This is a genomic window from Bartonella sp. B10 (assembly GCF_053794435.1).
The window spans coordinates 749729-865071 of the sequence record NZ_CP200030.1; the positions used below are offsets into that span (position 1 = coordinate 749729).

At 36.3% G+C, this 115343-nt stretch carries 91 protein-coding genes and 2 pseudogenes (2 of these 93 running past the window's edge); 53 read left to right on the plus strand and 40 right to left on the minus strand.

Annotated features, from left to right (window positions below; all coding sequences use genetic code 11):
- The 4 genes from V3565_RS03120 to dnaK form a co-directional block, all read right to left on the minus strand.
- Positions 1–387: the beginning of a DMT family transporter gene (locus V3565_RS03120; RefSeq protein WP_455478849.1), read on the minus strand. Its footprint begins 528 nt before the window's first position; the window shows 387 of its 915 coding nt (coding positions 1–387); its start codon is at positions 385–387; the stop codon falls past the left edge of the window.
- A gap of 34 nt (positions 388–421) precedes the next feature.
- Positions 422–1327 carry an acetylglutamate kinase gene (argB, locus tag V3565_RS03125; RefSeq protein ID WP_455478850.1) on the minus strand — a complete coding sequence of 302 codons (906 nt, stop codon included), beginning with the start codon at positions 1325–1327 and terminating at the stop codon, positions 422–424.
- Positions 1328–1957: 630 nt separating this feature from the next.
- Positions 1958–3100: a molecular chaperone DnaJ gene (gene dnaJ, locus V3565_RS03130; RefSeq protein WP_455478855.1), complete on the minus strand. Its 1143-nt coding sequence runs from the start codon at positions 3098–3100 to the stop codon at positions 1958–1960.
- Between the two features lie 156 nt (positions 3101–3256).
- Positions 3257–5146, minus strand: a complete 1890-nt coding sequence (gene dnaK, locus V3565_RS03135) for a molecular chaperone DnaK (protein ID WP_455477766.1) — start codon at positions 5144–5146, stop codon at positions 3257–3259.
- A gap of 643 nt (positions 5147–5789) precedes the next feature.
- On the opposite strand from dnaK, the gene V3565_RS03140 reads away from it, so the two are divergent.
- Positions 5790–6344, plus strand: coding sequence for a copper chaperone PCu(A)C (locus V3565_RS03140; protein ID WP_455477767.1), 555 nt, complete (start codon positions 5790–5792; stop codon positions 6342–6344).
- Between the two features lie 120 nt (positions 6345–6464).
- Here the strand turns inward: V3565_RS03140 and lysM are convergent, their stop codons facing one another.
- Positions 6465–6914, minus strand: coding sequence for a peptidoglycan-binding protein LysM (gene lysM / locus V3565_RS03145; RefSeq protein ID WP_455477768.1), 450 nt, complete (start codon positions 6912–6914; stop codon positions 6465–6467).
- Between the two features lie 361 nt (positions 6915–7275).
- Here lysM and V3565_RS03150 point away from each other — a divergent pair, with 361 nt between their 5' ends.
- From V3565_RS03150 to thpR, 6 genes and pseudogenes are all read left to right on the plus strand, one after another.
- The gene (locus V3565_RS03150; protein ID WP_455477769.1) at positions 7276–7998 is read left to right on the plus strand and encodes a response regulator transcription factor; all 723 of its coding nucleotides are present in this window, start codon (positions 7276–7278) and stop codon (positions 7996–7998) included.
- A gap of 104 nt (positions 7999–8102) precedes the next feature.
- Positions 8103–9837 (plus strand): annotated as a pseudogene (locus V3565_RS03155) (stimulus-sensing domain-containing protein); the annotation flags it as partial.
- Between the two features lie 23 nt (positions 9838–9860).
- On the plus strand, positions 9861–10325 hold the full coding sequence (locus V3565_RS03160; RefSeq protein WP_455477770.1) for an HPr kinase/phosphatase C-terminal domain-containing protein: 465 nt from the start codon (positions 9861–9863) through the stop codon (positions 10323–10325).
- Between the two features lie 139 nt (positions 10326–10464).
- Positions 10465–10872, plus strand: a complete 408-nt coding sequence (locus tag V3565_RS03165) for a PTS sugar transporter subunit IIA (RefSeq protein ID WP_455477771.1) — start codon at positions 10465–10467, stop codon at positions 10870–10872.
- Between the two features lie 5 nt (positions 10873–10877).
- A complete protein-coding gene (locus tag V3565_RS03170; RefSeq protein WP_455477772.1) occupies positions 10878–11174 on the plus strand; it encodes an HPr family phosphocarrier protein in 297 nt (98 codons plus the stop codon).
- Between the two features lie 622 nt (positions 11175–11796).
- On the plus strand, positions 11797–12336 hold the full coding sequence (gene thpR, locus V3565_RS03175) for an RNA 2',3'-cyclic phosphodiesterase (RefSeq protein ID WP_455477773.1): 540 nt from the start codon (positions 11797–11799) through the stop codon (positions 12334–12336).
- A 95-nt stretch (positions 12337–12431) separates the two neighbouring features.
- On the opposite strand, the gene grpE is transcribed toward thpR, so the two are convergent.
- Both grpE and hrcA read right to left on the minus strand, forming a co-directional pair.
- Positions 12432–13103 carry a nucleotide exchange factor GrpE gene (grpE, locus tag V3565_RS03180; RefSeq protein WP_455477774.1) on the minus strand — a complete coding sequence of 224 codons (672 nt, stop codon included), beginning with the start codon at positions 13101–13103 and terminating at the stop codon, positions 12432–12434.
- A 140-nt stretch (positions 13104–13243) separates the two neighbouring features.
- Complete coding sequence (gene hrcA, locus V3565_RS03185) at positions 13244–14314, minus strand: heat-inducible transcriptional repressor HrcA (protein ID WP_455477775.1); 1071 nt, start codon at positions 14312–14314, stop codon at positions 13244–13246.
- Positions 14315–14628: 314 nt separating this feature from the next.
- On the opposite strand from hrcA, the gene rdgB reads away from it, so the two are divergent.
- Both rdgB and hemW read left to right on the plus strand, forming a co-directional pair.
- Complete coding sequence (gene rdgB / locus V3565_RS03190) at positions 14629–15276, plus strand: RdgB/HAM1 family non-canonical purine NTP pyrophosphatase (RefSeq protein ID WP_455477776.1); 648 nt, start codon at positions 14629–14631, stop codon at positions 15274–15276.
- The gene (gene hemW, locus V3565_RS03195) at positions 15273–16469 is read left to right on the plus strand and encodes a radical SAM family heme chaperone HemW (RefSeq protein WP_455477777.1); all 1197 of its coding nucleotides are present in this window, start codon (positions 15273–15275) and stop codon (positions 16467–16469) included. The genes rdgB and hemW overlap by 4 nt, the downstream gene beginning before the upstream one ends.
- Before the next feature lie 43 nt (positions 16470–16512).
- Here hemW and dapE read toward each other — a convergent pair whose 3' ends face one another.
- The 3 genes from dapE to V3565_RS03210 all read right to left on the minus strand — a co-directional run bounded on the left by dapE (position 16513) and on the right by V3565_RS03210 (position 19458).
- On the minus strand, positions 16513–17685 hold the full coding sequence (dapE, locus tag V3565_RS03200; protein WP_455477778.1) for a succinyl-diaminopimelate desuccinylase: 1173 nt from the start codon (positions 17683–17685) through the stop codon (positions 16513–16515).
- 213 nt (positions 17686–17898) lie between these two features.
- On the minus strand, positions 17899–18645 hold the full coding sequence (locus tag V3565_RS03205) for a M48 family metallopeptidase (RefSeq protein WP_455477779.1): 747 nt from the start codon (positions 18643–18645) through the stop codon (positions 17899–17901).
- An 18-nt stretch (positions 18646–18663) separates the two neighbouring features.
- A complete protein-coding gene (locus V3565_RS03210) occupies positions 18664–19458 on the minus strand; it encodes an alpha/beta hydrolase (protein WP_455478856.1) in 795 nt (264 codons plus the stop codon).
- 209 nt (positions 19459–19667) lie between these two features.
- Here V3565_RS03210 and infC point away from each other — a divergent pair, with 209 nt between their 5' ends.
- Positions 19668–20186 carry a translation initiation factor IF-3 gene (gene infC, locus V3565_RS03215; RefSeq protein ID WP_455477780.1) on the plus strand — a complete coding sequence of 173 codons (519 nt, stop codon included), beginning with the start codon at positions 19668–19670 and terminating at the stop codon, positions 20184–20186.
- Positions 20187–20415: 229 nt separating this feature from the next.
- Positions 20416–22203, plus strand: coding sequence for an ABC transporter ATP-binding protein (locus V3565_RS03220; RefSeq protein WP_455477781.1), 1788 nt, complete (start codon positions 20416–20418; stop codon positions 22201–22203).
- Positions 22204–22208: 5 nt separating this feature from the next.
- On the opposite strand, the gene V3565_RS03225 is transcribed toward V3565_RS03220, so the two are convergent.
- Both V3565_RS03225 and V3565_RS03230 read right to left on the minus strand, forming a co-directional pair.
- Complete coding sequence (locus V3565_RS03225; RefSeq protein WP_455477782.1) at positions 22209–26852, minus strand: translocation/assembly module TamB domain-containing protein; 4644 nt, start codon at positions 26850–26852, stop codon at positions 22209–22211.
- Positions 26852–28813, minus strand: a complete 1962-nt coding sequence (locus V3565_RS03230) for an autotransporter assembly complex protein TamA (RefSeq protein ID WP_455477783.1) — start codon at positions 28811–28813, stop codon at positions 26852–26854. The genes V3565_RS03225 and V3565_RS03230 overlap by 1 nt, the downstream gene beginning before the upstream one ends.
- A gap of 405 nt (positions 28814–29218) precedes the next feature.
- Between V3565_RS03230 and V3565_RS03235 the strand changes: the two genes are divergently transcribed.
- Complete coding sequence (locus tag V3565_RS03235; RefSeq protein ID WP_455477784.1) at positions 29219–30751, plus strand: YifB family Mg chelatase-like AAA ATPase; 1533 nt, start codon at positions 29219–29221, stop codon at positions 30749–30751.
- Positions 30752–30763: 12 nt separating this feature from the next.
- Here the strand turns inward: V3565_RS03235 and V3565_RS03240 are convergent, their stop codons facing one another.
- Entirely contained in the window at positions 30764–31618 is an 855-nt protein-coding gene (locus tag V3565_RS03240; protein WP_455478857.1) for a transporter substrate-binding domain-containing protein, read from the minus strand.
- A 719-nt stretch (positions 31619–32337) separates the two neighbouring features.
- Between V3565_RS03240 and gyrB the strand changes: the two genes are divergently transcribed.
- From gyrB to V3565_RS03275, 7 genes are all read left to right on the plus strand, one after another.
- Complete coding sequence (gene gyrB, locus V3565_RS03245; protein ID WP_455477785.1) at positions 32338–34770, plus strand: DNA topoisomerase (ATP-hydrolyzing) subunit B; 2433 nt, start codon at positions 32338–32340, stop codon at positions 34768–34770.
- Between the two features lie 118 nt (positions 34771–34888).
- A complete protein-coding gene (ubiE, locus tag V3565_RS03250) occupies positions 34889–35671 on the plus strand; it encodes a bifunctional demethylmenaquinone methyltransferase/2-methoxy-6-polyprenyl-1,4-benzoquinol methylase UbiE (protein ID WP_455477786.1) in 783 nt (260 codons plus the stop codon).
- Positions 35672–35673: 2 nt separating this feature from the next.
- Positions 35674–37251 carry a 2-polyprenylphenol 6-hydroxylase gene (ubiB, locus tag V3565_RS03255; protein ID WP_455477787.1) on the plus strand — a complete coding sequence of 526 codons (1578 nt, stop codon included), beginning with the start codon at positions 35674–35676 and terminating at the stop codon, positions 37249–37251.
- A gap of 69 nt (positions 37252–37320) precedes the next feature.
- Positions 37321–38724 (plus strand): bifunctional phosphopantothenoylcysteine decarboxylase/phosphopantothenate--cysteine ligase CoaBC, encoded by a 1404-nt coding sequence (gene coaBC, locus V3565_RS03260; protein WP_455477788.1) that lies wholly within the window; start codon positions 37321–37323, stop codon positions 38722–38724.
- A 787-nt stretch (positions 38725–39511) separates the two neighbouring features.
- Complete coding sequence (accD, locus tag V3565_RS03265; protein ID WP_455477789.1) at positions 39512–40432, plus strand: acetyl-CoA carboxylase, carboxyltransferase subunit beta; 921 nt, start codon at positions 39512–39514, stop codon at positions 40430–40432.
- Positions 40433–40435: 3 nt separating this feature from the next.
- Positions 40436–41755 carry a bifunctional folylpolyglutamate synthase/dihydrofolate synthase gene (locus V3565_RS03270; RefSeq protein WP_455477790.1) on the plus strand — a complete coding sequence of 440 codons (1320 nt, stop codon included), beginning with the start codon at positions 40436–40438 and terminating at the stop codon, positions 41753–41755.
- A gap of 43 nt (positions 41756–41798) precedes the next feature.
- Entirely contained in the window at positions 41799–42797 is a 999-nt protein-coding gene (locus tag V3565_RS03275; protein WP_455477791.1) for a complex I NDUFA9 subunit family protein, read from the plus strand.
- A 747-nt stretch (positions 42798–43544) separates the two neighbouring features.
- Here V3565_RS03275 and V3565_RS03280 read toward each other — a convergent pair.
- Positions 43545–43757: a hypothetical protein gene (locus V3565_RS03280; protein WP_455477792.1), complete on the minus strand. Its 213-nt coding sequence runs from the start codon at positions 43755–43757 to the stop codon at positions 43545–43547.
- A 444-nt stretch (positions 43758–44201) separates the two neighbouring features.
- Here V3565_RS03280 and ahcY point away from each other — a divergent pair, with 444 nt between their 5' ends.
- The 6 genes and pseudogenes from ahcY to trxA all read left to right on the plus strand — a co-directional run bounded on the left by ahcY (position 44202) and on the right by trxA (position 55978).
- The gene (ahcY, locus tag V3565_RS03285; protein ID WP_455477793.1) at positions 44202–45599 is read left to right on the plus strand and encodes an adenosylhomocysteinase; all 1398 of its coding nucleotides are present in this window, start codon (positions 44202–44204) and stop codon (positions 45597–45599) included.
- Positions 45600–45637: 38 nt separating this feature from the next.
- A complete protein-coding gene (locus V3565_RS03290) occupies positions 45638–48103 on the plus strand; it encodes an ATP-binding protein (RefSeq protein WP_455477794.1) in 2466 nt (821 codons plus the stop codon).
- A 53-nt stretch (positions 48104–48156) separates the two neighbouring features.
- A pseudogene (tsaE, locus tag V3565_RS03295) lies at positions 48157–48618 on the plus strand (tRNA (adenosine(37)-N6)-threonylcarbamoyltransferase complex ATPase subunit type 1 TsaE); the annotation flags it as partial.
- Between the two features lie 351 nt (positions 48619–48969).
- A complete protein-coding gene (gene addB / locus V3565_RS03300; protein ID WP_455477795.1) occupies positions 48970–52080 on the plus strand; it encodes a double-strand break repair protein AddB in 3111 nt (1036 codons plus the stop codon).
- Positions 52077–55553 (plus strand): double-strand break repair helicase AddA, encoded by a 3477-nt coding sequence (gene addA / locus V3565_RS03305; protein WP_455477796.1) that lies wholly within the window; start codon positions 52077–52079, stop codon positions 55551–55553. The genes addB and addA overlap by 4 nt, the downstream gene beginning before the upstream one ends.
- 101 nt (positions 55554–55654) lie before the next feature.
- Entirely contained in the window at positions 55655–55978 is a 324-nt protein-coding gene (gene trxA, locus V3565_RS03310) for a thioredoxin (RefSeq protein WP_455477797.1), read from the plus strand.
- A 99-nt stretch (positions 55979–56077) separates the two neighbouring features.
- Here trxA and V3565_RS03315 read toward each other — a convergent pair whose 3' ends face one another.
- The 3 genes from V3565_RS03315 to V3565_RS03325 form a co-directional block, all read right to left on the minus strand.
- Positions 56078–57655 (minus strand): peptide chain release factor 3, encoded by a 1578-nt coding sequence (locus tag V3565_RS03315; protein ID WP_455477798.1) that lies wholly within the window; start codon positions 57653–57655, stop codon positions 56078–56080.
- Positions 57655–59313 carry a lysine--tRNA ligase gene (locus V3565_RS03320; RefSeq protein ID WP_455477799.1) on the minus strand — a complete coding sequence of 553 codons (1659 nt, stop codon included), beginning with the start codon at positions 59311–59313 and terminating at the stop codon, positions 57655–57657. Before V3565_RS03320 ends, V3565_RS03315 begins: the two co-directional genes overlap by 1 nt.
- 369 nt (positions 59314–59682) lie before the next feature.
- A complete protein-coding gene (locus V3565_RS03325) occupies positions 59683–60897 on the minus strand; it encodes an argininosuccinate synthase (protein ID WP_455477800.1) in 1215 nt (404 codons plus the stop codon).
- Between the two features lie 185 nt (positions 60898–61082).
- Between V3565_RS03325 and V3565_RS03330 the strand changes: the two genes are divergently transcribed.
- Entirely contained in the window at positions 61083–61721 is a 639-nt protein-coding gene (locus V3565_RS03330) for a LysE family translocator (RefSeq protein WP_455477801.1), read from the plus strand.
- A 2-nt stretch (positions 61722–61723) separates the two neighbouring features.
- Here the strand turns inward: V3565_RS03330 and rlmN are convergent, their stop codons facing one another.
- From rlmN to lptC, 6 genes are all read right to left on the minus strand, one after another.
- A complete protein-coding gene (gene rlmN / locus V3565_RS03335; RefSeq protein ID WP_455477802.1) occupies positions 61724–62953 on the minus strand; it encodes a 23S rRNA (adenine(2503)-C(2))-methyltransferase RlmN in 1230 nt (409 codons plus the stop codon).
- Between the two features lie 41 nt (positions 62954–62994).
- Complete coding sequence (locus V3565_RS03340; RefSeq protein ID WP_455478858.1) at positions 62995–63498, minus strand: invasion associated locus B family protein; 504 nt, start codon at positions 63496–63498, stop codon at positions 62995–62997.
- Positions 63499–64634: 1136 nt separating this feature from the next.
- Complete coding sequence (gene ptsN, locus V3565_RS03345) at positions 64635–65099, minus strand: PTS IIA-like nitrogen regulatory protein PtsN (RefSeq protein WP_455477803.1); 465 nt, start codon at positions 65097–65099, stop codon at positions 64635–64637.
- Between the two features lie 881 nt (positions 65100–65980).
- Positions 65981–66775 carry an LPS export ABC transporter ATP-binding protein gene (lptB, locus tag V3565_RS03350; protein ID WP_455477804.1) on the minus strand — a complete coding sequence of 265 codons (795 nt, stop codon included), beginning with the start codon at positions 66773–66775 and terminating at the stop codon, positions 65981–65983.
- Between the two features lie 6 nt (positions 66776–66781).
- Positions 66782–67390, minus strand: coding sequence for an LptA/OstA family protein (locus tag V3565_RS03355; protein ID WP_455478859.1), 609 nt, complete (start codon positions 67388–67390; stop codon positions 66782–66784).
- Between the two features lie 71 nt (positions 67391–67461).
- On the minus strand, positions 67462–68088 hold the full coding sequence (gene lptC, locus V3565_RS03360; RefSeq protein WP_455477805.1) for an LPS export ABC transporter periplasmic protein LptC: 627 nt from the start codon (positions 68086–68088) through the stop codon (positions 67462–67464).
- A 177-nt stretch (positions 68089–68265) separates the two neighbouring features.
- On the opposite strand from lptC, the gene ihfB reads away from it, so the two are divergent.
- The 6 genes from ihfB to V3565_RS03390 all read left to right on the plus strand — a co-directional run bounded on the left by ihfB (position 68266) and on the right by V3565_RS03390 (position 73297).
- The gene (gene ihfB, locus V3565_RS03365; RefSeq protein WP_455478860.1) at positions 68266–68544 is read left to right on the plus strand and encodes an integration host factor subunit beta; all 279 of its coding nucleotides are present in this window, start codon (positions 68266–68268) and stop codon (positions 68542–68544) included.
- Positions 68545–68782: 238 nt separating this feature from the next.
- On the plus strand, positions 68783–69715 hold the full coding sequence (locus V3565_RS03370; RefSeq protein WP_455477806.1) for a class I SAM-dependent methyltransferase: 933 nt from the start codon (positions 68783–68785) through the stop codon (positions 69713–69715).
- Positions 69716–69717: 2 nt separating this feature from the next.
- Entirely contained in the window at positions 69718–70551 is an 834-nt protein-coding gene (locus V3565_RS03375) for a TrmH family RNA methyltransferase (protein ID WP_455477807.1), read from the plus strand.
- Positions 70552–70562: 11 nt separating this feature from the next.
- Positions 70563–71066 carry a signal peptidase II gene (gene lspA / locus V3565_RS03380; protein ID WP_455477808.1) on the plus strand — a complete coding sequence of 168 codons (504 nt, stop codon included), beginning with the start codon at positions 70563–70565 and terminating at the stop codon, positions 71064–71066.
- Between the two features lie 465 nt (positions 71067–71531).
- Positions 71532–72305, plus strand: coding sequence for a Bax inhibitor-1/YccA family protein (locus tag V3565_RS03385; RefSeq protein WP_455477809.1), 774 nt, complete (start codon positions 71532–71534; stop codon positions 72303–72305).
- A gap of 113 nt (positions 72306–72418) precedes the next feature.
- Positions 72419–73297 (plus strand): endonuclease/exonuclease/phosphatase family protein, encoded by an 879-nt coding sequence (locus V3565_RS03390; protein ID WP_455477810.1) that lies wholly within the window; start codon positions 72419–72421, stop codon positions 73295–73297.
- Here V3565_RS03390 and polA read toward each other — a convergent pair.
- The 6 genes from polA to V3565_RS03420 all read right to left on the minus strand — a co-directional run bounded on the left by polA (position 73294) and on the right by V3565_RS03420 (position 80130).
- Positions 73294–76200, minus strand: a complete 2907-nt coding sequence (polA, locus tag V3565_RS03395) for a DNA polymerase I (RefSeq protein ID WP_455477811.1) — start codon at positions 76198–76200, stop codon at positions 73294–73296. The two genes, V3565_RS03390 and polA, sit on opposite strands and share 4 nt — an antisense overlap.
- Before the next feature lie 326 nt (positions 76201–76526).
- The gene (gene dnaQ, locus V3565_RS03400; protein WP_455477812.1) at positions 76527–77234 is read right to left on the minus strand and encodes a DNA polymerase III subunit epsilon; all 708 of its coding nucleotides are present in this window, start codon (positions 77232–77234) and stop codon (positions 76527–76529) included.
- Positions 77227–77826, minus strand: a complete 600-nt coding sequence (gene coaE / locus V3565_RS03405) for a dephospho-CoA kinase (protein WP_455477813.1) — start codon at positions 77824–77826, stop codon at positions 77227–77229. The genes dnaQ and coaE overlap by 8 nt, the downstream gene beginning before the upstream one ends.
- On the minus strand, positions 77823–78704 hold the full coding sequence (locus V3565_RS03410; protein ID WP_455477814.1) for a shikimate dehydrogenase: 882 nt from the start codon (positions 78702–78704) through the stop codon (positions 77823–77825). The genes coaE and V3565_RS03410 overlap by 4 nt, the downstream gene beginning before the upstream one ends.
- Positions 78697–79293 carry a Maf family nucleotide pyrophosphatase gene (locus V3565_RS03415; protein ID WP_455477815.1) on the minus strand — a complete coding sequence of 199 codons (597 nt, stop codon included), beginning with the start codon at positions 79291–79293 and terminating at the stop codon, positions 78697–78699. The genes V3565_RS03410 and V3565_RS03415 overlap by 8 nt, the downstream gene beginning before the upstream one ends.
- Before the next feature lie 12 nt (positions 79294–79305).
- Entirely contained in the window at positions 79306–80130 is an 825-nt protein-coding gene (locus V3565_RS03420) for a pyruvate, water dikinase regulatory protein (RefSeq protein WP_455477816.1), read from the minus strand.
- Positions 80131–80687: 557 nt separating this feature from the next.
- On the opposite strand from V3565_RS03420, the gene rho reads away from it, so the two are divergent.
- The 6 genes from rho to V3565_RS03450 all read left to right on the plus strand — a co-directional run bounded on the left by rho (position 80688) and on the right by V3565_RS03450 (position 87673).
- Positions 80688–81953 (plus strand): transcription termination factor Rho, encoded by a 1266-nt coding sequence (rho, locus tag V3565_RS03425; protein ID WP_455477817.1) that lies wholly within the window; start codon positions 80688–80690, stop codon positions 81951–81953.
- Between the two features lie 30 nt (positions 81954–81983).
- Positions 81984–83291 (plus strand): tRNA uridine-5-carboxymethylaminomethyl(34) synthesis GTPase MnmE, encoded by a 1308-nt coding sequence (mnmE, locus tag V3565_RS03430; RefSeq protein WP_455477818.1) that lies wholly within the window; start codon positions 81984–81986, stop codon positions 83289–83291.
- A 107-nt stretch (positions 83292–83398) separates the two neighbouring features.
- Entirely contained in the window at positions 83399–85261 is a 1863-nt protein-coding gene (mnmG, locus tag V3565_RS03435; protein WP_455477819.1) for a tRNA uridine-5-carboxymethylaminomethyl(34) synthesis enzyme MnmG, read from the plus strand.
- A 5-nt stretch (positions 85262–85266) separates the two neighbouring features.
- The gene (gene rsmG / locus V3565_RS03440) at positions 85267–85914 is read left to right on the plus strand and encodes a 16S rRNA (guanine(527)-N(7))-methyltransferase RsmG (RefSeq protein WP_455477820.1); all 648 of its coding nucleotides are present in this window, start codon (positions 85267–85269) and stop codon (positions 85912–85914) included.
- Between the two features lie 6 nt (positions 85915–85920).
- Positions 85921–86718 (plus strand): ParA family protein, encoded by a 798-nt coding sequence (locus tag V3565_RS03445; protein ID WP_455477821.1) that lies wholly within the window; start codon positions 85921–85923, stop codon positions 86716–86718.
- Between the two features lie 49 nt (positions 86719–86767).
- Positions 86768–87673 carry a ParB/RepB/Spo0J family partition protein gene (locus V3565_RS03450; RefSeq protein ID WP_455477822.1) on the plus strand — a complete coding sequence of 302 codons (906 nt, stop codon included), beginning with the start codon at positions 86768–86770 and terminating at the stop codon, positions 87671–87673.
- Here V3565_RS03450 and V3565_RS03455 read toward each other — a convergent pair whose 3' ends face one another.
- From V3565_RS03455 to dapF, 6 genes are all read right to left on the minus strand, one after another.
- Positions 87674–88147: a hypothetical protein gene (locus V3565_RS03455; RefSeq protein ID WP_455477823.1), complete on the minus strand. Its 474-nt coding sequence runs from the start codon at positions 88145–88147 to the stop codon at positions 87674–87676.
- A gap of 2 nt (positions 88148–88149) precedes the next feature.
- Positions 88150–88911, minus strand: coding sequence for a hydroxyacylglutathione hydrolase (gene gloB, locus V3565_RS03460; protein WP_455477824.1), 762 nt, complete (start codon positions 88909–88911; stop codon positions 88150–88152).
- Positions 88912–88980: 69 nt separating this feature from the next.
- Complete coding sequence (locus V3565_RS03465; protein WP_455477825.1) at positions 88981–89643, minus strand: septation protein A; 663 nt, start codon at positions 89641–89643, stop codon at positions 88981–88983.
- Positions 89640–90878 carry a signal recognition particle-docking protein FtsY gene (ftsY, locus tag V3565_RS03470; protein ID WP_455477826.1) on the minus strand — a complete coding sequence of 413 codons (1239 nt, stop codon included), beginning with the start codon at positions 90876–90878 and terminating at the stop codon, positions 89640–89642. Before ftsY ends, V3565_RS03465 begins: the two co-directional genes overlap by 4 nt.
- 20 nt (positions 90879–90898) lie before the next feature.
- Entirely contained in the window at positions 90899–92176 is a 1278-nt protein-coding gene (mtaB, locus tag V3565_RS03475; protein ID WP_455477827.1) for a tRNA (N(6)-L-threonylcarbamoyladenosine(37)-C(2))-methylthiotransferase MtaB, read from the minus strand.
- Positions 92176–93027 carry a diaminopimelate epimerase gene (dapF, locus tag V3565_RS03480; protein ID WP_455477828.1) on the minus strand — a complete coding sequence of 284 codons (852 nt, stop codon included), beginning with the start codon at positions 93025–93027 and terminating at the stop codon, positions 92176–92178. Before dapF ends, mtaB begins: the two co-directional genes overlap by 1 nt.
- Positions 93028–93266: 239 nt before the next feature.
- On the opposite strand from dapF, the gene V3565_RS03485 reads away from it, so the two are divergent.
- The 8 genes from V3565_RS03485 to lpdA all read left to right on the plus strand — a co-directional run bounded on the left by V3565_RS03485 (position 93267) and on the right by lpdA (position 104320).
- Entirely contained in the window at positions 93267–93800 is a 534-nt protein-coding gene (locus V3565_RS03485; protein ID WP_455477829.1) for an AprI/Inh family metalloprotease inhibitor, read from the plus strand.
- Positions 93801–93830: 30 nt separating this feature from the next.
- The gene (gene zapE, locus V3565_RS03490) at positions 93831–95015 is read left to right on the plus strand and encodes a cell division protein ZapE (protein ID WP_455477830.1); all 1185 of its coding nucleotides are present in this window, start codon (positions 93831–93833) and stop codon (positions 95013–95015) included.
- Between the two features lie 298 nt (positions 95016–95313).
- Positions 95314–96276 carry a malate dehydrogenase gene (mdh, locus tag V3565_RS03495; RefSeq protein WP_455477831.1) on the plus strand — a complete coding sequence of 321 codons (963 nt, stop codon included), beginning with the start codon at positions 95314–95316 and terminating at the stop codon, positions 96274–96276.
- A gap of 75 nt (positions 96277–96351) precedes the next feature.
- Positions 96352–97548 carry an ADP-forming succinate--CoA ligase subunit beta gene (gene sucC, locus V3565_RS03500; RefSeq protein ID WP_455477832.1) on the plus strand — a complete coding sequence of 399 codons (1197 nt, stop codon included), beginning with the start codon at positions 96352–96354 and terminating at the stop codon, positions 97546–97548.
- Positions 97549–97551: 3 nt separating this feature from the next.
- Entirely contained in the window at positions 97552–98454 is a 903-nt protein-coding gene (gene sucD, locus V3565_RS03505) for a succinate--CoA ligase subunit alpha (RefSeq protein ID WP_455477833.1), read from the plus strand.
- Positions 98455–98640: 186 nt separating this feature from the next.
- Positions 98641–101640 (plus strand): 2-oxoglutarate dehydrogenase E1 component, encoded by a 3000-nt coding sequence (locus V3565_RS03510; protein WP_455477834.1) that lies wholly within the window; start codon positions 98641–98643, stop codon positions 101638–101640.
- A gap of 32 nt (positions 101641–101672) precedes the next feature.
- On the plus strand, positions 101673–102881 hold the full coding sequence (odhB, locus tag V3565_RS03515; RefSeq protein ID WP_455477835.1) for a 2-oxoglutarate dehydrogenase complex dihydrolipoyllysine-residue succinyltransferase: 1209 nt from the start codon (positions 101673–101675) through the stop codon (positions 102879–102881).
- Positions 102882–102913: 32 nt separating this feature from the next.
- On the plus strand, positions 102914–104320 hold the full coding sequence (gene lpdA / locus V3565_RS03520) for a dihydrolipoyl dehydrogenase (RefSeq protein ID WP_455477836.1): 1407 nt from the start codon (positions 102914–102916) through the stop codon (positions 104318–104320).
- A 152-nt stretch (positions 104321–104472) separates the two neighbouring features.
- Here the strand turns inward: lpdA and V3565_RS03525 are convergent, their stop codons facing one another.
- Both V3565_RS03525 and V3565_RS03530 read right to left on the minus strand, forming a co-directional pair.
- Positions 104473–105711 carry a saccharopine dehydrogenase C-terminal domain-containing protein gene (locus V3565_RS03525; protein WP_455477837.1) on the minus strand — a complete coding sequence of 413 codons (1239 nt, stop codon included), beginning with the start codon at positions 105709–105711 and terminating at the stop codon, positions 104473–104475.
- Positions 105712–105770: 59 nt separating this feature from the next.
- Positions 105771–106868 carry a carboxynorspermidine decarboxylase gene (locus tag V3565_RS03530; protein WP_455477838.1) on the minus strand — a complete coding sequence of 366 codons (1098 nt, stop codon included), beginning with the start codon at positions 106866–106868 and terminating at the stop codon, positions 105771–105773.
- A gap of 170 nt (positions 106869–107038) precedes the next feature.
- On the opposite strand from V3565_RS03530, the gene V3565_RS03535 reads away from it, so the two are divergent.
- From V3565_RS03535 to mnhG, 7 genes are all read left to right on the plus strand, one after another.
- Entirely contained in the window at positions 107039–107548 is a 510-nt protein-coding gene (locus V3565_RS03535; RefSeq protein ID WP_455477839.1) for a BA14K family protein, read from the plus strand.
- A 188-nt stretch (positions 107549–107736) separates the two neighbouring features.
- Entirely contained in the window at positions 107737–110658 is a 2922-nt protein-coding gene (locus V3565_RS03540; protein WP_455477840.1) for a monovalent cation/H+ antiporter subunit A, read from the plus strand.
- Complete coding sequence (locus tag V3565_RS03545; protein WP_455477841.1) at positions 110658–110999, plus strand: Na+/H+ antiporter subunit C; 342 nt, start codon at positions 110658–110660, stop codon at positions 110997–110999. The genes V3565_RS03540 and V3565_RS03545 overlap by 1 nt, the downstream gene beginning before the upstream one ends.
- On the plus strand, positions 110999–112621 hold the full coding sequence (locus tag V3565_RS03550; RefSeq protein WP_455477842.1) for a monovalent cation/H+ antiporter subunit D: 1623 nt from the start codon (positions 110999–111001) through the stop codon (positions 112619–112621). Before V3565_RS03545 ends, V3565_RS03550 begins: the two co-directional genes overlap by 1 nt.
- Positions 112618–113100, plus strand: coding sequence for a Na+/H+ antiporter subunit E (locus V3565_RS03555; protein ID WP_455477843.1), 483 nt, complete (start codon positions 112618–112620; stop codon positions 113098–113100). The genes V3565_RS03550 and V3565_RS03555 overlap by 4 nt, the downstream gene beginning before the upstream one ends.
- Positions 113100–113381 carry a K+/H+ antiporter subunit F gene (locus V3565_RS03560; RefSeq protein WP_455477844.1) on the plus strand — a complete coding sequence of 94 codons (282 nt, stop codon included), beginning with the start codon at positions 113100–113102 and terminating at the stop codon, positions 113379–113381. Before V3565_RS03555 ends, V3565_RS03560 begins: the two co-directional genes overlap by 1 nt.
- The gene (gene mnhG, locus V3565_RS03565; protein ID WP_455477845.1) at positions 113378–113770 is read left to right on the plus strand and encodes a monovalent cation/H(+) antiporter subunit G; all 393 of its coding nucleotides are present in this window, start codon (positions 113378–113380) and stop codon (positions 113768–113770) included. The genes V3565_RS03560 and mnhG overlap by 4 nt, the downstream gene beginning before the upstream one ends.
- Before the next feature lie 29 nt (positions 113771–113799).
- On the opposite strand, the gene V3565_RS03570 is transcribed toward mnhG, so the two are convergent.
- The 3 genes from V3565_RS03570 to aroB form a co-directional block, all read right to left on the minus strand.
- The gene (locus V3565_RS03570) at positions 113800–114192 is read right to left on the minus strand and encodes an MliC family protein (protein WP_455477846.1); all 393 of its coding nucleotides are present in this window, start codon (positions 114190–114192) and stop codon (positions 113800–113802) included.
- Between the two features lie 18 nt (positions 114193–114210).
- Positions 114211–114606, minus strand: coding sequence for an MliC family protein (locus V3565_RS03575; protein WP_455477847.1), 396 nt, complete (start codon positions 114604–114606; stop codon positions 114211–114213).
- Between the two features lie 419 nt (positions 114607–115025).
- Positions 115026–115343, minus strand: partial view of a 3-dehydroquinate synthase gene (gene aroB, locus V3565_RS03580; RefSeq protein WP_455477848.1) — the 3' end only. The gene runs 816 nt beyond the window's last position; the window shows 318 of its 1134 coding nt (coding positions 817–1134); the start codon falls outside the window, past its right edge — the gene reads right to left on this strand; it ends in the stop codon at positions 115026–115028.

Genomic DNA, 115343 nt, shown 5'->3' on the forward strand with positions numbered 1-115343 from the left:
ACTAGTAAAACGAGATGGCTTTTTAAAAATAATCCACTGCAATATTGGAACCATTGGTACATACAGTGCCGTAATAAAAGCCGATTGACTACTAATGATAGTCTGAAGTCCTGATGCTTGCAAAGCATTACCAAGAAACATGCCAATACCAATAGCCATACCAGCAAAAATTTCATAAACAGTTAGACCTTTCATAGAGCGCCAAAAAATTGCTCCACACAAAAATGATGCAACGATAAAACGAAATCCTACAAAAAAGAAAGGACCACTATAACGTACCGCGATATGGATTACTAAAAATGTAATTCCCCAAAGTATTGTCACAGAAAATAACGCAAATTCCTGTTTGCTGAATAAAGGGCGCTTCAACTGTGTGATTCCAGCCATAAAAGTTTTATCCTTTAATTGATCTTATATATTTTTAGGAAACAATAAGTGTCCCAACTCCATGTTCAGTAAATAATTCAAGCAAAACAGAATGGGGAGTTTTCCCATTCAAAATAACCACACCTTCTACACCATTTCGAAGAGCATTAATGCATGTTTCTACCTTTGGAATCATACCTGCTGAAATCGTTCCATTCTTGATGAGGCTTTCAGCTTCAGAAATTGTTAATTCCTTTAAAACTTTACCATCTTTATCCAAAACCCCAGGAACATCAGTTAAAAACAAAAGGCGTTTGGCTTCTAAAGCACCAGCAATAGCTCCAGCAAAAATATCAGCATTAATATTATAGGTTTTTCCGTCGCGACCAGGCGCAACAGGAGCAATAACTGGAATCATCTCAGAACAAGCCAGAAGATCCAGTAATGTACGATCAATTTCCACAGGCTCACCAACAAATCCTAAATCTAAAACACGCTCAATATTTGAATCAGGATCAATTACAGTCTTATAAGCTTTTTCAGCAAAAACCATATTGCCATCTTTTCCGCACAATCCTATTGCCCACTCACCTTCAGCATTAATAAGAGCAACAATTTCCTTATTTATGGATCCTGCCAAAACCATTTCAACAACTTCAACAATTCGCTCATCAGTTACACGCAAACCATTTTCAAATCGCGACTCAATCCCCATTTTCATTAAAATATCAGCAATTTGAGGACCACCACCATGTACCACGATGGGATTAATACCTGATTGTTTTAACAGAGCAATATCACGCGCAAATGCACGACCTAAAGTAGGATCTCCCATAGCGTGACCGCCATATTTTACGACAACTGTTTCATTTTCATATTTTTGCATATAAGGCAGAGCAGATGATAAAAATGCTGCTTGTTTCTCAAAAACACCTGCAGCCGCTTTCCCAATATCATCCATAAAAAGAGCCTCCTCATTACTTTTCATCATCTCTTAATGAAATTTAGGAAAAGTGAAAAAATTCTACTCTATCCATTCTCTAGTAAAATCTCCAATAAAATATCGTGTATATACAAAATATTGAAATTCGTTAATGCTCTCTATAAACAGCATCAAACGCAATTTACCAAACAAAATATCTTAAAGCATTGAACAAAAATCCTGCTCAACACTACGAAAAATACTTTTATACTCATCCATTTTTGTATTTAATAAAGCAACATTAAATCAATCAAGTCAAAACTTAAACAGCAAATTAATTACAACGTTTGATGCAGGATAAATTTGTAATTGATAGTAAAAACGCACAAAACTCCAGAGATAAAAAATACAATAGCTAGTCATATCAAACTATAATACAAATGTTATGAAGAAATTCAAAATAGACATTTTAAAGTAAAATTTACCTGTATAGCCATAAAAAGAAGAATGCGAACTAATCAACACACCTATTAACGGAAAGGTGAATTAAAATTAGACTAAAGCGAATAGGAACTCTCATTTTTAAAACGTTAACCATTTCAATGCTTTTGATAAAATAGAAAATTTAATTAAATAATATGTTAAGCGTTCCATCTTCGTACTTGTCCATTAATTTTGACCAGAAATATTTTCAAAAAACTCTTTCATACGCGCAAAAAAGCCATGTGATTGTGGTGAATTTTCATGATTTGAAAGCTTCTCAAACTCTTGTAACAACTCACGCTGCTCTTTTGTTAATTTTTGCGGTGTTTCAATAGTGATATGGATATAAAGATCACCCCTATCTTGTTTACGCAACATAGGCATTCCTTTGCCCTTAAGGCGAAATTGGCACCCATTTTGGGTACCTTCTGGCACTCTAACACGTGCCTTAACACCATCAAGGTCAGAAACCTCAAACTCACCTCCTAAAGCCGCAGTAACCATTGAAATAGGAACATGACAATGAAGATCTGCCCCTTCTCGCTGAAAAAATTCATGTGGTTTGATGGAAAGAAAAATATAAAGGTCACCACTAGGGCCACCACGAATACCCGCATCACCTTCACCAGAAAGACGAACACGTGTACCATCTTCAATACCAGCTGGAATATTAACACTTAACGAACGAATTTTTTCTACTCGTCTTGTTCCATTACACTTCGGGCATGGATCTTTAATTATTTCACCGCGCCCATGACATATAGGACAGGTTCGCTCAATAGAAAAGAATCCTTGTGCAGCACGCACACGACCAGATCCATGGCAGGTTCCACAAGCTTGTGGCTTAGATCCTTTTTTTGCACCAGATCCCTCACAAGAATCACAAACAACAGAACTTGGAATATTAATTTCCGCGGTTTTTCCTGAAAATGCTTCTTCTAAAGACACTTCCATATTATAACTTAAATCTGCACCACGCTCACGACCATCACTACGCTTGCGATGCCCACCGCCCATAATTTCACCAAAAAAATCTTCAAAAATATCAGCAAAACCACCACCAGTGGCAAAATTACCAAATGGATTTGCTCCTTCTCGGCCATTATTTTCAAAAGCTGCATGGCCAAAGCGATCGTAAGCTGCCCGCTTTTGAGGGTCTTTGAGAATTTCATAAGCTTCGCCAATTTCTTTGAATTTCCGCTCCGCCTCTTTATCACCTGCATTACGATCAGGATGATATTGCATCGCCAACTTACGAAAAGCAGATTTCAGCTTTTTATCATCACATTCACGTGTTACGCCAAGAATTTCATAATAATCAACCTTCATCATGTATTCCTGATAATTTTTTGCTATCCATCTCAAAATAGCGTCTATTTCCAATTTAGGTTCTTAGCAACAGAATTACAATTGCTCTCAAACAACAAACCCCAGCCTTATATTTCAAAGGCTAGGCTTATCAAATGGTCAACACATTTGCTTACACTATTTATTCTTATCATTAATTTCTTCGAAATCAGCATCAACAACATTATCACTCTTTACATCTGTTTCGGTGTCAGTTGCCGCTTTCGAAGCTTCATACATGGCTTGTCCAAGCTTCATGCTAACTTCCGCTAATTTTTGCATTTTTGCCGTTATATCTTCAATATCGATACCATCAAGTGAAGACTTTAAATCAGATATCGCAGTTTCAATTTGGCCTTTATCTTCAGTTGATACTTTATCACCATATTCATTTAGCGACTTTTCTGTTGAATGAACAAGAGCCTCTGCCTGATTTCTAATCTCAACACCTTCACGGCGCTTTTTGTCCTCGGCTGCATGCTTTTCTGCATCTTCTACCATTTTTTCGATATCAGCGTCACTTAAACCACCTGATGCTTGAATACGAATCTGATGTTCTTTACCTGTTCCTTTATCCTTAGCGGAAACATTTACAATACCATTCGCATCAATATCAAAAGTAACTTCAATCTGTGGTATACCACGCGGCGCAGGCGGAATGCCAACAAGATCGAATTGAGCAAGCAACTTGTTATCATTAGCCATTTCACGCTCACCTTGGAAAACACGAATAGTTACAGCATTCTGATTATCATCAGCTGTTGAAAAAACTTGTGATTTTTTAGTAGGGATAGTTGTATTACGCTCAATGAGGCGAGTAAAGACACCACCTAAAGTTTCAATACCCAAAGACAAAGGCGTTACATCTAAAAGCAAAACATCTTTCACATCGCCCTGTAATACCCCCCCTTGGATAGCGGCGCCCATCGCCACAACTTCATCGGGATTAACACCTTTGTGCGGATCTTTGCCAAAGAAACTTTGCACAACTTCTTGGATCTTAGGCATACGAGTCATACCCCCGACCAAAACAACTTCATCAATCTCGCCAGCACTTAACCCCGCATCTTTTAATGCTGCTTTACAAGGTTTGATAGTACGCTGAACCAAATCATCAACTAAAGACTCAAACTTTGCCCGAGTTAATTTCATCGTTAAATGCTTAGGACCAGATTGATCTGCTGTGATAAATGGCAAATTAACCTCTGTCTGTTGTGAAGAAGAAAGCTCTATCTTTGCTTTTTCCGCTGCTTCCTTCAAACGCTGCAGCGCCAGTTTGTCATTTTTCAGATCGATACCTTGCTCTTTCTTAAATTCATCTGCAAAATAACTGACCAAGCGCATATCAAAGTCTTCACCACCTAAAAAGGTATCTCCATTGGTTGACTTCACTTCAAAAACGCCATCTCCAATTTCCAGTACAGAAATATCAAACGTACCACCCCCAAGATCGTAAACAGCTATAGTTTTGCCACCTTTTTTATCCAAACCATAAGCTAAAGCAGCAGCTGTTGGCTCATTGATGATCCGCAAAACCTCAAGCCCAGCAATTTTACCAGCATCTTTAGTAGCTTGACGTTGTGCATCGTTAAAATAAGCAGGAACAGTGATAACTGCTTGCTCAACCTTCTCACCAAGATAAGACTCAGCGGTTTCTTTCATTTTTTGTAAAATCATAGCTGAAATTTGTGATGGAGAATATTTCTTACCAGCTTCTTCAACCCACGCATCGCCATTATCACCTTTAACAATTTTATAAGGAACAAGGGCTTTATCTTTTTCAACCATGGGATCATCAAATCGGCGCCCAATTAAACGCTTAACTGCAAAAACCGTTCCCTCAGGATTAGTAACTGCTTGCCGCTTAGCAGGCTGCCCCACAAGCCGCTCACCTCCATCAGTAAAGGCAACAACAGAAGGTGTTGTGCGTGCTCCTTCTGAATTTTCAATAACCTTTGCATTAGCGCCATCCATGACAGCTATACAAGAATTTGTTGTCCCCAAATCAATACCAATTACTTTTGCCATATTATAATCTCCATCCAGCAAACTGTCTCAACCTTTATAAAGCATCTTTCTAAGACAGCTCCTTATCACACTAAAAGCCTGCATTTAATTTCAAATTATACAACATAATAAACTGAGAATCGCCACAAGCTTTATTGCTTGGTATATAAGAACAGGCTCTTATACCTACAAGAGAATAATGAGAGAAACATTTCTAAAATAAAATTTTTCTTTACAATTAATGATTACACTTGTGCACTAACATCACTTTATACTGAGGTACAAACACTATACCATATCTTTTTTTGTGATTTTCATAAACATAAAAATATTATTTCATGTGAAAATTAAAACAAACAAAGATAACAACAATGAATCTTTCTTGATTCCTTTATTGCCAATAATTCTATATAATATTTGCAAAATAACTTTAAGAATTCATTTAGGCATAAAAAAACTTATCTCATAAATATTGAAACCATCATTAGTATCAAAATTGACCATAATAATCATAATGTAATTAATAAATTTATACGTTCCTAGCTATACACTAAAATGAATATAATTCGAATGGTTCTTTCTTTTATTTTGAATAAAAATTCTGCTAAACATAAATTAGATAAGGGATGTTTATAAAAAATATCTAGTTCAGGAGGATCAATCAATGACAACATTTTTTATAAAGAGAATTAAAATTTTTATATATAAAAGTCTTGCTTACACACAATATCTACTCAAAAAAGCGACTACAAATACTGTGTTAGCTTGTATCTTTGCTTTCATATCTCAACCTGCAATTGCGCATCAGTACCAACTTGGTAATATCGAAATCATTCATCCTTGGATACGTGCAATACCCAACGGTATAAAAGTTGGCAGTGGTTATCTCCATATCATTAATCATGGCAATACTCCAGACCGTTTAATTTCAATTTCAACGAAAGGAGTGCAAGCAACAGAAATTCATTCCATGACTGTCGTTAACGATATTATGAAAATGGAAAAAATACACAATGGCATTGAAATTCCAGGTAATGGCGAAATCAAACTTAAGCCTGGTGGTGACCACATCATGTTCACGGGACTTTCACAGCCATTCAAACCAGGTGACAAAATCAGCGCAAAACTCACATTCGAGAAAGCTGGCACTATTGATATTGATTTTTACGTAAATGCTACAATAGAAGGATCAAATCCTAAATCAGTCCCTTCTCAATAAATTCTGTAATCAATATCCTAACACTGGAAGCGTGAAAAAACTGCACGCTTCTTGATTTTTCTAACATTGTAGAACATAACATAAACAAATAAAAAGATTTATTCCCTCTCTAGATTATGCTCAAGCAATTTCAGGAATACGTAAAATTTGTCCAGGATAAATTTTATCAGGTGATTTTAACATCGGCTTATTGGCTTCAAAAATAAATGTATTCTTATCACCAAACCCTTTACCATAAACTTCTTCAGCAATTTTCCAAAGATTATCACCAGATTTCACTTCATAAAAACGAGAAGCTTTTGTAGACGCAGTATCTTCAATATTTAACTGAGCAACATCAACAGAAGAAATACCTTGCGAATTACTAACAATCAAAATTGCTTTTTCAAATGTTTCCCTATCTTTAACTTCACCACTTAGAAAAGCTTTACCATTTTCAACTCGAATATTCACTTTTTCTGCACCAAGCTGAAACTTATCAAATGCAGCTTTAAAATCTTTTTCCTCTAAATCATTATCTCCAATACCAATCCTTTCACCAACTGTTTTAACAAAATTAAAAAATCCCATTATGGTTTCCTTTCGTACAGTTTATACTCATACATCACCATGCTATCTTCTTTGCTCTTAAAACAGATAAGCGTATTTTCTAAACTTCAACGATCAAAAATAAATTTGTGCATTTCTTGGGCATAAACAACAGTAAGCGTTGATAAAACACCTTTAATAAAAATTTTGTTTAAACGGAGGGATCTTAATGCACACAAAAGCATTATAAAATTACAAAAACAAGATAGCTTTTACTATGAAGGCGAAAGGTTTTTTACTCTGTAATAATTTGTATCATATTTGTTTTGCAAAAAAAATGTGAACTCCCATATAAATAGCGTAGGCGATTTGCTGCCATAGCAATAGAAAGGTCTAAGTAACCATGAAGGATAATTCAACAATCACCCAAACGATTGTACTTGTTGATGATGACCGCAATATTTTAACATCCTTATCTTTTGCTCTTGAAACAGAAGGATATCGGGTTGAAAGCTATACAGACGGAGCATCTGCACTCAAAGGTTTAACATTGCATCCCCCACATTTAGCTATTTTTGATATTAAAATGCCTCGAATGGATGGTATGGAACTTTTACGCCGACTGCGTCAAAAATCAGATGTTCCAGTTATTTTTCTTACCTCTAAGGATGATGAAATTGATGAGCTGTTTGGTCTCAAAATGGGAGCTGACGATTTTATTACCAAACCTTTCTCTCAACGTCTTCTCATTGAGAGAGTAAAAGCTATTTTGCGTCGTTCAAATGCTCGTAACCAACCACTTGCAACAGGAGCATCACCTGCTTCCTCCCTTAAACGTGGAGATCTTGTGATAGATCAAGAACGTCATACCTGTACATGGAAAGATAAACCTGTTATCCTTACCGTCACGGAGTTTTTGATTCTTCAAACTTTAGCACAGCGACCAGGAGTTGTGAAAAGTCGTGATGCTTTGATGGATGCTGCTTATAGTGATCAAGTTTATGTAGATGATCGCACCATTGATAGTCACATTAAACGTCTACGTAAGAAATTTAAACAGGTGGATGATGATTTTGCAATGATTGAAACGCTTTACGGTGTAGGTTACCGTTTCCACGAAGTGTAAGTCATTTTATCGCAAAAATCTAAACGGTGATCAAACTAGTAATGAAAAACATTTAACTTAAAGATCTGCTGGAAAAAGCACCAAGTACTATATCTTAAATATGGTTTTCTATGCTTGCTAATTTGCATTTTCGGGCGCAACGCCTACTAAGACAATTGTTTTTTTCCAGTCTTACGCGCCGTATTGTCATTTTAAATCTTGCTGCTCTTGGCATTTTGGTTACAGGTATTTTGTATCTTAATCAGTTTCGTGATGGTTTAATTGAAGCAAAAATAGAAAGTCTTCGCACACAAGGAAAGATTATTGCTGGAGCCATCGCCGCCTCTGCAACAATTGATACAGACTCTATTCTCGTGGATCCTCAAAAACTTTTAGAATTACAAGCTGGAGAAAGCATTACACCCGCGCCCCAATCAACTGATTCTTGGGATTTTCCTATTAATCCAGAACAAATTGCTCCACTCCTGCGGCGTCTTATTACACCAAAAACAACAAGAGCACGTATATATGATCGTGATGCTACTTTACTTCTTGATTCGCGTGTTCTTTATTCCAGTGGTGAAGTTTTCATCTATGATCTACCCCCCATTAAAGCTGAACAAAGCCTCTGGGAACGTCTCTATTGGTGGTTTTCAAATGCACTCTACAAAAATAGCATTGCCCCTAATAAAAAGAAAGCAAAAAGCAACGATATTGCTCATCCAGAAGTTTACCGAGCATTAAATGGATATCTTACAACCGCCAAACGACGCAATCGGCAAGGTCAATTAATAGTTTCTGTTGCTGTACCTGTTCAACGCTATCGTGCAGTGGTGGGTGCTCTTCTTTTGACAACCATTGGTTCAGACATTGACAACATTGTGAAGGGTGAAAGATTGGTCATTTTCAAGGCCTTTGTCGTTGTCGGTAGCGTGCTTCTGGTACTTTCCCTATTTTTAGCTCACACAATTGCTCATCCACTGAGCAAATTATCTGCATCGGCTAACCGTGTTCGCCATGGCAACAATAAGCGTGTAGAAATTCCTGATTTTTCTACACGCGAAGATGAAATTGGCCATCTTTCAACTTCTATCCGTGATATGACCAATGCACTTTATATGCGCATAGAAGCCATTGAACGCTTCGCTGCTGATGTAAGTCACGAATTAAAAAATCCGCTTACTTCACTACGCAGTGCAGTTGAAACACTCCCATTGACTAAAAATGAAAAAGCGCAGACACAATTATTTAAAATTATTCAACATGATGTACATCGTCTTGACCGTTTGATTACTGATATTGCTGATGCCTCACGACTAGATGCAGAACTTGCTCGCGAAACTGCACAACTTGTTGATATGCAATTACTTCTAGAAAATCTTGTTCATGCTATGCGTGAAGTATACCGTAATACAAAAAACGCTAATATAAACCTTAATATTATTCCACGCCCACATGAAAAAAACTATCTTGTGTTGGGGCATGAATTACGTTTAGGTCAAGTGATTTCCAATATTATTGAATTCCAATATTATTGAAAATGCACGCTCTTTCATTTCCAATGATAGTGGTGAAATTTGCATAACTATGAAAAGCGATGATTCGACCCTTATCTTAATCATTGAAGACAATGGACCTGGTATTCGTTCAGAAAATATTGAGCGTATTTTTGAACGTTTCTATACAGATCGACCAAACGAAGATGCATTTGGACAAAATTCAGGACTCGGACTGTCTATCAGTAAACAAATCATAGAAGCTCACAATGGAACGATTACAGCTGAAAATATTGTTGATACCGTAATTAAAAATGGTCAAACTGGTGCACGATTTATTATCATTCTCCCCTTCGCTAACTAACCTCTTAATCCAAAGCAAAAAGCATGACAACAAAACACGAAATGCTTCATGCAAATTGCCTCAAACTTGGAGGCAAAGGACTGTTAATTTTAGGTCCATCAGGATCAGGAAAATCAACTCTGACCCTTTCTTTGCTAGACCGTGCTGAATGGTCGCGACGTGAAGCAAAACTTATAAGTGATGACTATACAATGCTTTGTGTAGAAAATGAAAAACTTTATGGCTACACTCCAGAAGGTTTGCAGGGCGGTATTGAGATTCGCGGTGTTGGCCTGTACACAATAGAATGTGAAAAACGAACAACTATCGACTGCGTTATTTTGCTTGGTCCTGAATATGACCGCTTTCCCACAAATCAAACTTTTAAATTTGCGAATTTGCATATTCCCCTTTTAAAACTACCAAGTCTTCTGGAAGCAGATTGTACAGCCATTTGTCAAGCAATTGAAGCATTCTTTTTTAGAAAAATATGGCTCAAATCTGTCTAATTTTTTCAAAATAGAAAAAAATCATTATTTTTGCCTTTTTTTTGAAAATTTTCCTTGGCAGTACAGTAAAGCCTTGTAGAATAATCTTTCTGCTATATGATCAAATTCTTATTAACTTATTAATGGGAGTATTTGTAAAATGATTGGAATCGTGCTTGTAACGCACGGTAGGTTGGCTGTTGAGTTTTTACATGCTGTAGAACATGTTGTTGGAACGCAAGAAAAATTCGCAACAATATGCATTTATCCTGATGATGACATAGATCAGCGCCGAGGTGATATTATAGCTGCAGTTTCATCCACAAATACAAACCATGGCGTAATCATATTAACAGATGTGTTCGGTGGAACACCATCAAATATGGCGATTTCTGTTATTAAAAAAGGGCATATTGAAATGATTGCAGGCGTTAATCTGCCCATGCTTATTAAATTGATTTCCATCCGAAAGTGCCCTGATATCTCGCTATCAGAAGCCTTAAAAATAGCACAAGAAGCAGGACGAAAATATATTAATGTTACAAGTATGCTTTTAGCAGATAGTTAATACCGATGCTTTCTCAAAAAACTATCCCGAATGTATTGAGTCGACATCTAAATATCTGTAATAAACGTGGATTGCATGCACGTGCTTCTGCAAAATTTGTACAAATTGTTGACAGTTTTAATGCCATTGTTGAAGTCGAGAGAAATGGAAAAATCGTTGGTGGCTCATCAATAATGGGACTTATGATGTTAGCTGCTTCATCCGGTTGCAATGTCACTATCCATGTTTCAGGACCAGAAGCAATCGATGCTCTCAATGCCCTTGAGGAACTCATAAATAATAAATTTGGAGAGGAAAATTAAGGAATCTTGCCCCAAAAGGCTATCATTCACCCTTACGAAATAAAGAGAAAACTCTTCTTACAATCATTTTAATTGGTTTTTTTATTTTTTCTTAGCAAGATCAGGCTAATATTCATTATTAATGCAAATATTTGCATCATTATTACTACCACACAGATATAAAGGTTTACAATAGCAGTAATAATATATGCATTAGTCTCATTTTTACACGATTCAACCAATTTGAATACTTTTTAATCACGATAATTATTATCACACTCAATATCAATGATTCAATATTTGTAAATCTCATTTAAGAGAATATAAAATTATGCTTATAATCAAAAATCTATTAATTTTCTTATTATAGACTATTAATGATTTTAATAACTGGGAAAACAAGTGATCAATATTGTTATGGTAAAATTTTCACGTAAATATAGCGCTTTTTGCATGTATACGACCACCTAGTCTTAAATAGCTCAGTTTTGTAGATTAAGTTTATAGCTTTTGTAAATATTAATAGCTACTTTTTAGCCATTCTTTGTCCGTATTACTGCCTTCTCTCTAGTAAATCGGTTCCGTTTACTAATTAATCCACCAATGCAACTATGGAACCACCTTTCAACCATAAGGAGGTATCATGCCACGTTTGTTTAGTGCTCTTCAAATTCCCCAAAACATAACGAAAAAACTCGTGTCGTTGCAAAACGGCTTGCCAAAAGCACAATGGATCAACCCACGAAATTTTCACATTACTTTGTCTTTTTTTGGTGAAATTGAAGATTCTACAGCAAGGAAGCTTATGCATGCTTTTGACACAATAAAGCTTCCCCCTTTTACATTACATACTCACGACTTTGAAATTTTTGGTTCAAAAGATGCTCCTCATTCTCTCATTATTCGCATTAAATTTTGTGAAATCCTTAACCTTTTACAAAAACAGATGCAATATATTCAGAACTACTTAAGATTGACTCCGGATAAAAGACCATTCACTCCACATATAACTATCGCACGATTACTTGATATCAAACCTAATGATCTATCTACTTATCTATCTTCTCGGAGTAATTTTTTACTTCCCCCTTTTGAAATCAACCATTTTGTGTTATTTTTATCACCATCCCCTATGAACGATAATCCTTATATTGTAAAAGGAAGTTGGGCACTAAAAGCATAAAAGAGAATTTTAATACCATTTGTAGCATTTCCCTAAGAAGATACTTCAAAACATGAGATTACGCGCAATGCCTTGTTTTTGCACTGAGCGTATTATTACTGATGTGTTTGTGATGTATCAGACTCGATAGAAGCTTCCTTCGCTCCTCCTTTAGCTACACCAACTATCGCAGGACGTAAAACACGTTCACCGATAATATAACCTGCCTGAACAACTTGCTGGACAGTATTATCCGGAACATCAGCATTAGGAATTTCAAACATAGCTTGATGAAAGTGAGGATCAAATTTTTGCCCTTCTGGATGAATTTTTTTTACGCCATGACGCTCTAACGCTGCTATCATTGCACGCTCGGTCATTTCAACACCTTCAGCTAATGTTTTTAAACCAGCATCGCTTTCTCGAGCACCTTCTGGAATAGCCTCCAAAGCACGATTTAGGTTATCAGAAACAGATAACATATCGCGTGCAAAATTGGCAATAGAATAAGCTTTTGCGTCAGCCACATCACGCGCAGTACGACGCCGCAAATTTTCCATATCTGCAGCAAGGCGTAAAATCTGATCTCTCAGTTCTTTATTTTCATCTTGTAAAGTAACCAATGAATCAGTAGCGCTCTCTTCCTCTTTAACATCTGCATGAGCTTCTTCTTTATGCATTTTTAAAAATTCATCTGCATCTTGTATAAAAGCATCACGATCAGCAGAATCCTCTAAATCGCAATTTTCAAATGAAGTATCAGTAAATTTGTTTTTTTCATCAGACATAAAAACTCCATTCCTTCATAAGATTTGTTATCATCGATATCGAAATTTTACAGACAAAAATCAAGAGATATTTTCATATCTTAACACAATGTGCATTTGCAATAAAAGTACTCTATTGTTATGAATTATTTTGGCGCAATCTATCGCAACAGCTGCGATACGAGTTGAGCCGTATAATCAACCATAGGAACAATCCTTGCATAATTAAGCCGTTTTGGACCAATAACCCCTAAAGCACCAATGACTCTTTGCTGTGAATCACAATAAGGAGCCACAACCAAAGAAGAACCAGAAAGCGAGAACAATTTATTTTCTGAACCAATAAAAATACGAACCCCTGAACCTGAATCTGCTAAATCAAGCAACTGCGCCATACTTTCACGAGTTTCAAGATCATCGAACAAATGCCTTAAACGTTCTAAATCTTCTTCTGCCTTTACATCTTCAAGCAGATTACTCCGACCACGAACAATAAGGTGTATTTTATGATTAGCATCTTCTCCTCCCCAAAGAGCTAATCCAGTCTCAACAAGACGATGAGATAAATGATCAAGAGCAGCCCGCGTTTCTGAGCACAAACGTGCAATTTCTTCTTTAGCTTCACTTAATGTACGTCCCTGAATATGGGCATTAAGAAAATTTGTCGCCTCTGCTAATTGTGCATGGGTAACACCTTCCGGTAAACGAACAATACGATTTTCAACTTCACCCTGTTGTGTTACTAAAACTGCAAGAGCATGCTCTCCATCAAGTCGTACAAACTCAATATGTTTTAAAGTTCCTTCATGTTTCGTTGCTAAAACTAACCCTGCTCCACGCGAAAGATCTGAAAGAACTTGACTAGCTTGAACAAGAAAATGTTCAATTGATTGTGCATGACCTGCTTCTTTAACTTGAGTTTCAATACTTTCGCGCTCCTCAATTGGCAAATCACCTGCTTCCATAAATGCATCAACAAAAAACCGTAAACCTGATTGCGTCGGCATTCTCCCTGCAGATACATGAGGTGCATAAATTAAACCAAGATGTTCGAGATCACTCATAACATTACGAACCGTTGCAGGTGATAATGCTTTTTGCAAAAGTCGCGAAAGATTTCTTGAGCCCACAGGCTCACCATCATTAAGGTAAGCTTCAACGATATGACGAAAAACATCACGTGAACGTTCATCAAGGCATTTTAGTTCATCATCAATAGACTTATGCTTCATCACAATTGTTTCACTACTTAAAAACACTTTCTTCTTATATAAGTTTTGCTAAGGATCTGGTCAAATAGTATAAAGCAATACAGAAGAATATCACATACTGATTATAAAAAATACTATCATCAAAAAAAGGCATTTCTATGCATTTTTCAATTATTATCCTCGTTGAATACAAGAAAGCTCATTTAAATAAACTATCAACGAATAAACGGGAAGATAATACCTTGTAAAATATAGCAAGACTCATATCATGTGATCATTTAATCCAGTTTTAAACACAGTAAATAGCTATCCCCTTCATTTCTGGAGAGATATATATGAGAAGTATAGCAATTAAAAAACTTATAATTGCCACACATAATGCTAATAAATTGCATGAAATTACCACATTGATCGCTCCCTTTGGTTTAATAATACAATCAGCACAAGAACTTGGTTTGTGTGAACCTGAGGAAACAGGAACAACATTTGAAGAAAATGCTTATATTAAAGCTTTTGCAGCTGCAAAAAATGCAGGACTTCCTGCTCTCTCTGATGATTCTGGAATGGAAATAGATGCTTTAGGCGGCGCACCAGGTGTTTATACAGCTGATTGGGCGACTCAATCTGATGGAACACGTGATTTCATAAAAGCTATGCAAAAAATAGAAGATGAACTTCAAAAAATCGGAGCCCATGAAAAAAAACAACGAAAAATGCGATTTATATCAGTCATCTGCATCGCGTGGCCAGATGGTTATGCTGATTATTTCCATGGCAGTGTTGAAGGTACTTTCGTTTGGCCTCCACGTGGAAATAAAGGTTTTGGCTTTGATCCGATTTTTTTACCAGATGGATATGAAAATACCTTTGGTGAAATGTCAACAGAGCAAAAACACGGATGGAAACTCAATGATAAAACACCCCTCTCGCATCGTGCGCGTGCCTTCAAGCTTTTATCAGAAAACCTGTTGGCTCTCTCATGAATAAACCCTTTGGCGTTTACATTCATTGGCCATTTTGTACTGCAAAATGTCCCTATTGCGACTTTAATTCACATGTTCGCGCTAATGGAATTGATCAACAACGTTTTGCTGCTGCCTTTGAACGCGAAATAGAAACACAGTACCACAAAATAGGCCCACGTCATATTACGAGTATTTTTATTGGCGGCGGAACTCCTTCCCTTATGACACCTAAAACGGTTGATGCCTTGCTGCAAACGATTGCAAGAAAGTGGACAGTTGATGATAAAGCTGAAATCACACTAGAAGCAAACCCATCCAGTGTGGAAGCTGACCGTTTTCGCGGATACCGTGCAGCAGGAGTTAATCGCTTATCTTTAGGTGTGCAAGCGCTCAATGATAAAGCACTGCGACAACTTGGCCGTCTCCATGATGTAAAACAGGCTCTTCATGCCATTGCTTTAGCGCGGAAAATCTTTCCACGTTTGTCCTTTGATTTAATTTATGCCCGCCCCGAACAAACACTCAAACAATGGGAATGTGAACTTTCTCAAGCTATTGATTTAGCAGCAGACCATCTTTCTCTTTACCAACTAACTATCGAAGAAGGTACTGCTTTTCAACGACTGCATAACGCAGGAAGGCTTGTTCTTCCTACATCAGATCTCGCAGCAGATCTTTATCATCTCACTCAAGAAATAACCACCATAAACGGGCTTCCAGCATATGAGATATCAAACCATGCAGCTCTTGGTGCCGAATCAGCTCATAATCTTCTTTACTGGCGTTATCATGAATATGCAGGTTTTGGCCCAGGAGCACATGGACGCTTTATCAGACAATCACCGAATGATTTTTCTCACTTTTCAAAAGCATCTTCATCTCAAATTGAGAACAGTGAACGCTTTGTCACAATAAATGAAAAATACCCTGAAAAGTGGCTCGAGTTGGTAGAAACTACAGGACATGGTTGTATCGAAATAGAACAATTAACCAAAGTGCAACAAGCAAATGAAATGCTGCTTATGGGGCTACGCCTTTCAGAAGGTTTGGATATTGCACGCTATGAAACTTTAAGCCCCAGCTTACCAATAGAAAAACTAATCAATTTACAACAACAAGGATTGATAGAAATGGCAGGAAACCAGCGCTTAAAAATCACGACAACAGGACGTATCCTTCTTGACTACATCATCAGCCAATTAGCAAACTAAAACCTCCATAACCGTAACTTGCTATCAAAATGCAATTCCTTTTCTATGCAAAAAAGTCAAGAATAAACCGCTCATAAATAGAAGTGAGAATTTCCATTGCATCAAGAGCCACACACTCATCAACCATGTGCATAGTTTGCCCCGGTAAACCAAATTCAACTACGGGGCAATAATCCTTAATAAACCGTGCATCTGAAGTACCACCTGAAGTTGAGCACTCAGGTATATTTCCTGTTACACTTTTAATAGCATTTGACAAAGTTTTAATGAGCTTGTCATTTTTAGTTATAAAAACGTTCCCTAAACTTTGTAGCCATTCAAGCTGATAGTATGGTAATTGAGTGCAATTATTGTCTGATTGCACTGCAGCAAGCCGTTTCTCAATTTCTACAATGAGTGTTTCTTTTGTCCAAAGATCATTGTAGCGTATATTAAAATGGATTTTTGTCTGCTCCGGAATAACATTCACCGTAGGATTACCTGTATCAATGGCCGTTAATTCCAAATTGCTTGGCTGAAAGTTCTTTGTTCCATTATCCAAAGGAGTTTGTATCAATGCTTGGATAAGCTTGCTTGCTAAAGGTAATGGATTAGCAGCACGTTCAGGAAAAGCGACATGACCTTGGCAACCTTTAACCGTAATGATACCAGAAAGTGATCCTCGACGACCAATCTTTATTACATCACCAACAGTTTTTACACTTGTTGGTTCTCCCACAAGAGCTGCAGTCCATTTTTCACCTTTCTGCTCTGCCCATTTCAAAAGTTTTATTGTACCATTGACAGCCGGACCTTCTTCATCACCAGTAATCAAAAAACTTATCATTCCTTTAATGGTTTGTCTCTCAAGGATTCTAGCTAGGGCTGCAATAAAACACGCGATCCCGCCCTTCATATCAACGGCACCTCGCCCGTATAATTTTCCTTGATCTATCACACCTGCAAAGGGAGGATATTTCCAATTTTTTAGCTCACCTGGTGGAACCACATCAATATGACCAGCAAACATAAGATGCGGACCCTTTTTCCCCATTTTTGCGTAAAGATTCTCAACATCTTTTGTATTTTTATCCCTAAAAACTGGACGCTCAACACTCAATTCCATCTTTCTTAGAAAGTGTTCCAAAGCTGATAAAGCACCCGCTTCATGGGGTGTAATAGAAGGACAACGAATAAGCGCCTGTAATAAATGAACAGGATCTGTAAGATCAGGCATAAAAGCACTTCCAATTTAAACTAAAAATTATCGAAAGTTATTACGCTGAATTACAAAAAAGATAAAGAAAAAACATTGAAGACACTCAGCAACAAAGTAGGGGAAGACAATCGTGCTGAGGCTTCAATGGCTTCCCTACTACGTAAAAAAGCAAAGGTATAACAAAATACTAAGTAAAAAGTTCCATAGAATATTGCATCTATTCGAGTTTTTTCATACCTTTAATTTATATGAATGAAAATTAATCGCATGAAGCATATGGCCATTTTCCTTCAACCAAGCACGATAAATTTTACTGTTAAAACACAATTTTTCACAAATAGCCCAAAATTGTGGTCCATGATTCATTTCAATAAGATGAGATACCTCATGCGCGACAACATACTCAATAATCTCTTTTGGTGCCATAACAAGGCGCCAAGAGAAGGAAAGCCGTCCATCTATTGAACAAGATCCCCAGATACTTTTGGTATCTTTATAGTAAATTGATTTTACTTTACGCTCTACTTTATCTGCATAATACGCCACCAACGGCGCTATAATAAATGCAGCATGTTTTTTTAAAACATCAGCAACACGCCTTGGTAAATATTCTAATTGACCATAAACGATAATTTCAGGCTCCTGTCCCGTATTACCTGTAATAATTTTAGACACCCCACGCCCTTCTCGATGCCTGATAGTATGCGCAATACCTAATATGGGAATCGTTGTACCCTCTTTAATATAAACATTTTGGGAAGAAGATTGTATACGTGCAAGGCGTGCCTCAATCCATGATCGGTGTTTTTCTATAAAATTATGGACTAAACAGATATTTATAGCCGGTGGTGTTGTTAAACAAATTCCCTGACCTCCTGCATCAATACGTAATATCAAACGACGTGCACGCCTATTTTCTCGCACTTGTATAGGCACAACCTTATCAGAAAAACTGAAGTACTGTTCATAAAGAGTCATGCATTATAATCTTCATTACTAATGGCTTTGATCCTTTTCTGCATTAATCCGATCAATTAATGACCTCAACACTGTTTCAATACAATCTAAATCTTGCGGACGTGAAAACCGGTGATCTGCATCACGAACCAGCGTTAATGTCACATCATTTAAGGGTAAATGATCAAGTAAAGTTAACGTATGTTGATAGGGTATATCTTTATCTTCCATCCCTTGAAGAATATGAATCGGGCACTTAACATCAATACATCCTTTCATAACGCAGTTATCCCGTCCATCTTCAATCAATGCCTTTGTAAAGGGCATTGGCTTCACATCACCAACCTTAGACCGTTCAATGTATCCTTTTTCTTCCAAAATTTTCCATTCTGCAGAGCTTAATGTTGATTCTACTAATGTTTTTGTAAAATCAGGAGCCGGTGCAATTAAAACCATGCCAGCAAGAATTTTACTTTTTTGTGCTAACATCATAGCAAGCTTCAAAGCAATCCACCCACCCATAGAAGAACCAATCAAAATTTGTGGTCCTTCACAATAAGTTTCAAAAACTGCTAAACTTTCCTTAACCCAACGTGAAATCGTTCCTTGAAAAAAATCACCTCCTGACTCTCCATGACCAGAATAATCAAAACGTAAACAGGATAAGCCATTTTTTTGGGCAAAAATATCAACCATCATTGCCTTGCTACCTAACATATCGGATCGATAACCAGAAAGCCACACCAAACCAAGAGAGCCATTACCTTTGCGATGACGTACTGCAAGAGCTATATCTTTATACGAAAAAAATTGACAAGAAATGTTTTGATCCACTGCTATTGTCCTTTCACAGAGCATTTATACCTATATACCTAACGTGATGTATAAAGAAAAATTTCTATCCTCCAAATTAAACTTAAAAGTAATAAATCAAATCATGAAAAAAGCATGAATTTTAGTTGTTTTTTTGTGTATAATTGTATATTAAGGACATTATAGATGAATCAAATTGAGGAGCATAAACCATTCGCAGACCTTTTAAAATGACACCTACCCAGAAAGATGGGCCACGTTCAAATCATGATATTCGAGTTCCTTGTATTCAGCTTATCAATGATGAGGGACAGCATCAGGGGATTGTTGCGACGCAAGAAGCACTTGCTATGGCTGCGAATGTTGGTCTTGATTTGGTTGAGATTGTACCAAATGCAGAGCCGCCTGTATGTAAAATTATCGATTTAGGTAAGCTGAAATATCAAACTCAAAAAAAAGCTGCTGAAACGCGCAAAAAGCAAAAAGTTATCGAAATCAAAGAGATTAAGATGCGCCCAAATGTTGATGTTCATGATTATGAAGTCAAACTTAAAGCCATCCATCGCTTTATTGATAATGGTGATAAAGTGAAGGTCACTTTACGTTTTCGTGGTCGTGAGATGGCACATCAAGATCTTGGATTAAAGCTTCTTCAGCGAGTTAAAGAAGACACAAGTGGTATTGCTAAAATTGAATCTGAGCCAAAATTCGAAGGTCGTCAGGTAATGATGGTGATAGCTCCTAAATAAGTCTTTATGTGGAGTTCTTTATTGAACGCAATGTACAGGGCCGTACAGCTTATCCGAAGTGGCGTGGAGATATGATTTGGAAGCATTATATGTAATCTGCATGGTGCTTTTAGAAGCGGTAATCGGTTTGTGCAAACTTCTCTATAAAAAAACATTCTCTTATAAAAGATGTCTTTGATAATGGATATTTCAATCTTGCATAAACAATGATAAAGTGTAAGCACGTTTCATGGGCAAAAAACAAATTTCCTCTTTTGATAAACATCTTATCATTCGTCTTTTGCGAGAAAATTTTTATAAACATGTGCATTGGTACAGTGCAGCTATTTTCTCAATGATCATAATTTCCTGCACGACCGCAGCCAGCGCATGGATTATACGCGACGTCGTCAATTATATCATTGATGCAAAAAATTTTAGTATGATTGTTTTAGTTTCTAGCATCATCGCTTTCATGTTTATTCTTAAAGGAATTTCAACTTTTGCCCAAACTTATTTTCTAAGCAAAGCAGGCAACAGTATTGTTGCTGAACAACAGCGTAAAATTTATGCGCGCCTTATGGAACAAGGAGTATCCTTTTACCAAAATAACGCCTCGTCTGATCTTCTTGTCCGCGTAACCCATAATGCCACCGCAGCTCGCAATATTATTGATACTATTATCACAACTTTTGTACGTGATTTACTCTCTGTTAGTGGTCTGTTGCTTGTCATGTTCATTCAAAATTTTGTACTAATTACTATTACTTTAATAATCGGTCCACTGGCTTTTTTAGGAGTTCAAATGGCTTTAAAACGCGTGCGCAGCCTTGTAGAAAAAGAACTTCTGTCACTCGGTGAAATTATCAAAATTGTACAGGAAAGTACTGTTGGTATTTTAGTTATCAAAGCTTTTTCATTAGAAAAATTGATGAAACAACGCATGAATAAAGCTATTTCTGACGTTGAACAAAAAGCAAACAGCATTGCAACACTTGAGGCCATCACAAGTCCGATTATGGAAACACTTGCTGGCATTACCATTGCAGGTATTATATGCTTTTCCGGTTATCTTGCAAACCAACGATCAGGTGTTCAGGGAGAATTGATGTCCTTTATTGTCGCCTTGCTTCTGGTTTATGAACCCGCAAAAAGACTTGCAAATGTACGCGTCAAAATTGAATCTGGCTTGGTTAACATCCGAACGATGTTCGAAATACTCGATCGTCCCCTTACAGTTATAGAACATGAAAATGCTAAAGATTTGAATAAAACTAAAGGACCAATTCGTTTCGAAAATGTTTCTTTCGCATATACAGATGACAAAATGGTGTTGAAGGACATAAATTTCGAAATAGAGCCAGGAAAGATGACAGCTCTGGTCGGTCCATCAGGTTCTGGGAAATCAACAATTATCAACCTTATTATGCGCCTTTACGACCCTACACAGGGACGCATATTGATTAATAATCAAGATATCCGTTACATTACATTCAGCTCTCTTCGAAACCTTATGGCTTATGTAGGACAAGATACTTTTCTCTTTCAAGGAACCATAAAATATAATATCGGACTTGGTAAAGAAGGTGCCAGCGATGAAGAAATTATAGAAGCAGCAAAAACAGCAAATGTTCATAATTTCATTATGGGTTTGCCAAACGGTTACGATACACAAATAGGTGACAATGGCAATAATCTCTCAGGTGGACAAAAACAACGGATTGCTATTGCCAGAGCAATACTTCATGACAGCGAAATATTAATTCTTGATGAAGCAACAAGCGCTTTGGATTCACAAACCGAAACACAAATTAGTGAAGCGCTCCACCACCTCACTAAAGGGAGAACAACTATCACAATCGCCCATCGCTTTTCAACAATTGCTCACGCTCATAAAATCATTGTAATACAAGACGGACAATTCATTGAACAAGGTACCCAAGAAGAATTGCTCACAAGAAAAAATAGCGTTTACAAAAATCTGCATAATATCCAATTCAAAAACAAAAATCCTAAGCATCTTGATATTAAAAACTGAAATTCTCAGTAATCTTTTTCATAAAATAAACCAAGACTGAAATTCTTTTCATTCCCTATAGCGCCTTTCGCTTTTAAATCACGTGAAATATCTAAGTTAATTGTTCCCTTTGTTGTTCCATCTGATCCTGCTTCAAATCCTAAATAAATGTTATTGTGTATATATCTTCCAATACGTAATCCTGTATTACCTTTTTCATCAAAGATAACATCAAGATCATCAAGACCGATTTTGGTTCGCAAAGTATTCAACAAAGATGTATTAGAAGCTCCTGCAAGATCAGCAGCAACTGCTGCAAGCTGAGCAATCTGAAATGGTGATAATTCGTTAAGAGAGCGATTAAAAACCAAGCGCGCCAAAACTTCATCCTGCGGCAAACTAGGTTGTGAAGAAAAATTAATATCAAGGTTATCAATAGTTCCACTTACAGTTACAGTAATACGAATATCACCACTATTTTTGTTAGATATAAAATAAACAGTTGGATTAAGATTACCGCTAAAACTCGCTTGTCCCTGATCAAAATTAAGACGCTGTGAAAGAATATCAAAACGTCCACGAATCATCTGAAACTCACCAACCGGATGTACATCATTCAATGACCCTGTCAGGTTAATGCGCCCTCCCAACTCAGTATCTAGACCTCTTCCACGCACAAAAAATTGATTGCGCGCAGTAATCATCATATTTAACTGTACAACAGATGAAGATTTTTGGGAAATTTCACTTTGTTGATTGTTATTTTTAACATCAGCCCGTTCAAGCGTTTTTTGGATTGATTTTGTTAAATTTCTATTTTTGATATTAAGAAATTCCGTATTTTGAAAATGGTCTGAGACAAAAACTTCAGCTTTTTCAACTGTTACATCACCACCGATAACAAGATCACCTAAGAGATAACCAGTCACCGTCATTTTGCCTGACAACGTTGTAAAAATCATAGAGCCATCATTATAATTAGCATGATCAAGCTCCATAACTAAATCTGTCTGTAGATTATTTTTAATATAACCTGAAGCAACAATAGATCCTTTACCAGATGAAGCAGCAGAAGCATTCTCTACAAGAATACGATCGCCATCCAACTTGCCTTCAACAGCTATATTGTATAATGAAAAATTTGTCTTTGAATCGAAAAAATTGCCATTAATAATAGAAAAATGTCCGACCAACTGTGGTTGAGATAATGCACCATTTAAAGAAGCATCAACTCTTGCTATACCCGTTACGTGCGCACCACGCTCAGCTAAAAATGGATCAAGAAAAGCAAGGGGTATTGTCCCTTTAATATTTAATTTAGCTCCTGAATCACTTAAAGAAATAGGCCCACTTATGGATAGATCCAATTCCTTAGATCCAATTGCTCCAATACGCTCGATATGAAATGTCGATTTTTCATAAGAACCGCGAGCATTTATATTTATTGGCGTAAATCCTTTATGCGTTGTAACAGTCAAGTTTTGACTAGAAAGATCAAAATGAATAGAAGGATCTTTTAATGTTCCCCCAATATCAACCTTGCCCATCACCATTCCTTCAAGTGCTTGTTTCTCTATAAAACTGTTGGCTAGATACGCAGGTAAATTTTGTAAATTTATATGCAAATCTAGCTTATTTTTATCCAAAGACACTGTTCCCTGTGCTTGCGCTTGTATCCCCTCTCCCGTTAAATCTGCATTCAAAGCAAGAATATTATCTACTGTTTTACCTTTAGAAGAAAGCATAAGAGGCATTATTTTTTTATCTTGAAGAGAAACAGTTGTCAGCCCCTCACCTTTTATATCATAGATTATATTAGGCTTTTTAAAATTCCCATGAATCATAACCTGCCCTGTTAAAGTACCAGAAGCTCCTAGAGTTGGTTTCAACAGATTTGCTAAAGCAACAGGAAAAGCATTCATTGCAATATGCAAATTCATATCATCATAAAAATTACCAGAAAGAACAATATCGCCTCCATTAACTGCAACCCCTAATTCATTGACCACCACACCATCGTTATCAAAAACAATCGTTGTTGGTTTAAGTAATGCTGCATGAAAAGTCGATTGTGTCACATCTATGGTTTCAATTTGCATTTCTCGTTTTATGTTTGCTGGAAGCCCCATCGTTATCACACGTCCAGAAAACTGTGCATTTATATTATTATGCAACATCGTTTGAGCAGTAAAAACTGTTTGCCCATTGTTACAATTGGCATCAACATTCAAATGATTAACTGTTATAAAAGGGGTTTGAATACTCTCTGCATCAATAGAACCTTCAAATTGTGTCATGCCGAAAGGATCAAATATATCAGCTTCTACTATCAACTTTTTAATTTTATTTTTTGCAATACTTAAATGATCAACATGCGCTTTCAGATTTGCTTTTTGTCTGCCATTTTGTTCATCAAAAATGAAATCTCCTTTTATTTTTCCACTACCTTCATGCAAAAATAATGCAGCAAGCACTGCAATATCATCAGAATCAATATGCAAAGCTCCTTTAACAAAACCTTCAAATGTTTGAGAAAGATCACCAGTTATTCTTGCATTTCCTCCTATAACATTAATATCTTTAAGCTCTCGAATTTGATTGGAATCTCTAAAAGAAGCAGCTAAATATAATGGTTTCTGAGCAAAAATTCCTTCCCCTTTTATAGAACCAGTTAAATAAGTAGAGACAGGCGATGTATTATCCATGAGTGTATTAATAGTAAATCTTGCGTTCTGAAGTTTCTTTCCCACCAGAAATGCTTCAACAACATGAGCCCGCGTATTAAATGTTATACGATTATTGTATCCTCTAGCTACACTCTGGACTGTAAGCGCACCACTCATCTTAGGATCTAATATAGCTAAGTTAGATATTTGAGCAGACAAATCCATCTTAGCACTCTCATTTGAAAAATATCCCTCAGCCTTTATACTTGCATATTGATTTTTCAAATCTAAACGGCGCAAAATTAAGCCCTTTGTGTTCCAAGCGACACCGCCTGAAAGAATAAAATGTCCTTTAAATAAAGGATCAAAAGATTTCACACCCGTTTTTATATTGTCGGACATACCTGATATGTCTAAATCAAAACTATTCTTAACTAAATCAATAGTTCCTCTAGTTTTTATATCAGCGCTACCGGAAAATAATTGTCCACTCAACAAACTCAAAGGAGCTAATGTTTGTGCTTTTAAACCAAGATTACCCTGAAAAACAAAACGGTTCATTTTTCCTTTTAACCAAGCAGAAAAACCCTTAGCCGTAATACTAAAATCATGAATTAAAATTGGTTTTTTAGAAACAATATCCGTATCTAAATGTACATGAATTGTTTGGTTTACATCTTCTGTCAACGCATCTTGAATTTTTGTAGTTCCCCGAAGCGTTCCATTAACCTGTATACCGACATGACGAGAAGATACATTATCAAGATTTTCGCTTATTCCCCCCATATCAAAAATTACATCGCGAATATGAGCATGTTCATTACGCAAATTATTTATAACAAGCTGCCCTTTCCAGAATTTTTGTCCTTTACGACCATAATCAATAATCAAAGCAAGATTATCCATATATATTGGTGCTTTTAATGTAGATAAGTGAACAGACTCTTTATTAAAAGCTATTTTTCCATCAACAAAAAGCCGCCGTAAAAATCCATCTTCTGCTATTTCAGCATTGGTTACGATATTCATCGCTTTATTCTGAATAGCCATGTTATCTAGGTAAATAACGCCTTCTTTTGTTATCCTAGCCTCTGCTTCCAATGTTACATCAGATTCAAAAAGGCTATAATATTGAGGAGACATCAAAACACCAAGTGTGCCCACCAATCTAGTAGAAAGACTGTATCCTTCTGAAATATTTAAAAGAGTAACATCGCCGTTTAAAACAACATGCTGATCAGCCGTCAAATAAATCTTGACAAGCAAATCATCAAAAATCCCATCACCGTTAATAGCAAGATTTAATGCAGGACGTTTTTCGATGTTTAGAATATTAGCTAAAATGCCATTTTGTGGTTCATTAACAGAAACATTAATTTTTGCTGTACGGCTTCTATTAGATATCTGCGTTAATATAGAAAAATGACCCGATGCGTCTAAACGATGAGCCTCTATATCAGCTTCAAAATTGCCATTGGCTAATACTATGGATCCTTTTAAAGATACATCAGCAGAAAAACCGAAAAAATCCTGTTCAAGGACTACATGCTTAGCTATAATTGTGTTGATAGAAACAGCTACAGGCAATTTTGGCAAAGAAAATTTTTTCTCTTCAAGAGAAGCAATAAGAGAACAGCTATGCGGTTTACGTAAAAACGTAATCTGTTCAGCGACGAGTCTATCAATCTCTAAATGCCCCCTAAATAACATTAAGCGATTCCAGTCCATTTTAGCATTGGTAATTTTAAGCCAAACACCTTTTTTGTCGCTAACAGTAATAGCACCAATTGACATTTGAGAAGACAATGTTCCCTGCATATTATGCAACCGAACTTGATGATTAGGAGCTGAAAGCCTGCGTTCAATGAAAGATACAAACCACGAATTATCATCCATTGCTGCTTCTATAGAAGATGAAACACCTTTCTGTACAACAAAAGGAGTGCTAACCAGAAAAAGAAAAAATCCAAATAAAAAAATACACAAATATACTGTTTTTTTCATTAGAATGCCTGCCCTATACCCACGTAAAAACCAATGCGAGGATCTCCTTGCTCTGGCTTAAGGGGAAACGCTAAGTCAATACGCAGAGGACCAAGACCTGTCATATAACGACCTCCAATACCAGCTCCCCATTTCATTTGTTGTGAAAAATCAAAATGCGCTTTTTTTCCGACAAGACCTCCATCAATAAAGCTTACGAAACCTAGCTTATCATTCAAAGAAAAACGTAACTCTGCCGATCCTTCAACAAGCAAATGCCCACCAATAACAGCATCATTTTCTGTTTTTATACCAATGTTACGATAAGAATAACCACGAACAGATCCACCACCACCAGCAAAAAAAAGTATATCCGAAGGCACTCGATCTGCATTGCTTCCAACAATTGCACCAAGCTTTGCTCGTGCAGCAAAAACAAAACGATTTTCTTTATCTAATACCCAATAGGAACGGCCTTCCACAGCCATCTTTGCCAAGAAATTGTTAAAGCGCATTTCATAAAAAGGTTCAAAAATAGCTTCACCATATAAACCTTTTGTTGCATCGAACTTATTATCACGGGAATCATAAATTAAACCACTAGGCAACCCAATTGTCGTGAAATTACGGCTGCCAAAATAGACATCACGTGAATAACCATTAGAAATTTCTACAGCAAGCTGTCCCGACAAATCACCATTGAAGATATGTGTAATACCTAATTTCCCTTTTATGGCTTTTGTCATGTAATTATCTAAAACATCTTGCTGCACTTTTAGCTCTGCTCTAAAATCTGTATCTGGAGTAAATATACCAGGTTTTATAAATGTACTTCCGAAAAGATAATCAAAATTTTTGAAATTATACGGCTGCTCCCTATTGCTACCAACACCGCTTATCTTGGTCTCAATTTTAAGACGTTCTGCGTGACCAAAAAGATTTTTATGTATCCAATAAGCTTCAAAACCTGCACCATCCAATGTTGAATAACTGCCACCAGCACCAAAACGCCGCGGTTGACGCTCTTCTAAAACAAGCGTAAGTGGTAAATTGTCATCAGAGTTAATTATATCAGCTTCACGCAAATTCACAGCGCGAAAAACATCAAGTCGTGCGAGTCTTTCGTTAGCCTTAACTAATGCGTCAGAATCGTATTTCTGCCCTAGCTTCAACCCTGTCATCCATCTAACATAGGATGAATCCATCCGTGGTTTCTTACTTACATTATGCACATTCAAAGGACCGTAGTAAGCTTTTTTCCCAAGATCGATCATAATTTGTGCATTAACGAGGCGCGCGGCATGATCAGCGATTACTTCACGCTTAATAATTTTGGCTTTGGCATAACCTTGTTTACGCCACCCTTCAATAGCCCATCTTTCTGCTTTCAAAATTGTTTCAGATTTAGCAACAGCCCCTACCTTATAACCCAAATCTTCTATTGAAGGCATTTTATTCATTTTACATTTTGCGAATGGAGCAACTTTATTTATATGTGCAACTCCAAAAACATACTGAGGGCCAGCGTCAACTGTAATGACAATACTGGATCGAGATGGCAACTGTGTTACGGGACTCAAATCAGCAACTTCTAAACCATTAATTTGAATACTAACAACACCACCGTATCGCCCATCAGCATAAAGGGCGGCAAGAATTGCTCGATAATCTGAACGCGCTCTAGCCAATAAACCAGAAGCACTTGATAATGCTTTACTTTGATCAGAGACAAGAGAAGATACAGACTTAACTATCTTAACACCATCCGACGGTGCTCCCGGTGGTGCAACAACCTCAACTTTATAAAACTTTTCTGTGCTATTAACACTATCTGAAGAATAGGTTCTCTTTTGTCCAAAAATGGGAATACCAAAAAGCTCAAAAGCAGCAAGCGGCTGTGAAACAACAAAAACCAGGCATAAACCTACAAACACACTCCGCATGATCCCTGATTTTAATAAAACTCCTGTCTGAAATGCCATAAAATCAGATACCTTTAGTACACTTTACACAACTTTTTTATCAATAACATCAAACAAGAATAATAAATATACCGACTCTAGATATTTCACATGTTTAACCACATCAAATAACATTCTCTGCTTAGCATTTATAACGCCGCATTCATTCTTGTATTTCACGAATTTTTGCGCTTTAATACCATACGAACAGCCATAGTTATTTTTCTTTTAATCATATGCATTTGGCTCACCTGTTCGTAGCTACTACAATGGTAAATTTATGCAGATTACCATTGATAATCACATTGCAAAACTTTACACACGTATATAGATCTCTCTAGCTAAAATACCATATAGACACTTCTTGATTTTTATGTGCAAATATGATTGTTTCTCCGCAGTAACAAGATGGGGGAAGAGTGTATAATGATCGCGCATGTTACAACTGTTGCTTTTCGCGGTCTAGAGGCAGTTCCTGTCGATGTACAAGTTATGATTTCCTCTGGTAAAATGGGAATGGCCATTGTTGGATTAGCAGATAAAGCCATCGCAGAAAGTCGTGAGCGCGTCCAAGCATCTTTTCATGCCTGTGGGCTTTCTATGCCCAATAAACGAGTAACCATTAATCTTGCTCCAGCGGACTTACCTAAAGAAGGATCGCATTACGATTTGCCAATTGCAGTAGGTCTAATGTGTGCTATGGGAATTCTTCCTCTTGAAGCAGCACAAGACTATATTATTTTAGGTGAATTATCATTGGATGGATCTATTACAGCCGTAAATGGTGTTTTACCAACTGCAATGACAGCTTTATCACTCAATAAAGGACTTATTTGTCCCTATCAATGTGGATCTGAGGCAGCATGGATAAATAAAGAAATGGATATCCTCGCACCCGAAACTCTTCTCACTATGGTTAATCATTTGAAAGGAATCCAAATCCAAAAACGCCCTGAGCCACGTCAATACACGATCCAAACTGAGCTTCCAGACCTTTCCGAAATTAAAGGACAAAAAACCGCAAAACGTGCATTAGAAGTTTGCGCAGCTGGACGACATAATCTTTTGTTTGTAGGTCCTCCCGGCGCAGGTAAATCTATGTTAGCTCAACGCTTACCTTCTATTTTACCTCCTCTTGATAACCGCGAACTTTTAGATGTTTCTCTTATTGCTTCTATAACAGGAGAAACAATGCATAATACCATTTCACTCCATTGCCCTTTTCGTGCTCCACATCATTCTGCCTCCATGGCAGCAATGATCGGTGGTGGTCTTAAAGGACAACCAGGAGAAGTATCACTTGCACATAATGGTGTTTTATTTCTTGATGAATTACCAGAATTTTCACCACAGGTTCTCGATTCCCTTCGCCAACCTTTAGAAAGCGGAGAATGTATTATTGCTCGTGCTAACTACCATATTAGTTATCCTGCCCGCATCCAACTCATCGCTGCAATGAACCCTTGTCGATGCGGTATGGCAGGTGAAAAAAACCATGTTTGCGCTAAAGGAATACGCTGTCAAATTGATTATCAATCTCGTATCTCGGGCCCTCTGCTTGACAGAATCGATTTACGAATTGATGTCCCTGCTTTAACAGCTATGGATCTTATGCAACCAGAACAATCAGAAAAAAGCTGTCATGTTGCAGAACGCGTTGCACGATGCCGTGCTATACAAGCTAAGCGTTTTACTGAACTAGGTTTTCACCATATCCGCACCAACGGTGATTGTCCTGCAAAAATAATCGAACAAATTGCTATTCCAGATAAAGACGGAGCCATACTCTTACGAAAAATAAGTGAAAAGATGCACATTTCCGCACGCGCCTATCACCGTATTCTCAAAGTTGCGCGTACCATCGCTGATCTTGATGAAACAGATCATCTTTCATGCCATCATCTTGCAGAAGCTATTTCTTATCGTCTGAGTAGTGAAAGGTTAACGAATATTAACTAAAGAAAGTGTACGTCAATAAAAACTTACCGGAAAATAGCGTAAATAAAGCTCTACAAGTTTACCATCAGCTTCCAGCGTTTTTAAAGCATAATTGAGTGTATCAGCTAATTTTACATTCTTTTTTGAAACAGCAAGCCGCATTCCTTCTCCCAAAAGCTGTGGAGCTATATATGCCCCCCCAACAAAATGGCAACAATCACCAGAGTTTGGATTATTTAACCAAGAGGATAAAGCAAATCCATCATCGAAAACAAGATCAATTTTATTATCTTGTAGCGCTTTATAAAGCTCTTCTCTATTCTTAAATCCTTGCCCTTTAGCTTTAGAAAAATAACTATGAAACAGCTTTTCGTGAGCACTTTTAAGCAAAAACCCACTGTTTAAATGTGTCAGTTTATAGCTTATTGGTTCATCAAGAATCATAGATCGATGGGCAATAAATCGAGCAGGAAAACGAAGATATGATCGAGTAAACACAAGATCTTGCCTTGTTTTTAAGGTTTCTTTTAAACCAGCGATGATTACGTCTGCATCATCATTTTTAACACTGTCTACGAGTTCTTCCCAAGGTACAACTTCTACCTCACAGAATTTATCCAAGTTTAACTTGGAGCAAATAGCACGCAACAAATCAATATTATAACCTACAAGATGTCCCGTTTTATCAATGAAGTTAAAAGGGGGGAAATCAAAAGTTGTCACAAAACGTAAACGGACTATACCTGTTATATCCGGTTGTACCAAACGTGAATGTGAATCAAAAAAAAAGGGCAATCTTCCAGCTGTTTCAGCCTTTGCAAAAGGTGTGAAGAGCAGTATGTGTATTATAAATAGGGCAAATAGTGTCTTGATAAAAATATTGCATATGTCTACAAGTATATTTATTTTCAAAACCTTCTTCTCCGATTTTTTAAAGCTAAAACGACACTATTTTTATCTATAATATCTTATGTGTTTAACTCAAATATACGGTACTTTGATAAAGTCAAATATTTTATGTTCTCTAAAGCTGTCAAAAACTTTATAATTTTCGTGTATTCTCCAAACATATTAAAGGATGTTAGAATTTAAGAATCAATATCAAAAAGACAGTATTTTTTTTTGTGGCTTTATCTCTCAGCAAATACAAAATTTATTTCTGAGAAAATACATTTTTTCTGCTCATATAAATTATCAAACATATATACTTTGATCATACTGCAAAAATATACCATCAATTTTTTAAATATCATAAATGATATGCTTTAAAATATCTTTTTTCACATGATCGAAAAACCTAAGCAACGACTCTATAGCCATCCTAAATTACTACTTTGTAGAATTTACTAAACTATTTATGAATACTTTTCGACAAACAATTGATATTATCGAATGAAGTGTAAACGTGAAGTTTGTGAATGTAACGTAACAATACAACATCATTCACATCTATAAAAATCATTCTACTATTATCTTCTTACAGCTGTTGAATATGAATCTGATATACGTTAAATGTTGAATATGATGATCCCATAAATAACTTAGCGGACAGTCAAGTTAAAAAAGCTGATAAAATATAGCAAATTGAATATAAAATGGATTAACTTATGAGTGATGAAATAACCTCACCGGCATGTAATGACGACTATGATGCCGCCTCCATAAAAGTCCTAAAAGGTCTTGATGCTGTACGCAAACGTCCCGGTATGTATATCGGTGACACTGATGATGGATCAGGCCTGCATCATATGGTATATGAGGTCGTAGATAATGCTATTGATGAAGCTTTAGCCGGTCATGCCACCCTGATAAATGTCACACTTTATGCTGATGGTTCCTGTTCTGTTCGTGATAACGGACGTGGGATCCCAACAGATATTCATCCAACAGAAGGTGTTTCAGCAGCAGAAGTCATCATGACTCAGCTTCACGCTGGTGGAAAGTTTGACCAAAATTCTTATAAAGTTTCTGGAGGATTACACGGTGTTGGCGTCTCTGTTGTTAATGCATTATCGGTTTGGTTGCAGCTTAAAATTAGGCGTAATGGTAAAATACATGAAATGTCATTTACTAATGGAGTTACTGATTCCCCGCTAAAAATTGTCGGTGATTGCAGTACAGAAAGTGGAACAGAAATAAGGTTTTTACCAAGTTCCGAAACCTTTACTATGGTTGAATTTGATTTTGAGACTTTAGAGCGTCGTTTACGAGAATTAGCCTTTTTAAATTCTGGTGTGCATATTCTTCTTGTTGACCAACGCCACGCCGATGTGCAATCAGTCGAGTTGCACTATGAGGGTGGGTTAATTGAATTTGTCAAATACATTGACCAATCAAAAAAAGCACTTCTTGATAATCCCATTTACATTACAAATGAAAAAGATGGGATGAGTGTCGAAGTTGCTTTGTGGTGGAATGATTCTTATCACGAAAAAGTATTGTGTTTTACCAACAATATTCCTCAGCGTGACGGTGGGAGCCATTTGGTTGGCTTTCGCAGTGCTCTAACACGCCAAATTAATGGCTATGCCGAATCCTCAGGTATTGTAAAAAAGGAAAAAGTTAACCTAACCGGTGATGATTGTCGCGAGGGATTAACAGCTGTTCTCTCAGTCAAAGTTCCTGATCCAAAATTTTCTTCGCAAACAAAAGATAAATTAGTTTCTTCTGAGGTACGACCTGTTGTGGAAAATTTAGTGAATGAAGGTCTTTCCACATGGTTAGAAGAACATCCTAATGAAGCAAAAATTCTCACAAGTAAAGTAGTAGAAGCTGCAGCAGCTCGTGAAGCTGCACGCAAAGCACGTGAACTTACAAGACGAAAGGGTGTTCTTGACATTACATCTCTTCCAGGAAAGCTAGCTGACTGTCAGGAACGGGATCCAGCAAAATCAGAACTCTTCATTGTTGAAGGAGATTCTGCTGGTGGCTCAGCAAAAAGTGGACGTTCACGCCAAAATCAAGCAATTTTACCCCTGCGTGGTAAAATTCTTAATGTTGAACGGGCGCGCTTCGATCGGATGCTCTCATCTGATATGATAGGAACGCTTATCACCGCTCTTGGAACTTCCATCGGTAAAGATGAATTTTCTCCAGATAAATTGCGCTATCACAAAATCATCATTATGACAGATGCAGACGTTGATGGCGCACATATTCGCACCCTACTCCTCACATTCTTTTTTAGGCAAATGCCTGAATTAATCGAACGTGGACATCTCTATATTGCTCAACCACCCCTCTATAAAGTAGCACGTGGAAAATCCTTTCAGTATATAAAAAATGAATCAGCATTCGAAGAATTTTTGATTGATGCTGGTCTAGAAAACACAACGTTAGAATTGTCAACAGGAGAGGTTCGTGCAGGCGCTGATCTGCGCCAACTTGCTGAAGATGCTCGTATATTACGCAAACTTTTAAATGGTCTTCATACTCGATACAATCACAATATTGTTGAGCAAGCAGCAATTGTTGGAGCTTTTAACCTTGAATCTTTTGCAACACCAGAAAAAGCTCAAGAAACAGCCAACAACGTAGCACATCGCCTTAATTTGATTGCGGACGATATGGAACGCAGTTGGAGTGGACAGTACACATCAAATGGAAGTTTATATTTTGAACGTATTTTACGTGGAGTTAAAGATGTTATTACTCTCGATGCAGGACTTATAAATTCAGCTGATGCACGTCAAATTGATCATGTTTCCCAAAATCTTACTGAAGTATACAGCCCTCTCCCTCTTTTACATCGAAAAGATAAATCAGAGCATATTTTTGGACCTATTGATCTATTAGAAAGTATTTTTAAAAATGGTAAAAAAGGCATAACCTTACAGCGTTATAAAGGCCTTGGAGAAATGAATGCTGACCAGCTTTGGGAAACAACTCTTAATCCCGATGCACGCACTCTTTTACAAGTTAAAATCAATGATGCAACCGATGCAGATGCACTTTTTTCTCGTTTAATGGGTGATGAAGTCGAACCTCGGCGAGCTTTTATCCAAGATAATGCTTTAAGCGTTGCTAATCTTGATATCTAACGATACTCTTTTGTTTTTGGTTGTATAAATATCATGGTTTTATACATTTTATTTTCGTATTTGAACATTCCCTCTATACTTCATTTACGATAAAAGGAGAATAAGGAGAGTTACACATATGACCACTGAAACAGAGCGCATAGGAGTCAAAGGTGGCCTGGAGTACTCTTTTGGCTTTACAAGAGTGGATGAAGCGCGAAAACAATCTATGGTTGATGATGTATTTCACTCTGTTGCCGAAAATTATGACAAGATGAATGATATTCTATCACTCGGACTACATCGTGTATGGAAAAATTCTATGGTTGCGTGGCTTTCTCCGCCTGCTATTCCCAATTGGAAAGTTCTTGATGTAGCTGGTGGTACTGGTGATATTGCCTTTCGTATTCTTAATGCTTCACAAAAACAAGCCCATGCTACCATACTCGATATTAATGGCTCGATGCTCAGTGTCGGCAAACAGCGTGCACAAAAAAATGGTCTTTTCCCTCTGATAGATTTTGTTGAAGCCAATGCAGAACATTTACCTTTTGAAGATCAAAGCTTTGATGCTTACACTATTGCCTTTGGAATCCGCAATGTACCCCATATTGATCAAGCTCTTAGAGAAGCTTTTCGTGTTTTAAAACCTGGTGGGCGGTTTCTTTGTTTAGAATTTTCAAATGTTGAAATGCCTCTTCTTGACGAGATTTATGATCTTTGGTCTTTTTATGCTATTCCCAAACTTGGTCAATTTATTGCAAATGATGGTAATTCTTATCGTTATTTGGTTGAATCTATTCGTAAATTTCCAAAGCAAGACGATTTTGTCCAGATGATAAATAATGTAGGTTTTTCACGGGTATCATACCGCAATCTCACTGGCGCAATCGCAGCATTGCATTCAGGCTGGAAAATCTGAAAATGATGCAAATCTCCACTTATTTTCAATTGATACGTGTAGGATGGGTTTTAGCACGAGAAGGTGTCTTGAGTGCTCTTCCCAGTGATGATCTTCAAGGATTTCCTGCACTATTTCATCGTGTAGCAAGTGTGCTAGCACGACGCAAAACAAAAAAAAAGCGACGATCTGAAAATATTTCATACGCCATTAATAAGCTTGGCCCCTCTTATGTAAAGCTTGGTCAATTTCTTGCTACCAGACCGGATATTGTTGGCCGTGATATTGCACAAGATTTGGTACAATTACAAGATCGTGTTCAAACATTTTCCTGCGCCGCAGCTACTACTCAAATCGAAAATTCACTAGGCAAATCTATTAATGATTTATTCGTAAACTTTTATCCCCCTATTGCCGGAGCTTCTATTGCCCAAGTGCATCCAGCTGAATATTATGATGCGAAAGGCTATATAAAAAAATGTGCTGTTAAAGTTATCCGCCCCAATATTAGAGCCCGTTTTGCCAAAGATCTGAGAGGTTTCTATCTCATTGCTAATTTGCAAGAACGTTATGTTCCTGCCTCTCGACGCTTACGTCCTGTTTGTGTTGTTGATACCTTAGCACAAACTACCCGTATTGAAATGGATTTACGGTTAGAAGCAGCAGCAATATCAGAAATGGCCGAAAATATCCAACAGGATGAAGGCTTTCGAGTTCCACAAATTGATTGGGAACGAACAGGACGTAATGTTTTAACAATGGAATGGATCGATGGTATAAGAATATCTGAAATTTCCGCACTCAAAGAAGCCGGTTTTGATCTACAAAATCTAGCAACTACGCTTATTCAATCCTTTCTTCGCCATACATTACGCGATGGTTTTTTTCATGCCGATATGCATCCTGGTAATTTATTTGTAGACCCAACAGGATGTATTGTTGCTGTTGATTTGGGAATTACAGGACGACTTGGCAAAAAAGAAAAACATTTCCTTGCTGAAATCCTCTATGGTTTTATTATCCGAGACTATAATAGAGTCGCACGTGCTCACTTTGAAGCAGGGTATGTGCCTCCACACCATAACATTGAAAGCTTTGCTCAAGCCAACCGCGCCATAGGTGAGCCAATTCACGGACAATCTGCACAAAGCATTTCCATGGCCAAGTTGCTCACTCTATTGTTTGAAGTCACTGAATTATTTGATATGCAAACACGACCTGAGCTTTTATTACTACAAAAAACCATGGTTGTTGTTGAAGGTGTAGCCCGCACATTGGATCCAAATTTTAATATGTGGAAAGCCTCTGAACCAGTTGTGAAAGAATGGATTAGCAAAAATTTAGGCCCTGTAGGAATTGCAAAAGACTTTAGTGAGGGAGCGCAAGTCCTCTTTTCGTTAGCGCGTAAAGCACCCCAATTGGTCCAAAATTTCCAACGCATGGAAGAAGACCTTAATCACGTGATAAAAACAGGATTTAATCTTTCTCCCACCACCCTTAAGCAGCTTGCTGCAGAACAAAGTCGCACCAACCGTTATGGACGTTATAGTCTATTCATCATTGCTCTTTGTTGTATTTGTCTAATTTTTTATCTTTTCTAAGCTATTAAATATGCTAAAAGGTACTGGTTATGAAATCATTGCAATCATTTTGTTTATCGGATATATTTTATGGCAAGTATTACTATTCGTAATCTCTCACTTGAAGCTAAAGAATCTTTGCGTGTACGTGCCGCACAAAACGGTGTTTCTATGGAAGAAGAAGCTCGTCGCCTTTTAAGTAATCCCACTTCTCCAATCATACAATCATCTTCAGCAAGTATTGTTGAATTGCAATCATTGAAATCAAAATCTATCCTCCTTATTATTGGTGGTAGTATTGCAGCCTATAAAGCACTTGATCTGATTCGACGTTTGCAAGAACGTGGAGCACACTTAAATATCGTTATGACAAAATCTGCTCAAAAATTCATTACTCCTTTAGCAGCTGAAGCTCTAAGTGGTGGTAATGTATATAGCGATTTGTTTTCACGCGAAGAGGAACACGATATTGGCCATATCCGATTAGCGCGTGATACTGATTTGATCATTTTAGCACCAGCTACAGCCAGTCGCATTGCAAAAATAACCAGCGGCATAGGAGATGATCTAGCCAGCTGCATACTTTTAGCAGCACGATGTCCACTTTTGATTGCACCAGCAATGAATCCAGCCATGTGGACACACCCTGCAACGATTCGCAATATCGCTCAACTGCACGCAGATGGGGTTCATATAGTGGGACCAGAAATCGGAAAAATGGCTGAACGCGATGAGATCGGTTGTGGACGTATGAGTGAACCTTTAACTATCGTGTCCTCAGTAGAAACTCTTTTGGGTGTGCAAGAAAAGCCACTTTCTGGCCGTCATTTTATCGTTACTTCCGGACCAACTCATGAACCAATTGATCCAGTGCGTTATCTTGCTAACCGCTCTTCGGGTAAACAAGGACATGCCATTGCAGAAGCTCTCGCGCATTTGGGTGCCAAGGTAACGCTTATTTGTGGACCAGTTGATATTGCTGATCCACAAAAGGTAAAAACCATTCATGTTGAAACAGCATGTCAGATGCTACAAGCCGTTCAAGACGCATTACCTGCTGATGGAGCTATTTTTGTTGCTGCTGTTTGCGATTGGCGCAGCCAGACACAATCTCTACATAAAATCAAAAAGAGTATCAATAAAACACCACCATCCTTACAAATGGTCGAAAATCCTGATATTTTAGCAACAATTGGACATGCTTCAAATCGCCCCTTACTTGTGATTGGCTTTGCTGCTGAAACGTCTAATATGATTGCCAATGCGCAAAAAAAATGTATAGAAAAAGGAGCCGATTTTATTCTTGCTAATGATGTTTCTCTTCGCATCGATGGAACAAGAACTATGGGTTCTGATATAAATCAGGTTTATCTCGTGAGCAAAGAAAATGTCGAACCGTGGCCACAAATGAGTAAGCAACAGGTAGCTCAAAAATTAGCAAGCGTTATTGTATCATTTTTTTACTCTTTTTCTCCTTCTCATGAAAGAGAATGAAATGGAACTCTCTCTCAAGGAGGGACTGCACGTATAACTAAAAAAATGAAGGATATAGATAATCCTTATCTTCATAGAATCTGCAATCCGTTCATGACGTAAATTGAAAAAATTGCCTATCTAAGCAACTTCTATCGTACAACATTTTTTAGCAATGCATGATACAAAATAAGTAACTCCCATTCTGCTTTTTAATGATACATAAAAATGATAAATTCATCTAATTCGCACAAGAATATTTATAATTTTAAATCTTGGCTTAGCTTGTGAATTTTTTTATTGCATCAACCGCAACCATAATCGGTAGCTCTTTATATGCCTATCACAAAGCGATTTTTGTTTCTATTCCTATTCTTAATTTAACATTACCATATCTATTATTTTATAAATTACGATAACCTTATTTATGTTTACAGTTATGAAGGTTTTTCTCTTTAATGTTACCTCATTAACGTTAATGGTTTACTGGATGCTGGCCTTTTATAATAAATAAATAAAAAATTTACCAGTTAACGTAGATAATAAATTGGTATCAAGGAAAAAAACAAATGATGTAAGTTATTTAAATAACTAATAAATTTGTTGTAATTAGTACTTTTATTCAGACTACTGCTATAATTTGGAAATACAAAAAATAAAATAATAACGAAGTTAGAGCTGTACGTACATTAGTAAAAGTATTAAGCAAAATCCTTGAGTTAGCAGGTCAAGTGAGTTTGGCCACTCAGTCCTATATTCCCTCGACTCACACAAAAAATGTATAATATTTTAAAGAGAGGTTACAAAGATGAACTGGATTACAAATTATGTTCGACCTAAAATCAACTCTATATTAGGACGCCGTGAAATTCCAGAAAACCTGTGGGTCAAAGATCCCACTAGTGGTGAAATGGTGTTTCATAAAGATTTAGAAATTAACCAATATGTTATCCCCAATTCTGGCTATCACATGCGTATCAGTGCTAAAAATCGTCTGAAACATTTTTTTGATGATGGTGTGTATACGCCTATTGAAAATCCAAAAGTTGTAATGGATCCTTTAAAATTTCGTGATGAAAAACGCTACATTGACAGGTTAAAAGATTATCGCTCCAAACTTGGAGTCGATGATAATATTTTAAGTGCACGAGGTACTATTGAGGATTTACCAATTGTTGCAATTGTACAAGATTTTGCCTTTATGGGTGGATCACTCGGCATCGCTTCAGGAGAAGCTATCATAAAAGCTTTTCACACTGCCATTTCTGATAAATGCCCTTTAGTCCTTTTTGTTGCGTCCGGTGGAGCACGTATGCAAGAGGGAACATTGTCATTGATGCAAATGCCCCGTACAACTGTAGCTGTTGAAATGATGAAAGAAGCAAAACTTCCTTATATAGTGGTTCTTACTAACCCAACTACCGGTGGTGTAACTGCTTCTTATGCTATGCTTGGCGATATACACATTGCCGAACCTGGTGCTATGATTGGTTTCGCTGGACCACGTGTCATTCAACAAACCATACGAGAAACTTTACCAGAAGGCTTTCAAAGCAGTGAATATTTACTTGAACATGGCATGATTGACATGGTTGTATCGCGTTTAGAAATGAAAGCTACCATCGCACAACTTCTACGCCTGATGATGAAACATCCTGCAGCTCTTAATCCTTCAAATCCATCCCCAACAAATTCGCAAGCATCGCTTTTCAAAACAGAAGCTGCTTAAACTATGAAAAAAAATAAAGTGCAAAATGTGATAGATAGTTTACTAAAAATCTATCCGAAAAAACTTGATCTTTCTTTAGAGCGTATTTTTCGCCTTTTGGAGCGTCTTGGGAATCCACACTTAAAGCTTGCACCTGTTATTCACGTAGCTGGAACAAATGGCAAAGGATCTGCGTCAGCTATTTGTCGTTCTCTTTTAGAAAGTGCAGGTTACTGCGTTCATGTGTACAGCTCACCTCATTTAGTCAACTGGAATGAACGCTGTCGACTCGGTCACACAGGAAATGGCCAGCTTGTTACAGAAAGCCAATTAATTGAAACAATTCATCACGTTATAAAAGTAAATCGTCAAGAACCAATTACTATTTTTGAAATTTTTACAGCAACTGCCTTTATGCTATTCAGCATACACCCAGCAGATGCAGTAATTTTAGAAGTTGGATTAGGAGGATGTTTTGATGCTACAAATGTAATTAATAAACCAGCAGTATCCCTTATTATGCCAATTGATTACGATCATGAAACTTTTCTCGGAAATAAAATTACACAAATTGCTTTTCAAAAAGGAGGCATTATAAAATCAGCAGTTCCAGTTGTTATCAGTAAACAAGACCATAATGAAACCATTTCCATTTTAACGACCCTAGCTGATAAAAATAAAGCACCTTATTTTCTGTTTGGTCAAGATTATCAAAGCTATACAGAACACGGACGCCTAATATTTCAAAACAGCCAAGGTTTAATGGATCTTCCACTACCTAAACTCGTAGGAGATCATCAAATTACCAACACGGGAGCCGCTATTGAAGCAATTCATCACGCAGGTTTCCGACCTTCACAAAAAGAAATAAGCCATGCTCTAAAAAATATTTATTGGCCAGCACGCATGCAGCACCTTACCCATGGATATCTTGTCGATCAACTTTCTCCTCATATTGATCTATGGCTAGATGGTGGACATAATCCTGCTGCGGGAAAAATTATTGCAGAAGAACTTACTAAATGGAAAAAAAGATCAAATCGTTCTATTATTATGATCGTCGGAATGCTTAATACCAAAGATACTATTGGTTATTTTCGTCCTCTAAAACAGCTCGTAGATAAAGTATATACTATCCCTTTGACTAATAACAACATGGGCATTTGTCCAAAAATTTTAGCTAGATCCGCCCGAGAAGTAGGGCTCTGTGCCACACCACAAATTAATCTACAAAATACCTTACATAAAATTAATTTAGAGCATAAAGAAGCGATTGTCCTAATTAGCGGTTCTCTTCACCTTATGGGCGATATTTTACGTGACAATAAAACACCGCCATGCTAGAAATCGACTATTCGTGTAGCTTAACAAGGTAGACATTTCAACCATGCAGCTTGATTGTGCACTTTATCAGCATCCTAAACTTATTACTGTTTTTGGTGGGTCTGGTTTCGTGGGACGGCATATCGTCGAAACTTTAACAAAGCGAGGTTATCGCGTTCGCATTGCTGTTCGTCGTCCTCAAAAAGCTTATTACATGCTTCAAATAGGAGAAGTAGGGCAAACCCAAATGCTCATAACTGACGTCAGGCATCGCTCCTCTGTTGCACGTGCACTGGTTGGAGCAGATGGTGCAATATTTCTTCCTTGCAGCTTAGCACAAGCAAATAAATCGAATTTTCAAGATACCCAGATCGAGGGTACGCAAAATGTTTCCGAATTAACAGCTGAAGCTGGTATTCCTCTAATCTATATGTCAGATCTTGTAGCCAATCAAAATGCTTCATTTCTCTACGCACAAGTCAAATTTATAAGTGAACAAATCGTCCGTAGCAAACATCCTAAAGCAATTATTATGCGTCCATCAGTGATTTTTGGAGCAGAAGATTGTTTTTTTAATACCTTAGCAAATTTGTCGCGTTTTTTGCCGATTATGCCACTTTTCGGAGGGGGACAAAGCAAATTACAACCTGTGTATGTTGGTGATATAGCTGAATTTGTTGTACATGCTTTAGAAGAACGTACTATCTTTGGAAAGAGCTATGATCTTGGCGGCCCTCAGGTTGTTACATTCCAAAGTATCATTGAGAATATATTAAAAATCATTCATCGCAAAAAAATAATTCTATCTATGCCTCTTTCTACTGGGCTTTTGATTGGAGGTCTGTTAGGGTTTATCGGCAAAGTTCCTCTCATACCGACACTAGTGACAGCTAATCAGATACGCTTTCTGCAAGTAGATAATGTTGTGTCTCAAGAAGCTGTAAAAAGCAGATACACTCTCGAGGGTGTGGGAATTACTCCTAGATCTATGACCGCTATCTTACCAAATTATTTATGGCGATTCCGTCCACAGGGTCAATTTTCCAAAAATTTACCAGCGTAGCGTATATTCTCTTTATTATCGAATTAAATTGATTTCGCCCAATTAAGCTTACTTTAACTAAGAAATAATTTCTATACTGGTAAAAAAGTATACATGTCTAGCTTTTTTCAAAAAAACAATTCAAAATAATCTTCTTTACTATCCCACCATCATAACATTAAAAAAATCAATCAATGCTAATAAATCTTACTCACGTATTAAAGCTTTTTATACGTTCCTTTACACCCTATCAATAGATGTCATTATACTGCAAAATGCTGCAAACCCACATAAATCGAAGCAATAAAATTTACTTCCTATTTATAAAGAACTATTTCTGAAATTATTGGTGGTTTAATTTTTTAAGCAAGAAGTGATAATATATAAACTCTTGTATGTATCAATGACTAATTCTAGTAGTGCTACAGGTGCAGCGACAAAAATTACAATCCCAAAAATGACCGGTGGCAAGCAATGCAATCAGAGGAACTGACAACATAATCAAAACTTCTAAAATGATAGAAAATAAATTTAAAGATAGTGGTACTAAACCTTAATATTATTCTAAAAATTCACGCACAACGTTTGGTATTTATTCACTTAGAACTAATAAATTGAATGCAAAATCTCTTTCTTAAAACACAAGAAATATTACTAAAAATTTGATTACAAATAACGGAAATTTTCAGCGCTTATTCTGTACTTATCATAAAAGATTTCTATAATATGAATTAAGAAAGAGACTATTGCCCCTTTCTTAACTGTTTATTAAAATCCTTGGACACTATCTGTAGAGGTTACTTCTTCATCATTCGTAGAAGTCACTTCTTCATCATTCGCAGAAGTCACTTCTTCATCAAAAGACTCTTGCATTTTCTCTTCTTGTTGTACTTCTTGCTTTTTTTCTTCGTTTTTATCGCAAGCAACAACAAAAAAACCTGCAGTTAACATGACCATACACAATAAAATCAACTTTTTCATTTTACCCCTCTCTAAACATCCCCGAAAAGGGATTTTACTTCCTATCCTAACATCAAGATACAGCTTCAGTTATCATCACTTTCTTATTTTATCAATAAGTGTTATTATCGACACTCACGACAAATGCCTCATGAGGACGTAATAGAATCATGCTAGCTAAAACTAATTACAGAGATTGCGGTTGTAACATACACTCATTCCTTTGTACAACCGCTAATTTATCGTGATACGATAGATCCTTCACGAACAGATCATCATTATTATACTTCTTAGCATCATTCTTAATGCATAACACAACCATCAATTAATACGTAAATACATGTCTTCTAAACAATTTGATAAAACCTTAAAAAGGATTTTCATATAAGAAATCCTTTCTATTTGCTTGCATTTTTCTTTAATTTCTCCTACCGTCTCGGAAAAGATAACTCAAAGGAATACAAAATGGCAGCTCAAGATTATGTTGTCAAAGATATTACGCTTGCTGCCTATGGTCGTCAAGAACTTGATATTGCCGAAACAGAAATGCCTGGTTTGATGGCTTGCCGTGAAGAGTTTTTCTCTAGTCAACCTTTGCGCGGAGCACGTATTTCTGGATCATTGCACATGACGATTCAGACGGCTGTTTTGATTGAAACACTAAAAGCAATTGGTGCCGATGTGAGGTGGTGTTCTAGTAATATTTTTTCTACACAAGATCACGCAGCAGCAGCCATTGCAGCTACTGGTACTGCTATTTTTGCAGTCAAAGGCGAAACACTTGAAGAATATTGGACTTATATAGATGCAATCTTCCAATGGCCTGATGGCAATCCATCTAATCTCATATTGGATGATGGAGCTGATGCTACAAACTATATTTTAACAGGATACAAAGCGGAAACAAAGGAAGACATCCTGTCTCATCCCAAAACAAAAGAAGAGGAATTTTTTTTCAAGCAAATTCAGAAACGTATGAACGCAACACCAGGTTTTTTTACACGCCAACGTGCAGCAATCAAAGGTATAAGTGAAGAAACCACAACAGGTGTAAACCGCCTTTATCAATTACAAAAAGCGGGACTTCTTCCTTTTCCTGCCATTAATGTCAATGATAGTGTTACCAAATCGAAATTTGATAATAAGTATGGATGTAGAGAATCGTTAGTGGATGGTATCCGACGTGGAACAGATGTAATGATAGCTGGCAAAACAGCCATTGTTTGCGGTTATGGCGATGTAGGAAAAGGTTCAGCGGCATCTCTTTCAAGTGCTGGTGCTCGTGTCAAAGTAACAGAAATTGACCCAATCTGTGCTCTTCAAGCAGCTATGGATGGCTACGAAGTAGTTACTTTAGACGATGCGGCCTCCAGTGCTGATATCATCATAACAACAACCGGAAATAAAGATGTTGTGCGCTTAGACCATATACAACAAGTTAAAGACATGTGTATTCTTGGAAATATTGGTCACTTTGATAATGAAATCCAAGTATCCGCTCTTAGAAATTTGCTATGGACGAATATTAAGCCACAGGTCGATATGATTACCTTTCCTGATGGTAAACGCATAATTTTATTGTCTGAAGGTCGTTTATTAAACCTTGGTAATGCAACAGGTCATCCCTCTTTTGTTATGTCAGCCTCATTTACCAATCAAGTTTTAGCGCAAATTGAACTTTTCACTCATGCAGAAAACTATGCAAATAAAGTCACTGTTTTGCCCAAACACCTTGATGAAAAAGTTGCACGTCTTCATCTCGATAGGCTGGGAATAAAATTAAGCATTCTATCAGAAGAACAAGCTGCCTATATCGGAGTTACACCACAAGGACCTTATAAACCAAATCATTACCGTTACTAAAACATTTCCTTGGGGTATCAAAAAAAGGAAAATGCATCGTGCTCAACTTTGGTGACTATTCCTCCAAAGAAAAGGCTCAAAAAATGATCCGGATCTGTGCTGATGTTTTTTGCCTTTTTTTCTTTTTTTCTCCAACATATGCTCTTGCTCAGTCATTTACGACGTATCTACCATCTGACTTCAATTTTCCAGATGGTCTGTGGCTTATTTTAACACTCTGTGGAGGTATTTCTTGTGCCTCATTTCTTGCATGCATAATAATTATCATGGATGCCAAAAAATCCATATGGAAGCCTTTAAAGACTATTCAATCAGATTTTTCCGAAAAACTTAAACTATACGAATGGCTTCTAGAAGAAACTGGACAATATCTCCTTATTTGGGAAAACCCAACAGCCTTACCAATCACAGTTGGTAATATTCCTGAATTAAAAAAAATGGGAATTAGTCAGCAAAACTTCCAACATTTCGAGCTTTGGCTCGAAGAACCTTCTCTACAAGATCTTAATCATGCATTAACCCAATTGCGCTGTAAATGTCATCCTTTTGAACTTTCGATTATCACCGCAAACAATATACCATTACAAGTTACAGGTATTATTACAAGAACAGCAGCTATTGCACGTTTTCAAGATATCTCAATACAACAGATTGAAAATTCACGTTTACAAAAAGATATTACACGACTTCTTGTAGAGATAAGAATGCAGCGTAATCTTCTTGACCGTATTCAAGAGCCTGTATGGATACGAGATCATGAAGGAAAAATCTATTTTATTAATCGTGCCTTCAGAGAAATAGCAAATATTCGAGAAAACAGCAATGAGGTAGCTGATCTTTTCAACGAAACAACACTATGCAAAACAGATGAAATAGAAACAGTTTTTCAAGATCATGTTCATACCGTAATTAATGGAGAACGACATCATTTTTATCTAACGCGTATTACAACAAACGAAGGAATGGCAGCTTTTGCTCGTGATGACAGTGCATATGAAAACCTTTCTCGTGAAATGGAACGAATTCTTCAAAACCATTATGAAACACTTGACCAAATCTCAACAGCTGTGGCAATTTTCGATGCTAATCAAAAATTAAAATTCTGCAACCATGCTTTTAAAGTTTTGTGGCCATTAGAAAGCTCTTTTCTAGAAAGTGAACCGAGTCATACATTATTTCTTGAACGTTTGCGCGAAGAAGGGCTCATCGGAGATCATCCTGATTGGCGTGCATGGAAAGAAGAACTGTTTAAAGCTTACCGACAAACAGAATCAAATCAACAAATTTGGAATCTTCCAGATGGTCGCACAGTACGTGTTCTTTCCAATTTTCATCCACAAGGAGGCGTTACTTGGCTTTATGAAAACCTTACCGAAAAAATTGATCTTGAGCGACGCTATAATACATTAATAAAAATACAAGGTGAAACACTTGAAAAACTTTCTGAAGGAGTCGTTGTTTTTGGTACCGATGGGCGTCTTCGTTTATCAAATCCAGCCTTATCAAAATTGTGGTCTTTGCCCTATAATTTACAAGTAGAAGGTACCCACATTACGCAATTACAAGTCTATTGCTCATCTTTAATAGTAGGAGAAGAATGGAATCAATTCACTAAAATCATTACTGGTTTTGCTGAAAAGCGCGAGACATACGCTGGTCGTATGAACCTGAAAAATGGAGTAATTATTGACTACACAGTGGTACCACTACCAGATGGACAAACAATGCTAACATTTGTGAATGTTACTGACACCATCCATGTTGCGCGTGCTCTGCAAGAAAAAAATGAAGCTTTAGAAAAAGCTGAGCATTTGCGCAATGAATTTGTCAAACATGTTTCCTATGAATTACGCACACCTCTCACCAATATTATTGGATTTTCTGATATTCTACGTGACCAACTTTTTGGCTCTATCAATGAACGCCAACATGAATACCTTAGACATATTCATTCAGAATCAAGCGCTCTTTTAAACATTGTCAACGACATTCTTGACCTTGCAACACTTGATGCAGGTATCATGGAATTAGATATAAAACCTGTCAACATTGCTGATGCTATGATGCAAGCAGTAATGCGCGTAGAAGAACGTCTTAATGGGCGCCATATTACACTTTTACAACAAATTTCTCCTTTCTTAAATTTCATTTCAGCCGATGCAACACGTCTGCATCAAATTTTTGTTAATGTACTCAGTAATGCTATTAATTTTGCAACAGAAGCAAGCACAATTGAATTTTGTGCCGATGAACAAGATAATCAGATTATCTTTAGTGTTCACAACGATGGATCTGATATTCCCAAAGATATCCTTGACAGAGTTTTCAAACGCTTTTCTTCCCATTCACATCACGGTGTGCGTGCAGGAGCCGGTCTTGGTCTTTCTCTTGTCAAAAGCTTTGTTGAACTCCATGGTGGACATGTTGAAATTATGACTGGCACAGGACAAGGAACAACAGTTAAATGTTTTTTTCCAGTTTCCAAAATAGATAAATTTTTTTAAGCTGATGTTTTGTTATTACAAAATTTCTTCTCATACATTTCACGGAAATGAAAATGAATTTTAGTTTTTTTCTTGAAAATGAAGAAGCAACCAAGCTTTTTGCACAAAATTTGGCTCTTGCTTTAAAACCTGGCGATCTTGTGACATTACAGGGTGATATTGGAACAGGAAAATCAACCATAGCACGCGCACTTATCCATACACTTGCCAACGACAATACCATGGATATTCCAAGTCCTACTTTTACTATTGTTCAAAATTATCAACTTCCACAATTTGAAATTATTCATGCTGATCTTTATCGCATCTCGATAGCAGAAGAAATCGATGAACTAGGGTTTCATGAGGCACGTAAACAAAGCATTTTACTCATTGAATGGCCAGAAAAAAGCGAAAATCGTCTGGGACCTGTTACCTTCGCTATCACTCTCCAGTATGAAGGTCGCGGACGTCACATAACTCTAACATCAGAAGAACACTCCATTAAACGTCTACAGCAGTCTTTTATAAACAGATTTCAAAAACTCTAAAGATTTGTGTATACTTCTATTTTCTAAAGCTTGAATCAAGAAATGAACCTCTTTTGAAAAGCACAATAGATACTTCACTATTTATCTTTTGCGAACCATTTTCACTAGAAAACTTAGTTTTCAATTCAAAAATCGAAGAATGAGCACGCACCTATTTACAAACCTTTGATTAAAATTAACAGAATTATCTGCTAAGATACTGCTTTACTTAAATAAAAAAATCTACCTTACAAATATAGCATTTTAGTTTTTACATAAATGAAAATTGTATACAGTAGACACAGTACAACTAATCAATAACGTGAAATATTTTTCACACATACCAAACGAGATCACATGACTCATAATCCACGTGTCTTTTCTATTTCTCTGGGAACTGCTTTTTTACCAACTTTTGTTGATGCATTGCTATCAGGTACTCTCATTGACAACTTCTCACAAAATGAAGATACTCAAACTGCTCTTGCTGATACCATCATTTATGTACCGACACGCCGTGCTGCTCGTGCTTTACGCACAGCCTTTGTTGAGAAAAGCGAAACACGATCAACTTTCTTACCAACCATTCGTCCTTTAGGAGATGTGAACGAAGATAGCTTCCTTTTTTTTGAACACCATACGAATGCACTGAATCCTCCTATTGGAGAAAGTGAACGTATTCTGCTTTTGGCACATCTCATTCGCTCTTGGCGTGAAAATTTGCCTATTCATCTTCGTACCATAATTGGTACAGAAGATGTATTTATTCCTACTAATACTGCCGATGCCATTTGGCTTGCTCAAGATTTAGCACGCTTAATGGATGAAGTTGAAACAGAATCAGCAGATTGGTCAAAACTGAAAGAAATTGCACCTGATATGGTAGCCGAATGGTGGCAAATAACACTCAATTTCCTTACCATTGTTACACAAAATTGGCCACAAATCTTGCAAGAGAGGCAACGAAGCAATCCAGCTGAATGGCGCAATCAAGCACTTAAAATGCATGCAGAAATTTTATACCATACGAAACCTAATAAACCTATCATTGCAGCAGGTGCAACAGGCTCTATCCCCGCAGTTGCACATCTTTTAAAGGTAATATCCCACCTACCAAAAGGAGCTGTTGTTCTTCCAGGCCTCGATCTTTATATGGACGAAGAGCAATGGAACGCATTAGGCACAACACAAGAAACAACTTTCGATTTTTTTAATCATACATCTGACGCTTTTAGCCATCCCCAATATCATTTCAAAAAACTTTTATCTCTCATGCAATGTAAACGCATTCATGTTCGCGAAATTGGCTCCAAAAGCGTAACAAAAGAAAAACGTGCAGCTCTTCTATCAGAAGCACTTCGTTTATCCTCAACAACAGATCTGTGGACAAAAATTGTACGTGATGATTATGAAAGCCTTTGTGCAGATTGGTCACTAATTGAAGCCATAAATGAACGTGAAGAAGCTCTTGCTATTGCTGTTACATTGCGAAATGCAATTGAAGAGCCTGAAAAAACTACAGCTCTAATTACAAATGATCGTAATTTAGCACGTCGTGTTGTCGTCGAGTTACAGAGGTTTGGAATTGAGGCTAATGATTCAGGAGAAATACCGCTTGCACAAACATTGCCTTCAACCCTGTTGCGACTTCTTTTAGAAAATATATTTCAACCCGGTGATCCAATTGCTTTCCTTTCTCTTCTTAAACATCCACTCACAACATTAGAGCAAAACCGTCATCGCTTGCGTGAGATGGCAGAAAATTTTGAATTACTTATTCTTCGCGGAAGTACTGGACGAATCAATCTTTGCGAATGTGACCAATTTTTTGAAAAATGGGTAAAAACACGTTCCCATAATACCGACTATACTTTTGATCCACAAAAAAATGAAGAAGCACGTCTGCTTTGTCACCTTTTAGTTAAAGCTGTTGAGCCTTTATCATCTCTCATGAAACAGGAGAGGGAATACACAATTAATGAAGCTGCAATAGCAACAGTTGAAGTTTTTGAAAATTTTGGACGTGATGAAAACCACCTTCTTACACATCTTTACCAAAATGAAGCAGGACAAGCCTTATCAACTTTTTTGCGTGAATTAATTAGTGATAAATCAGGATTAAAATTTCGTCTTTGTGAGTGGCCTGCTATGTTTTCAGCCCTGATAGCAACCCACTCTGTGACTCCTTCCCCTGGAGGGCATCCACGCTTATTCATCTGGGGTACTTTGGAATCACGTTTACAAACGGTTGATACGGTAGTCATTGGCGGCCTTAATGAAAAATCATGGCCTATCACTGCCCGTAATGACGCTTTTTTATCACGACCAATGAAAATGATGTTAACTCTAGAACCGCCAGAAAAGCATATTGGACTTTCAGCACATGATTTTCAATGGGCTATGGGAATGAATAAAGTGGTAATGAGCAGAGCTATAAGGGTTAATCATACTCCTTCTATTCCCTCACGCTGGTTACAACGCTTAGAAACGGTTGTAGGAAAGCAGGTTTGGAAACAAATTCGCACACGAGGTGAAATATTGCTCCATTGGGCAAGAATGCTTGACAATACGAATATAACTACCTGTATCAAACGTCCTTGCCCTGTACCACCACTTGACGTGCGTCCACGCCATTTTTCAATTACTGAAATAGAAACATTGCGGTATGATCCTTATGCTATTTATGCAAAAAAAATCTTGCGACTCAAACCACTGAAAGCACTTATCCATGACCCTTGTGCTACCGAACGTGGAACACTTTATCATACTATTCTTGCCAATTTTTGTGTACAAATAAACAATCCAAATGCGGCAAATGCATTAAATGAACTCCTTACCATTGGGCGTAAAGAATTTGATAAATTGAATTTACCCCCTGATATTGAAGTAATCTGGTGGACTACTTTTGAAAAATTTGCCCCGTTTATCATTCAATGGGAAAGAAGCCTTGGATTTCGAGAACGACATGCTGAAGTAATATCCCAAAAAATACCTATAGGTACAACAGGCGTAACCCTTTCAGGACGCGCCGACCGCATTGATGTTTTGCCAGAAAAAATGGTCGAAATTATTGATTTTAAAACCAGCACTCCCCCTTCATCAAAACAAGTTTGTGATTTATTACATCCACAATTAGCATTAGAAGCAGCCTTGTTAATGCAAGGGGCTTTTACAGATTTTCAAAACCTTACCCCTGTAAATTTATTTTACATCCCACTCAACGGAAAAGATGAAATTAAACCCCAATCAATTCTCTTTAATAAAAAGACAAAAGATAATAAAAATGCAATAAATCTCGGTAAAAAAGCATGGGAATATCTTATCGCATTAATAAACTATTATAAAAATCCACAACAAGGATATCTTTCACATGCCGTCCCCTTAAAAAAACAATATGAAAGCGACTATGATCATCTGGCACGATTATCAGAATGGTCAAATAATTTTTATACTGCAGATCAATCATGACTCTTTTTTCTATTCCCGAAGCTGCTCTTGATGCACAAGCAACAGCAACACATCCCAAAACAAATGTATGGGTTTCTGCAAATGCAGGATCTGGAAAAACTCATGTTTTAAGCGAACGTGTCATACGTTTGCTTTTAAACGATACCCCTCCAGCACGCATTTTATGCCTTACTTACACAAACGCAGCTGCTGCTGTTATGCAATCGCGAATCTTTCGTACACTTTCCAGCTGGAATGAACTTGATGATACACAACTTCAAAAAATCTTATCACAACTCGAAAATAAACCTGCCAATGCACAAAAACTAACCCATGCACGCCAACTCTTCGCTCGCGCCCTTGAAACACCTGGTGGACTAAAAATCCAAACTATTCATGCATTTTGTGAATCTTTATTGCATCAGTTTATGTTAGAAGCAAATATTGTAGGGCATTTCGAACTACTCGATGATATCAATCGAAAAAAATTATTATTAGAAGCCCGCCGTCAACTTTTAGTGCATAATGACACACAACCAGCTTTGAAACAGCTGCTTAAAGTTATTAGCGAAAGCACTTTTAATAAATTTCTATACGAAGCAACCGAAAAGCAACATAAATTATCTAATTTTTTGTCTTCCATTTTATCTAAAGGAGGAGAAAAACAGTTACGTATGCTCTTTAACTTAGAACCTGATGAAACAGGCCAACTACTGTTGAAAAAAATTCAACAAACCGCTTTGCTTCCCCCTTATATTCTTAAACATTTTCAAACATATAACAATAAAAACACCGATGATATGATTGCAAAATTTTCTCAATTAGCGGTTGTTGTTGATGAAAAAAGTATTATTAACATTATCTCAAATATTTATTTTACAACTAAAGGCCAACCCCGTAATTTTTTACGTTTATCTTCAAAAAAATCAGATACAATTTGGCCTTTTATCCAACAAGAGATTGAAGATAAACAAAATAAACTTTCTATTCTTTTAGATAAATATCAGTGCGTAAAAGCTGTTCAACTCAATATGGTTGCTTTTCAGCTTTGTGATATTTATCTCAAAATCTATGCAAATCTAAAAAAGATCAATGGCCTCTTAGATTTTGATGATCTCATTGAGCGTACACTACAACTGTTGCAGCGTAAAGGTGCAAGCCAATGGGTGCAATATAAACTTGATCGCGGTCTTGATCATATTCTTCTTGATGAAGCACAAGATACTAACCCTGAACAATGGCAAATTATTCAACTTTTAGCGCAAGAATTTTTTACAGGCCATAGTCAACGTACAAACATACGCACTCTTTTTGCCGTTGGAGATGAAAAGCAATCTATTTACTCTTTTCAAGGCGCTGCCCCAGAAAACTTTTCCGCAAATGGGAGAATAATTCAAAAAAAAGCACAGCAGGCAAAACAGAAATTTGAAAAAGTACAACTTAATTATTCTTTTCGCTCTACAGCTGATGTCCTTAAAAGTATTGATATCGTTTTTGAAACACCAGAAAATTACAAAGGACTTTCAGCAGAAAATGAAAAAACAGTACACGAAGCTATTCGTAATAATAGTCCAGGTGATGTAATTATATGGGATACAATTTTCAAAGAAAAAAGTGAATTTCCTGATGATTGGCATTTAACCGTTGAACATTTGGACACACCTGAAGTACGTTTGGCAGAAAAAATTGCTGAAACCATCGCCGACTGGCTCCACAAAGGAGAGATGCTTCCAGCCAAGGGACGTTTATTGCGACCTAGTGATATTATGATTTTGGTTCGTAAACGTGACCAATTTGTCTCTGCGCTCTCTCGTGCGCTTAAAATACGCAATATTCCTGTAGCTGGTGCTGATCGTTTACAGCTAACCAATCACATTAGTATACGTGATTTAATGGCTCTTGCGTGCTTTGTCTTGCAACCACAAGATGATCTGTCTCTTGCTTGTGTTTTAAAAAGTCCACTTTTTTCTCTTACAGAAGATGAACTTTATCAACTTGCTGCTTACCGTAAAGGATCACTTTGGCAAAGCCTTTGTGTACACTCACAATCACATGCATCTTTTAAATATGCCTTCGAACATTTGAGCAACTACCGAAATTTAGTGGACAACATACCGGTTTTTGAATTTTATAGCCATATCCTTAACAATGATAAGGGGCGGCAAAAAATTCTATCTCGCTTAGGATCTGAAGCAAATGACGTTCTTGATGCTTTCATGGATTACACGCTGACTGTTCAAAAAACTGGTTTACCAGGATTACAAGCTTTTTTAGAAATATTAAATACCAGTAAACCAGAAATTAAGCGTGAATTTGATCAAAACCATGAAGAAGTTCGTATTATGACTGTTCATGCAGCTAAAGGACTAGAAGCAGCAATTGTTTTTCTAGTAGACTCTGGTAGCGCAATCTGGCATCCTCAGCATGCTCCACACTTGCTTCAAGTGCCCCCATCTAACAAAACATTACACAATCAACCGGTTTTTATCTGGCATCCCAACGCAGAGTTTGATACAAAGCTTTCTGAAAAATTGATCTCACGATTGAAAGAACGTGCAGAAGAAGAGTATAAACGACTTCTTTATGTGGGAATGACCCGTGCTGAGGATAGATTATTCATTTGTGGATATAGTAATGAACGAACTTCTTCCCATACATGGTTGCCATTAGTCAAGAAAGCACTTAAACCATATGCAGTTTCTATACAGGGTCCTTCAGAAGATATTGCAGCTTGGCGCTATTGCATCACACCCTATGCTGCTACCTTAATAAACCAAAAAGAAACCTGTACAGAGATGCAAATACCCCCATCTTTGCCTAATTTTTTCCACCACAAAGTCCCATCAGAATTGGCCTTGCCACAACCATTAAGACCATCTGTTGCTAGTCTTTCTATTGAGCCTGATAATACGCCTTTTTCTAGTATAAAACAGCTTAAAATTTCACCTGTTTTAGGAGAAGAAAACACAAACAGAGCTTTTTCTATTGAATATGGTTATTTTGTGCACCAATTACTACAACATCTGCCAAATTGCCCTCCTAATAAACGTAAAGATTATGCCCGACATTATCTAAATACAAAAGCTTCTCATTGGCACGAAAACCAAAAAGAAAATGCAATTCATCATGTTTGGCAAATCCTAGACAATTCATATCTGAAACCGCTTTTTTCTGATCTGTCACGTGCTGAAGTTTCTTTAATGGGTATTGTAAAAGTTCGTGGAAAAGAACAAATAGTTTCTGGCCAAATTGACCGTCTATACATCACAAAAAACAGCGTTATCTTTGCTGATTTTAAAACTGGAACCATGCCTGAAGACGAAACTATTATAGCACAACACTATTTGCTGCAAATGGCTCTTTATAGAAAATTGTTGCAAACTATTCATCCAAATAAAGATGTACAAGCTCTTCTTATTTATAGCAAAGAAGCAAAATTTTTTAAACTAACTCCTGAAAAACTCGATACACTTATTGATGAAATTGCCATATAAGATAAGAAAAATCTTTTATAAAAGGCTTCCTATAATTCATCTTTAGAATAACTTGATATGAATTACCACCATTCTAATTTATAAATATAAAGGATAAATCGATGACATGTATAAAAATTAATAACAGTAACTTCAAAAATGAAGTTCTTGACTCTTCCTCTCCTGTTGTAGTGGATTTTTGGGCAGAATGGTGTGGCCCTTGCAAAATGATTGCCCCCATCCTCGATGAAATTGCAATAGAAATGAAAGATAAGATTAAAATTGCCAAAATCAATATTGATGAAAATCCAGAATTAGCTACCCAATACGGAGTACGATCAATTCCTACGTTATTGATGTTTAAAAACGGAACTGTTTCATCCAATATTGTTGGTGCAAATTCTAAGAAAAATCTTTCTGAATGGATTCAAAACAATCTTCGTTAAATATACCCATAATAACCTTTTTATAAATAAGGGGTGATAATATAATACCCCTTATTTGTTTAATCCTTGAATGACAATTCCTTCTACCATAGTAACCGTTTATTCAGCACGAATTTGATAATCTTTGAAAGTTGTAAATTTTATCTTCAAAGCCCGCTCTATTTCATAATTTAGTGAAAAGTGATTTTCTGCCAAAAAAACTGGATCTCCATCCAAATCATGCGCAATAGAAGACCTGTGATTAGCTATAAACTTTTGCAACTCATCTCTATTTTCTGCGAAAATCCAACGGCATACACTAAAGCGTGACGATTCAAAACTCACTGGTAAAGAATACTCCACCTTGAGACGCTCCGTTAAGACATCAATTTGCAAAGCGCCAATTACCCCAATAAGAGAAGGTGATCCATCATCGGGAATAAATAATTGCACAACACCTTCTTCAGCCATTTGATGCAAAGCTTCTTTGAGATTTTTTGCTTTCATCGGATCACTCAAACAAACACGACGGAAAATTTCCGGCGCAAAATTAGGCACACCCTTAAAGAGAACATCTTCACCTTCTGTGAGCGTATCACCAATACGTAAAGTCCCATGGTTTGGAATACCAACTATATCACCAGCATAAGCTTGATCAGCAAGTTGGCGCGAACGAGCAAAGAAAAATTGTGGTGCCGACAATGTCATTATCTTTCCAGTTCTTACCAACTTTGTTTTCATACCACGCTCAAGAGTCCCCGAACACACCCGTAAAAATGCAATACGATCACGATGATTAGGATCCATATTAGCTTGAATTTTAAAAACAAATCCTGTCATTTTTGATTCTGTTGCTGTAACACTTCGTTTATCTGCAACTTGATTACGAGGACTTGGACCAAAATCGACTAACGCATTTATTAAATCACGAACACCAAAATTTCGTAAAGCAGAGCCAAAATAAACTGGTGTCATATGTCCTTCATAAAAAGCCTGTAAATCAAAGCTCCTACAAGCACTACGGGCTAGTTCTATCCCTTCTATAAAAGGTTCACGTTGATTTTTGGGAAGTATGTGCGCAATATCATCAGGCCCTAAAACTGACTGTGGGATTATTTCATCATCTTTTTTGCGAAAATAATTGTGATGAAGATTAAAGGTACCCACAAAATCCTTACCCATACCAATAGGCCAAGTAATTGGTGCAGTATCAAGTGCGAGTTTTTCTTCAATTTCATCTAAAATTTCTAAAGGATCACGTGCATCACGATCCATTTTATTAACAAAAGTAACAATAGGGATATCACGCATCCTACATACTTCAAATAATTTTAGTGTTCTCGGCTCAATTCCGCGTGCACCATCCAAAACCATAATAGCACTATCAACTGCTGTGAGAGTACGATAAGTATCGTCTGCAAAATCTTCATGGCCTGGAGTATCTAACAAATTAAAAATATGACCTTCATATTCAAAGGTCATAACCGATGTTACTACCGAAATTCCACGATCACGTTCAATATTCATCCAATCAGAACGGGTTTTAATATGATCTTTTTTTGCTTTTACTTCACCAGCAAGCTGAATAGCTCCACCAAATAATAATAGCTTTTCTGTTAGTGTCGTTTTTCCCGCATCAGGATGAGCAATGATTGCAAACGTACGACGACGTCTTACTTCTCCTGCTCTCTTTTTCATTATGCCTCCACAGGCCTTGCAAGTGCATCAGCAATCAGTGCACGCATTTCATCAATCCCGTACAGTGCAATAAATGATCCTAATCGTGGCCCTCGCTCCTGTCCTAAGAGCACTTCATATAACATTTGAAAAAAAACATTCGAAACACCTGGCCCTCCTTCAGGACTTTTCTTGCTATGATCTTGGTAGCATTCTATTAAACGTGCAACATCAAGAAGTGCATTTTGGAGAGTATTTCCGTCGACAGTTTTATGCAAACCCGCTAATTTTGCATCAATCTTAACCAATGTTGAACGTTCACTCTCATCAGGAATCCGAAATCTTTTATTTGGTTTGACAAAAGCGTCAAAATATTTAATGGCAAATTGCACCAACTGATCAAGTGCCGGACAAGTCTGTGCATCTGCTCCTTTAGCGTAGCGAGAAATAAAGCCCCAAAGAACATCTTTATTCTCTGCATTTGAAGCACTCACCAAATTTAATAGCATGGAAAAGGATACAGGCAAATCAACCTGTGGAGGGCAACCATTATGGATATGCCATACAGGATTATTAAGCCGCTCCTGCCAGTTCTGACGACCATAAGCCGAAAGATGTGCATAATATTCATCAACGGCTTTTGGAATAACATCAAAATAAAGCCGTTTCGCTGTTTTTGGCTTTAAAAACATGTAGAGCCCCAAACTCTCTGTTGGGGCATAAGTTAACCACTCATCAATAGTTAAGCCATTTCCCTTAGATTTAGAAATTTTTTTACCCTGATCATCCAAAAATAACTCATAATTAAATCCTTCTGGTGGATTTCCACCAAGGACTTTGCAAATTTTAGAGGAAAGATTGGTGGAATCAATAAGATCTTTCCCTGCCATTTCATAATCAACCCTTAGCGCCGTCCAACGCATTGCCCAATCCACTTTCCACTGGCACTTAACTTTTCCCCCTGTAACTTCCGTTTCAATAGTTTCTCCTGTATCAGGCTCAATGTATGTAATAGTACCCTTTTCAACATTTCGGGCAATTATTGGTACCTGTAATACTTTTCCAGAAAAAGGAGAAATAGGTAAAAAAAGTGAATAAGTAGCACGCCGTTCTTCACCTAATGTTGGTAGGATGATTGCCATAACCTTGTCATAACAGGCAAGTATCTTTAAAAGTGTTTCATCAAAACGACCAGAACTATAATAATCAGCTGCACTTGCGAAGTCATAATCAAAACCAAAGCGATCGAGAAAAATACGCAAACGCGCATTATTTGCAGCTCCAAAAGAAGGATAAACATCTCCAAAAGGATCTGGTACAACGCTAAGCGGTTGACCAAGATAATTTTCCATTTTTTCGCGGTCTGGTACATTATCAGGAACTTTACGCAAACCATCTACATCGTCAGAAAAACAAAGAAGTTTTGTTTTAACCTTGTTCTCTGTTAAAATATGAAACGCGTGTCGCACCATGGTCGTACGAGCAACTTCACCAAAAGTACCAATATGCGGCAAACCAGAAGGTCCATAACCTGTTTCAAACAGAATGCTCTCTGGATAACCGATTTTTTCATACCGTTTTATAATCTTGCGTGCTTCTTCAAATGGCCAAATTTTTGATTTAACGGCAGCATCTCTTAATTCAGATGCTAAGCTAATATCACCAAACTGATCACGCATGACTGTCTCTATCCTAAAATTAAATTTTTTAATGAAGTAATAAAAATAGTGTATGGTTATTAAACTTATTCGTCAATAATATAAGGATAAAAGCTAACAAACTTATTATCACACTTAATTATAACAAATGTGTGCTCAGTTCTCTCTGCTATGATTTTTTTTATTTTGCATTAATGAAATGATAATTTACAAAACGTACTTTGCTTACTTTGACTATTGGTACTTTCATTGCTACTGTTTTAGACTTTTCCAATTGCTCTTATCTGTAAAAATAAAAGATTTTCTATATCAAATTCGAAATAGAGCATACAATGTAGTTACCAACACGCATAAATTTAAACACTGTATATGATTATTTTTTGTAAATCCTCATAAACGCGCTGCCAATGTGCGCAAGCGTAATGCATTTAATTTAATAAAGCCTGCAGCATCTTTTTGATCATAAGCACCCCCATCATCTTCAAAGGTTACTAACTCACTGGAGTAAAGTGATTTTTTACTTTGTCGTCCTTCAACAATCACATTGCCTTTATAAAGCTTTAGTGTAACTTCACCTTCAACATGTTCTTGGGATAAATCAATAGCAGCTTGCAACATTTTTCGCTCGGGTGAGAACCAAAAACCGTAATAAATAAGTTCTGCATAACGCGGCATTAATTCATCTTTCAAATGAGCAGCTCCCCGATCTAATGTTAAAGATTCCATAGCTCGATGAGCAGTCAAGAGGATAGTTCCCCCTGGTGTCTCATAAATTCCACGCGATTTCATACCAACAAAACGATTTTCTACCAAATCTAATCGACCTATACCATTATTACATCCATAGCTGTTCAATTGAGCTAGCAAAGTGGCAGGAGACAACATTTCTCCATTAATAGAAATAGCATCACCTTTTTTAAAGCCAATAGTGATAATGGTTGCTTCATCCGGAGCAGATTCTGGTGAAAGAGTCCGCATATGCACATATTCAGGAGCAGGAATAGCAGGATCTTCCAAAACTTTTCCTTCTGATGATGAATGTAACAAATTGGCATCAACCGAAAAAGGTGCCTCACCTTGCTTATCTTTCTCGACCGGAATCTGGTGTGCCTGCGCAAAATCAATCAAATCCGTTCGACTTTTAAAAGACCAATCACGCCATGGAGCAATAATTTTTATATTAGGATCAAGAGCATAAGAAGAAAGCTCAAAGCGCACTTGGTCATTGCCCTTTCCTGTTGCTCCATGGGCAATTGCATCTGCGTTCGTTTCCTTAGCAATTTCAATCAAGCGCTTTGCAATAAGCGGACGGGCAATAGATGTCCCTAAAAGATAAGTTCCCTCATAAACTGCATTAGCGCGAAACATGGGAAACACAAAATCACGCACAAATTCTTCACGTAAATCTTCGACGTAAATTTCTTTAACACCCAGCATTTCAGCCTTACGACGTGCAGATGCCAATTCTTCTCCCTGCCCCAAATCAGCTGTAAACGTTACAACTTCTGCACCTAACTCACTTTGCAACCATCTAAGAATGATTGACGTATCTAGTCCTCCTGAATAAGCTAAAACGACTTTTTTAATATTTTTCCATTTTTTCATCTTAAAATTCTATATTATTTACTTTCTTTTCTTTATTACTCATTAATAAAGACTATGCAAGAAGTGAAAATAAGTTTTCTTTCAATCATGCTTAAAAATGTAAAAAAGAAAAACATTCATATTGAGAGGTATCAGTCATTAAAACCTCTTTCAAATAATTCTTTTAGACAATAAAGGATACCTACATGTCATTTTTTCCTGAATGGTCTGTTATTGTACAATTTTCCTTAGCTGCATTGGTATTAACGCTTGTTCCGGGACCTGATCTCATGCTATCAGTGGGACGTGCTATTGCACAAAGCAAAAAGGCTGGAATTATATGCACTTTAGGAAGTGCAACGGGCTTTGTCATTCAGGTTGTTACTGTTGCTCTCGGATTATCAGCACTTATTGTTACTTCACCGCGTGCTTTTTTTCTTCTTAAAATTGCTGGCGCATTTTACCTTTTGTGGCTTGCCTTTCAAGCATTGCATAAAAATTCGATATCTTCTCTCCAAGAAACATCCATAAAACACCAAAGCCTTAAACGTGATTATTTTACTGCTATTGGAATTAATCTCTTAAATCCAAAAGCCATTCTTTTTAACGTGACTTTCTTGCCACAGTTTATAGATGCAAATGATTCTATGGTCACACAAAAATTGCTTATTTTAGGTCTTTTTTATATCCCTATTTCTCTACCTATTAACATTGCAATAGTTTTTATGGCTCACAAATTTTCACAAGGGCTTAAACAAAACCCTTCTTACATCCGCTTTCTTGATTGGCTTACTGCAGGCGTTTTTACTAGCTTTGCCTTACGCATACTTATTGATGGAAGTTAAGTTCATTTATTGCCAACTGTATTTTCAAATTTCAAACGTTCAGATTTACGTAAACGCTCTGAAAGAGATTTTAGTTGACCACATGCTGCCAAAATATCGCGTCCACGAGGTGTTCGAATAGGTGAAGCATAACCTGCCTGATTAACAACATCAGCAAATTTCTCAATCTGCTCCCAATCAGAACACTGGTAATTAGTCCCTGGCCATGGATTAAAAGGAATCAAATTGATCTTAGCTGGAATGCCTTTAAGCAACCGGACTAATTTATTAGCATCATCCAAACTATCATTTATATCTCTTAGCATAACATATTCAAATGTAATTCTCTTAGCATTTGAAAGACCCGGATAATTACGGCAAGCATCCATCAACATAGCTATCGGATATTTTTTATTTATCGGAACAAGCATATCTCGTAGCGTATCATGTACTGCATGGAGTGAAATTGCCAACATAACTCCAATTTCTTCTCCTGTTCTTATAATTTCAGGAACAACACCGCTGGTCGAAAGGGTAATTCGGCGTTTTGACAAAGAGAGCCCATCTCCATCAGAAGCGATTAATAAAGCTTTTTTAACTGCTTCAAAATTGTATAATGGTTCCCCCATACCCATCATAACAATATTAGTGATTTTACGACCTTCAACTGGAACAATTGCACCATCAGGAGTATTTTTATCAGGAAAATCCCCCAAACAATCACGTGCAATTAACAGTTGTAATAAAATTTCTTCCGCTGTCAGATTGCGAACAAGCACCTGTGTTCCAGTATGGCAAAAAGAACATGTTAACGTACATCCTACCTGAGATGAAAGACACAAAGTGCCACGACCTTCTTCAGGGATATAAACTGTTTCAACTTCAACAGGCTTTCCAGCCCCGCGTGCTGGAAAGCGTAAAAGCCATTTACGCGTACCATCTTTTGATATTTGTTCTTCAACAATTTCCGGACGCGCAATAGAAAAATGTTTTTTGAGAATTTCCCGCATTGATTTGGAAATATTTAGCATTTCATCAAAATTCGAAACGCCACGCACATAAAGCCAATGCCAAAGCTGACGCACACGCATACGCGATTGACTTTCTGGTACACCAACTGCTTCTAAAGCATCTACCATTTCATCATAAAATAAGCCAATTAAAGATAGTTTGGATACATTCTCTAATATAACACCATCTGATTTTAGTGCTGAGCATGCACTAGCTGGTTTAGGATTACACGAAATTGCCATTACCTTCCGATTTATATCACTACTTCATAACGCAGACACCTTTAACGGCATGTCTGCACCATATTTAATGCAGCAGTTATCCCTTTTAAAGAATACGTATAAGTTGTATGAGTTCCCCGTTTTGAGACAGCTTTTACTATCATATTTTTTCCAGCACGCATAGCAGAAACAAGTTGCTTTTCCAATGCTGATGATGCGATCCAAGCTGACGAATCTTTTGTAAAGAAATCAAATTCCCTATCTCCAATGGTTACAGTAACTTTTGATCCTTCTTTAAGTGGATAACCGGCCATTAACTGTGGCTCAAATGAAACAGGCGAATTGGAACGCTTAGTAACCAAAAAGAAATTATCACCATGATTAACTGTTGTTGGAAGTGCATCTAAAGGCACTGATAAAACATAGCAAATTGTATTTTCTGGCGATTTATAAGAATAAGCCCCCCACGCCCCAAATTGATCCAAACGCTTTGGCGCTTGTGCCCATGCTGTTCCAATAGTAACAAAAACAACCACAAATGCAGCAATAAAAGTCTTTTCAAACATCTTCATTTAGCTCACTTCTTCACTCTATTAACAAGATTTATTCATTGGCAAAGCTTTATAAAAGCACCTGTTTATGCTTATATGCTTAACTGTGACCTTTTAGGTATTACTAAAATATGAATTTTTAACCCAATAATCATATTTTTTAAAACACAACAAACTAATATTATTTTATTAATTTCATTTTCTGTATAAGAATTTACTTCTTAAAGAAATTGAACTTTGAATAAAAAACAAAGTGCAAATATGCCATCAACTATTAGGAAAAAAATAACATCTCTGTTCCACAAATCACTTCTTACAAACTCTTGAAAAAAACCAGAATTTAAAAACTAACTAATTATACTTAACTACATCAGTAGAGATTATGAAACAGCCTATACTTTTTGTAAAAAACCACACAGCGCCGACATATTATCTCCAAAACACGCAATATATAGCCATCCACCAAATACTGTAAAACTTTTCTAAATTTCAAACCACTAGCTCTCTCTGTATCCTCACTATATCACATTACCAACTATTGAAGTAATAACAGAAAACCAAATCAACGTATCCACATCATTTTTATATACTAAACAATACCCCCTCTTTTACAATATTCCTTAGGAAAAATTTTCTTACAGATATCACAGTCATTTATAAACAAAAACATCACACCTTATTCTTTCCACAACAGCAACTGCTTTTATTAGCTAATACCTTTTTATATAACATTGTAATTAACTAAACTGTAATTGAAAAACCTATAATATTTTCATTTTTATCATTAAAATCTATTTTTTTTATATTAGCTCTGTACATAAGCCAATATAAAAAACAAACTAGATTGTTAAATATTAATTTTTCTCATTATCTTGTATAAAAAGCTATAAGTCCTCATACGCCTCTGATGCCTTGGCAATAACACCGCCAAACATGAGATCATAGCATTTTAACGATAAAAACAATTTAACTCATGGAAAAACAACGAAAAAACAGTGCAAAGAGTGTGATAATGAATAACCTATATAAAAAAATCAATAATATAGTTACATTTTCTGTTTTCCGAAACACATATTATAGCTAAGCAAATATAATGTTACGTTTATCTTGCTCCAAAACTCAACAAACAATATAATACTCTATGCTATCCTTTAGGCTGCATTTGATGCTGAACTCTGAATTAATAAAGTGTAAAGTGCACAAGCATCATGCGTGTTGCGCAATTTTTGAACAACATCTGAATGACGCAAAACACGCGCAATCTGTGATAAAGCCTTCAAGTGGTCTGCTCCAGCATTTTCAGGTGCTAATAATAAAAAAACAAGATCTATCGGCTCATCATCAAGAGCTTCAAAATCAACAGGACTTTCAAGACGAGCAAATATACCAACGATTTGGTTAATATCAGGTAGTTTTCCATGAGGAATAGCAATTCCGCTACCTAAACCTGTTGATCCTAATTTTTCACGTTGCAAAATAATATCAAAAATCGTACGCTCACTAAGACCTGTAAGCCCAGCTGCTTTTTCAGCTAAAATTTGTAGAACCTGTTTTTTTGAATTTGCCCTAAGAGCCGGAATAATTGCCTCTGGTGCTATTAATTCACTTAAATTCATACTTTAATTTTCCTTTTGCAGACCAAGATGCCTACTGACAAACCAGCAAATCGTACTGATACTTCAAGACCTCTATGGCTTTCTTGCACCATCGCATGTATATCTATTTCTTAATTCACAGTAGATGATAGTGTAAGTCATCTCATATACTCATCAATTCAAAGATTAAATAGTATCCAGCTCTTAATTAACAGTATGAGAAAAAAGAAAATGGGTTCGTTCACAACAATTAAACCCACTGTGACACCTGTAACAACCACCGTTCATAAATTCATTAACTTTTCAGTCACAATAGCTCAGCATACAATTTTTTGTTATATCGTCCTATTCCTTTTAAGAATTAGCACTTCTAATGCAATAGAATATCAACATAAAATGACACTGCACTTTCGATGATGATTATGTATTCCAAAACGCTATGGACTGCAACGGTTGAGACAAAATTATACTTTCACGGATACCCTAAAACGGTTTACAGACCCACATTGACACCGCAGTAGTGTACTGCTTTCAAGTACGCAAAATGACCAAAAAAGTACTGAGAACCATATTTAGAATCGTAACATAGTCTATGATTCCATCACAAAAATACCCGAAACAACAATATCCATACATTATCTAACTTCATTAAAAAGACATTACCTATATTTACATAATTTATAAAAACATGCGAATTGAATCACAGTCTCGTTTATCATTCATCATAAAATTAATCTAGTGATATATTTTTATGATGCAATCAACAGACAACTACCTATACCTTTATAATATTGTTCTTGATCATTTGGCAAAATTTAATCATAAAAATTGTACCGCAAACTTAAGAACAGTACTTATATTCATAGTATTGATTTACTAAAACTTTCATGGAATCTGTACAATTAGAGATAAAACTTATTTCCTAAATAAATTCTTCGCACATCAGCATCATTAATAATTTCATTAGGACAACCATGAATTAACACCTGTCCCGCATGAATGATATAAGCACGATCAACAAGACCCAACGTCTCGCGTACATTGTGATCGGTTATTAAAACACCAATGCCACGTTGAGTTAAATGACGAATAAGTTGCTGTATATCAAAAATAGCAATAGGATCGATTCCTGCAAAAGGCTCATCGAGTAATATAAAATTAGGGCGAGCAGCTAAAGCGCGCGCGACTTCTAATCGTCTACGTTCACCTCCTGATAAAGAAATAGCAGGCATTTTGCGTAAATGATCAATTTTAAATTCGTGCAAAAGTAAATCCAGCTCTTCACATCGCCTAAAGCGATCCTTTTCGACTATTTCCAAAACAGCTTTAATATTATTTTCTACTGAAAGCCCGCGAAAAATAGATGCTTCTTGTGGAAGATATCCGATACCTAAACGAGCTCGCCGATACATCGGCAAATTGGTGATATCAAATCCATCAATTTTAATTGACCCACCATCAGATTTAATGAGACCCGTAACCATATAAAAACATGTCGTCTTACCAGCACCATTTGGACCCAAAATCCCAACAGCCTCTCCAGTATGAATACCAAAAGAAACACCGTTAATAATCTGTCTTCCTCGATACATTTTAATTAAATTACTAGCAGTTAAGGTTCCTTTTATTTTTTCTTTAAAAGATTCACTTGCAATATCACTCTCAGCTATCTGTTTTTTTCTCTTGATTTCAAACATAAAACTTTAATAGCCATTCTTTTTACTTTGTTTTAAAATTATGGAGACGCGACTTTTTTTATTAGATGTATCACAACCTTCTAGTATAGCTCTCCCGGTCTTCATATTTGCTGTTAGCTTGCACCCCGTTGCCACATTATCACCATCAGTGAATACAACATCATTACCTGCCAATATCATCATACCTGACTTTCCATCAAAAATGCCTTTATCACCCGTAATAATTTGCGTAGCTATTTTTATATAAACCTTTCCTGAAGCTTCCATTTTTTTAATATTCACAGAACCAAATCCAGTAAGAGATACTATTCTTGTATTTATCTGATCTCTATTAACAACTTTATCCATTTTATCATAATAAACAGCTAATTTTGATGTTTGCAGAAGATTTTTACCCTGAGTTACTGAGACATTACCATTAAAGAGTGCTATTCCCTCTTTATCACGTATTTCTAAGGAATCTGAATAAAATTCTATAGACTCCTTGTTATCTAATGGATTCATTCTGAAATAAGACATCTCAGAATATCCACAAGCTACTTTCGGTACTAACATTCCCATACTCAAAGCTAAATATATGACTACCAATTTTCTGTGTAATTTCCTTGGCTTCATATTCATTGCTCTGAATCCCTTTGTATACACATGCTTTATAAAGCCCAGAAAACTCATATTGATATATATTATTACTTACTAATAACTAAATGCACCCCACCTTGAAAATGCAAGATTTGTCTTTTTTCTTGTATTTGCAAAGCATCTGCCGTAAGATCTAGATCTGCGTGATGAATATTGATGCGTTTATTTGTATTTAATTGCCCATCAGATAAATTAATATCTGCTGACGTGAATCGTGCCACCATTCCATTTTTGGTTGTAACCGTGAATGGCTTGTTTAATCGCAAAAAACCATTAATATTATCGTAAATTCCCTCTTGAGCATTAACAAAAACCCGTTCTTTACCCATAAAGATCTCAGCTGTTATATTCTGTAGCCCAATCACTCCAGAAAGCATCAGATCTTGAAATGCTTTATCAGCTTTTAGCCAATAAGATTCATAAGAGCTTGTATAACCTTCTAATTTTGGATTGACCATTACCAATCCTATTATTCTACTTTCTTCATTATTTAACATAATAGGGTTATAAGAAACTGGAGTAAAAAAGAACGTAGACCAGCAAAAAAACAGCGTTATCGCTAATGCCAAAAGAGGTAGAAAAAATTTTAATATATTAACACAACGTGAATGACGACCCTCTTTTTTAAAAATATCATCAAAAGATGATATTTCACCATGATTATGTACAGCCATATCATTTAATCTTTCAAAAATATCCACTCTCTTCTCATAAGACGTATTTTCAAATTTTACTTATTACAATTTGTTTCCTCTTGATTTTATTTTGCTTTTTTTCGTTTATATATGTAATGTGTATCTGTGAAGTACACAATTATGAAAAAATCTTTTTTGTATGAAAGAGAGGCTATTTTGGTTAAATCAGAACTTGTACAAATTATTGCCCGTCAAAACCCACATCTTTTTCAACGTGATGTAGAAAAGATTGTGAATACTATTTTTGAAGAGATTTCAACAGCACTTGCTAATGGTAATCGCGTTGAACTTCGTGGTTTTGGAGCTTTTTCCGTTAAAAGCCGCTCGGCTCGTAACGGTCGTAATCCGCGGACAGGTGAAACTGTTATTGTTGAAGAAAAATGGATTCCTTTTTTTAAAACTGGTAAAGATTTGCGCGATAGACTTAATCAATGAGTTTGCTTATCATAGATGCAAAGAAAGCGAAGAAGAACTTGAAAAATAAAATATTGATGGTCAATGTAATGTAGAGTTCATTAATAAAATTTTTTATTGTTATATATTTGACATAACATTGAGGGTACTGTTCCATTTTTTCTATACATACTTTAGTAAATTTTAAATCTTTGTACCATTATAAAAATTTAATAACCTTATAATGTAAATTTAAAATATCTTTATCGTAACACCGAGTATGCCCCAAAAATGCTTTAAAAAACATCGTAGCAATACATCTCCACAGGAAAAATTACCTGTTATTTTGGAAACATGTGTCAGTGCAGATTATGCTTTAATTGACTCTGGTCATGGAAAAAAATTAGAACGTTACGGAAATTACCGCATTATTCGGCCAGAAGGTCAAGCATTATGGAAACCGTCTTTATCACAAAAGCATTGGGATAATGTTGATGCTATTTTCACAGGAAACCGAAATGAAGAAGGTGTTGGCCGTTGGCATTTTCCAAAACATCCTCTTGATGAAACATGGCCACTTTCTTGGAATGGACTGCACTTTCTAGGTCGTTTTACTTCTTTTCGTCATGTTGGTGTTTTTCCTGAGCAAAATGCTCATTGGCGCTCAATAGAAGAACAAATCGTTAAAGCTGAACGTCCAATTAAATTGTTAAATCTTTTTGGATATACAGGTATTGCATCTTTGATTGGTGCACGTGCAGGTGCAAATGTTACTCATGTTGATGCTTCTAAAAAAGCTATAGCTTGGGCAAAAGCCAATCAAAAAATAGCAGGTTTATCAAATCATTCAATTCGCTGGATCTGTGATGATGCTGTAAAATTTGTCGAAAGAGAACTGCGTCGTAAAAAAAAGTATGATATGATTCTTCTTGATCCTCCTGCATATGGACGTGGACCTCATGGTGAAATTTGGCAATTTTTTGATCACTTACCAACAATGATCACAAATTGTTGTAAACTTTTATCCGACAAACCTCTCTCTGTTGTGCTTACAGCTTATTCTATTCGTGCTTCATTTTATGCACTTCATACTCTTATGCGTGATGAATTTAAAAATCTTGGTGGTACAATCGAATCAGGAGAGCTGATTTTACGTGAAGAAATTGCTGGACGTGCCCTTTCTACTTCTCTTTTTAGTCGTTGGATTGCCTAAATATGTGTATCCCCAAAATTGGTAGGGTTAAAGAAATTACTTCTCTTAGTAACCCTATAATCAAAAATCTTAGAGCACTAAGCCAAAAGAAAAACCGTAATCGAGAAGGTCTTTTCATGGCAGAAGGACTTAAATTGGTGATTGACGCTTTAGATCTTGGATGGACAATACAAACACTCATTTTTTCCAAAAGCAAAATTAGTAACACTGCTATAGAAAATACTGCCGCGTACACTGTAGCCAATGGTGGTTTTGTCATTAAAACTTCACAAAAAATTATGGAATCAATCACCCACCGTGATAATCCACAAACAGTTATTGGTATTTTCCAACAAAAATGGCACAAACTTGAAATAATCAAAGAGAATATCCAAGATGTTTATATCGCGCTCGATCGGATACGTGATCCAGGAAATCTTGGTACCATCATTAGAACGGCTGATGCAGTAGGAGCAAAAGGAGTTATCTTGATCGGTGAGACAACAGACCCCTTCTCACATGAAACCGTACGAGCAACTATGGGATCAATTTTTTCAATACCGCTTTATCGTTTTGATGAAAATGCTTTTTTAAACTGGTCTACACACTTTAAAGGTACGATTGTTGGCACACATCTAAAGGGATCTACCGATTATCGCACAATTGATTTTCAAAACGCTCCAATTATACTTTTAATGGGAAATGAAAAACAAGGCTTATCAGACATTCTTAAGAATCGTTGCGATCAAATCGTACGTATTCCACAAAGTGGGCGTGCAGACTCGCTTAACTTGGCAGTAGCAACAGCTATCATGCTTTATGAAGTTCGTCGCCCTTTTTTAACTCTTAAACCATGAGAGATAAGAATATGACACGCAAATCATTCTCTTTTTTTCTTCTTAGTTTGTTTTTTACAATAGTCCTTGATCAAGCAATTAAGTATTGGGTTATGCACAATATGCTGCTAGGAACAGTAATACCAATTCTTCCTTTTCTTTCTCTTTACCATGTACGTAATTCTGGTATTGCATTTTCATTTTTTTCTTCTTTTCCCAATTGGGGACTCATTATTCTGACATTAATCATTATTATTTTTCTTTTATGGTTATGGAAAAATACCGAATACAATAAATCTTTATCACGCTTCGGTCTTACTCTTATCATTGGTGGAGCAATTGGTAATTTTATTGATCGTATCCGTTTTAACTATGTTACTGATTATATACTATTTCATATTGGTGATGTCTTTTATTTTGCTGTTTTTAATCTTGCTGATACTTTTATTACGATCGGTGTTATTGCCATTCTTACTGAAGAATTTGGTATCTGGATCAAAGAAAAACGCTATCCCAATCGTACATCTTCTAGATAAATACTTGGTAACTCGCTACGGATATCTCTATATTTAATGAACATAATCTACTAGATGTATACATTCTTACATTGCTATTTTAGTATTAATTTTATTAAAATACTTTGTTTTTTTTATTTTTATACATACGATTTTACACACCATGTAACGTTTATTTATTTGATAAACGATATTTCCGTACTCTCTTAATCCTAGTTAAATAGCTATATTTGTAAAAAATTTTAACATTTTTTATCAAAATAAGACTTTTGTTACCTATTTGTAATCTTTTCTTCAAACAAAAGTCTCTTGTAATTTTAAAATAAATCTCCATAATAGAGAGAGGTATGCTGGAATTCTACCAGCGGCGCCTAGGGTTGTTTGTATTTACTAAGTTTAAGGGTTTATACAGAACTGTTGTCCTAAAGACATAGATTTTTCTTAAGCCCAATACCTGATAGAACATATGCTAAAGGACTTTTTATTATGGCTGATTTCAAAAATTTACGTTCGGCGCCTGTAGTTCATGCCGATGCATCAATTGATCAAGGATTACGCAGCTATATGCTGGGTGTCTATAATACGATGGCCATTGGTTTGCTTATTACAGCCGGTGCGGCTTATGCAGTTGCATCATTGGCAACAACAACAGATATGAGCCAAGCGGCTGCTCAAATGAGCAGTAGTGTCTACTTAACATCTTTCGGAGTAACATTTTATACATCACCATTCTCTTACATTGTCATGTTTGCACCGCTTGCGGCTGTATTATTTCTTAGTTTCAAAATCAATACACTGAGCACAAGTGCAGCACGTAATCTATTTTTTGGTTACGCCACCCTTGTTGGACTGTCTCTATCCTCTATCACTTTGCGTTACACAACAGAAAGCATTGTACAGACATTCGTTATTACAGCTGCGACTTTTGGTGCTCTTTCTCTTTATGGCTACACAACAAAGCGTGATCTAACTGCGATGGGGTCATTCTTTTTTATCGGTTTGATCGGTTTAATGCTTTCCATGATTGTTAATATCTTTCTTGGATCAAATGCCTTACAATTTGCTATATCAGTAATTGGTGTTTTTATCTTTGCTGGTCTGACTGCATATGACACACAGAACATAAAATTAATGTATTATGAAGGAGATAAAAGTGATACTCAGGGTCGTAAAATTATTATGGGTGCGCTAAGTCTTTATCTTGATTTCATAAATGTTTTTGTATTTTTACTACAATTTCTTGGCTCGAAGCGTGATTAATTTTAACAATCATTATTCAATTTTAAAACCTTGTTTCTTAAGAGAAGCGAGGTTTTTTTGTTTTTTGGTATAAGCGTTTTCTTTTTATTCTTTTGGTACACCATATTTTTAAAATGACAAAAAAATTTCAAAAGCAAAAATTTAAATGGTTTACCGAATTTATTGAGAAAAATCTTCATAACCCTCTTTTACATGCTATTCACAAACGCTCTTGTCACCAACAAGATGTAATAAACTGGAGCAATAATTATGACATTACTGTTGCTTCTTACAATGTTCATAAATGCGTAGGTATTGATAAAATTTTTAATCCTACTCGTATTGTACACGTTATTTCTGAACTACAAGTTGATATTCTTGCCCTTCAGGAAGCAGATAAACGCTTTGGTAAACGCGTTGGCTTAATTGACCTAAAACTATTAAAAGCTAAAACGGGATTGGTTCCAGTACCTTTAAATACCATGTCACCCAATGGTCATGGCTGGCATGGTAATGCACTCTTTTTGCGACAGGGACGTATACGTGATACTTTACAAATTAATCTTCCTGGTATTGAACCACGTGGTGCTGTGATTGTAGAATTGGAAATGGAAGTAGGTCTTATTCGTGTTATTGCCTCTCATTTTGGCTTGTTGCGCCATTCTCGTAATAAGCAAACAAAAACGCTCCTTGAGATTCTTAGAAAACGTCCCATTATGCCAACGTTACTCATTGGAGATTTTAATGAATGGAGAACAGGAAAAGGCTCATCTTTAAACAACTTTTTCCCCTATTTTGATAGTACACTTAAAACTGTTGCAAGTTTTCCTTCGCGTTTTCCATTTTTAGCCCTTGATAGAATTTTTGCTTTTCCCCATCAATTAGTAACAAATATTGAAAACCATTATTCACCACTCGCACGCATCGCATCAGACCATTTACCTGTCAAAGCTTATCTTGATCTTGCCAATGCAATGGACATTTTAAAAAATAAAATAAATGAAAAAAGCTAATGTGCTTCATCCCAATTTTTAGCTACCATTACTTTTACTTCAAGTGGAACAGACAAAGATAGTACTGGCATTGTAGCATTTTCCATAATCGTTTTAACAAGAGCTACAGTTTTTTCACTTTCATTTTCTGGAACTTCAAAAATAAGTTCGTCATGTACCTGCAACAACATTTTTGCCGACAGTTTTTCTCTTTCCAAAGCATCTTCCATTTGAATCATAGCACGACGAATAATATCCGCTGCTGACCCTTGAATTGACGCATTGATGGCAGCACGTTCATTAAAGGCACGAATCTGTGAATTAGCTGATTTTATTTCTGGATAATGGATACGACGTCCAAAAATTGTTTCCACATAACCATTTTGGCGTGCAAATGTTTTTATCGTATCCATATAATCTTTAATTCCTGTAAATCTTTCAAAATAAAGTTGAATATAACGGCTTGCTTCTTGCCGTGAAATACCCAATTGATTAGCTAATCCAAAAGCTGAAATACCATAAATAATGCCAAAATTAATTGCTTTCGCGCGTCGTCTTATATCGGGATGCATTCCTTCTACCGCAACTCCAAACATTTGTGACGCAGTAATAGCATGAATATCTTGTTTTTGTGCAAAAGCTTCTTTTAATGCTGTAATATCAGCAATATGTGCAAGAATGCGCAGTTCAATCTGACTATAATCAGCTGATAACAGAACTTGTCCTTTTGGAGCAATAAAAGCTTTTCGAATTTTACGTCCTTCAGCAGTACGCACTGGAATATTTTGTAAATTTGGTTCAGATGAAGATAACCGACCTGTTGATGTTGTTGCTAAAGAATAATTTGTATGAATACGCCCTGTTTTTGGTAAAATATAAGCTGGTAAAGCATCTGCATAAGTAGATTTTAATTTTGCAAGTTGACGCCAATCAATAATTTTTCGTGGTAGAATATGACCTTCAGCAGACAACTCTTCTAAAGTCTGTGCAGAAGTTGACCACTGCCCACTCTTAGTCTTAGCACCTCCAAGTAATCCCATTTTACCAAAAAGGATATCACCTAATTGCTTTGGTGAAGCAAGATTAAACTTCTCCCCAGCCAACTGATAAATTTCCTCTTCCAGAAGAAAAGCAGCCTGCGCCAATTCTCTTGAAAGACGTGATAAAATTTGCTTATCAACAAGGACTCCGCGTTCTTCCATTTTTGCGAGAACATTTATCAATGGTCGATCAAGACGCTCATAAATTTTTGTCATTCCTTGAGCCACAAGATGCGATTTTAAAACTTTCCATAAACGTAACGTTATATCGGCATCTTCTGCAGCATAAAGTGTTGCCTGTTGCAAATCTACTTGCGCAAAAGAAGTAATATTTTTTCCATTATGCATTAAATCCTTATAAGCAATCGGTTTATGACCAAGCCAGCGTTCAGATAAAACATCCATACCATGACTTAAAGATCCTGCATCTAAAGCATATGATAAAAGCATTGTATCATCGAAAGATTGTATAATAATGCCGTATTGCTTCATCACCAACAAATCATATTTTATATTTTGGCCAATTTTTAATACCGCTTGATTTTCTAATATTTTCTTTAAAAGAGCTAAAGCCTTCTGTGTTTCGATTTGCTTAGCAATACGCTTACCATCAACAAGGCTATTCCCTTCTTCAACATGTTCAAGTGGTATATAAGCTGCTTTTCCTGGCTGTAATGCCAATGAAAAACCAACAAGCTTTGCTTGCATAGGATTTAGAGAAGTTGTTTCGGTATCAAAAGCAAAAAATCCCTGTTCTTCTGCCTCTGATAACCACTCTTTTAAAATTTTTTCATCAAGAATAGTTATATAAGCATCTCTTATAATTTTTTGAGTTAAAGCTTGATTTTTTCGTTTTTGCGCTAAAATTTGTGGAGAGTTTTCAGAAAAACTATGAGAATATGATATATTATCTTTCTTTATTTCAAGATCAATACCATGTACGTTTTTTTCCCACTCAATATTTATATCAAGTGCATCAATAACTGTTGCATCACATCCTGTTGCTTCTGCTATACGACGCGTTAGTGTCGTAAATTCCATAGCTTTAAGAAAAGAAATTAAACGAGAACCATCTTGTGGTTCTAAGATGAAATCATCTAGATCTTTATCTATAGGCACATCAGTTCTAAGACGAACCAATTCACGAGAAATTTTTACTTGCTCACTATATGCTTGAATATTTTCACGTCGTTTTACTTGCTTAACTTCTTCTACATGCTGTAATAAAAAATCAAGGGAACCAAATTGATTCAACAATTGGGCTGCTATTTTAGGGCCTATACCTGGAATGCCTGGTACATTATCTGCTGAATCTCCAATCAAAGCTTGCAAATCAACCATTTTTTCAGGAGCAACTCCCCATTTTTCTATAACTTCAGAAATACCTATATGCTTGTCTTTCATTCCATCATACAAGGATACATGCTCATTTACCAATTGCATTAAATCTTTATCAGAAGAGACAATAGTTGTTTTTGCTCCAACCTGCGTTGCTAATTTTGCATAAGTAGCGATTAAATCATCTGCTTCAAATCCTTCTTTTTCAATACAAGGCAGATTAAAAGCTGCTGTTGCATGACGTATCAAAGAAAATTGAGGAACAAGATCTTCAGGAGGAGCTATCCGATTAGCTTTATATTTAGGATAAATTTTCTTACGAAATGTATCAGATGAATAATCAAAAATTACAGCAAAATGTGTAGGAACAACGCCAGAATCTGTATTACGAGCATCACAAAGCAATTTCCATAGCATACTGCAAAAACCAGCTACAGCTCCCACAGGAAGTCCATCCTTTTTACGCTTTAAAGATGGTAAAGCATAGTAAGCACGAAAAATGTAACCTGACCCATCAACCAAAAAAAGATGATCTTTTGTTTTCATAACGATTTCATTTTCCATTTCAGCAAAAAAACAATTTACTTTTATATATGTGTTATTCTTATTTTAAAATTTATTGAATTTGCCTCTAAAAAGACATTTTTATGTTTTTATAAATGATGCGTCGTTGCGGCTTATACGCAGTACCGAGAGCTTTTCTTTGCTGTTACAGGATATAATAGCTTTCATTTTGCTCCTCCTATGATAGCTGAGGTACAATGTAACGACAAGGTCGTTGTGGTGTTCCCCTCCCCACAACGACCATATTTTTTGAGATGTTATTGTTTTTAGACTTTTAAACGATACTATTAAATAAAAAAATGATATTACTAATGAGGGATTTTGAAATTATTCCATAGAGCTTTATCACCAATTTTTTTAACAAAATCAGCATGCATATCTTTTTCTTTTTCACTTAGCCTTTTAGGTAGAATCTGTGGGCGTTTTTTAACTGCGTAGAGAATATTTTTATTACTTTTATCATCAACATCAATACAATCATTAGAATCAAAACCTAATACACCCTGCTTTCCACCAACTAACTCAATATAAACATCCGCAAGAATCTCTGCATCAAGCAAAGCTCCATGAAGAACACGGTGACTATTATCAATTCCAAAACGTTTGCATAAAACATCAAGAGAATTAGGACCCATAGGAAATTTTCGCCGTGCCATAGCTAATGTATCAAGAATATTATCAACACTGATAAGCGGCTTATTAGCCCGTTTTAACTCTGCATTAAGAAAGCCAACATCAAAACTCGCATTATGTGCAATCATTGTTGCACCATTAATAAATTCCAAAAACGAATCTGCTATATCACTAAAGCTTTTTTCATTCTTCAAGCGTTCATTAGTTAATCCATGAATTGCTGAAACTTCATCAGAAATAATAACATCTTGCGGATTCAAGTAAACATGGAATCTACGCCCTGTAAGATAACGATCAACCATTTCTACACAACCAATTTCGATTATGCGGTCCTTATCTTTATCTAAACCTGTTGTTTCTGTATCAAAAATAATTTCACGCATTACTACAATTCTTTAGTAAACTTTTTATCAAATAAAAAACCTGTTGACGTGTATTCTCTAAATCCTTTCCTGTATCAATGATAAAATCGGCACGCTCTCGTTTTTTTTCGTCAGACATTTGTTTGGAATTTATAAATTCAAATTTTTTCTCACTCATATTTTCACGAATCATCACACGTTTTTTTTGTATTTCTAATGGAGCAGAAACAACAACTACGACGTCCACACGATTCTCACCATTTGTTTCAAAAAGAAGGGGAATATCAAGAACAACTAGTTTTTTTCTCTGTCGGCGAGCCTTGTTGACAAAAGCCCTTTCTTTTTCTTGTACTATAGGATGAATTATTTTTTCTAGTGTTTTTAATTTTTTATCATCACCGATTAAAATATCAGAAAGCTTTAGACGATCAACTTTACCATTTACTATAACACTAGGAAAAGTACGTGATATAATCGATAAAATTGGCTCACTATCGTAAAGCTTGTGCACTACCTCGTCAGCGCTAAAGACAGAAACTCCTGCTTGCCTAAAAAAATCAGCAACTGTTGATTTTCCCATAGAGATTGACCCAGTCAGTCCTATGATTTTCATTTTCTGTCTTCACCTATATCCATTAAAATTTTTTCCCGTAAAGCTCTTGTTACCTGTGGCTTTATGCCAAACCATCGTTCAAAACCAAGAACAGCCTGATGTAAAAGCATACCAAGCCCATCAACTATCCTTAAACCATGAGTTTGTGCTTGTTGTAAAAAAGGAGTTATCAATGGGGTATAAACAACATCTGTAACCAAAGCAGTTGGCTTCGTTTTGCTAAAATCTAAAAAAAAAGAAGTATTTTTTTTCTCATATAAATTTTTCATACCAACAGAAGTTGTATTCACAATTAAATCAGCTTGACAAAATATTTCACGAGCATTGTGTAAATCACACACTTCAATAGGTTTTCCAAAATGCTCAGCCAAATTATCTGCACGTTGTTTTGTACGATTAAGTAAATAAATACGTTCAAATTTACGTTCTTTCAAAGCATATATAACAGCGCGTGCTGCACCTCCTGCACCAAAAACAATGGCTGTTTCCCCAGCCCAATTAGGTGCAAAATCATCAAGATTAGCACTAAAACCATAAGCATCACTGTTTGTAGCACAAAGTTTATCTTTTTCATACCAAAGAGTATTAACAGCACCGATAACTGTTGCTATCTCATCTTTATAAGTTGCTAAACGAAATGCTTCTCGCTTATAGGGCAAAGTAACATTACCACCACAAAAACCCCTTTTTTTTATGGATATAAGAAAATTACTAAATTCTTCTGATCTCACTTCCTGAGACAAATATTCTCCTTGTATACCATGCTGTTTAAGCCAAAAGTTATGAATTTTTGGTGACTTTGAGTGATGAATAGGATAACCAACAACAAAGGCTCGTGGATAAAATGATTTTCTATATTTTATTGTTAAGTCATCCATCAATTACCCCTAAATGACGTAGTTTAGCTAACAGAGGTAGCAAAGGTAAACCAACAATAGTGAAAAAATCTCCATCAACCTTTTCGAAAAGATGGATTCCTTTACCTTCAATCTTATATACTCCTACACTGTTTAGAACATCTTCTTCTACACATGCTAAATAGCTATCAATGAACTCCGATGAAAGATGACGTAAAGACATATGAGCACTAAAAGATTCAACCCATATTTTTTGTCCATTTTTAAATAAAGCTACTGCACTATGAAGAGAGTGGGTTTTACCCGATAAAAAGCGTAAACGTTGGTGTGCTTCACTCTTATTTGTAACTTTGTGAAAAATATTTCCTTCTAACTCAAGTACTTGATCACAACCAATAACAAAAATATTGGAAAAACGATTGGAAACATCTTGTGCTTTTTCGCTTGCAAGAAAGCAACTAAGTTCTTTAGGAGTTTTTGATTCTGATATTTTTTCTACTTCTCTTTCATCAAAAAAAGCCCCTTCAATTAAAAAATTTAAACCAGCGTTTTTCAATAATTGTGCACGGTAAGGACTCAAAGACGCTAATATAAACATATTTTCTGCCATAGTTTCTTTCTCTTATTTTTCTTCACGAAATCGTGATAAAAGTTCAAATATTGCTGCAGCAGTTTCCTCAATAGAGCGCCTCGTTACATCAATAACAGGCCAACCAAAACGTTCACAAACACGTTTTGCATAAGTCAATTCCTCAGCGATGTTGATACGATTACTGTAATTTTCAATGGAAAAAATATCGCCTAACTCTCTGTTTTTGCGAATATGTGAGATTCTTTCAGCTGAAGCTATTAAACCAATAATCAAAGATTTTTTTGCTTCCAAAAGAGCTTCTGGTAAATCAATTCCTGGAATAAGAGGTACATTTGCAGTTTTTATTCCTCGATTTGCTAAATAAATACTAGTTGGCGTTTTAGAAGTTCTTGATATTCCCACAAGTATCACATCCGCATCCGATAAACTATTTTGGGATTGTCCATCATCGTGTTCTATTGTAAAATCCAATGCATCAATACGGCGAAAGTAATCTGCATTGAGGTCATGTTGTGCGCTAGCACGTAGATTTGTTGGTGTTCCAAGGTAAGACTGAAAAGCATCTAAAACAGGATGCAATATGTCAACACAGGATACCTCCATTTTTTCACATCTTCTCTTTAAAAGAAGTTTAATTTCATTATCAATAATTGTGTAAAGAACAATACCTGGATCTTGTTGTATCTCATCAAGAGACTTCTGTAACTGTACCTTATTACGAATCATAGGGTAGATATGCTCCACTGCCTGAAACGTCGTGTATTGTGATGCTACAGCTCTCCCAACAGAGATTAATGTCTCCCCCGTTGCATCAGAAAGAAGATGCAAATGAAAAGATTTTTTTTCTTTTATCACAAAAATTTTAATCCCTTGTTAATATATGTGTGTATACCATCGGTATTCTTCATAAAATAGAAATTTAGATTTTCTTTTTTGTTATTTTACACATATTGAGTAGTTATGATAACTAAACACCTTTTATAAGGTAAAATGTGGATAATAGCTGTAAGATATATTTTTACCTTATTTTTTTTCTCCAAATCTTGTGGATAAAGCTGAGGACAATTTAAGTATAAATTATAATTCACACTAACCACAGGACTTAATAATAAAAATCTATCTTTTTGAATTTTTTTTTATATAAAAAAATTGAAAAAAATATTCATTTGTAATAAATTCAGTAGACAATTTGCTTCTCTATGAAAATTTGAATTTCGTGCTTTGTAATATAAATTTCTTAAACAAATATTATTTTTGAAATTGTAAGATTATACATGAAGGTAAATCGTGTGAATAATGCTTGCAGTTTAAGAAGGTTAATTATACAATGAATATTTCTTATAAGAGAAACTCCTTCTCAATTTTTCTAAGTTAATTTCAATCACAGTTCTATCTATTAAAGAGCATATTTCATGCAAGAAATGAAACTACAAGAACTCAAAAGTAAAAATCCAGTCGAGCTTGTCTCTTTTGCTGAAGCATTAGAAGTTGAAAATGCTTCTTTGATGCGCAAACAAGAATTAATGTTCGCTATTTTGAAAAAACTTGCTTTGCAAGATGTAGAAATTATTGGGGAGGGAGTTGTTGAAGTTTTACAAGATGGATTTGGTTTTTTACGGTCTGCTAATGCTAATTATCTTCCTGGACCCGATGATATTTATCTTTCTCCTGCTCAAATTCAAGCTTTTTCCCTAAAAACAGGTGATACAATTGAGGGGCCTATACGTGGTCCTAAAGAAGGGGAACGTTATTTTGCTCTCCTTAAAATTAATACAATCAATTTCGAAGATCCTGAAAAAATTCGCTATAAGATTCATTTTGATAATTTAACTCCACTTTATTCAAATGAACGTTTTCAAATGGAAATACAAGACCCTACAGATAGAGACATGTCATCACGTGTCATAGATTTAGTGTCACCATTAGGAAAAGGGCAGAGAGGATTAATTGTAGCACCTCCTCGAACAGGAAAAACAGTTTTACTTCAAAACATTGCTCATTCTATCACTACTAACCATCCTGAGTGTTATCTTATTGTTCTTTTAATTGATGAACGACCAGAAGAAGTTACGGATATGCAGCGTTCTGTAAAAGGAGAAGTGGTTTCTTCTACTTTTGATGAACCAGCTATACGTCATGTTCAGGTAGCTGAGATGGTTATTGAAAAAGCTAAACGCCTCGTTGAATATGGTCGTGATGTCGTTATTCTTCTTGATTCTATTACACGTCTTGGTCGTGCGTATAATACAGTTGTTCCTTCATCTGGTAAGGTTTTAACAGGTGGTGTTGATGCAAATGCTTTACAGCGTCCAAAGCGTTTTTTTGGTGCAGCACGTAATATTGAAGAAGGTGGATCATTAACCATTATTGCAACGGCTTTGATTGATACTGGTAGTCGTATGGATGAGGTTATTTTCGAAGAATTTAAAGGAACAGGTAATTCAGAAATTGTTCTTGATCGTAAAGTTGCTGATAAGCGTATTTTCCCATCTATGGATATTTTGAAGTCAGGAACACGAAAAGAAGAGTTACTGGTAGCACGACAAGATTTACATAAAATTTTTGTACTTCGTCGTATTTTAGCGCCTATGAATGTAATAGATGCAATCGAGTTTTTAATTGATAAATTAAAACAAACGAAAAACAATAGTGAATTCTTTGATTCAATGAATACCTAAATAATTAAAATTTTTGTTAGGATTAATCCTGTGGATACAATCTTTGCTATTTCAAGTGGATTGTTGCCTTCAGGGGTTGCAGTTATACGGCTTTCTGGTCCTCATGTTGTGCATATTGTCAAATCGCTTTGTGGTTGTTTACCTAAAGCGCGGTTTATGCATTATGGAAATCTTACTGCCTGTGATGGTAGCTTTCTAGATTCTGCTTTAACTGTTTTTTTTCCTGCTCCACATAGTTTTACAGGAGAGGATTGTGCGGAATTTCATCTGCATGGAGGTAAAGCAGTTGTTAATCGTTTTCTTGATGAATTATCTACATTTAAAGGATGTCGTATTGCAGAAGCTGGTGAATTTTCGCGTCGTGCTTTTATTGAAGGAAAATTAGATCTTGTTCAAGCAGAAGGTCTTGCCGATTTAATAGAAGCTGAAACAGAAAGCCAGAGACGTTTGGCTGTTATGGGTGCGAATGGTCATTTAACAAAGCTTTATCGCGATTGGAGACATACACTTATAAAGTCACGTTCTTTTATTGAAGCAGAACTTGATTTTTCTGATGAATCTGACATTCCTGATTCAGTATCTGATAAAGTTTGGAAAGAATTAGAAGAACTCCGTCATTCTATTCAAAAACATATTTCTGAAGGAGAGCGTGCAAATATCTTACGTGATGGGTTGAAAATTGTTATTGCTGGTGCTCCAAACTCTGGAAAATCAAGCATTATGAATCGGTTAGCTGGAAGACCTGTTGCTATTGTAACAGAAGAAGAAGGAACAACTCGTGATTCTTTAGAAATTAAGATGATTCTTAGTGGATTACCAATTTTTTTAACAGATACTGCTGGTTTTAGGAAAACAGAAAATAAAATAGAACAATTAGGAATAGAAGTAGCAAAACAGCATATTATAGATGCCGATTTGGTTATTTTGGTTTATGATATGAAGGATCCAAAAAATATTAATTTACCAGAGACATCAGCTGAAATATGGCATGTTGGTAATAAGCTTGATATTCATGAAGTAAATAAAACCAAATATTTTATACAGTTTTCTGCATTAACTGGTTTAAATTTTGAAAATTTTGTTAAGGAGCTTGAAACATTTTGTTTTCGTCGTATTTCTGAAATTGGTAATCTTGTCCCAGCACGTAAAAGGCAACTTCAGTTATTGAAAGAAGCTGTTAAAGAGATTGAGTGTTCCATAAACTATAGTTATCTTGATCTAAGTTTACGTGCAGAATATCTTCGTCGTGCTAGTGATTTTCTTGGTAAAATTACAGGAGATATAGATGTTGAGGATTTGCTTGATGTTATTTTTTCAGAATTTTGTATTGGCAAGTAATGATTCACGTGAAACATTTATTATTTCATAGACATCTTAATAAGATCATGTATTTTAAGCATCTTGTTTTATGTAAAATTAAAAAACTATTTTATATAGTGGATTAAATGCAATTATATGATGTTATTATTGTTGGAGGTGGTCATGCCGGCTGTGAAGCTGCTTCAGCTTCAGCGCGTTCAGGAGCACGGACAGCACTTATTACACATAAAATATCAGCACTTGGCACAATGTCATGCAATCCTTCTATTGGTGGGCTTGGAAAAGGGCATTTGGTTCGTGAAATAGATGCTTTAGGTGGCCTTATGGGACAAGCAGCAGATGCTGCTGGAATTCAATTTCGTCTTCTTAATCGACGTAAAGGACCAGCAGTAAGAGGACCACGTACACAAGCTGATCGGCAATTATATAAAGATGCAATTCAAAAACTTTTGCAAGAACAGGATAATCTCTTTCTAATTGAAGATGAAGTTATTGATTTAATTGTTAAAAATAATATTATCTCGGGAATTATATTAAAAAAACGTGGAGATGTTTTTTCTGGTGCTGTTGTTTTGACAACAGGTACGTTTTTAAATGGTCTCATTCATATTGGTGATAAACAGTGGAGTGCTGGACGTATGGGAGATCAATCAAGTGTACAACTTGCTGAACGTTTAAAAAAATATGGTATCAATCTTGGTCGATTGAAAACAGGAACTCCTGCTCGTCTTAGTAAAAAAACGATTCATTGGGATATTCTTCCCAAACAGGAGGCTGATAAAGAACCTGTTCCATTTTCTTTCTTAACAGAAAAAATACAACAGCCTCAAATTGAATGTGCAATAACACGTACAAATGCACAGACACATAAAATTATCCGTGAGAATATTCATAGATCTGCTTTATATTCTGGAATTATTGAAGGATTAGGGCCACGTTATTGTCCTTCTATTGAAGATAAAATTGTTAAATTTGGTGAACGTGATGGACATCAGATTTTCTTAGAGCCAGAAGGATTAAATGATGATACTATTTACCCAAATGGCCTTTCTACTTCTCTTCCTGAAGATGTACAAGTTTCTTTATTAAAAACCATTGAAGGACTGGAAAATGTAAAAATTTTGCAACCTGGTTATGCTATTGAGTATGATTTTGTTAATCCAAAACAGCTAACTAAAACTCTAGAATTAAGATCTTTACCAGGGTTATTTTTAGCAGGACAAATTAATGGGACAACAGGATATGAGGAAGCTGCAGCACAAGGCCTTTTAGCTGGGTTAAATGCTGCACGTAAAGTTGGAAAATTAGATGAGGTTATTATAAGTCGTTCTACTTCTTATATTGGTGTTATGGTTGATGATTTAGTTTCACGTGGGGTTTATGAACCTTATAGGATGTTTACATCACGTGCTGAATTTCGTTTATCTCTTCGATCTGATAATGCTGATACTCGTTTAACGCCTTTAGCACATAAATTGGGTATTATTAATAATGTTCGTTGGGATTATTATCAGCAAAAACAGCAACGTCTTGATAAAGCTCGATCAATGTGTCAGGGACTTTTTCTAACTCCTAATGAAGCATCTGCTTATGGGTTACAAGTAAGTCATGATGGAATTCGGCGTTCAGCTTACGATTTTCTTTCTTATCCTCATATGAATATAGAACGTCTCTCAAATTTTTGGCCACAATTACGGTCAATTGATTCTAAAACAGTTGAATCTTTAGAGATTGAGGCACAGTATGCAGTTTATTTAGAAAAACAGGCACAAGATATCGCTGCTCTTCAAAGGGAGGAGCGACTAGAAATTCCTTCTTCTCTTGATATTCAATCAATTTCTGGTCTTTCAAATGAGTTGAAAATAAAAATGAAAGAAATATCACCACGTTCAATTGCTGATGCACAAAAAATTGATGGTATGACACCGGCAGCGTTGTCGCTCATTATTACTTATATTCAACGTCAACGACGTGAAAAGGCTAAATAAATTTAATGTGTGTCTCCATAGAACAAAAATACCAGTCACTCTTAAATATAATTCCTTCTGTTTCACGTGAAACTATGGATGATCTAGTACAGTTTGAATCTTTAATTATTCAATGGAATAAACATATAAATCTAGTATCTTCTAAGACAATACCAATCCTATGGACACGACATATTTTAGATTCAGCACAAATTTATCCTTTGCATAGTAATATTTTAAATTGGTGTGATCTTGGATCAGGAGGAGGGTTTCCCGCAATTGTTATAGCTATTTTTCTTAAAGAAAAAAAAAGCGGGCATATTGATTTAGTTGAAAGTAATGGAAAGAAAATATCTTTTTTACGAACAGTCATTTCTCAACTTAATCTTCCAGCAACGGTTCATCATTGTAGAATTGAGGATGTATATCAAAAAATAACTACTCCAGATGTTATAACAGCACGAGGACTAGCATCGTTAGATACTCTTTTACAGTTGATTTTTCCTTTGTTGACACAAAAAACAATAGCTCTTTTACAAAAAGGTATGGATTACGATACAGAAATAACGAATGCCTCTGCCAATTGGCGCTTTAATCTGCTAAAACATAAAAGTAAAACTGATGAAAATTCTGTAATTTTAGAAATTTCTCATGTCCTGTCACGTAGAGGATAAAGCAAAATGAGCGAAAAACGGATTATCGCTATTGCAAACCAAAAGGGTGGAGTTGGTAAAACAACTACAGCAATTAATCTTGCAACAGCTTTAGCAGCTATTGGTGAAAATGTTCTCATTGTGGATGTTGATCCACAAGGTAATGCTAGTACAGGATTAGGAATTGATCGTAATAACCGTCCTTTATCATCTTATGATGTTTTAGTTTCTGGAATTTCAGTTGCAACAGCAGCTTTAAAAACAGCTGTTCCTAACCTCTATATCGTACCTTCTACACTTGATCTTTTAGGTGTAGAAATGGAAATTGCTTCATCACAGGATCGTATTCAACGGTTGCGTAAAGCTTTTTGTGATGATCCAAAAATGGATAAAAGATTCAGCTATATTTTAATTGATTGTCCTCCATCACTTAACCTTTTAACTCTCAACGCTATGGGAGCTGCAGATTCTGTTTTGGTACCTATGCAATGTGAATTTTTAGCGCTTGAAGGTTTAAGTCAATTACTTGAAACAGTAAATCATGTAAGATCTATTCTTAATCCATCTTTGGAAATTCAGGGCATCGTCCTAACAATGTATGATGGACGTAATAATCTTTCAAATCAAGTTGTAGAAGATGTACGTTCTTTTATGGGAGATAAGGTTTATCGTACCGTTATCCCTAGAAATGTGCGCGTATCTGAAGCCCCTTCTTTCGGAAAACCAGTATTGCTTTATGATCTTAAATGCGCTGGTAGCCAAGCTTATTTACGTTTGGCATCGGAAATTATTCAACGTGAAAAACAAGCACGAGCTGCTGCTTAAAAAATGTAAGAGAAAATATTTTTGTAAAAAAAAATCGAAGAGAAAAATTATGAATGATGATCAATCAAAAAAAAGGTTGGGGCGTGGATTGGCAGCATTGATTGGAGATATCAATTTAAACAACAATCTTGTAAATTCACTAAATACTGATAAATTAGAAAAATTTAGTGCAGTACCTCTTGTTTCTGAGAAACTCATCTCTATTAACTCTATTTTGTGCAATCCACACAATCCACGACGCCATTTTACTGATTCAGAATTGGATAATTTAGCTCAATCAATTCGTCAGCATGGTGTTGTGCAACCCGTTATAGTAAGACCATCACGTAGTCATCTTAATAAATTTGAGTTAATTGCTGGTGAACGGCGATTTCGTGCTGCACAACGGGCTAATTTGAGCCAATTACCAGTTATTATTAGGGATGTAGATGATAAAACAGCTTTGGAACTGGCAATTATTGAAAATGTTCAACGTGCAGATCTTAATCCTATTGAAGAAGGGCTGGGATATGAAATTTTGTTGAATGAGCATGGATACACTCAAGCAGATTTAGCACAAGTTATTGGAAAAAGCCGAAGTTATGTTGCAAATACACTTCGTTTACTAAAACTTCCAAAAAAAGTGCAGCAATTTTTAATTGATGGTCATATTTCAGCTGGTCATGCACGTTGTCTGATCACTATAGATAATCCACAAGACTTGGCTGAAAGAATTATTCGTGAGGGGCTTTCTGTACGTCAAACAGAAATACTTGCATATGAGCAAGCAAATCCAAAAGTTAAAAAACAAACTTCCATCGAGAAAAATGAAGAAACAAAATCTTTAGAAAAATTACTTACAGATGTAATTGGAATGAAGGTCATTATTAGGCATGGCAAAAAAGGCGGTGATTTGAAAATACACTATTCATCACTAGAGCAATTAGATGATATTTGTCGACGTTTAAAAAATTAATTAATGGCTTAAAATAGCACTGATTCTATCAATATGTTTTTTACCGAACATCAAATTACTTAGGGAGACGATATTTTTTTTGTAAGAAAAAGCCTTGTTGTATTTAAGGTATGTTACTGCAGCTAGTGTTTCTTGAAGTGTAATAAAACCAATAACAAAATCTCTAGGTGTTAGATTATTTTTTATTAAAATACTTCTTAATTGTTGAAAACTAGAAACAGAAATAATCATTTTTTCAATGATATTATCATATCTTGTGTCTTGTACTTCTAGTTCTAAAAATAAACCTACCATTTCTTTTTTAATTTTTTCCATTTTTGACAGAAAATTTTCTGTTAAAGGGTAAGATCTAACAGTTTTTTTATGTATAACAGATGATAAGACAAAGTTATTATCTGCTTTTTTTGCTATCGCTATGTGAAAATGTGTTATAAAAGGAAAAATGAAAAGCACACATAATACAGATTTAAACATAGTTAAAAATTATCCTTTCTTTTCCTGATTTCAGCAAAAACTTCTTCATCTGTTTCTTTTTCCATCGAAAGATTTTTTCGCAAAATGCTGTTATCCCAGCGGAGAAAAGGATTAGTAGCTTTTTCCTGTCCTAAAGATACAGGTAAAGTCATAGAATTTTTTGCACGTAACAAAAAAACATCTTCTACTCTTTGATGAAGTTTTTGATTGTTTGGATCAATAGTCAATGCGAAAAGAGCATTATTTTTTGTGTATTCATGACCGCAATAAAGAAGTGTTTCATCGGGAAGATTACGAAGCTTTTTTAAAGAGTTTAGCATTTGTGCTGGGGTTCCTTCAAAGAGACGTCCACAGCCAAGTGAAAAAAGTGTATCTCCAGCGAAGAGCAAATTTGCTTGAGGAAAATAGTAAGATAGCGCTCCAAGTGTATGACCAGGTGTCGAAAGAGCTAAAAGAGTATATGTGCCAAAGAAAAAACTTTCGTCAGGTTTAAGTGTTTTATCTAGATGATTAATTTTTTCTTTTTCTGTTTCTGGCCCAATAATTGTGGCTTTATAAGCTTGTTTTAACTCCATTAATGCTTCTACATGATCATGGTGATGGTGAGTGACAAAAACAGTTTGAAGTGTCCAATTACGACGATTTAGAGCACTATGAATAGCTTTACTTTCAGGTGCATCAATTGCAGCTGTGTAACCGCTTTTTTCATCATGAATGAGCACACCAAAATTGTCTTCTCGACAGATAAATTGCTCAACTAACACATAATTTTCTCCATGAATAATTTCAGCAACATATCAATAAAACAATCATCAGTGATAAATATGTTCTATTTAAGAATCAGATTTTTCTTCTTTCGTTAAAATATTTTTTGAATGTTTAATGATAATAGGTATTTGTAAAAACATGAATATAATTGTTATAGGCATTACACCAAATACTTTAAAGCTTGTCCAAAAATTATCGCTAAAATTACGCCAAACTACTTCATTTAAAAAGGCAAGAAAAATAAAAAATAACGCCCAGCGATAGGTAAGTTTTTGCCATCCTAAATCATCAAGTATAAAAGTAGAGTCAAATACATAACGCAAAAGTGGTTTTTTAAAAAATAAACCAATAAAAAGGATAAAAGAAAATAAGATATTAATAATTGTTGGTTTCATTTTGATAAAAGTATCATTGTTAAACCAAAGAGTTAAAAAGCCAAAAACCAGCACAAATATACCTGATATTAGAGGCATTATAGGAATTTTTCGTGAAATAATCCAAGACAAGCTTAAAGCAATAATAATAGCTACCATAAAAATAGCTGTTGCAGGAAAAATAGGTTTATTAAAGTTTTTAAAAATTTCAATATTATTGATTAGCCATTCACCTTTGTAATTAGCAAGAAAAAATACGACTAATGGCCCCATTTCTAAGAAAAATTTAAATTTTGATGAAGGAGGTGATTTTTGGTTATTGTATGAGGTTGGTTTAGATAAATTTTGTTTCATGAGTATCTTCCTGCAATGGTTGTAGCAAAATCTGAGGCAGAAAAAGGTTGCAGATCTTCAATATTTTCTCCTATACCGATAAAATAAACGGGTAATTTATATTTTTCTGCTATAGCAACAAGAATTCCTCCCCGCGCAGTACCATCGAGCTTTGTCATAACTAGACCATTAACACCGGTAATTTTTTTGAAAATATCTACTTGATTCATTGCGTTTTGTCCTGTAGTTGCGTCAAGTGTTTGAAGTATTGTATGTGGTGCCTGGGGGTTATGTTTTTTCAAAATACGAATGATCTTTGCTAGTTCGTCCATTAGCTCAGTTTTATTTTGTAAGCGCCCTGCTGTATCAATAATTAATACGTCACTATTTTCTTTTTTAGCTTTTTCGTAAGCATCAAACGCCAAACTAGCAGCATCTGCACCTAGTTTGGTTGAGATAACAGGAGATCCAGTACGTTCTCCCCAAATATGCAATTGCTCGATAGCTGCAGCACGAAAAGTATCACCAGCGGCTAGCATAACTTTTAGTCCTCCAACAGTTAGCTTTGCCGCAAGTTTTCCAATAGTTGTTGTTTTTCCAGTACCATTCACACCTACTAGCAAAATAACATGAGGTTTGTGATTAAGATCAAGTTCTAATGGAATTGCAACAGGTTCAAGAACTTTTTTTATTTCATTAGCTATGATTGTGTGAATATCATCTATAGATAAATTTTTGCTATAACGACTGGAAGATAATGTTTCGATGATGCGCATAGCTGCTTCTATACCAAGATCAGCTTGAATAAGGATATCTTCTAGTTTTTGCAATGTATCTTCATTAAATTTTTCTTTAACAAAGAGATCACTGATAGATTCGCTTAAACGCTGTGAAGAAAGAGTTAATCCCTTTTTAAGGCGCTTAAACCAAGCTGTTTTTTTCTGTTCAACAGAGGCAATAGGAGAAAGTTCCTCATTTTTTTTTTCACAAATTGTATTAGTGATAATTACTTTACCAGAATGTAAGCTAAGGGATTGAGTTTTTTCACTATCGTTTTTAGGTTTATGTGTTACATTTTGTATTTCTATTTGCTCTTTTTTTTCAATTTTTATAGAATGTAAATTATTTTGAATAATTTCATTTTCGCTGTTACTTGTTATTACCATGTCAGTTTTGTGATGGGTGGTGGCTTTTTGAATTTCTTGCTTTTTGGGTTTGTTAAAAGAAAGCATTTTTTTAATAAATGTTTTTTTCATAAGGGCTTTCCTGCTACGGGTTATATTAAACTCAATGGGATAGCAATCAATTTATCGCCATCATGATTGATGATAAGAGCTTGGACGATTGTTCCAGCTTTGACACCTTTAATTTGTGCAAGAGTATAATCTTCTGTTCGTCCAATTTCATCTTTTTCAACGAGAATTGTTTGCTGGGTGTTTTGTAAGCGAGAAAGATGCTCTTGATAAGCTTTTTCACCTACTTTGCGTAATCTCTTTGCACGAATTTTGACTAATCTGCGGTTAATTTGTGGCATACGTGCAGCAGGCGTCCCTTCTCTTGGGCTAAAGGGAAAAACATGAAGATGTGTTAAATTACAGTCATTGACTAAAGCAAGACTATTTTGGAACATTTCTTCTGTTTCAGTAGGAAAACCAGCAATTAAGTCGGCACCATAAACCATTTCAGGGCGTTTTGCACGCAAATTCTGGCAAAATTGGATTGCATGTTCACGCAGATGCCGTCGTTTCATCCGTTTTAGAATCATATTATCGCCTGCTTGCAAGGATAAATGCAAATGTGGCATTATTCTTTTTTCATAAGCCAAAAGATTTATGAGTTCTGGATCGGCTTCGATAGAATCAATTGATGAAAGGCGTAATCTAGGCAAATCGGGAATATGATGTAAAATAGAAGAGGTTAATTTCCCTAAGGTAGTTTTTCCGGGTAAATCGTGACCATAGCTTGTGAGATCAACACCTGTTAAGACAACCTCTTGGATTCCTTTGCTTATTAATTGCTTAATTTGTTCAATGACAGCACCCATGGGAACTGAACGTGATGGTCCACGTCCATAGGGAATAATACAGAATGTGCAGCGATGATCGCATCCATTTTGTACCTGTACGAAGGCACGTGTACGCTCTTCCATTGCACCAACCATATGTGGAGCAATTTTTTGTACTTCCATGATGTTATTAATGCGTAATTTTTCATCATGATTGATACCAAAATCAGGAAATTGGCGATAAGAATGAGCATGTAGTTTTTCTTCATTCCCTAAAACAAGATCTACCTCTGTCATCATAGCAAAATTTTTTGCTTCTGTTTGTGCAGCACATCCTGTAACAATAATGCGGGCATGGGGATTTTTGCGTTTTGCTTTTCTAATAGCCTGTTTTGCTTGCCGAACAGCTTCAGCGGTGACAGCACAGGTATTAAATATGATAGAATCATTTTTGAGTTGATCCAATCCAGAAGCAGCACTTTCTTTACGTATGATTTCCGATTCATAACTATTGAGCCGACAACCAAATGTTACAATTTCTACTGCCATCAAAAGTGATCCTTTTTGTATCTTCCTGTTAAAGGGTCTAAAAAACCACTGAATTCATATTGGATTGGTCCTGTCATGACAATACTGTTGTTTTTTTTATAAAAAATATTAAGTGTTCCCCCTGGTAAATTTACATCTATGTTTCGTTCTGTTAATTTTCGTCGGTAAGCAGCTACTGCACTGGCACAAGCAGCACTGCCGCATGCTTTTGTTAATCCAACTCCTCTCTCCCATGTTCGTAAGTCTAGGCTTGTCCGAGATGTTACACAGGCAATAGATATGTTGCATCGTTCTGGAAAAAGAGGATCATGTTCAAGTTTTGGCCCATATTTTTCCAATGGAATGTGTTGGATACTATCATCAACAAAAAAAATAGCGTGGAGATTACCAATGGATACAAGACACGCATCTTTTAAGGGGCCAGCTGTAATTTCTACATGATTTGTATCAATTATTTCACGTGAAACAGGCATAGCTTTTGCATCGAAATGTGGGTGACCCATGTTAACGGAGATCAAGCCGTTGGTCTGGCGTTTACCTTCAATAATTCCAGCGGGCGTTTCTAATCGAAAGATTTTACCTAGATTGTTATCTATAAGCCATGCAATTACACAGCGGGTACCGTTACCACACGCTTTTGCTGTTGAACCATCCGCATTCCATATTTCGATTTTGAAATCAGCATTGTTTTTAGTTGGTGGGTAAATAGCCATAAATTGATCAAAATGTGTTTGGGCATTTTTTGCTAAAGCAAGAATTGCGTGTGGTGTAATGGCATGTGTGCTTTTACGCATATCTGCAACAATGATTTTATTACCAAGACCGTTCATTTTACTGAATGGTATTATCATGAAGTTTCTCTATTTTGGTAATGACTAATAAAGATATATTATTGAAAATTATACAAAATTCTAGTGTTTTATTAATTAAAGTTGACAAAAAATATTATTGTTCGAAATAAGTAATTTTTGTTCTATTTTAAAATTGTTAATTTATCTTTGTCAAATGCCGTGTATAAGCGCTTGTTTATTACTTTAAAAGTGAGCTTATTAAAAATGGGTTATTTTTTGTTGTAGGAAAGAGTATCAGTATGACATTTTCAAAAAAATCATTTATCGTTTCAATATTTGCAATAATTACTTTAGGTGGTTGTACAACATCGCGGTTTAGAAATAATGATAGAGGCAATACATCAGAAATTTTTTACCCTATTCAGCAAATGTTAGTTCCTGAAATAACCTCTCGTTCACAAGAATCAAAAATAACAGATAGCTCCGTGTATGAAAAAAGAGATTCTCGCATTAGTAAGGAAATGGTTAATCTTGAACTGCCCAATGGAGCTGTTGATTTATTTCCTGCTAGTGTTTCTGGAGTATGGAATCTTTCTGTAGGGGATAAAGTTTGTCGAATTGCAACACCACAAACAAAATTCGGTCAAGGGTATCGTGCTAGTCCTTTGAATTGTACAGGAATTGTTTCTCGAGTTAAATCATGGGCAGTTAAAGAAAAAAAATTATATTTCTATGATCAGTCTGGGCGTGCTGTTATTGCTCTTTATTCTTCCAATGTTGATCATTTTAAGGGGCGTACATTTGATGATCATCCAGTTATTTTAACCCGCTAGATTGTTTTAGCTGTTTACAAAAAGAAATATATGCATAAATCTGTAAAGAGTACTTTAGTTTCGGCGTGCTATGGGGAACTTGTATCCAAGGGAGAGCTCGATTTTGATCCAGCTCAATTATCTTTAGCTAAGCATTTTGATTATCTATTACAAAATATTTCAACACAGAGAGTCACCCGATTTTGGGAATTTTGGCATTTTTTTACGAAAAAAAAACAAGCTTATATCCGTGTTTCAAATCAGGATGTTGCTGCTGATTCTTTTCGGGGATTGTATATATATGGTGAAGTAGGACGAGGTAAAACCATGCTAATGGATTTATTTTTTTCTTGTTTACCACAAACTAGCAAAAGACGCGCTCATTTTAATGATTTTATGGCTGATTTGCATGAACGAATCAATGTTTATCGTCAAACATCAAAGCGTGGAAAAGTTGTACACAGTGATCCTATTTTAGCAGTTGCGAAAGATCTTGCGCAAGAAGCACAAATTCTTTGTTTTGATGAATTTAGTGTTACAGATATTGCTGATGCTATGGTGCTTGGGCGTCTTATTTCTACTTTATTTGATCAAGGGGTTTTTTTTGTTGCTACTTCAAATGTTGCCCCTGATAACCTTTATTATAATGGTTTGAATAGAGATCTCTTTTTGCCTTTTATTCAAGTTTTGAAAGCAAATGTTCGTGTTATCAATCTTGATGCAAAAACAGATTATCGTCTTGAGAAATCAAATCCGCAACATATGTATATGACCCCATTAGGGCTAGAAGCAAGTGAACGTATGGATCATGCATGGGCACTAGTGCTTCAAGGGCATAAAGAAAAGTCTGATGAGCTTTTTATAAAAGGACGTGTTGTCCATATTCCACGTTCTGGATCTGGTTGTGCTCGCTTTGATTATAAAGATTTATGTGCAAAGCCTCTAGCAGCAGCTGAATACTTAGCATTAGGGGAGAATTATCATACAATTTTTGTCGATAATGTACCAGTTATGGATGATATGTGTCGTAATGAAACAAAACGATTTATTTTATTAATTGATGTTCTTTATGAACGTCATATGAGATTATTTATGTCAGCAGCGGCAAGACTTGATGATCTTTACCAAGGATATGCAAAAATGACGGAAACATTTGAATTTAAGAGAACACAATCACGTCTTTTTGAGATGCAGAGTCAAGATTACTTACATATTTGGAAAAAACGGTTTTCTTGAAGAAGAAAAAGTTATTATTGCTGTATTTTTATGAAATATTATAAAAACGACAATTTTTTGAATTTTAATATAGCGTAATAATTTTATTGTATTTTTTTGAGATTCATTTTATCGGTATGCTATGGCAAGTTTCTAATGACAATTTTCGAGGAGTTTTTTCTCTGATTATGGAAAGAGTTTGATGAATTTTATGCCTTCCTCACTTTGTTGTTAAAAATAAAGCTAAAGTCAAAAGAAATATTAAGTATACTAGCGCTGATGATTGTGCGCTGAATTGTATAATGTTAGGAAAAAAGGGATGTCACGAAAAAAAATAGCTCTCGTTGGTTCGGGTATGATTGGTGGTACTTTAGCACATATGATCGGGTTAAAAGAACTTGGTGATGTTGTTTTGTTTGATATCGTTGAAGGAATACCACAGGGTAAAGCTCTTGATATCGCTGAATCTTCATCAGTTGATGGTTTTGATATCAGTTTAAAAGGTGTCAATACTTATGAAGCAATTGAGGGTGCTGATGTTGTTATTGTAACGGCAGGAGTTGCACGAAAACCTGGTATGAGTCGTGATGATCTTTTAGGAATTAACTTAAAGGTGATGGAGCAAGTTGGCGCAGGGATTAAAAAATATGCGTCTTCGGCATTCGTTATTTGTATTACGAATCCTCTTGATGCAATGGTATGGGCCTTGCAAAAATTTTCAGGTCTTCCAACACAAAAAGTAGTTGGTATGGCTGGAGTTCTTGATTCAGCACGTTTTCGTTATTTTTTGTCCGAGGAATTGAAGGTTTCTGTCAAAGATGTAACAGCCTTTGTTTTAGGTGGACACGGCGATTCAATGGTACCTTTGGTTCGTTATTCAACAGTTTCTGGTATCTCTTTGCCTGATCTTGTAAAAATGGGGTGGATAACACAGGAAAAGATAGATCAAATCATCCAGAGGACTCGTGATGGTGGTGCAGAAATTGTCAGTTTATTAAAAACAAGTTCTGCTTTTTATGCTCCAGCAGCTTCTGCTGTCTCTATGGCTGAAGCTTATTTGAAAGATACTAAGCGTGTTGTTCCTGTTGCGGCTTATCTTTCGGGTGAGTATGGGGTTAAGGATATGTACGTTGGTGTTCCCGTTATTATTGGTGCAGATGGTGTCGAAAGGGTAATAGAGATCGATCTTAGCCAAGAGGAAAAAAGTTGTTTTGAACAGTCAGTGAATGCAGTGAAGAAGCTTTGTGAAGCTTGTGTTGCTATTGCACCTAATCTTAAATAAGTTGAGACAGAATATTAAAGATATTATAAAGATTCGATGATTGATTAGTGATCTGTAAAAGAAAAGGATAAATGAATGAATATCCATGAATATCAGGCCAAACGTCTGCTTCATGAGTATGGTGCGCCAATTGCAAATGGTGTTGCTGTTTATTCTGTAGAGCAAGCTGAAAAATGGGCGACAAAATTGCCTGGTCCGCTCTATGTTGTTAAAAGTCAAATTCACGCTGGTGGTCGTGGTAAAGGGAAGTTTAAAGAACTTTCTCCTGATTCAAAAGGTGGTGTTCGGCTTGCAAAATCAGTTGAAGAAGTTGTTTCTTATGTACAAGAAATGCTTGGTAAAACTTTGGTAACCAAACAAACAGGTCCTGAAGGTAAGCAGGTTAATCGTATTTATATTGAGGATGGTGCCGAAATTGAGAGAGAGCTTTATCTTTCACTTTTGGTTGATCGTACAGTTGGTAAAGTTTCTTTTATTGTTTCAACTGAAGGTGGAATGGATATTGAATCAGTCGCTGAAGAGACGCCAGACAAGATCTTAACTTTATCAATTGATTCTACACAAGGCGTTACTCCTACTGATTGTATAAAGCTTTGTGATGCGTTGGAATTGCATGATAGGGCGCGGGAAGACGGTGAAAAACTTTTTCCAATCCTCTACAAGGTTTTTTGTGAAAAAGATATGAGTCTTCTTGAGATAAATCCACTTATTGTAATGAAAGATGGCCATTTACGTGTTCTTGATGCAAAAGTTTCTTTTGATAATAATGCTTTGTTCCGTCATCCAGACATTTTAAAATTACGTGATACTTCAGAAGAAGATCCAAAAGAGATTGAAGCGTCAAGGCATGATCTTGCCTATGTTGCTCTTGAAGGTACTATTGGTTGCATGGTAAATGGTGCAGGTCTTGCTATGGCAACTATGGATATTATTAAGCTTTATGGAGCAGAGCCGGCAAATTTTCTTGATGTTGGTGGTGGTGCATCAAAAGAGAAGGTGACTGCTGCTTTTAAAATTATCACTGCTGATCCAAATGTTAAAGGCATTTTGGTTAATATTTTTGGTGGTATTATGCGTTGTGATATCATTGCTGAGGGGGTTGTTGCTGCTGTTAAGGAAGTTGGTTTGAAAGTTCCTTTGGTTGTTCGTCTTGAAGGTACTAATGTTGAGCAAGGTAAAGCAATTATCGGCGAAAGTGGTTTGAATGTTATTCCTGCTGATGATTTAGATGATGCTGCTCAGAAAATCATTTCCGCAGTGAAAGGAGCTTAGTCCATGTCGATTCTTATTAATCAGGATACAAAAGTTTTAGTTCAAGGGCTTACTGGAAAAACTGGGACTTTTCATACAGAACAGGCATTGGCTTATCATAATACAAAAATGGTTGGTGGCATAAATCCTAAAAAAGGAGGTGAAGTATGGAAAGGGTCAAAAGGGGAAACACTTCCTATTTTTGCTAGTGTTGCTGAAGGTAAAGAAAAGACGGGGGCTGATGCCTCTGTTATTTATGTTCCTCCTGCGGGTGCGGCCGAAGCTATAATTGAAGCTATTGATGCTGAGATCGGTTTAATTGTCTGTATTACAGAAGGCATACCGGTTATGGATATGGTTAAGGTTAAGGTTAAATTAGAGCAATCGAAGTCTCGTCTAATTGGTCCTAATTGTCCTGGTATTCTTACTCCTCATGAGTGTAAAATTGGTATCATGCCTGGTTCTATTTTTAGAAAAGGATCTGTGGGGGTTGTTTCACGGTCAGGAACTTTAACTTATGAAGCTGTATTTCAGACGAGTCAAGAGGGTCTTGGGCAAACGACCGCTATTGGTATTGGTGGTGATCCAGTTAAGGGTACCGAATTTATTGATGTATTGGAGATGTTTTTGGCTGATGATAAAACCGAGTCTATAGTTATGATTGGAGAGATTGGTGGTTCTGCTGAAGAAGAGGCAGCACAGTTTTTAAAGGATGAAGCAAAAAAAGGTCATAAAAAGCCAGTAGCTGGTTTTATTGCTGGTCGTACAGCTCCTCCGGGACGTACGATGGGTCATGCTGGTGCTGTTATCTCTGGTGGTAAAGGTGGAGCAGAAGATAAGATTGCAGCAATGGAATCAGCGGGTATACGTGTTTCTCCTTCACCATCGCAAATAGGTAAGACCTTGATGTCGATTTTGAAGGGATGAGGGGATAAAAGAAGGTTTTATCTGGATAAAAATGAGTTTTTATTCAGGTGAAATGTTAAATATGAGAGAGTGAGAGCTTTTTTGCGATTTTTTGACCTTTATTTGTCTTGCAAATATTTGTTTCGTAAGCACTTAAATGTCGGGAAAATATGTTAAGGAGACGGAATAAATATTCCGGAGAAATATATGGCGAAGCAAGACGAGATAAATAGTCTTTTTGCACAAACGTCGTTTCTATATGGTGGAAATGCAGATTACATAGATCAACTTTATGCCGAGTATGAGAAAAATCCTACTAGTGTAAATTCACAGTGGCGCGCTTTTTTTGAAACTCTTCAAGATAACAAAGAAGATGTTCTTAAAAATGCTAAAGGGGCAACTTGGCAACATGATCATTGGCCATTAAAGGCAAATGGAGAATTGGTTTCTGCTATAGATAGCAATTGGTCTGTTCTGGAAAAACATATTGGTGATAAATTAAAGGAAAAAACAGTAGTTGATGCTACGCAAAAAGGAAAAATTGCTGGAGCGCAAGATGTTATTCAAGCAACACGTGATTCTGTTCATGCGCTCATGATGATTCGAGCTTTCCGAGCACGCGGGCATCTTCGTGCGCAACTTGATCCTCTTCAATTAGCTGAAAATCTAGAAGATTATAAGGAATTATCTCCGGAAGCTTATGGATTTACACCTGCTGATTATGAACGTCCAATTTTCATTGATAATGTTTTAGGCTTGGAATATGCAACTATTCCGCAGATGCTTGAGATTCTTAATCGTACCTATTGTTCAACAATTGGTATAGAATATATGCATATCTCTGATCCTACTCAAAAAGAATGGCTTCAAGAACGTATTGAAGGATCAGATAGACGCCTTTTTTTTGCGAAAAAAGATAAGCAAGCTATCCTTAATAAGCTTATTGAAGCGGAGGGCTTTGAACAATTTTTAGATGTAAAATATAAAGGAACAAAGCGTTTTGGTCTTGATGGCGGTGAAGCTCTTATTCCTGCTCTCGAACAGATTATTAGATGTGGTAGTGCTTTTGGTGTGCAAGAAATTGTTTTAGGAATGGCACATCGTGGTCGTTTGAATGTTCTTTCACAGGTTCTTGCTAAACAACACAGGGCTATTTTTCATGAATTCCAAGGGGGATCTTATAAACCTGATGATGTAGAGGGATCAGGTGATGTGAAATATCATTTGGGAACTTCAGCGGATCTTGAGTTTGATGGTAAAACGGTTCATTTGTCTCTTGTTCCCAATCCATCCCACCTTGAGATTGTTGATCCAGTTGTGATCGGAAAAACGCGTGCAAAACAGGATCAACTTGTAGGTCCTGCGCGTACTGATGTTATTCCATTAAGTGAGCGCTCAAAGGTTTTACCATTGCTTATTCATGGTGATGCTGCTTTTGCAGGTCAAGGTGTTATTCAGGAAACATTTGGTCTTTCAGGTCTAAAAGGTTACCGCGTTGCGGGTTCTATTCATGTCATTATCAATAATCAGATTGGATTTACAACTGATCCGCGCTTTTCACGCTCTTCTCCTTATCCATCTGACGTAGCAAAAATGATTGATGCACCAATTTTTCATGTAAATGGTGATGATCCTGAAGCTGTTGTTTTTGTTGCAAAAATAGCAACAGAATTTCGTCAAATTTTTCATAAACCAGTAGTGATCGATATGTTTTGTTATCGGCGTTATGGACACAATGAAGGTGATGAACCATCTTTTACACAACCTCTAATGTATAAGGCAATCCGTAGCCATAAAACAACACTTCAACTTTACAGTGATCAGTTGGTAGCAGAAGGGGTAACTACTGTAGAAGAAATTGAACAGCAAAAAAAACAGTGGCGTGATAAACTTGAATTTGAATTTAAAGCAAGTACTTCTTATAAACCTGATAAGGCTGATTGGCTTGATGGGAGTTGGACAGGTCTTAAAGCTTCTAGTAACGTTGATGAGCAACATTGTAAAACGACGGGTGTTGAGTTACAGACTTTAAAGGAAATTGGTCAGAAACTTGTCGAGATACCATCGAATTTTCATGTTCACAAAACAATTCAGCGCTTTTTAAGCAACCGTGCTAAGATTTTTGAAACTGGTGAAGGGGTTGATTGGGCAACTGCGGAGGCTTTAGCTTTTGGTTCTCTTTGCTTGGAGGGAGTTCCAGTTCGTCTTTCTGGTGAAGATGTTGAACGTGGAACTTTTTCGCAACGTCATTCAGTTCTTTATGATCAAGAAAATGAGTCACGTTATATTCCTTTAAATAATTTGCGAAAGGGGCAGGCGATTTACGAGGTTGTTAATTCCATGCTTTCTGAGGAAGCAGTTCTTGGTTTTGAGTATGGATATTCATTTGCTGAGCCTTGTAGTTTAACGCTTTGGGAAGCACAATTTGGTGATTTTTCCAATGGTGCTCAGGTTATTTTTGATCAATTTATTTCATCTGCAGAGCGTAAGTGGCTTCGTATGTCTGGTCTGGTGTGTTTATTGCCTCATGGTTTTGAAGGTCAAGGTCCAGAGCATTCTTCGGCGCGTTTAGAACGTTATCTGCAATTGTGTGCTGAGGATAATATGCAGGTTGCTAATTGTACAACCCCTGCAAATTATTTCCACATTTTGCGTAGACAAATTAAACGCGATTTTCGAAAGCCACTGATTTTGATGACACCAAAATCGCTTTTGCGTCATAGGCGAGCTGTTTCTTTATTAAGTGAAATGGGACCAGAAACTGGTTTTCTCCGTGTATTGCTTGATGATGCAGAATATATCAAAAATTCTGTTATTAAATTGCAGAAAGATAATAAGATTCGTCGTGTCGTTCTTTGTACAGGTAAGGTTTATTACGACCTTTATGAAGAACGTGAAAAAAGAGGGATTGATGATATTTATTTGTTGCGTGTTGAGCAGCTTTATCCTTTTCCTGCAAAAATTTTGGTTAATATATTATCACGCTTTTTACAGGCTGAAGTTGTTTGGTGCCAAGAAGAGCCAAAAAATATGGGGGCTTGGTCGTTTATTGAGCCTTATTTAGAATGGGTTTTGACCCATATTAATGCGCAATATTCGCGTGCACGTTATGCAGGACGTCCTGCGAGTGCATCACCGGCTACCGGATTGATGGTGAAACATCTTGAACAACTTGCCGCGTTTCTTGAAGACGCGTTAGGTTTTTAATTTATTACTACTCTGACGTATGGAAAAATATTATGACTACTGAAATTCGTGTTCCTACTTTGGGCGAATCGGTTACTGAAGCGACAATTGGTAAGTGGTTTAAAAAACTTGGTGAAGTTGTGGCTATGGATGAACCATTGGTTGAATTAGAAACTGATAAAGTAACGGTTGAGGTTCCTTCACCTGCAGCGGGAAAGTTATCCGAAATCATTGCTAAGGAAGGCAATACAGTTGAAGTGAATGCTCTCCTAGGAACAATTGAAGCTGGAGCTGTTGGTGTTTCTCAATCGTTTTCGCCTTCTATTTCTGCTATACCTGTTTCAGAGGTAACAAATCAATCTTCTGCAAGTAGTACGATGCCTCCTTCACCTTCAGCAGCAAAATTGATGGCTGAAAATGATATCTTGAAGAATGATATTTCAGGTTCTGGAAAGCGCGGACAGATTCTTAAAGAGGATGTTCTTAATGTGTTAGATCAAGGCACAAAGGTTTCTTCTTCTGTTTCTCCTACATCTACTCTTCTTGCGGCGCCTGTTCATGAAATACGTGAAGAGCGGGTTCGTATGACGAAGTTACGTCAAACAATTGCCCGCCGTCTTAAAGACGCCCAGAATATAGCAGCAATGTTAACTACATTTAATGAAGTTGATATGTCTGCCGTGATGGATTTGCGTAAACGTTATAAAGATCTTTTTGAAAAGAAACATAGTGTTAAGCTTGGCTTTATGGGCTTTTTTACTAAAGCTGTTTGCCATGCATTAAAAGAACTTCCTGCTGTTAATGCAGAAATTGATGGAACAGATATTGTTTACAAAAACTATGTTAATGCTGGAATTGCTGTTGGAACTGACAAGGGGCTTGTCGTTCCAGTGGTGCGTAATGCAGATCAAATGTCACTCGCAGAGATTGAAAAGGAAATTAGCCGTTTAGGACGTCTTGCTCGTGATGGAAAATTGTCGGTTTCTGATATGCAGGGTGGAACTTTCACCATTACCAATGGGGGTGTTTATGGGTCGTTAATGTCGACGCCAATTTTAAATGCACCACAGTCTGGTATTTTAGGAATGCACGCAATTAAAGAACGGGCAATAGTTGTTGAAGGCCAAATTGTTATCCGCCCCATGATGTACTTAGCGCTTTCTTATGATCATCGTATTGTAGATGGGCAAGAAGCTGTGACTTTCCTTGTGCGTGTTAAGGAAAGCTTAGAAGATCCAGAACGTCTTGTTCTTGGCTTGTAAAAGTACAATTTTCAGGATGAAAGGAAAAATGGATGTCTTATGATGTGGTTGTGATCGGGGCAGGTCCAGGTGGATATGTAGCGGCAATTAAAGCAGCACAATTAGGGCTTAAGACGGCAATTATTGAAAAGCGGACAACATTGGGTGGTACATGTCTTAATATTGGTTGTATCCCTTCTAAAGCGTTGTTGCATGCTTCTGAATTGTTTGCTGAAACACAGCATGGTTTTGAAACTCTTGGGATTTCCATTTCAAAATCTAAGCTCAATCTTGAGCAAATGATGGCGCATAAGAAAGCTGTTGTTACAGCGAATACAAGTGGTGTTTCATTTTTAATGAAAAAAAATAAAGTGGACACTTTTTTTGGTACAGCCAGAATTTTAGGAGCAGGTCAAATTGAAGTCGTTGCCAGAGATGGTAGTCAACAAACAATTACAACAAAGAATATAGTTATTGCTACAGGTTCAGATAGTTCTGGTATTCCAAATGTGAATGTTACATTTGATGAAAAAGTTATTGTATCTTCTACAGGAGCTCTTGCGCTTGAAAAAGTGCCAGCGCGTATGATTGTTGTTGGTGCTGGTGTTATTGGCTCAGAGCTTGGTTCAGTTTGGAGTCGTCTAGGTGCTAAAGTTACAATTATTGAATATCTTGATAAAATTTTAGGATCAATGGATGGTGAAATTTCACGACAATTCCAGAAGTTAATGGAAAAACAAGGAATTGAATATAAAGTTGGTACGAAGGTAACAGCTGTTTCTCAAACAGATTCAACTGCTCAGGTGACGTTTGAAACCATTAAAGGTGGTATATCTGAAACTTTAGAAGCTGATGTTGTTTTAATTGCTACTGGGCGTTATCCGTATACAGAAGGTCTTGGTTTAGCAGAAGCTGGGATTCAGTTAGATGATCGTGGTTTTATTGCAATCGATACAAATTGGCAAACTAATATTTCTGGAATTTATGCGATCGGTGATGTCGTTAAAGGACCAATGTTAGCGCATAAAGCTGAGGAAGAAGGCGTTGCAGTAGCTGAAATATTGGCTGGTCAAAAAGGACATGTTAATTTTGAAACTATTCCTAGTGTTGTTTACACACAGCCAGAAATTGCTAGTGTAGGTAAAACAGAAGAAGAGCTTAGAAATGCTGGAATTGATTATAATGTTGGCAAGTTCCCTTTCATGGCTAATGGTCGTGCACGAGCAATGCAAAAGAGCGATGGATTTGTTAAAATTCTAGCCGATAAAAAGACAGATAGGGTTTTGGGTGGCCATATTCTTGGGTTTGGTGCTGGTGAAATGATTCATGAAATTGCAGTTTTGATGGAATTTGGTGGTTCATCGGAAGATCTTGGACGTTGTTGCCATGCACATCCTACTTTATCAGAAGCAGTACGAGAAGCAGCTTTAGCGACATTTGCCAAACCACTTCATATTTAGGTATACTTTTAAAGATAGCTTCGTAATATTTTTTGAGAAGTGCAAAAGGTTTATTTTATTTTTACGATTTTGTAGATTGCATATCTCAGTAAAACCGCTTCTTTTTTAGGGGCAGTTTTACTGTGTCTTTTATAGGTGTATACAAGATAGACTCAGAATTGTAATCTTTTCTCTTCTTGTTGTTCTCTTATACAGGTTGAAAGCCCCATACGATCAAGATATTCTAGGAATGGATGGGGTGGTAATTCTTCTACATTAACCATGGTTTTAACATCCCATTTTTCAGTAGCAATAAGCATAGCAGCGGCTGCTGCTGGTACACCAGCTGTATATGAAATACCTTGCGCACCAGTTTCATTAAAAGCTTGTTTATGATCAGCTATGTTGTAGATAAAAATTTCCCGTTGTTTTCCGTCTTTTTTGCCTTTAATAAGATCACCAATACAGGTTTTTCCTGTATAATTTGGTGCTAAAGACGCTGGATCCGGTAAGACAGATTTGACGACTTTCAAAGGTACAACTTCTTGACCTTCTGCTGTTTTAATCGGTTGTTCAGATAATAGTCCAAGATTTTTTAAAACGGTAAAAACTGTTATGTAACGTTCGCTAAATCCCATCCAAAAGCGAATATTTTGAACATCAAGATTTTTAGATAACGAATGAATCTCATCATGTCCTGTCATATATGCTTTTTGTTTTCCAACAATAGGCAAATCCCATTCATGGCTGATTTCAAACATTTGATTAGAAATCCATTTTTTATTTTGCCATGACCATACTTGTCCTGTAAATTCTCGAAAATTAATTTCTGGATCAAAATTGGTGGCAAACCAACGTCCATGATTTCCTGCATTAATATCAATGATATCAATATCAGTTATCGTATCGAAATAATTATCACGTGCTAATGCTGCATAAGCATTAACAACACCGGGATCAAAACCTGCTCCTAAAATAACAGTTATACCGGCTTTTTCACATTCTTGACGTCGAGGCCATTCATAATTTCCATACCAAGGAGGTGTTTCACAAATTTTTAAAGGATCTTCATGAATTGCTGTATCAATATAAGCACATTTAGTTTCAATGCAGGCTGAAAGAATAGACATATTCAGAAAAGCAGAGCCAACATTGATAACGATTTCACATTTAGTTTTCTGGATAAGCTGTATTGTTTCTAAAACATCCATTGCATTAAGGGTGTGGCTTTTAATGATACCATTTACTTTCATTGCACCTTTGTCTTTTATGGATGCCAGAATTGCGTCGCATTTTTTTTGTGTTCGTGAAGCGATATGAATATCACCGAGAATATCGTTGTTTTGGGCGCATTTATGCGCAACAACTTGTGCAACACCCCCAGCACCAATAATGAGAACGTTTTTCTTCATTTTAAGGTTATCTCCTTATTAATATTGTCGCATGATGGTTTTATTGTATAACATTTTGATTATGAAAGGCTTGTTTTATAATCATTGTAGTTAAATTGACGCTGAATCGTTAAGGATCCATCATGTTCCTTGATAACAATTGCGGGCATTGTAACGCCATTAAACCAGTTTTTCTTGACCATTGTATAACCTGCTGCATCTTGAAAAGACAGTCTATCCCCTATTTGAAGTGGTTCAGCAAATCGGAATGTTCCAAAAATATCACCAGCAAGACAGGATTTTCCACAAACCATAATTTCATGGGGTCCTTGATTCGGTTCTAATTTGGCATTTTCGCGATAAATTAAAAGATCAAGCATATGAGCTTCGATTGAGCTATCAACGATAGCAATGTTTTTTTCGTTATATAATGTATCAAGAACGCTTACTTCCAGTGTGGTGCTTTTGGTAATTGCGGCTTCTCCTGGTTCTAGAAAAACTGTAACATTGTGGGTTTTAGAAAAATGTTTTAAGCGTTCTGCGAACGCTACCAGAGGATAATTTTCAGCGGTAAAATGAATGCCACCGCCAAGGCTAATCCAGTCAACTGCAGCGAAAAGTTCTGCAAATTTTTCTTCAATGTGACCAAGCATTTGATTAAAAAGATTAAAATCAGTGTTTTCGCAATTATTGTGGATCATCAAGCCGTTGATTAAGGGTAAAACTTCTTTAACAGTATTTTTATCAATTTCACCTAAGCGACTAAAAGGGCGTGAGGGATTGGCAAGATCAAAATTTGATGCGCTAATCCCTGGATTCAGCCTTAAACCCCGTTGAATGGTTTTTGTAGCGTTAGCAAAACGTTTAAGCTGTTGAATTGAATTAAAGATAATTTTGTCTGCATAGCTACAGGCTTCATCAATTTCATTATCTGCCCAAGCCACTGAATAAGCGTGAGTTTCTTTACCAAATTTTTCTTTTCCTAAACGCAGTTCATAAAGAGATGATGATGTAGTTCCATCCATATATTCAGACATAAAATCAAAGAGGCTCCATGTTGCAAAGCATTTTAAAGCTAGCAAAATTTTTGCTCCTGATATTTCCCGTAAGTCAGCGATAATTTCCATATTTTTTATAAGCTGAGATTTATCGATAAGATAATAGGGAGTCCTAATCATTATTTATCCATTTTCTGCTAAAGGATCTTATTGTTCACACTAACGTTTAGTACATGTAGTTACAGAATGTCTCAAGAAAAAAGAATTTTATAAAGTAGAATCTGTTTACCTTTAGCAATGAAAGGCTTTCTGTAACTTAATTTTGGTTCAGTTATTGTGAGATTTGTTTTATGCTTGTAATAAAGAATTTGTCTTATGCTTTGCTTCTTGTGTCCATTGGAAGTTTTTTAGCTATAATAGCTAATAGCATAAAAGGCGCTGATTCGGCGCAAAAAGGTAATATTGAGGAAAAATGGATTTCTTCATCTTCTCCTCAAGAGGGTTTGCATTCTTTAAGGGTGACGGGGCGTAGAGAGCTTAATGGTTTCAAAGGCTATCGTAATTATCGGCGTGGTTATCGCAAATATATTGATAATTGGTGGTATCCTGAAACAGCATTTTCTGCATCTGAGCATTTAAACGCAAAACCTGTTTTGTTAAAAGAAAGATCAGCTTCAAAAAGTGCCCTTTTTGTTTCTTCTTTAGAGGAAAGAAAGCTATGGATGTCTAAGCAACATATTGATTCTTGTACAGCTCGTTATCGTTCTTACGATCAAAACGATAATAGTTATCAGCCTTTTCATGGGCCTCGTAGACAGTGCTTTTCTCATATTTTTAAAAAACCAAATATACAAAGATAAAAGAGCTTTTAGGCATTTTGTATTTTTGTACGATTTTTCTTATGAAAGATTTGTTTTATAATAATTTTCAATGTGTTAAATTCTAATATTGATTGTAAAATGTGAAATAAGAGATAGCGATGTAGTTTTTCGTTTTCTCTTTTTATTTGCTATCATAAAAATATGCAAAAAAGCTTGGAGTGTAGGGAATGACAAAATGGGAAGCTATGTTAATATCGTTAGTCTTGCTTCCTTTTTGTGGCAGCATAACCATTGGTTTTTTTCGTTCAACTGCTAAAAATAATGAAGCGTGGTTTGCTGGATTTATCGCATTTGTCAGTTTCCTTTTTACGATGATGCTTTATCCTGCAGTCAATAAAAGCCACACGATACGTTTGGATATTTTTTGGCTTCCAGAGTGGGGAGTTAATTTAATTCTCCGTATAGATGGTTTATCGTGGCTTTTTTGCTTGCTTATTACAGGGATTGGGCTGCTCGTTGTTGTCTATGCGCGTTATTACATGGATCCAGCAGATTTTGTACCGAGGTTTTTTTCCTTTTTTCTCGCCTTTATGGGATCGATGACAGGAATAGTTTTATCAGGTAATCTCATATTTTTGATTGTTTTTTGGGAGCTAACCAGTATTTTTTCTTTTTTATTGATAGGCTATTGGTACCATAATGCAAGTGCGCGTGATGGTGCACGTATGGCTTTAATAACCACAAGTTTTGGCGGTTTTGCTCTTTTTATTGGGGTTTTACTGATTGGTTACATTGTCGGTAGTTTTGATTTGGATAAGGTATTGCAGTCTGGGGATCTGATCCGGTCAAGTTCCCTTTATAATTTTGTCCTTATTTGTATTTTATTGGGAGGATTAACAAAAAGTGCGCAGTTTCCTTTTCATTTTTGGCTACCCAACGCGATGGCTGCTCCAACACCTGTATCATCTTATTTGCATTCTGCAACAATGGTGAAAGCAGGATTGTTTTTACTTGTGCGTTTATGGCCAGTTTTATCTGGAACAGAGTCTTGGTTTTGGTTGATTGGCTTTTCCGGCCTTTCCACACTGCTTCTTGGTGCTTATTTTTCCATGTTTCAGCAAGACTTAAAAGGACTTCTTGCTTATTCAACTATTAGTCATCTTGGGTTGATTACTACGCTTTTAAGTTTTGGTAGCCCACTTGCATGCGTTGCAGCCATTTTTCATATGGCCAATCATGCTACGTTTAAAGCTTCTTTGTTTATGGCAGCGGGCATCATTAATCACGAAACAGGAACTCGTGATATGCGTAAGCTTACGGGACTTTTTCGCTCTATGCCTATTACCGCTACTCTCGCTTTAGTGGCGAGTGCAGCGATGGCTGGTGTTCCTTTGCTGAATGGTTTTTTATCGAAGGAGATGTTTTTTTCTGAAGCAGTTGAAACGCATATGGAATCATGGCTGGATTGGATTGTGCCTTATGTAGCAACATTAGCTAGCTTATTCAGTGTAACTTATTCGGTACGTTTTATTCATGGTATATTTTTAGGACCAAAGCCTGTTGATTTACCTAAAATACCACATGAACCACCACGTTTTATGCGTCTTCCGATGGAACTTTTAGTGTTTATTTGTTTGGCAGTCGGTATTTTTCCTAATTTAACAATAGGATCTATTTTGGATAGTGCTGTCATATCTGTTTTAGGATTAACGGCGCCTTCTTATAGTTTAGCTGTTTGGCATGGGTTTAATACTCCTTTAATAATGAGTTTGGTCGCTTTATCAGGGGGCGTATTACTTTATGCCATAGGGCATCGTTACTTTTTATCCTGTGATGATGGGCCCCCTTTTTTTCGTCATTTGAAAGGAACACGTATTTTTGAAAGAATTCTCGTGATCATTTCTTGGAAATGGGCACGTACAGCAGAATCTTTGTTGTCAACACGCCGTTTGCAAACGCAATTACACTGTCTTTTTTTAGTGTGTTTCGCATTTGTTGGTTTCGTACTTTGGCATGATGGTTTAGTCTCAGCTGGTTCTTTGCCACTTTTTCCGCTTGATCTGCCTTTTCTCATTCTTTGGTTAGTTGGTGGATTATGTGCACTTTTGGTTGCTTGGAAAGCAAAATTTCACCGTTTTGCATCACTAATGTTATTAGGGGGTGCTGGTTTGATGACTTGCGCAACCTTTTTATGGCTTTCTGCGCCTGATTTGGCAATAACACAATTGGTTGTTGAAGTTGTGACAGCAGTTTTGTTACTGCTTGGTTTGCGGTGGTTGCCTCAACGTTTGCATGATTCTTCTCCAACATCTGTTGGCTTTTTAGTACGCTTGCGTCGTATGCGTGATTTTATCATAGCATTTATCGGAGGTACTAGTATAGGATTGCTATCCTTCGTGGTGATGACACGGCCTCAAGGCGAAACAATTTCCGATTTTTTCCTAACTCATGCCTATTCTGGTGCAGGTGGTCGTAATGTTGTGAATGTATTGTTAGTTGATTTTCGTGGTTTTGATACAATGGGAGAAAGTGTCGTTTTAGGTGTTGTGTCACTTACTGTCTTTGCTCTTTTACGGCGGTTTCGCCCTGCTCCTGAAAGCATTGATGCTCCTTTTCAGCAACGTATTCAAAGAGCTTTTGATACGGCACAGCCTGATCGAAATGTAGGGGATACCGTATCGGATTATTTAGCTATTCCTTCTGTTATTATGTGTTGGCTTTTTCCAGTTATTATTGCTTTTGCTATTTATTTATTTATGCGAGGTCATGATCTTCCAGGAGGTGGATTTGCTGGTGGTGTGACTCTAGCGATAGGGTTTATTTTGCAATATTTGGCTCGTGATATTCGTTGGGTAGAAAGTCGATTGAAGATTTTGCCTTTGCGTTGGATAGGATTTGGATTATTGTTATCAGTAGCAACGGGCTTGGGCTCTTGTTTCTTTGGGTATCCTTTTTTGACATCCTTTTTTCAATATATTCACTTTCCATTGGTTGGAAATATTCCTATTGCATCTGCTTTTTTATTTGATTTTGGCGTATTTTCTTTGGTGTTGGGAGCAACTGTTCTCATTTTAATCGCACTTGCACATCAATCAATTCGTAGTTATCGAATCGGTAAGAGGCCTAGTAAAAAAGAGAAGGGAAACTAATGGAAATTGTTCTTTCTTTGGGTATTGGTATTCTTATTGGATCAGGCATTTGGCTTCTTTTACGTCCACGTACTTTTCAGGTTATTCTCGGTTTGTCTTTGATCTCCTATGGTGTCAATCTTTTTATGTTTTCGATGAGTAGACCGCGCAGCAATGCTGCACCGATTGTTGATCCATCTACCGTGATCAATCCGGCTAATTATGTTGATCCTTTCCCACAAACTTTAGTTTTGACAGCTATTGTAATTGGTTTTGCAACAACGGCTTTGTTCTTGGTTATCCTTTTAGTTTCACGCGGTTTAACAGGGTCAGATCACGTTGATGGACGTGAGGTGCAGTAATGGAAGGATGGATGCATCATCTTATTATTTTACCTATTCTTTTACCACTAATTACTGGGGCACTTCTGCTCTTCTGTGATGAGCGTCGTTCAAAACTTAAATCATTTATTAGCATTTCCTCTGCGGGATTGTTGATTGTTATTTCTATTTTATTGATTATACGTACTATTGAAGTGGCACCAGCTTCTGATGTTTATCGGTTTGGTAATTGGCCCTCTCCTTATGGAATTATTTTAGTTCTTGATTGCTTAAGCGCTATGATGCTTTTACTTTCAAGTTTGTTGATAACTGCTGCACTAGTTTTTGCGCAGGCTTATTGGCATAAGGCTGGTGCTCATTTTCAATCATTGATGCAATTTTTTATGGTGGGGATTAACGGTGCTTTCTTAACGGGTGATCTCTTTAACTTATTTGTGTTTTTTGAAGTTATGCTAACGGCTTCTTATGGGCTTGCTTTGCATGGTTCTGGTCAAGCACGCATACGTGCAGGGTTGCATTATGTGGCAGTTAATCTTGTTGCTTCGTCATTTTTCCTAATCGGTACTGCACTTATTTATGGAATTGTTGGTACCCTCAACATGGCTGACCTAGCTATCAAAATAAAGCATATAGCTTCTACGGATATTGTTTTATTTGAAATAGGTGTTGTGCTTTTGGGTATTGCTTTTTTACTTAAAGCTGGCATGTGGCCGCTTAATTTTTGGTTAATACCAACTTATAGTGCAGCAGCAGCGCCTGTTGGGGCTTCTTTCGTTATTTTGAGCAAGGTAGGTGTTTATGTTATTTTGCGTTTAGTGCTGTTATGGTTTGGTTCTGGAAGCGGATATTTTAGCCATTTTGGTCATACGGTTTTATTTTATGGTGGGATTGCTACTATGACTTTTGGTTTTATTGGTGTTCTCGCTAGCCAGATTTTGGTGCGTTTAGCAGCTTACAGCATTCTTGTATCTTCTGGTACATTGTTGACAGTAATTGGTATGGGCAATGCCGCATTAACTGCAGGTGCGTTATTTTATATTGTTTCTTCAACTTTAGCTCTTGGAGCTTTTTTTCTTTTGGTGGAATTGGTTGAGCGTTGTCAAGATGTAGCTGCCAGTGTTTTGGCTGTTACTATGGAGGTATATGGTGACGATGAAGAAGAGGAAGAAGATGAAATTGGCTCTTATTTGCCTGTAACTTTGGCAATTCTTGGGGGCTGCTTCAGTATATGTGCTATTTTAATTATTGGGTTACCACCTTTTTCTGGTTTTGTTGCTAAATTTATGATGATCATGGCTATTTTAAATCACAGTAAAGAGAACCTTCATAACTCTATACCAATTTTACGTGATTGGATTTTTATAATTTTTTTCATCATTTCTGGTTTTGCAGCTTTGATTGCAATGACACGAATTGGTATACGCACTTTTTGGGTTTCTCTTGAAGGTAAAGTTCCTCGTGTGCAAATGATTGAATTTGCGCCTGTAGCAGTTCTTCTTGCTATATGTTTTCTTATGACAATTATGGCTGATCCTGTTATTCGTTATATGTCTAAAACTGTTAGGATTTTGCATGATCCTCAGCATTATATTGGAAGTGTTTTAACTGATTTTTCTCTTGAAAATATGGAGATTAAGCGATGAATTATTTTTATCCTTATCCCTTTTTTAGTAGTGTAATTATTTTTATGTGGCTAATTTTAAATGGCTTTAGTTTAGGCCAATTTCTTTTGGGGAGTATTATTGCTTTATTTTGTGGCTTGATGATGCGATTACTTGAGCCAGAAAAGATCATTATTAAAAATTGGAGTGCGGTTTTTCGTCTGATTTTTCGAGCCGGTATAGATTCTATCACTTCCAATATTTCAGTAGCCTGGTTTGTTTTAACAAAAAAATCTCAAAGACAACAGTCTGGTTTTGTTATAGTGCCTCTTGCGCTTGAGAGTCGCGCTGCTTTAGCGATTTTGGCGTGTATCTTGTCGGTAACTCCGGGAACCGTTTGGGTTACATATAATAGCAAAAATAGTGAACTTTTGATTCATGTATTAAATTTTAAAAATGAATATAATTATCAGCAGTTAATAAAACAACGGTATGAGCAATTACTTTTGGAGATTTTTTAATGAATATGATGATCCTTTATTGGGGGATTTTTATTTCGCAGAGTTTTTTAAGTATAGCGATGATTTTAGCGCTATTTCGGTTAATCCGTGGCCCAAGAGCGCAGGATAGGATCGTTGGTTTGGATTCTCTTTATATGATCACTGTTCTTTTGTTTCTTACATTTGATATTCGTTCAGGAACAACAATTTATTTTGTAACAGCCCTTATTATTGGGCTTTTAGGTTCTGTTTCAAGTATAGCTTTTGCAAAATTTTTAATGCGTGGAGAAATTATTGAATGAAGGATGATGTATCTCTTGTCGTTGCTATTGTTATTACCGTTTTTTTAATAGTTGGGTCTGGTCTTACACTGATTGGAACTATAGGGTTGGTGCGTCTTTCTAATTTTTATGAGCGTTTACATATGCCTTCAATGAGTGCGAGTTGGGGGGCGGGTAGCGTTCTCATTGCCTCATTTCTTTATTCAATATTTGTAGATCATCGTTTTATTTTTCATGAAATATTGATGATGCTATTTTTGCTTGTGACAGCACCAGTAGCTTCTATACTTTTGTCACAGGCAGCAGCTTATCGATACCATGCTGAAGATAAATCAGAAAAGTCACTGGCTCTTTTATCGTATCAGACAAAAAAAAGATCATCTGCATCAGAAGGAACAACACACGATTAGAGCCAATGGAATTTTGATGTGCAAGAATTTTATTTTTTATCCTTTTCTTCTACACAGCGAATAGGTTTATCTTCTTCTGGATCATTGATAAGATCGTAAAATATTGCTTCATTTTTACTCGTCCACCAAATATATTGATCTCCCGCGTATTTCGCTCCTGAGGCAGATATCACATTAGCGCCGACGATTCGTTTATCTTTCCATTTGAAATCAACTAATGAAATACTTCCGGCGTTTAGATAAGTTACTTCAACGTGCTCTTTACTTGTTCCTGTATCGCACTGATAGGCAACAGTCTGAGTTTCTGGTTTTGAATCATCTGGTACTTCAATGATTAAAGAACCAGCGAAGGCGCTGATTGAGCTGAAGAGCAATAAACTTAAGGCAGTAAAAAATCCTAAGATTGGTAAAGTTTTTTTCATAATATATCCTTAATTATTTTAGAAGAGCAGTGTCGATTCTTCTTTACAGTTGATAGGTTTTACTTGTTCTGGATCATTGATAAGATCGTAAAGTGTGGCTTCATTGTTTGCGTCCCACCAAATATACTGCTCTCCTACATATTTTGTTCCTGAGGAAGCGATCACATTAGCAGCAATAATACGCTCGCCTTTCCATTTGAGATCTACCAATGAAATACTTCCGGCGTTTAGATAAATTGCTTCAACACGCTGTTTACTCGTTCCATTATCGCACTGATAAGCAACAGTCTTTGTTGTTGGCTCTGGGCTATCTGGTACTTCAATGACTAAAGAGCCTGCAAAGACACTGATTGAGCTGAAGAGCAATAAACTTAAAGCAGCAAAAAATCCTAAGATTGGTAAAGTTTTTTTCATAATATTTCCTTATCATACATAAAGAATAACTCGATTAATGCGCGATGGTGTCCACGGCAGGATTCGAACCTGCGACCCCAGGATTCATACCACTTCGATTTTCATCGCCAGCTTTGCACAGGCTGTTCGTGGTCTGGACTGTCTCTTCACCCTAAAGCTTGTGCTTTTTAGGTGCTGCCCGTTCAGTCTCTACACCTTCCTCTTATTTTAAATAGAGGCTTGGCTCGGGATTGGCATATAGTATCCCATGAAGCTTTCCCCGAATTTGAGCAGATTCACTTTGAGGATTTCTCCTTAAGGTGCCCAATTTCTTTAGGAATCCTGTGCTCTATCCTACTGAGCTACGCAGACATAATCACACCATCACACCTCTTCCTTTAATAGAAGTATAAAAACGAATCAATTATATTCAATATAGATTAGCTAATTTTTGCTAATTTTTGTTTTAGAAAAGTTAGAACTGTATCTGGTGCAATATTTTTTGCGATAAATGATTGACCAAGTCCACGTGTTAAGATGAAGGTTAAACTGTTTTGTGAGATTTTTTTATCTTGAGCAATAAAAGTCATGAGTGCTTCGGCATTTGGCAGTTCACCTGGAATATCCTCTAATCGTGTGGGCAATCCTGCGGCTTTAAGGTGTGTTTCGACGCGTTGTACGAGTGTGGGATCAATTAAATTGAGTTGAGCGGAGAATTGATGAGATAAAATCATCCCTATTGCTACACTTTCTCCATG

Coding starts and splice junctions, on each gene's coding strand:
- V3565_RS03465 (WP_455477825.1), bottom strand. CDS start 89,643: ATGAAACAAAATTTATCTAAACCAACCTCATACAATAACCAAAAATCA.
- V3565_RS03410 (WP_455477814.1), bottom strand. CDS start 78,704: ATGGATGACTTAACAATAAAATATAGAAAATCATTTTATCCACGAGCC.
- rsmG (WP_455477820.1), top strand. CDS start 85,267: ATGTGTGTCTCCATAGAACAAAAATACCAGTCACTCTTAAATATAATT.
- V3565_RS03355 (WP_455478859.1), bottom strand. CDS start 67,390: ATGAAGCCAAGGAAATTACACAGAAAATTGGTAGTCATATATTTAGCT.
- V3565_RS03570 (WP_455477846.1), bottom strand. CDS start 114,192: ATGAAAAAAACTTTACCAATCTTAGGATTTTTTACTGCCTTAAGTTTA.
- V3565_RS03315 (WP_455477798.1), bottom strand. CDS start 57,655: ATGAAAAAGAGAGCAGGAGAAGTAAGACGTCGTCGTACGTTTGCAATC.
- V3565_RS03510 (WP_455477834.1), top strand. CDS start 98,641: ATGGCGAAGCAAGACGAGATAAATAGTCTTTTTGCACAAACGTCGTTT.
- V3565_RS03275 (WP_455477791.1), top strand. CDS start 41,799: ATGCAGCTTGATTGTGCACTTTATCAGCATCCTAAACTTATTACTGTT.
- mnhG (WP_455477845.1), top strand. CDS start 113,378: ATGAAGGATGATGTATCTCTTGTCGTTGCTATTGTTATTACCGTTTTT.
- V3565_RS03370 (WP_455477806.1), top strand. CDS start 68,783: ATGCCCCAAAAATGCTTTAAAAAACATCGTAGCAATACATCTCCACAG.
- zapE (WP_455477830.1), top strand. CDS start 93,831: ATGCATAAATCTGTAAAGAGTACTTTAGTTTCGGCGTGCTATGGGGAA.
- V3565_RS03390 (WP_455477810.1), top strand. CDS start 72,419: ATGACAAAAAAATTTCAAAAGCAAAAATTTAAATGGTTTACCGAATTT.
- lysM (WP_455477768.1), bottom strand. CDS start 6,914: ATGGGATTTTTTAATTTTGTTAAAACAGTTGGTGAAAGGATTGGTATT.
- V3565_RS03150 (WP_455477769.1), top strand. CDS start 7,276: ATGAAGGATAATTCAACAATCACCCAAACGATTGTACTTGTTGATGAT.
- lptC (WP_455477805.1), bottom strand. CDS start 68,088: ATGGCTGTACATAATCATGGTGAAATATCATCTTTTGATGATATTTTT.
- thpR (WP_455477773.1), top strand. CDS start 11,797: ATGCCACGTTTGTTTAGTGCTCTTCAAATTCCCCAAAACATAACGAAA.
- hemW (WP_455477777.1), top strand. CDS start 15,273: ATGAATAAACCCTTTGGCGTTTACATTCATTGGCCATTTTGTACTGCA.
- hrcA (WP_455477775.1), bottom strand. CDS start 14,314: ATGAAGCATAAGTCTATTGATGATGAACTAAAATGCCTTGATGAACGT.
- rlmN (WP_455477802.1), bottom strand. CDS start 62,953: ATGGCAATTTCGTGTAATCCTAAACCAGCTAGTGCATGCTCAGCACTA.
- accD (WP_455477789.1), top strand. CDS start 39,512: ATGAACTGGATTACAAATTATGTTCGACCTAAAATCAACTCTATATTA.
- V3565_RS03450 (WP_455477822.1), top strand. CDS start 86,768: ATGAATGATGATCAATCAAAAAAAAGGTTGGGGCGTGGATTGGCAGCA.
- mdh (WP_455477831.1), top strand. CDS start 95,314: ATGTCACGAAAAAAAATAGCTCTCGTTGGTTCGGGTATGATTGGTGGT.
- V3565_RS03140 (WP_455477767.1), top strand. CDS start 5,790: ATGACAACATTTTTTATAAAGAGAATTAAAATTTTTATATATAAAAGT.
- odhB (WP_455477835.1), top strand. CDS start 101,673: ATGACTACTGAAATTCGTGTTCCTACTTTGGGCGAATCGGTTACTGAA.
- V3565_RS03230 (WP_455477783.1), bottom strand. CDS start 28,813: ATGGCATTTCAGACAGGAGTTTTATTAAAATCAGGGATCATGCGGAGT.
- mtaB (WP_455477827.1), bottom strand. CDS start 92,176: ATGGCAGTAGAAATTGTAACATTTGGTTGTCGGCTCAATAGTTATGAA.
- lptB (WP_455477804.1), bottom strand. CDS start 66,775: ATGTTTGAAATCAAGAGAAAAAAACAGATAGCTGAGAGTGATATTGCA.
- mnmG (WP_455477819.1), top strand. CDS start 83,399: ATGCAATTATATGATGTTATTATTGTTGGAGGTGGTCATGCCGGCTGT.
- V3565_RS03220 (WP_455477781.1), top strand. CDS start 20,416: ATGGGCAAAAAACAAATTTCCTCTTTTGATAAACATCTTATCATTCGT.
- V3565_RS03330 (WP_455477801.1), top strand. CDS start 61,083: ATGTCATTTTTTCCTGAATGGTCTGTTATTGTACAATTTTCCTTAGCT.
- dapE (WP_455477778.1), bottom strand. CDS start 17,685: ATGCCTGATCTTACAGATCCTGTTCATTTATTACAGGCGCTTATTCGT.
- V3565_RS03375 (WP_455477807.1), top strand. CDS start 69,718: ATGTGTATCCCCAAAATTGGTAGGGTTAAAGAAATTACTTCTCTTAGT.
- V3565_RS03555 (WP_455477843.1), top strand. CDS start 112,618: ATGAATTATTTTTATCCTTATCCCTTTTTTAGTAGTGTAATTATTTTT.
- V3565_RS03455 (WP_455477823.1), bottom strand. CDS start 88,147: ATGTTTAAATCTGTATTATGTGTGCTTTTCATTTTTCCTTTTATAACA.
- lspA (WP_455477808.1), top strand. CDS start 70,563: ATGACACGCAAATCATTCTCTTTTTTTCTTCTTAGTTTGTTTTTTACA.
- sucC (WP_455477832.1), top strand. CDS start 96,352: ATGAATATCCATGAATATCAGGCCAAACGTCTGCTTCATGAGTATGGT.
- infC (WP_455477780.1), top strand. CDS start 19,668: ATGACACCTACCCAGAAAGATGGGCCACGTTCAAATCATGATATTCGA.
- V3565_RS03445 (WP_455477821.1), top strand. CDS start 85,921: ATGAGCGAAAAACGGATTATCGCTATTGCAAACCAAAAGGGTGGAGTT.
- ftsY (WP_455477826.1), bottom strand. CDS start 90,878: ATGAAAAAAACATTTATTAAAAAAATGCTTTCTTTTAACAAACCCAAA.
- V3565_RS03485 (WP_455477829.1), top strand. CDS start 93,267: ATGACATTTTCAAAAAAATCATTTATCGTTTCAATATTTGCAATAATT.
- V3565_RS03235 (WP_455477784.1), top strand. CDS start 29,219: ATGATCGCGCATGTTACAACTGTTGCTTTTCGCGGTCTAGAGGCAGTT.
- grpE (WP_455477774.1), bottom strand. CDS start 13,103: ATGTCTGATGAAAAAAACAAATTTACTGATACTTCATTTGAAAATTGC.
- V3565_RS03530 (WP_455477838.1), bottom strand. CDS start 106,868: ATGATTAGGACTCCCTATTATCTTATCGATAAATCTCAGCTTATAAAA.
- V3565_RS03575 (WP_455477847.1), bottom strand. CDS start 114,606: ATGAAAAAAACTTTACCAATCTTAGGATTTTTTGCTGCTTTAAGTTTA.
- V3565_RS03270 (WP_455477790.1), top strand. CDS start 40,436: ATGAAAAAAAATAAAGTGCAAAATGTGATAGATAGTTTACTAAAAATC.
- V3565_RS03560 (WP_455477844.1), top strand. CDS start 113,100: ATGAATATGATGATCCTTTATTGGGGGATTTTTATTTCGCAGAGTTTT.
- V3565_RS03165 (WP_455477771.1), top strand. CDS start 10,465: ATGATTGGAATCGTGCTTGTAACGCACGGTAGGTTGGCTGTTGAGTTT.
- V3565_RS03340 (WP_455478858.1), bottom strand. CDS start 63,498: ATGTTTGAAAAGACTTTTATTGCTGCATTTGTGGTTGTTTTTGTTACT.
- V3565_RS03280 (WP_455477792.1), bottom strand. CDS start 43,757: ATGAAAAAGTTGATTTTATTGTGTATGGTCATGTTAACTGCAGGTTTT.
- dnaQ (WP_455477812.1), bottom strand. CDS start 77,234: ATGCGTGAAATTATTTTTGATACAGAAACAACAGGTTTAGATAAAGAT.
- V3565_RS03385 (WP_455477809.1), top strand. CDS start 71,532: ATGGCTGATTTCAAAAATTTACGTTCGGCGCCTGTAGTTCATGCCGAT.
- V3565_RS03545 (WP_455477841.1), top strand. CDS start 110,658: ATGGAAATTGTTCTTTCTTTGGGTATTGGTATTCTTATTGGATCAGGC.
- V3565_RS03325 (WP_455477800.1), bottom strand. CDS start 60,897: ATGAAAAAATGGAAAAATATTAAAAAAGTCGTTTTAGCTTATTCAGGA.
- V3565_RS03415 (WP_455477815.1), bottom strand. CDS start 79,293: ATGGCAGAAAATATGTTTATATTAGCGTCTTTGAGTCCTTACCGTGCA.
- ubiE (WP_455477786.1), top strand. CDS start 34,889: ATGACCACTGAAACAGAGCGCATAGGAGTCAAAGGTGGCCTGGAGTAC.
- V3565_RS03205 (WP_455477779.1), bottom strand. CDS start 18,645: ATGACTCTTTATGAACAGTACTTCAGTTTTTCTGATAAGGTTGTGCCT.
- gyrB (WP_455477785.1), top strand. CDS start 32,338: ATGAGTGATGAAATAACCTCACCGGCATGTAATGACGACTATGATGCC.
- dnaJ (WP_455478855.1), bottom strand. CDS start 3,100: ATGAAGGTTGATTATTATGAAATTCTTGGCGTAACACGTGAATGTGAT.
- addA (WP_455477796.1), top strand. CDS start 52,077: ATGACTCTTTTTTCTATTCCCGAAGCTGCTCTTGATGCACAAGCAACA.
- ptsN (WP_455477803.1), bottom strand. CDS start 65,099: ATGAATTTAAGTGAATTAATAGCACCAGAGGCAATTATTCCGGCTCTT.
- trxA (WP_455477797.1), top strand. CDS start 55,655: ATGACATGTATAAAAATTAATAACAGTAACTTCAAAAATGAAGTTCTT.
- V3565_RS03225 (WP_455477782.1), bottom strand. CDS start 26,852: ATGAAAAAAACAGTATATTTGTGTATTTTTTTATTTGGATTTTTTCTT.
- coaE (WP_455477813.1), bottom strand. CDS start 77,826: ATGAAAATCATAGGACTGACTGGGTCAATCTCTATGGGAAAATCAACA.
- V3565_RS03525 (WP_455477837.1), bottom strand. CDS start 105,711: ATGAAGAAAAACGTTCTCATTATTGGTGCTGGGGGTGTTGCACAAGTT.
- V3565_RS03540 (WP_455477840.1), top strand. CDS start 107,737: ATGACAAAATGGGAAGCTATGTTAATATCGTTAGTCTTGCTTCCTTTT.
- rho (WP_455477817.1), top strand. CDS start 80,688: ATGCAAGAAATGAAACTACAAGAACTCAAAAGTAAAAATCCAGTCGAG.
- ubiB (WP_455477787.1), top strand. CDS start 35,674: ATGATGCAAATCTCCACTTATTTTCAATTGATACGTGTAGGATGGGTT.
- V3565_RS03160 (WP_455477770.1), top strand. CDS start 9,861: ATGACAACAAAACACGAAATGCTTCATGCAAATTGCCTCAAACTTGGA.
- addB (WP_455477795.1), top strand. CDS start 48,970: ATGACTCATAATCCACGTGTCTTTTCTATTTCTCTGGGAACTGCTTTT.
- dapF (WP_455477828.1), bottom strand. CDS start 93,027: ATGATAATACCATTCAGTAAAATGAACGGTCTTGGTAATAAAATCATT.
- polA (WP_455477811.1), bottom strand. CDS start 76,200: ATGAAAACAAAAGATCATCTTTTTTTGGTTGATGGGTCAGGTTACATT.
- V3565_RS03535 (WP_455477839.1), top strand. CDS start 107,039: ATGCTTGTAATAAAGAATTTGTCTTATGCTTTGCTTCTTGTGTCCATT.
- lpdA (WP_455477836.1), top strand. CDS start 102,914: ATGTCTTATGATGTGGTTGTGATCGGGGCAGGTCCAGGTGGATATGTA.
- coaBC (WP_455477788.1), top strand. CDS start 37,321: ATGGCAAGTATTACTATTCGTAATCTCTCACTTGAAGCTAAAGAATCT.
- V3565_RS03550 (WP_455477842.1), top strand. CDS start 110,999: ATGGAAGGATGGATGCATCATCTTATTATTTTACCTATTCTTTTACCA.
- sucD (WP_455477833.1), top strand. CDS start 97,552: ATGTCGATTCTTATTAATCAGGATACAAAAGTTTTAGTTCAAGGGCTT.
- dnaK (WP_455477766.1), bottom strand. CDS start 5,146: ATGGCAAAAGTAATTGGTATTGATTTGGGGACAACAAATTCTTGTATA.
- ahcY (WP_455477793.1), top strand. CDS start 44,202: ATGGCAGCTCAAGATTATGTTGTCAAAGATATTACGCTTGCTGCCTAT.
- rdgB (WP_455477776.1), top strand. CDS start 14,629: ATGAGAAGTATAGCAATTAAAAAACTTATAATTGCCACACATAATGCT.
- argB (WP_455478850.1), bottom strand. CDS start 1,327: ATGGATGATATTGGGAAAGCGGCTGCAGGTGTTTTTGAGAAACAAGCA.
- V3565_RS03170 (WP_455477772.1), top strand. CDS start 10,878: ATGCTTTCTCAAAAAACTATCCCGAATGTATTGAGTCGACATCTAAAT.
- V3565_RS03320 (WP_455477799.1), bottom strand. CDS start 59,313: ATGCGTGATCAGTTTGGTGATATTAGCTTAGCATCTGAATTAAGAGAT.